Source organism: Cytobacillus sp. NJ13, assembly GCA_030348385.1.
Classification (GTDB): domain Bacteria; phylum Bacillota; class Bacilli; order Bacillales; family Cytobacillaceae; genus Cytobacillus.
Genome location: JAUCFP010000006.1, coordinates 3,610,515 through 3,725,857, shown reverse-complemented (window position 1 = coordinate 3,725,857; position 115,343 = coordinate 3,610,515). Strand labels below are relative to the sequence as shown.

Sequence of the window (115,343 nt, the reverse complement as noted above, 5' to 3'; positions counted from 1 at the left end):
CTTCGTCTTCGTCAGCGTCGAGGTCATCTTCCTCAAGCTCTTCGTCTTCATCGCCAAGGTCGTATTCTTCATCTTTATCAATTATATCATCATCGTCTTCGAACTCATCATCATCATCATCAAGATCATCGTCATCATCAAGAAGATCGTCATCATCGTCTTCTGTCAGATCATCATCGTCGAATCCGTCGATATCGTCGTAATCGATATCTTCTTCATCAAGCTCGTCATAATCTTCAAGATCGAGATCATCATCGTCCTTTTTCTTCGCCTTTTTCTTTTTAGGCTTGATTACGGTAACGATTTCTTCTTCATATTGGTCAACCGGATACCATGATCGAAGGCCCCAGCGGTTTTCGCCCAATCCGATAAAATGGCCATCTATATTTAAATCTGTATAGAACTGTGCAATTTTCCCTTTGACTTGTTCCTCTGAAAGGTTCATAAGTTTAGCCACTTCATTCATAATGTCATTAAAGGCCATTGGTTCTTTTTTGCTTGTTAGAAGTTCATAAGCCACTTCGATCAATGACATTTCTTGTAATTCTTCTTTTGAGAACTGTTCCAAACTCAATATCAGCACTTCCTTTCCCTATGTAAACGCTCATTCTGCAGCGCAAATCACAAACTATTTAAGCTGAAGTTCCGCAGCTGTCCGCAAATGCATGTGGACAGCCTGCAAGAAGGCATATTCTTCATTATAAACAAATTTTTACGGTTTATGCCAGTTATATCTGCTGTTCTGCGTATTTTTATGCGGTTTTTCTTGATTTTGAATTATCTTAATAAGAGGTTTGAATGATGTCCGTTAATTTTAGCATGGCATTTACTTTCCACGGGGATGTATAAGCGCCTCCTCGGCTTCGCCTGCGGGGACTCCCGCTCCCTCTCCTCCCGCAGGACATTTCCCGGATAAACACCGCACGAAGAAAATGCGGAAGCATTTTCTAAGATCAAGTGCCCTCCGCTTTAATTAACTCAGCAGGTAAAATTCTATGTGTATCACAAGACAATAACTTTTTGGATTTCCCTTTTAAAGGAAGCTAATCTGCCCTTTTCCTCCTCCTGCGCTTTAACGGGCGGTCCCATTTTTTATAGGCGAGCCAGGTGAAGTAAATGGAGAGCAGATAGAATGCAATGGCTCCCAGCTGTTTTCCATATAAGAAGTAGACTCCTGCAGCAGCTGCAAGGATGGCTGTATAGAGCAAGATTTTTTTCATTTTTTCACATCCTCAGGTTCCCCGAAGTGCAATGCTATGTATTGATTCCATTATATAGGATATGGATTTATTTTATATTAATTCTATGTTAAATAATAGTGCAGAAAACAAGGGCCTGCAGCTGCAGGCCCTGTTAATCCATTGGCTTTTACATATTGCGGCGGTACTGTCCGCCCACTTCGTATAGCGCACGGGTGATTTGGCCGAGGCTCGCCGCTTTGACGGTTTCCATCAGTTCGGCAAAAATATTGCCGCCGCTGACTGCTGCTTCCTTCAACTGTTTCAGTGCCTCTTCCGATTTGTCTTTGTTGCGCTCCTGGAAGCTGCGCAGATTGCGGATTTGCGTTTCTTTTTCTTCCTTCGTTGCCCTTGCAAGCTCCATATTGTTCATTTCATCCTCTGATGGAGGATTTGGGTTCAAGTAAGTGTTAACACCAATAATTGGAAGATCGCCAGTATGCTTTTTCATTTCATAGTACATGGATTCATCCTGAATTTTACCGCGCTGGTATTGCGTTTCCATGGCGCCAAGCACGCCGCCGCGGTCATTGATGCGTTCGAACTCTCTCAGCACCTGCTCTTCCACAAGGTCTGTCAGCTCATCCACGATAAATGCACCCTGAAGCGGATTTTCATTTTTCGATAAGCCATGTTCTTTAGTAATGATCATCTGAATAGCCATCGCACGGCGGACAGATTCTTCTGTCGGTGTCGTTATGGCTTCATCATACGCATTGGTATGAAGCGAGTTACAGTTATCCTGAAGCGCCATTAATGCCTGCAGTGTTGTGCGGATATCGTTAAAATCGATTTCCTGTGCATGCAGGGAGCGTCCGGACGTTTGGATATGGTACTTCAGTTTCTGGCTTCTTTCATTAGCGCCATACTTATCTCTCATAACCGCTGCCCAGATGCGGCGCGCCACACGGCCAAGCACCGTATACTCCGGATCAAGTCCATTGGAGAAGAAGAATGAAAGATTTGGTGCAAAATCATTGATGTTCATGCCTCTGCTCAAATAGTACTCGACATAGGTGAAGCCATTTGCCAGAGTAAAGGCAAGCTGAGAAATCGGGTTTGCACCTGCTTCTGCGATATGGTAACCGGAAATCGAAACAGAGTAATAATTGCGGACTTTATGGTCGATAAAGTACTGCTGAATATCCCCCATCATCCTCAAGGCAAATTCCGTTGAAAAGATACAAGTATTCTGTCCCTGATCTTCTTTTAAAATGTCAGCTTGAACCGTCCCGCGGACAGTCTGGAGCGTTTTCGCCCTTACTTCGGTGAATTCTTCAGGTGTCAGCACGCGGCCAAGCTCCTGCTCTTTTGCTTCAATCTGCTGTTCAATGGCCGTATTCATGAACATCGCCAAAATGATCGGTGCTGGCCCATTAATCGTCATCGATACAGATGTAGATGGATGGCACAGATCAAATCCGGCATACAGCTTCTTCATATCATCAAGTGTACAGATGCTGACTCCGCTTTCCCCGACTTTTCCGTAAATGTCCGGGCGGTAGTCAGGATCTTCTCCGTATAGGGTTACAGAATCAAACGCTGTGCTCAGACGCTTCGCGGCATCATCTTTGGACAGATAATGGAAGCGGCGGTTTGTCCGTTCAGGTGTACCTTCTCCGGCAAACTGTCTTTTCGGATCTTCACCCTCGCGTTTGAATGGGAAAACACCAGCTGTATAAGGGAATGAACCCGGCACGTTTTCTCTGTATACCCAGCGGATGATTTCTCCGTAATCCTTGTACTTAGGCAGTGCCACTTTTGGAATGGACAGCCCTGATAAGCTTTTTGTTTTTAAAACCGTCACGATTTCTTTATCGCGGATTTTTGTCACAAATTGCTCGCCTGAGTATTTTTCCTTCAGATCATCCCAGCCAGCAAGGATTTTCTTTGTTTCAGCAGTCAGCTTCTCTTCTGCTGATGATTTAATCGCTTCAAGAGAAGCAATGACTTCTTCATTTCCTTCTTGTTCTTTCACAGCAAGCAGAGCCCCTTCTAACTGGAACAGTTTGCGGGAAAGATCGGCCTGCTCCTCGGCTTTCTTGTGGTAGCCCCGGACTGTTTCTGAAACTTCGCGCAGATAATAGCGCTGTTCATTCGGGATAATCACATTCTGCTTCTCAACTTTTGCATTTTTTGTAAAACTTGTCTTCCAGTCCGTACCTGCTTTTTCATTAATCGTTTCCACAAGTGCCGCAAACACGGCATTTGTGCCAGGATCATTGAACTGGCTCGCAATGGTGCCGTATACAGGCATGTCTTCAAGCTCTTTTTCAAACAGCATCCGGCTGCGCTGGTACTGCTTTTGCACCTGGCGCATCGCGTCCTCTGAACCTTTGCGCTCAAATTTATTAATCACGATCAAGTCTGCATAATCGATCATATCAATTTTTTCAAGCTGAGAAGGCGCGCCGAATTCGCTTGTCATCACATACATAGAGGCATCACAAATTTCCGTAATGCCTGCATCCCCCTGCCCGATTCCGCTAGTTTCCACAATTATCAGGTCAAAGCCGGCTGCTTTGACAACCGAAATCGCATCCTGAATCGCAAGTGATAGCTCACTGCGGGAATTTCTTGTTGCCAGGCTTCGCATATAGACGCGCGGATTAAAAATTGCGTTCATGCGGATGCGGTCGCCAAGAAGCGCTCCGCCCGTTTTTTGCTTTGTCGGATCAACAGAAAGAATCGCAACTTTTTTCTCCGGAATTTCATTGATGAAACGGCGGATCAATTCGTCAGTCAGCGAGCTTTTTCCAGCACCGCCTGTACCCGTAATTCCCACTACAGGAACCTGTTTTTCCAGTGATTTCACTTTCTCCATGACCGGCTCAAGCGTTGCTGCCGCTTCTTTGCCTACTGTTACCTGATGCTCAGCCAGTGTAATCAGCTTCGCGATGGCATTCGTTTCCCCTTCCTGAAGCTTTTCAATCTGCTCTGAAGCTTCAGCTGTGAATGTAGGGAAATCACATTCCTTGATCATCCGATCAATCATCCCCTGGAGGCCGTATTGGCGGCCATCTTCGGGAGAGAAAATTCTCGCGATTCCGTAGTCATGCAATTCTTTGATTTCCTTCGGGATAATGACACCGCCCCCTCCGCCATAAATGCGGATGTGGGATGCGCCCCGTTCCTTCAAAAGGTCATACATATATTTGAAGTACTCTACATGTCCTCCCTGATAAGAGGAAATGGCGATTCCCTGCACATCTTCCTGGATTGCAGCATTTACGACTTCCTCCACAGAACGGTTATGCCCGAGGTGGATGACCTCTGCACCGCTTGCCTGAATGATGCGGCGCATAATATTGATGGAGGCATCATGTCCGTCAAATAGACTTGAAGCCGTAACGAAGCGAATGTGATTTTTCGGCTTATAGACTTCTGGATTGCTCATCGTTCTCCCCCTTGTCCGTAAGCGCAGGCACCAGTGCTGCTGATGCCTGCGAACTATTATTAGGCTTTTTCCGAAACTCTGCCCGGATCCTTTATTCCTTGAAAAAGGAGATTGGTCTGCAGCTGGATATATTCATCGATGCTGTACATTTTCTGAAGTGACCATCGGCGGAATGCCCACATTTGTCCCTGAACAAAAATGTTATGGGCAATCATTTTGATTTTTTCCTCCGGCAGGTCCAGTTCTCCGTTCTCGACGCAAAGTGTAATGACATGCTCGAACATGCCGACCATTTCAATTTCTTTTTTCAGAACATATGGAAGCGCGTCTTTTGTCAGAGCCTTTACTTCCTGGTACATGACGAGCACTTCATCCTGCATTTCATCGACCACCTTGAAATAGTCGGCGATGCCCTGCTTTAGGCTTTCAAGCGTGCCCTGCTTTGTATCAAGACCTTTTTGCAGCCGCTCAGCGACCTGGTCATAAATGCTGTCACAAACCAGATATAGGACGTCTTCCTTCGTCCGGATGTATTCATAAAGCGTTCCAATACTAAAACCAGATGCCTTTGCGATCTCTCTAGTTGTTGTACGATGGAACCCTTTTTGGATAAAAAGGGTGACGGCACCTTTAATCATCTGATCACGTCTTTTCTTGACAAGACGCTCATCTTTAACAGAAGCCTGCACTTCCCGTTTTTTCATTGTTTACCTACCGCCTCCCTCTGTGAAATCAATTATTTCGTTACCATACGAGAGATTACGAGACGCTGGATTTCTTGTGTGCCTTCGTAGATTTGCGTGATTTTTGCGTCGCGCATGAAGCGTTCAACCGGATAATCCTTTGTATATCCGTATCCGCCAAAGATTTGAACGGCGTCTGTTGTTACTTTCATGGCCGTGTCACCTGCAAGGAGTTTGGACATGGCAGATTCTTTACCGTATGGAAGGCCTTCTGATTCCAGCCAGGCTGCCTGGTAAGTTAATAGTCTTGAAGCTTCAATGCTTGTGGCCATGTCCGCCAGTTTGAATCCGATTCCCTGCTGGGCAGCGATCGGCTTGCCGAACTGCTGGCGTTCTTTTGCATATTCGACTGAAGCATCCAGTGCGCCCTGTGCGATTCCGACAGCTTGGGCAGCGATGCCGTTGCGGCCGCCGTCAAGTGTCATCATGGCAATTTTGAAGCCTTCGCCTACATTGCCCAGCACATTCTCAACCGGAACCTTGCACTCTTCGAAAATGATCTCAGTTGTAGGTGAGGAACGGATACCCAATTTCTTCTCCTTCTTGCCGACAGAAAAGCCTTCAAAGCCGGATTCTACGATAAACGCAGTTGTTCCTTTGTGCTTGGAAGCTGGATCTGTCAGGGCAAATACAACATAGATATCTGCGATTCCGCCGTTTGTGATGAAAATTTTGCTGCCGTTTAAGACGTATTGATCCCCCTCAAGACGTGCCGTTGTTCTCATTCCGCCGGCATCTGATCCGCTTCCTGGCTCCGTAAGGCCATATGCGCCGATTTTTTCACCCTGGGCCATAGGCTTTAGAAATTTTTGCTTTTGCTCTTCGCTTCCGAATTTGAAAATCGGCCAGCCTGCCAGGGATGTATGCGCTGAAAGAGTTACACCTGTAGAGGCACATACTCTGGAAAGCTCTTCAACTGCGATGCAGTATGCAAGGTAATCACTGCCGATTCCGCCGTATTCTTCAGGCCATGGAATTCCTGTTAAGCCAAGCTCTGCCATTTTGTCGAAAATCTCTCTGTCAAAGCGCTCTTCTTCATCGCGCTCAGCAGCAGTCGGCGCCACTTCATTCCTGGCAAAATCACGCACCATTTTTCTGATCATTTCATGCTCTTCACTCAATTGGAAATTCATTGTCTTTCCCCCGCTTTATATGGATTCATTGATATATGGTGAATTCATTATTGGTCTGCTTCTTTACAGCTGTTTGCTGATGACAATCCGCTGAATTTCGCTTGTGCCTTCATAGATTTCGGTAATTTTGGCATCACGGAAGTAGCGCTCAACCGGGTAGTCTTCTGTGTAGCCGTAGCCGCCGAATACCTGGATGGCTTCTGTTGTCACGTCTACTGCTGTTTTGGATGCAAAAAGCTTTGCCATTGAGGCTTCGAGTCCGCACTTGACACCGCGCTGGCGCATGTCTGCTGCGCGATAGATTAATAGTTTTGCAGCTTCAGCGCTTGTTGCCATGTCTGCAAGCTTGAAGCCGACACCTTGCTGAGCAGCGATGGGTTTGCCGAACTGTACACGTTCCTTCGCATAGCTGGCAGCTGCCTCAAATGCCGCTTCCGCGATTCCAAGCGCCTGCGAAGCAATCCCGATCCTTCCAGCATCCAGGTTAGCCATTGCAATCTTGAAGCCTTCTCCTGCATTGCCAAGAAGATTATCAGCCGGCACCCGCATATCTTCAAATGTCAGCTGCAGGGTTCTTGAGCCGTGCAAGCCCATTTTGTGCTCATCTTTCCCAAATACAAGGCCTGGCGTATCTTTCTCTACAATAAAAGCGGAGATGCCTTTGCTGCCAAGCTCGGGATTAGTGGATGCAAATACAATATATACGTCTGCTTCGCCTGCATTCGTGATGAACACTTTTGATCCATTAATGACATAATGATCTCCATCTTTTACCGCACGGGATTTCAGACTTCCCGCATCTGAGCCTGCGCTCGGTTCAGTGAGGCAAAAAGCGCCGAGATACTCGCCTGAAGCAAGCTTCGGAATATACTTCTGCTTTTGCTCTTCCGTACCGAAGTAAAGGATTGGATTTGTTCCTACTGATGTGTGGACTGATAAGATAACGCCCACTGTCGCACTTACGCGGGACAGTTCATGGATGGCGATAATGTAAGAAGTAAAGTCCATTTCGGATCCGCCGTATTTTTCAGGAATCGGTATTCCCATAAGGCCAAGCTCGCCCATTTTGCGGAGAATCTCCCTTGGAAACTCACCCTGCTCCATTTTTTCCACAAAAGGGGCGATTTCCGTCTGCGCAAAATCTCGCACCATTTTTCTCATCATTTCCTGCTCTTCTGTAAATCTCAGGTTCATTTGTATACCCTCCGATGCCGCCTGGCTTTATTTAGCCGGGCTCTTGTAATTTTTATCCGTAAGCGTAGAACCCTCTGCCTGTCTTCTTGCCAAGCCATCCAGCTTTTACATATTTTCTTAACAGCGGGCATGGACGGTATTTATCATCACCAAAGCCTTCGTGCAGGGTTTCCATAATATACAGGCATGTGTCCAGGCCAATGAAGTCAGCCAAAGTCAGCGGTCCCATTGGATGGTTCATCCCAAGCTTCATCACTTCATCAATGGCCTCTTTCGTTGCGACCCCTTCATAAAGTGTGTAAATCGCTTCATTGATCATCGGCATCAGGATGCGGTTGGATACGAACCCAGGGAAGTCATTCACTTCTACAGGCACTTTTTTAAGCGTCTTCGTGATGTCTTCAATGGTTTGATACACTTCGTCGGCTGTCGCCAGGCCGCGAATGATTTCTACCAGCTTCATCACCGGCACTGGATTCATAAAATGCATGCCGATGACCTTTTCCGGACGTTTTGTCGCAGCTGCGATTTCTGTGATAGGAAGAGACGATGTATTGCTCGCCAGGATTGCATGCTCTGGTGCAATCTCATCCAGCTGTCTGAAGATTTTTGTTTTGATTTCCATGTTTTCAACGGCTGCTTCGATGACGAGTTCAACGTTTTTTGCATCCTGCAGATCGGTTGAAGCGGTTACATTTTTAAGAACCGTTTCCATCTCCTCCGCTGTCATGCGCTCTTTTTCTACCTGGCGGGAAAGATTTTTTTTAATCACGCCAAGGCCGCGTTCAACAAAATCTGGCTTTAGGTCGTTTAAGATGACGCTATAGCCTGCTTGCGCACAAACCTGCGCGATTCCTGAACCCATTTGTCCAGCACCGATTACCATAATGTTTTTTACGTTCATTTTTGTATCCTCCGTTCTTGGGTTTGACCGGTTGTTCTATATTTACTTGAGTTGTTGAATTTTCTGGTCGCTGAGCCGTTTTGGCATTAATCGTGTCTTTTAACTACCATATTCTGCGGAGTCCAATCTTTTTGAGTATTAATCTCTCAGATTAACTACTGTTTTCTTAGTCACGCTTTCTTTTTGGGCGTTATTCCACTCGATTAACTACCATTTTCACGGCTCCGCTTCCGTTTTGGGCGTTATTCATCCAGATTAACTACCATTCTCACGGATCCGCTTCCGTTTTGGGCGTTATTCATCCAGATTAACTACCATTCTCACGGATCGGCTTCCGTTTTGGACCTTATTCAGCTCGTTTAACGACCTTTCCGTTGTTAATTCCTATTCATTACTGCTTCGGAACCTCAATCATAACCGCATCTCCCTGGCCTCCGCCGCTGCAGATGGCCGCAATGCCGATTCCGCCTCCGCGGCGCTTCAGTTCATGCATCAGTGTAAGAATAATTCTCGCTCCGCTTGCGCCGATTGGGTGGCCCAGAGCAACGGCACCGCCGTTAACATTCACTTTTTCTTCATCAAGGCCGGCAATTTTTCCGCTTGTTAAAGCAACAGCTGCAAATGCTTCGTTAATTTCAAATAGGTCAATCTCTTCCAGGGTTTTTCCTGTCTTTTTCAAAAGAGCATTAATGACAAGGCCAGGGGTTTGCGGGAAGTCCTTGGCTTCCACCGCTAGCGCTGTATGGCCAAGAATATAAGCTTCCGGCTTTTTGCCCTCGCGTTCTGCACGCTCTTCGCTCATCAATACTAATGCTGCTGCCCCGTCGTTAACGCCAGGCGCATTCCCGGCAGTGATCGTTCCGTCCGAATTAAAAACAGACCCAAGCTTAGCCAGCTTTTCTAAGGAAGTATCTTTGCGGGGCGATTCATCCTGGGACACAATGATTGGCTCACCCTTTCGCTGCGGCACTTCCACTGGCACTATTTCCTCTGCCAATTTGCCGGATTCCATTGCTTCAATGGCACGTTTATGGCTTCTTAGAGCCCAGTTGTCCTGCTCTTCCCGGCTGATTTCGAATTCTTTAGCTGTCGAGTTTCCGTACGTTCCCATATGGACGCCTGTGAAGCTGCAGCTTAATCCATCATGAACCATTAAGTCCTTAACCGTTGCATCGCCCATGCGCAGGCCCCAGCGCGCTTTCGGCAAAATGTAAGGCGCATTGCTCATGGATTCCATGCCGCCAGCCACGATGACTTCCTCGTCACCCGCCCGGATGATCTGATCTCCTAAAGTGACACTTCGCATGCCGGAAGCACAAACTTTATTAATCGTTTCCGTTTTCACTTCCCACGGCAGGCCGGCCTTTTTCGCAGCCTGTCGTGAAGGGATCTGGCCCTGACCTCCCTGAAGAACGGTTCCGAGAATCACTTCGTCTACCTCTTCAGGATTGATGCCGGCTCGGTTCAGCGCTTCTTTTACTGCAAATCCCCCAAGGTCGGAAGCTGTAAAGCTGCTAAGCGCTCCGGCAAATTTTCCAAAAGGTGTTCTTACTCCGCTAAGAATTACGGTTTTTCCCATAAAAGAATCGCTCCTTTGTACTATTAATTTAAAATGTTCGCAAAATTAATTAGAAAAAAATTGGGTCCCTGAAGCTGTTCTGGCTGAAGTTAAATGTTTGTGAAGGTTCTTGGGTTGACTGAACGCTCGCTCGAAAAGACCGCGAAACAAAAGGATTTGTTCGAACTTCAGTCAGCCAGCAAAATTGTAAGCGCTTTATCATTTTCTATTTTACTAGAAAAATAGCAGAAATTGAAACACTTTACACAAAATTCTGGTAAAAACATTTTTCGTCAAAATGCTTTAGCTGAAATTTGCTTCAGTGCTCCAATTTCCATTTTAAATATATTAGGATACTAAATTCTGGCTTTCACCTATAACAGACTTTTCGAGAATTTCAGCAACATCATACGTATGAACCTGTTCTTCCACTTCTTTTGCTTTCGTTCCATCTGACAGCATCGTTAAGCAGTACGGACATCCTGAGCTGATCACGGATGGATTCACTGCCAATGCCTGCTCGGTGCGTGAGACGTTGATGCGGTGTCCTGTTTCTTCTTCCATCCACATCAAGCCGCCCCCTGCTCCGCAGCACATGCCGGTTTCGCGGTTTCTTTCCATTTCCACAAGCTTGACGCCCGGGATGCTCTTAAGGATTTCACGCGGAGGATCGTACACCTCGTTGTAGCGTCCAAGATAGCAGGAGTCATGGAATGTGATCGTTTCTTCTACAGCATATTGCGGCTTTAGCTTGCCTTCTTCTACAAGCTGGGCAAGAACTTCAGTATGGTGATAAACCTCTGCCTCTAATCCGAAATCCGGATACTCATTTTTGAAAATGTTGTAGGCATGGGGGTCAATCGTTACGATCTTCTTCACTTCATTTTTCTCAAACTCTTCAATATTCTTTGTGGCAAGCTCCTGGAATAAGAACTCGTTTCCAAGACGTCTTGGTGTGTCACCAGAGTTCTTTTCCTTGTTTCCAAGAATTGCGAATTTAACGCCTGCCTCATTCATTAGTTTCGCAAAGGAAAGAGCGATCTTTTGGCTGCGGTTATCGTAAGATCCCATGGAGCCAACCCAGAATAAGTATTCGAACTCTTCTCCTGCCTTTTTCATTTCCTTCACTGTCGGCACATGAACATCTTCGCGTGCTTCTCTCCAGTCTTCGCGCTCCTTGCGGTTCAGTCCCCAAGGATTTCCCTGGCGCTCGATATTGGTCATGGCGCGCTGTGCATCAGCATCCATTTTACCCTCTGTTAAAACAAGGTAGCGGCGCAGGTCAATAATTTTATCAACATGTTCATTCATAACCGGGCACTGGTCTTCACAGTTACGGCAAGTCGTACAAGCCCAGATTTCTTCTTCTGTGATGACTTCGCCGATCAGGCTTGGGCTGTAAGCGAGGCCTGCAGCAGCTTCTTCTGCACCCTGGCCGGCAGCTGCAAGGGCAAGCTGATTGCCTTTCGTATTTGAAAAAGCGAATGTCGGCACCCAGGGCTGCTTCGAAGTGACAACAGCACCGTGATTGGTTAAATGATCACGCAATTTCAGGATTAAATCCATTGGCGAAAGCATTTTTCCCGTGCCGGTTGCCGGACACATATTGGTACAGCGCCCGCATTCCACACACGCATAGAAGTCGATCATCTGATGCTGTGTAAAATCTTCAATTTTTCCGACACCAAAACTTTCCTGTGATTCATCTTCAAAGTCGATTGACTTTAATTTCCCCGGATTATCCAGTCGGTTGAAATATACGTTGGCCGGTCCGGCGATTAAGTGGGCATGCTTGGATTGCGGCACGTACACAAGGAATGCAAGCAGGAATACTAAGTGAATCCACCATGAGATGTAAAACACAACAATCGAAGCCGTTTCACCCATCCATGCGAATGCACCGGAAATCATGGAAGCAACCGGTTCTGTCCAGGTTCCTTCATGGCCATGCCAGATCATGCCCATTCCATTGCCAAGCAGTACGGAAAGCATGAGCCCTCCGATAAAAATAAGTACGAGACCTGATTTGAATCCGCGTTTTAAGCGGACAAGCTTTTCCACATAACGGCGGTAGAAAGCCCAGATTACCGCAACAAGGATCATCAGGGTCACAATTTCCTGGAAAAAGGTGAAGCCAGGATATAATGGTCCAAGCGGTAAATGCGCACCTGGCTTAATTCCTTTGATAATAAAATCGATTGCTCCAAATTGGACAAGAATGAAGCCGTAAAAAAACATCACGTGGATGATTCCGCTTTTCTTATCCTTTAAAAGCTTTTTCTGGCCGAATACGTTGATCCAGATCTTCTCAAGGCGCTCTTTCACCTTGCCGTCAAACTCTACCTTTTTGCCAAGCTTGATATATTCAATCCGCGTCTTCACAACATAGACAAACAGGCTGATAGCGTAAGCGGTTACAAGAAGAAATGCAATTAAGTTGATCCATAATAAACCGTTCATGGGCATCGTGCTCCTTTCTTCATCTTAGAAAATTTTAAAAACAGTATAATTTTCTGAATTTACTCATACTCCCATTATATTATGAATGAGCATTCAGTCAACCATTTTTCATTAAACTTGTTCGAAAAATTTTATTATTTTCATTTATTAAATTCTTTTTAAAGGTGAAAACTCCTCCCTTTTTGGGAAGATTCCATGATAGAAAAATCTCTGCAGGAAATACTAACAGGAAAATCCTGTCGAGAGGAAGATTGCATTGACTGTCTGGAATATCATTATGGTCGTTTTACTCGTCATCTTCTTATGGCTCTATATTGATTTTACACTGGGCCGGAAAAGCCATATGAAAAAGCTTGAGCGGACCGCCTTACCCATCCGGCAGTCTGATATGGAATTGTTTGCAGATGGGCCTGCTTTATTTGATGATTTATTTTCCGAGCTAAGAAAAGCGCAAAAGCACATCCATATTTTATTTTATATTGTGAAGGATGATAAAATCAGCAAGGAGTTTTTAACTATCTTAAAGGGTAAAGCAAAAGAAGGAGTGGAAGTCCGCCTTTTGGTCGACTGGGCCGGAAGCTTTCCTGTTAAAAGAAAAACCGTAAAGGATCTTAAAAGCAGCGGCGTCAAATTTTCGTTTGCCCATGTGCCGAAGCTGCCATTTCTTTTCTATTCTTTTCAGGCCAGGAACCACCGGAAAATTACCGTCATTGATGGAAAGATCGGATACATTGGCGGCTTCAATATCGGCAAAGAATACATCAATCAGGACAAAAAGCTGACCCCCTGGCGTGACTATCACTTGAAATTCCACGGTGAAGGGGTACAGGATCTGCAAAGAGAGTTTCTGACTGATTGGTATAAAGCAGCCAAGACCAACCTGCTAGCAAACAGCATTTATTTTCCTGAGCTGCATGCAGGAGAATACCGCCATCAGTTTGCAGCTTATAAAGGGGTTTTTTTAGAAGAAAGCTTCTCCTCCTTAATACGGAAGGCGAAAAAGAGCATAACGATTGGGACACCCTATTTTATTCCGGGCAAAAGGCTTTTTCAGGACTTAATTAATGCCCTGGAACGCGGCGTTACAGTAAAAATACTCGTCCCATGCATCACGGATCATATTCTTGTAAAAGAGGCCTCTTATCTTTACTTAAGGACCTTGATTAAACATGGTGCTTATGTGTATGAGTACAAAAAGGGCTTTTACCATGCAAAGGCGATTATTATCGATAATGAAATCAGTGATGTCGGAACAGCCAATTTTGATAAGCGGAGCCTGTTCTTAAATTATGAAATCAATTGCTTTATTTATGACAAAGAGTTCATTAAGCAGGTCCAAGCTGTTGTAGACAAAGACATACTAAATGCAAAGAGGCTGACACTAAAAGAATTAAACCGGCTGGATCCTTTACGGACATTCAAAGAGATGCTTGCCCGGTCTGTGGCAAGCTTTCTGTAGAGGAGGTCAGCAAAAAGAAGGTGCTGCAAATTGAAAATCAGACTGGGATATGTTTCCCATGCCATCAGCTTGTGGGAGGCATCTCCTGCCAGAACGTTAACGTTTACGCGCTATCAGCAAATGCCTGAGGAAGAAAGGCTGGACAAGCTGAAGGCCGTCACAGCGGTGAATCTGCAAAATACGTTAAGAATGCTTTATTTTAATATTGCACATGAAATCCAGCTGTATCGCCTTTCAAGCTCCATTGTTCCACTCGCCACGCACCCGGAGGTTTTATGGGATTTTGTCACACCTTTTAAGGAAAAATGGCTTGAAATCGGTGAATTGATTAAAAAACATGGGCTCCGCGTCAGCTTTCATCCCAATCAGTTCACCCTGTTCACTTCTCCGCGCGAGGATGTGACCCGGAATGCAGTCAAAGACATGGAATACCATTACCGGATGTTCGAGGCCATGGGGGTTGAAAATAAAAGCATCATCAATATCCATATTGGCGGGGCTTACGGGGACAAGCTTGCGACCATTGACCGGTTCCATGAAAATCTGAAGATGCTTCCGTCTCATATTAAAAAGCAAATGACACTTGAGAATGATGATAAAACCTATAACGCGGATGAAACTCTCCTGGCCTGCCAGAAAGAAAACATCCCCCTTGTGTTTGATTATCACCACCATATGGCGAACCTAGGCACCCGCCCGCTGAATGAGCTTCTCCCAGAGATTTTTCAGACATGGGAAAAAACAGGACTTAAGCCGAAAATCCACATCTCCTCGCCCAAATCTGAAAAAGCCTTCCGGTCCCATGCCGACTGTGTTGACATTGATTTCATCAGGCCGCTTCTCGATCAGCTGAAAACCTGTAACCGGGATATCGATTTTATGATTGAAGCCAAAGCAAAAGATAAGGCTGCGCTTAAGCTGACTGAGGATATCAGCAGCATCCGCGGGGTGAAGAGGATTGGCGGAGCCGAGGTAGAATGGAACTAAAGAAGGCGTTCCCTGTGCGGAACGCCCCTTTATTTTAACTGAATCACCTTCACCTTCTGTCTTATCTCCTCAGGCCACCAGGCCCCACATTCTTCAGAGACTACACAGGCAGCGCATTTTTGCAGGTCGTACACCTTCATGCCAGTAATCGGAGGTGAATAAAGATGCAGTGTGACAAGGTTCTCCCTGCCTGCACTCTTCATTTTGTGCACACCTTTTTTGGGAGCAAAAAAGAAGGAGTCTTTGGACTTTATCTCTGCAAAAAGCTCAACTGGGACGTCTTCCTTCACTTCAAAAACAGTGTTTTCCGAATCTCCATTTAACACTTGAATCCATCCCTTTGAATTTCCATGATCATGCGGGGCGCATTCGATATCTGACCAGTTCATGACGAGCAGTTCCACTTCGTCATTCTGGTGGAGCAGCTTGCGGTAATAGGGTTTTCCATCTGCCGGCTGCAGGTGCGGAAGCAGATCCTCAAGCTTGATATCAAGTGATGCCAAAGCCTTTCTAAGTTCTTCTGCAGAAGGTGATTTCAATGGATTCAAAATGTTTATAAACCGTTCCTTCAAGGCCATTAAACGACTCCCCCTTTAATGTGGATTATCGTTTCCTCCATGAAAAATATTTCATCTGACCATTCACCATGATCACTCCTATAATAATTATGATTCCACCCATGATGCTTATGAAGAAAATTTTTTCACGAAGAAGCAAAATGGCCGCAATAAAGGTAAACAGCGGCTCCATATAGATAAACATTGATACTTTGGAAGCTTCCAAAACCTCGAGTGCCTTGGACCAGTACCAATAGCCAATCCCCGATACAAATATGCCCAGAAACAATATATGGGCCCATTCAGAACCGGATAAAAGATGAAACTTCTCCCATCCTCTATCTCTCATTAAAAAGGGAATGGTCAACATACAGCCAAGCAAACTCATATAAAAAGTGACCACTAGGGAAGGCAGCTTAATTTGCAATTTTCTTACCAAAATCGAATATACCGCCCAATTCAGTGTACTTAGGATCATGAGGAAGTACCCTATATTTAAAGCAAACCCCAGTGTCTGGCCGCTCCTCGCTCCTGTTACCATGAGCACGCCGGAAATCGCAGTAATAATGCCCAGTGTCTTAAGGAATGTCAATTTTTCATGAAGAAAGATCATGGAGAGGAGCACGGTAAAAACTGGTGAAAAAGAAATGATCCACCCCGCAGACGAGGCGTCTATCGTCTTTAGAGCTGTTACCTGGATGACCTGATGGATGAACACGCCGAGTACACCGAGAACAATTAAATGGGGAATATATTTAAGCGGAATCTGGAGAGGATATCTTTTCAGCAAGAGCAAAAGAAGCAGAAAAGCCGCCCCGATGGCAAATCGGAGCATGATTAATGTATAAGGGTCCAGCTTATCTAAAACAGCTTTGGTGGAGACAAAAGAGACTCCCCAAAAACTGATTGAAATGGTTGCGTAAAGTGAGGCTGCAAACTGTGGTTTCATTGGCGGGCATGTCCTTTCCGGAAGGGTTTCTATCATGATATGCTCGTCCGGATGTAACATGCGGAGTTTAGTTTGAATTACTTGCGGGTTCTGACAGGTTATTTGCTAAATTTATCATTTATTTGCTGAATTGCGGGTTTGCTGACTAATTTATTGGGGTTTGCTCTTTTAGTTTTCCTGGTTTGCTGCCTGGTTTTCGTTTTTTTGCTGATTTACCAGGTTTGTTTGCTTTTTTCCTCATTTGTTTGCTAGTTTCAACTATTGTTTGCTGATTTCCAAGGTTTATTTGCTAAATTCAGGATTTATTTGCAAAGTTCACATTTAGACAAAAAGGATGCCCATAACTAACGTGGACACCCTTTCCCAATCTATCTCAATATCCCCTGCAGCCACGGCAGAACCACTTCATATGCTTTAAACCCGAGGTAAATGCCGACAATCCCCATAATGCCAGGCAGTGCTGGCGGTGCGGGAATCGGCAGCTTCATGAAAGCAAAGACAAATCCGACGAGAAATCCTGTAAGTATGGATAAAAGAACGATTTTCATGAGATCCTCCTATAATAACTTACTATGTTTTACCAGTTTAACTATAACCTTAAACATATGCCTTTAGCTTCCCCTTTTTCGTCAAAAACATGAAAAAAGCCGACACCTATAAGTGCCAGCTTTGAGTTTTACATTTTTTCCGGTGCAGATACGCCGATTAATTTCAGAGCATTCTTCAAGGTAGTCTGAACCGCCTTGATCAGTGCCAGACGGGCTTTGGTTCTTTCCGGATTTTCCGCATCCAATACTTTTTCAGCATTATAGAAGCTGTGGAAAGAAGAAGCCAGTTCATAAATATAGTTCGTGATTCTGTGCGGCATGCGCTTTTGCGCCGCTTCGCCGACTGCCTGCGGGAATTCGCCGATTTTCTTCAGGACATCGATTTCCTTTTCCGCCTGAATCAGGGAGAAATCTGCAGCTCCGGCAGCCATTCCCTGCTCTTCACCCTGGCGCAGGATGCTGGAAATACGCGCGTGTGCGTACTGGGCATAGTAAACAGGGTTTTCATTTGATTGAGATACAGCCAGATCAAGGTCAAAATCAAGATGTGTATCTGCGCTTCTCATCGCGAAGAAATAGCGTGTTGCGTCCAATCCTACTTCTTCTACAAGATCACGCATTGTTACCGCTTTGCCGGTACGTTTGCTCATCTTCATTTTTTCACCGTTTTTGTACAAGTGTACAAGCTGGATAATTTCGACTTCGAGCGCATCACGGTCATAGCCAAGCGCCTGGATGGCCGCCTTCATGCGCGGAATGTAGCCATGGTGGTCAGCGCCCCAGATGTTGATCAGCTTTTCAAAGCCTCTTTCAAGCTTGTCTTTATGGTAAGCGATATCCGGAGTCAGATATGTGTAAGAGCCGTCATTTTTAATCAGAACACGGTCTTTGTCATCACCGAAAGCAGTTGAGCGGAACCAGGTTGCACCCTCTTCTTCGTAAATGTGGCCGTTATCCTTTAATGCCTGAAGGGCTGTGTCGATTTTGCCATTATTATAAAGGGATGTTTCAGAATACCAAACATCAAATGGCACGCGGAAATCTTCAAGATCCTGCTTCAGCTTCGCCATTTCATATTTCAGGCCGTATTCACGGAAAAAGTCAAAACGCTCTTTTTCATCCGAATTTACATACTTATCCCCGTACTCTTCAGCCAGCTTTTTGCCGATGCCGATGATGTCTTCGCCTTGATAGCCGTCTGCCGGCATTTCTTTTTCAAGGCCAAGAGCCTGGAAATATCGCGCTTCAACCGATAGAGCCAAATTGTTAATCTGGTTGCCCGCATCATTGATATAGTACTCACGGGATACATCGTAGCCAGCTTTGTCCAAAATATTGCATAGCGAATCACCGACAGCTGCACCACGTGCATGTCCAAGATGCAAGTCCCCTGTTGGGTTTGCTGAAACAAACTCAACCTGGATTTTCTGGCTGTTTCCAACCATTGTTTCCCCATACTGATCTCCTGCTTCCAGAACAGCCGGAATCAGATCAGTCAAATAAGAATTATTCATATAAAAATTGATGAAGCCAGGTCCTGCGATTTCAATTTTTTCAATGGAAGCTTTTGAGCTGTCAAAATGAGCGATAAGCTCCTCTGCAATCATTCTTGGCGCTTTTTTAGCCACACGTGCTAATTGCATCGCCATATTCGTGGAATAATCTCCATGAGCCTTTTCCTTCGGGATTTCAAGAATTACATCAGGGATCTGCTCTTCCGCTGCCAAACCAGCTTTTACAACCGCATCCCTGATTTCCTGCTTTAATTTGTCTTGCACCTGCTCAACTATGTTCATTGTTCTCCTCCTCAAACGTAATCGCCAAATGGTATGTACCTGCCTGGGATCCCTGCATTTTCAGATCGTATAAAATATCAATCGAACCTTCACCAGATTCGTCATCATATTGATGGGCCATCCGCTTGGTCACCGTGCCCATCTCAAACACTCCGTAGGGCGTCTCGTAGCTGCCGCGGAGCTTTTTATTCATTCTAAAAGGGAGCCTCATTTTCACGGCGCCGCTTCGTAAAATCAGCCCGTCTGCATCGGACATTTTTATGATCGTCTTTACTGTTCCCTCTTCCATCACTTCATCATACTGAAGGAACCGGGCAGAATCTTTTATATAGTATCGGCCAAAAGCAGTCAATTCAAAAGTCTCTTTGCTGCCAAGCTTGCGAATATCCGTCTTCACATTAATCTTCACAGGCATTTGTTCCGCTGAGCGACTGGACAACGGCAACACATCCTTTTCATCGTATATAACTATATAAGTATAAATACTCGCCGGGGAAAGTGCAAGGAGCGGGCAGACGAAAAAAACGGAGACCGAGGTCCCCGTTTATTTTTTATTTACCCATCCAAGAATCATTTCTCGGATCAGTTTGCTTGCTGTATTGGCTGTTTGTTCAGAGTGATCATAGATTGGCGCAACCTCGACAAGGTCAGCCCCAACGACTTTAACATCTGAATGGGCAATTTCATGAATAGAAGCAAGAAGCTCTCTTGAAGTGATGCCGCCTGCGTCGACTGTGCCTGTTCCCGGCGCGTGGGCAGGGTCCAGAACATCAATATCAATCGTTACATAGACCGGACGTCCTGCAAGCTTAGGAAGGATGTCTTTCAATGGCTTGTGCACTTCGAATTTTGAAATGTGCATGCCAACTTCCTTCGCCCACTGGAATTCTTCTTTCATGCCGGAACGGATGCCAAAAGAATAGACATTGCCAGGTCCAATTAAATCAGCTGCTTTGCGGATTGGCGTTGAATGGGATAATGGCTCCCCTTCATAATCCACACGAAGATCCGTATGGGCGTCCATGTGGATAATCACTAAATCCGGATATTTTTTGTACATCGCTTTGATGACAGGCCAGGAAACCAAATGTTCTCCGCCCATGCCAAGCGGGAATTTATCCTCCGCCAGAAGCTGATCGATAAACTCCTCAATCATATCGATGCTTTTTTGCGGATTTCCGAATGGCAGCGGAATATCGCCGGCATCATAATATTTTACCTCTTCAAGCTCGCGGTCCAGGTATGGGCTGTACTCTTCAAGCCCGATGGATACTTCCCGGATGCGGGCAGGGCCGAAACGGGAGCCCGGACGATAGCTGACCGTCCAGTCCATCGGCATTCCATAAATGACCGCTTCACTTTCCTCATAACTAGGATGGCTTTTAATAAACACATTGCCTGAATAGGCTTCATCAAAACGCACCAAGGTCATCCCTCACTTTTTATGTATTCAAGAAGGCCGCTTTAGAAAGCAGCCTGTCCATTACTTCACTAAGTCTGCAACAAATTTTGGCAATACAAATGCCGCTTTATGCAATTCTTTAGTATAGTATTTTGTTTCGATCTCATGGAAGCGATCTTCGCTTACTTCTAATGGATCGTATTTTTTAGATCCGATTGTGAACGCCCACATGCCGCTTGGGTAAGTAGGGATATTCGCAGTGTAAAGACGAGTGATTGGGAAAATTTCTTTCACATCGCGCTGTACGTTGCGGATAAGGTCCGCTTTGAACCAAGGGTTGTCAGACTGGGCCACAAAGATGCCGTCTTCTTTTAAGGCTTTAGAGATTCCAGCATAGAAGCCTTTTGTGAATAGATTTACCGCAGGTCCTACCGGCTCAGTTGAGTCAACCATGATTACGTCATATTCATTTTCGCTTTCGGCAATGTGCATGAAGCCATCGCCTACCTGTACATCAACGCGAGGGTCATCAAGCTTGCCTGCAATCTCAGGAAGGAATTTTTTTGAGTACTCAATAACCTTTCCATCGATATCCACAAGAGTCGCCTTTTTCACGCTTGGATGCTTAAGGACTTCGCGGATGACGCCGCCGTCACCGCCGCCAACGACAAGAACGTTTTCAGGGTTTGGATGCGTGAACAAAGGAATGTGCGCAACCATCTCATGGTAAACAAACTCATCCTTGATTGAAGTCATAACCATGTCATCAAGAAGAAGCATATTGCCCCACTCTTCTGTTTCCACCATATCAAGCTTCTGGAATTCTGTCTGTTCTGTATGTAAAGTACGCTTCACCTTCATCGTAATGCCAAAGTTCTCCGTTTGTTTCTCTGTAAACCAAAGTCCCATTCTTTAATCATTCCTTCCAAAAAAAAATGAATTATCACTAAAGAGCAGCAAAAAGCATTTCACCTTTTATACTTCCCTAACATGCAAATAACAAACACAAAAAAAGTATAGATGAATCTAGCAAAATTGCAAGAAAAATTTCTCTCATTAGTAGAGAAAGATGTTTAAAAACGCCCTGTTTTTTCAATACTGAAGATATGTACTTATGTTTATTTTACTTTTAGAAAGAAACAGGGGGTGTCAAATTTGGAATTAATGACGGATCAGCGTTTCCGGAAAACGATGAAATATTTGCGTGCGGTTCTCATTATTAGCTTAATAGGAATGGCTTTAGCCGCAGTGATAATCGGAGGCATTCTGGTATATGCCAAAATCCTGGGGCCGCCGCCGCTCGCCGTTCCGCAATCGACTTTATTTTTCTCGGATGATGGCACGGTTATCGGAGAAAGCCACAACGGCCAAAAGCGCTATTGGGCACCACTTGATGACATCAGTCCGCATTTAATTGATGCGACGGTCTCGATAGAGGATAAGAATTTTTTCGAGCACAATGGATTTGATTATAAAAGGATCGCCGGTGCCGCCCTCGCAGATATAAAGGCAATGGCCAAAGTTCAGGGCGCCAGCACCATCAGCCAGCAGTATGCCCGCAACCTGTTTCTTGAACATGAAAAAACCTGGAAGCGGAAATTGCTTGAGGCTTTTTATACCATCAGGCTTGAGATGAATTATACGAAAAAGGAAATCCTTGAAGGCTATTTAAATACGATTTATTACGGCAATGGAGCTTACGGCGCGCAGGCAGCAAGCCAGTTCTATTTCGGGAAGGATGCAAGTGAGCTGTCATTGGCTGAGGCTTCGATTTTATCCGGCATCCCTAAGGGTCCTGGCATCTACTCTCCATTCGCATCTGCAGAAAAAGCGGATCAGCGTCAGAAAGTGATTCTGCAGACGATGGTGAAGAACGGACTTGTCAGCCAAAAAGAAGCAGATTTCGCGGCGGCGGAAGAGCTTGAGCTGGTTGGTGAGCACATGCACCCTAGAGCGAAAACAGCCCCGTATTTTCAGGATGCAGTCCGCAATGCTCTTAAAACACAGCTGAAGCTGGATGACCGGACCATTGAATTGGGCGGATTGAAGGTTTATACCACTTTGGATCTGAAGGAACAGGAAATCGCGGAAGAAACAATAGATAAGCTTATTTCAAAAGACTCGGAGATTCAGGTCGGTGTCGTTGCCATGAATCCGAAAAACGGCTATGTGAAAGCGATGATTGGCGGACGTGATTATGAGGAAAGTCCTTTTAACCGGGCAGTCCAGGCAGTCAGGCAGCCCGGATCGACGATAAAGCCGCTTCTCTATTACGCGGCATTGGAGCAGGGCTTCACCCCCTCCACTCCGATTCGAAGCGAACAGACGACATTCCGCTTTGAAGACGGCACGCCAGACTACACACCGCATAACTTCAACAGCAAGTATGCGGATGACGAGATCACCATGGCCCAGGCCCTTGCACTATCGGACAATGTCTATGCGGTGAAGACCCATTTATTTTTAGGAGAAGAGACACTTGTTAATACAGCCAAGAAATTTGGCATTACCTCTAAAATGGCGAAGGTACCGTCCCTTGCACTCGGCACATCCGGCATGAGGGTCATTGAGCTTGCGAACGCCTACAGCATGTTTGCCAATGGAGGGAAAAAGGTCTCGCCAGTACTTATTAAGCGTGTAGAAAACCATAAAGGCGAAGTCATTTACGAGCAGGAGCCTTTCCAGATGAAGATTCTGAAGCCGGACCTTGCTTTCGTCATGACCCATATGATGACAGGCATTTTTGACCGGAAGCTGAACGGCTATGCCCAGGTAACGGGAAGCACAGTCATCAACGATATGACCCGCCCGTATGCCGGCAAGTCCGGTTCAACCGAAACAGACAGCTGGATGGCCGGCTTTACACCACAGCTTGTCACAGCGGTATGGACCGGCTATGACAAAGGCCAGGTCATTACAAAAACCGTTGATAAAACGTATGCCAAAAACATTTGGATCCGGTTTATGGAGGAAGCCCATAAAGGAAAGCCGGCCAAGGAATTCAAAGCGCCCAAAGATACAGTCGGCGTCTACATTGACCCAGCCAACGGGAAAATTGCCGGGGAAAACTGCCCGGTCAAGCGCCTAACCTACTTCGCAGAAGGCACAGAACCTGCGGAATACTGTACAGACCACTTGAGCCATAAAGAAGAGAATAAAACGGAGCAGCCGAAAAAGAAGCCTGAGACACCTTGGTATAAGAAACTGTTTCGGTGGGCTTCGTAACGGTGACAGGCACCTATACCACTTGTAAAACTGGTATAGGTGCCTGCCGCTTTAATAAAAATGAAAAACCCCGGGGTCCGAATCCCGGGGTTTTTCGTGTCCTAGTGCTATATTGTGCCTTCACACTGTTAAATAGTTTACTTTTTTTATTGGAATTGTACAAGTAGTTAGAAAATCAAGTCAAAAAAATGTCACAATTTCGTCACAAAATTAGACTTTTTTTCTAAATGGCTTGTAAATCTGTTTTTAGCTGTTCCGCCGATCTTTCCCACATGCCAGCGTCATGATTTTTCAGGAAATCTGTCAGCACTTTTTTAGATTTCTCGTCCATATGATCCACAATGATATGTCTTTTAATCGATTTATCCATACGGTTCACATGCTCCGGCAGCGATTTGTAGCCCCGGCGGATTTCTCTGTCGACCGTCATCTCACATGCAGTAACACCTGCATAATAAGCGCCGCCCTCTTTGCGGTCAATGGTGACCCAAATCAGCCAGTACGGCTTCCCGTTTGGCACCTCCTCTTTGCTTTTCAAAAACTTGATGCCTTTTTCAACAGGGCTGCGCGCATGCATAGCGCCCACTTCAATAGACGCCTCCCCGGCATCCACATCAATAATAACCGGTGTCACATTATCAAGGCTCAGAGTCCCGACCCCAAAACCGCCATGTCCTTCAGTCGGGTCGCTCTTGATTATATTAAAATCGACTTTCTTTTTCTTTTTTTCTTCCATCTTCAAGTCCTCCTAAGCAAATATTAGGCTCTTATTATTATGTCATAAATATTTCATAGAAAAAATCATTTAGGCCGCTCGCCAGCACCGGCAATACGGTGTTAAAAATCGGCTGGATGGTGTATTGATCCAACGGTGTAATGACAAGGATAAGGAAAATCACAGAGCCATATGCCTCAAACTGAGTCATTTTCGGGCGAATATGGGCTGGTGCCAGATCCTCAATAATTCTATAGCCATCAAGCGGCGGAAATGGCAGCAGGTTGAAAACAAACAGCACTAAATTAAGCTGAATAAAGATATTCAGGAAATCTGCCACAAACGCTGGAAACGAAGCTGCGAGTCCTGTACCGGCAAGGGAATACCAGATAAAAAAGCCCAGGACAGCCATCACCAGGTTGGATATCGGTCCGGCAATTGAGACAGAAATCCCGGCAAGCATCGGATTTTTGAAAAAGAACCGGTTGACCGGTACAGGCCTGGCCCATCCAAATCCGGCAATAAAAATCAGGATTGTTCCAATCGGGTCCAGATGCTGCATGGGATTTAGGGTTAATCTGCCCTGATTTTTTGCAGTGGGATCTCCAAACTTATAAGCCACATAGGCATGGGCAAATTCATGGACCGTAAAGGCGATCATCAACGTTACCGCAACATAGGGAATCTCCCTGAGAGAAAACGCCAAAAATTGTTCCAAATGCCAAAACTCCCTCTCCTGCCGGCTGTAAAGCTAGGCTTTATTTATACATACTATGTAGGAAAAGACGATGCTATTTACCTAAAAGTATACATGAACGCCTGGTCAAAGGGAATCAGACTTGCACATTGCGAGAAAAAGTGGAAAAATACAAGCATACATAGTGAGGAGGAAAAGAAATGCCATACGTAACCGTTAAAATGCTTGAAGGACGCACTGAAGAACAGAAAAAAGCGCTCGCGGAAAAAGTAACAGCTGCAGTAAGCGAAACGACTGGAGCACCTGAAGATAAAATCGTCGTATTTATCGAAGAAATGTCCAAAAACCACTATGCTGTCGGCGGAAAACGCTTAAGTGATCAGTAGAATTTATTAAAAAGGGCAGTTTTCCATACGGAAACTGCTTTTTTCTATGGATTTTTTCATCCAGAAGCTTTTTATATGCGGATAAAATTTTATATGTGCGCATAGCACGATCTTACTTGCGCATAAAAAAATTTATGTGCGGATAGCTCAGATTTATGTGCGGATAGACTTTTCCAGGTATTTTGGCTGCGCGAAGCAGACATAAGAAAAGCCAGGCGCTTAATGCAGCCCGGCTTTTTCTCTTAAGCTTCTAATATATTGATACGCCTGTTCCACTTCATCATCTGTGTAGCGCTGTTTGCTTTTTAGGGTAAAGACTTTTTCTTTCACTTCTTCTTTTGGCAGGTCATTAAAATAAAGGACCGTCGAGACGAGTTCAAGGAATCTGGCATTCTGGCCGTTCATATCGAGCAGGCAGTCCTGCAGGCTGGGCATGTCGACTTCATTTATATCCAAAAATTCCTTGCCGGGTTCAGTGAGGGTGTATCGATATTGATAATAGCCGCCCTTTTTTTCCTTTACTTCGTTTAAGAATCCCATGTTGCAGAGTTCTTCAACCCTTAGTGTCAATTCTTCCGAATATGGCCCGTAAAAGTGAAATTGAAATCTTTCCTGAAAGGGAAATGCGATGTTTTTGGCGATATAAATCATTTTCTGCAGCTTTTTCCGTCCCACGATTTCTTCAGAGACTGCAATGGCGTGCATTAGTTTGGCGTGATCCTTTAACAAAGGTCTTCATCTCCTACTCCGTTTTTTCCCGTATCTATAGAAAACCAATTATGTAGTCTTAATCGATTTCCAGCAGCGTTCTAATTTGTTTTTTTATGTTTGGCTTTTTGCTGTCGTCTGCAATAAAATCAGCCGGATAGTACAGCTTATGGTCAGTGCGTCGTTTCCCGGAAATGGCATCTACGATCTCCGATTCACGGGAAAGTTCGCGGATATCCCCATTTTTCAGCAGCAGGTGGATCGGCAATCTTTCTTCTTCCTCGCCCGGACGGTAAAAATCATATGGCAAATCAGATGAAGAATCGACGACCAGGTAATATTCCGGATCGATGCCTGCTTTTTTGAACAAAGTCGACAGCTCCGCCAGCTTCTTGTACTCTTTCGCCGGGTCGAATTCCACATATTTATATAAATTCCGGTCCATAAAGCGGCAGCAGAGATCTTTCAGTATCGGATCTTCTTCCTCCTGCCACATCTGAAAATAATAAAGAATAATAGCTTCATCGAGCTTTATATAATCCTCAAGAGTGATCTCTCCATTGAATAAAGAATAAAAATGAATTGGATCATACTTAAACGTGTATTTCTGTTCATGCAAATCTTTCGCGCGATGCAGGATTTTGGTCAGGATCACCTCTGCACTGCGGGTAACCGGGTGGAAATACACCTGCCAATACATCTGATACCGGCTCATGATGTAATCTTCAACGGCATGCATCCCGCTCTGCTTGATCACGACCTGGTCTTCCCGCGGCCTCATGACACGCAGGATCCGCTCCATGTCAAAGTGGCCATAGCTGACACCGGTAAAATAAGCATCCCTCTGCAGATAATCCATCCGATCCGCATCAATCTGGCTGGAAATCAGGCTGACGACCAGTTTATTTTTAGAAGTTTTGGCAATCACATCTGCCACTTTTTGAGGAAAATCGTCACTTACCCTTGTGAGCACCTGATGGACCTCGGTATCGCCGAGAATGATCGCCCTAGTATAATGTTCATGATCGAGATCAAATACTTTTTCGAAGGAGTGTGAGAACGGGCCGTGTCCCAAATCGTGGAGAAGTGCCGCGCATAAGGTCAGAATACGGTCTTCTTCATCCCATTCCGGCCTGCCCAAAAAGACATCATCGGATATGCGCCGCACAATCTCGTAAACTCCGAGCGAGTGGTTAAAGCGGCTATGCTCAGCACCATGGAAGGTTAAATAAGTTGTCCCGAGCTGCTTAATTCTTCTAAGACGCTGAAACTCTTTGGTTCCGATTAAATCCCAGATCACTCTGTCCCTGACGTGTATGTAGCGATGAACGGGATCTTTAAATACTTTTTCCTCACTTAACTTTTCCGCTGAATATGCCATTCCGTACCCTCCGCTTTTCCTGTGTCCACACTGTCCAAACCTGTTGTTCCCAATTTCTGGCGTATACCTATTATATCCCGATATCGGTGTCAATTCATCACAAAATTCTCTGTTTTTCAGGGCTGTTCGACAGAAACCGTGATACAGCAATCATCTGCCCCGTAAATATTTTTCGACTTTTCTAAAATCGAAAATTGCCTCCTAAATCTATTTACCAATCGGGGCTCAATGATAAACTCAGGCAAAAAATAAAATCACCTCAGGACAGGAGTCAGGGTGATCTTTATTTTTTCAGCTTTTTATTAATTTTCTCCATCAATTCCTCTTCCGTCAGTGCGGCAAGGGGACGGTTATTGACGAAAGCAAATGTTTTTTTGCGGCCTGGCCCGCAATAGGACTGGCAGCCGACATCAATTTTTGCTTCAGGATCTATTTCTTTTAATCGCGGTATCAATGTCTTCAGATTTACAGCCTGACAATCGTCGCAAACACGAAATTCGTTTGCCATTTATTACAACCCTTTCTGCGGTCAATCTTTTATATTGCGCCCCCACAATTGCGGGAGCATTCACGGCGCATTACGCGCCTGGTCATCTTCTTCGTTAAAGCATGTCCGCTGCACGGCATTCCTATTCAGATAAAAGGACTGCCCTGCCAACTGCTACAGGCTATTTTAAAACTTATCCAGCCCTATTGCAAGCTGTAATCATTAACTTGGGTGGTGAATCTTAGTAATCTTCACAAAACCGCCATACGTATCTAGCGAAAAATAAAATTTTTAAAAAATCTACTATCCTTTTAATCACCTTTGTATAAAATCTGCCAAGTTTGTCCATCCTTTAACTAAGGCAACAGCAAAAAGTAATAATTTAGGGAGTTGAGGTTACATGAAAGTACGTCAGGACGCTTGGACAGATGAAAACGATTTATTGCTGGCAGAAACCGTTTTGCGGCATGTGAGGGAAGGCAGCACTCAGTTAAACGCTTTTGAGGAAGTTGGGGACAAGCTTAACCGCACCTCTGCAGCATGCGGATTCCGCTGGAACGCTGTGGTGAGACACCAGTATGAAAAAGCGCTTCAGTTAGCAAAAAAACAGCGCAAGCAGAGACAAAGAATGCTAGGAAAGGATCAGGGCGGCAAAAAGAAACTCTTATACTCTCCGCCAGTCCCAACTATGCAGGATGTTGAAGCAGCGCCAATTAAGGCAAGTGCAATCGTACCGCCGTCACCGGCAGATTTTTACGAGGAGCGCACAGAGGATGAAGTGCATGCCCAAACAGAAACGGTCTCATCCTACACCTACTCAGAGCCGGTTTATACTGCGCCTGCACAGCTGGATATGGATACCGTTATCGCATACTTGCAAACATTGAATCATTCAGGCATTCAGCTTGATATACTAAAGAATGAGAATGAAAGATTGAAGCGCGAAAATGCAGATCTAAGAAGCCGGAATGAAGTGCTTGAGAGCAAAATCGGCGAATTGGAGCAGAATACGGTAACAATTCAGGAAGATTACGAGACACTGATGAAAATTATGAACAGAGCCCGCAATTTTGTTCTGTTTGATGAAGAAGAAAGGCCGGCATCCAAGTTTAAAATGGACCGCAACGGCAATTTGGAGAGAGTAGCTGAATAAAGAAAAGCGGAAGCGCCTTGCCCACTAGGGATTCAGGCGCTGAAAATTCCAAAACAAAAAAGGTGTTCCCGGAGCGGGAGCAGGAGAAAATGGCAGCAATTCCTTTCAAGGAGGGCCGCAGATCGATCATGACTGCGGCTCTTCTTTTATTTATTCGCTGCCAAGCACTTTCTCATTCCGTTCCATCACACGGCGGTAATAGGCTTCAAACAGGCCCGCTTCCTCATTTGTCAGCTGACCTGCATAAAGGCGGCCCGCTTTCTTTTTCAATGACTGCAAAAAGCGGAGCATCACATCCTGAGCCGTCAGCTCTGTCCCCAGCAATTCCGACAAGGATGCCATAACAGCCGGCTGAATTTCAGGGTACTGAAACTTCGTTTGTTCTTCTCTTTTAGCAAGAGAATAGAATTTGCCAATCAAATCGGCCCGCTCACTTCCGCTGCCATCCACGCACAGATAAATCTGAACTGCCACGCCATTGCGCAGGCGCCTTTGCGAAATGCCGGCAAACTTCTGTCCCCCGATACTTAAATCATAGCTTCCCGGGCAATAGGAGCCGACAATTTCCCGTGCCTCTATTTCTTTATGAAAATCGGAAAACATCTCCCGAATGAGCAGCCACATGGCATCATAGCCGCGGTTTATATCAATTCCCTTTTCACTTTCGGGAAAAATCAGCGAAATATTCAGGACCCCTTGATCCAGGACAACGGCAAGACCGCCGGAATTTCTAACGATCACTTCATATCCCTGGCTCTTTAGAAAATGGATGCCTTCAGTTAAAAAAGGAAGTTTCGTATCCTGGATTCCAAGCACAATCGTATTATGGTGAACCCATGTCCTCGCGGTCGCAGGCGCTGCACCGGAACCGACAGAAGCACAAAGCGTATCATCCATTCCGAATGAGTGCAGGGCATTTAAATGGATGCCCGCAGCAGATTGGTCAATGACCCTCCATTCTTCCTGAAACAGCAAATCTTGTAGCGAATTCATTTTCATTTGATCCCCTTTTGCCGATATTTCCAGTCAATCGGCAGAATTTATCTATTTCGTATGCATTTAACGGCCAAATCAGCTAGTTTATCGGCCTAAACTATTGCTTTATCGGCCTATCTCAAGCCTTTATCGGCCAAAGGCCCATATCCAGATACATTATAGCAAAAAAGCCAGTCGCAAGGGACCGGCTTCTAAACTGCTGTATTATTGATGTAATGCTTGAGCTGCAGTAATTAAAGCAAGCTTATAAACGTCTTCCTCGCTGCAGCCGCGGGACAGATCATTAACCGGACGGTTCAAGCCTTGAAGGATTGGCCCCACTGCTTCGAAGTTCCCTAGGCGCTGTGCAATTTTGTAGCCGATGTTGCCGGCTTCCAGGCTAGGGAAAACAAATACATTTGCATCACCCTGGATTGGTGAATCCGGAGCTTTTTTCTCAGCTACAGATGGAACGAATGCCGCATCAAATTGGAATTCCCCGTCGATGATCAATAGCGGATCGCGAACCTTAGCCGCTTCAAGGGCCGCCGAAACTTTTTCCGTTTCAGGTGACTTGGCAGAGCCCTTTGTTGAGAAGCTCAGCATGGCCACACGCGGTTCGATATCGAACATTCTGGCTGTCTTCGCGCTTTCAATCGCAATTTCTGCCAGGTCCTGGCTGTCAGGTGAAATGTTAATGGCACAATCGGCAAAAACATATTTCTCATCGTCACGGACCATAATGAATACACCGGATGTTTTGCGCACGCCTTCTTTTGTTTTAATGATTTGAAGAGCCGGGCGCACTGTGTCAGCTGTTGAATGGGCTGCACCGCTCACAAGGCCGTCTGCTTTGTTCGCATAGACCAGCATGGTTCCAAAATAGTTTTCATCAAGAAGGATCCTGCGCGCATCTTCTTCTGTCGCTTTGCCTTTGCGTCTTTCAACAAATGCAGCCACAAGCTCATCCATCATTAAAAAGTTATTTGGATCATAAATTTCAGCTGAATCCAGGCTGATATCCATGTCCTTTGCTTTCGCTTCAATTTCTGCAATGTTTCCAACAAGGATCGGAGTGACGATTTTTTCTGCAGCCAATCTGCCCGCAGCCGCTAAAATGCGCTCATCCTGTCCTTCCGGAAAAACGATTCTTAAATTCTGTCCTGTTACTTTTTCTTTCAATACTGTGAATAAGTCACTCATGCTAATTCCTCCTACGGCAATTATTTTTCCGTTCAATTTTAATAGAAATTCTCCTATATACTCCCTTAGAATACTCCTCATCCTAATAATTTCAAGGAGTTCACATGCTGTTAGCGGTTACAACCAAAAAGTTTTTGTTTTCGGTAAATTTCCAATAATAAATATCCTTTTGACAGTCCATCTTCATACCTTTTTTAAGATATCCATAATATCCGCTTTGTAAACGGGATTTTGCGGTGACAGGCACCTATACCAGTTCAGGAAATTGGTATAGGTGCCTGTCACCCTGCCTGAATTCCAACATTTCAAGTTTTGTACACATGTTAATTGGAGAAACTATGTTATAGTAATGATGAGATTTTAGTACATATTAGGAGTGATTATAATGAGTGAAGCAGCAGTAACGCTTGATGGCTGGTATTGTTTACATGACTTCCGCACAGTTGATTGGACAACGTGGAAAATGGCTCCCAGCGAAGAGCGCCAGGCAGCGATCCACGAATTTATGGCCCTAGTGGACAAGTGGAATACAACACAAAGCGAGAAAAACGGCAGCCATGCCCTTTATACAATTGTCGGCCAAAAAGCCGATTTTATGATGATGATCTTAAGGCCTACAATGGAAGAACTGAATGAAATTGAAAACGAATTCAACAAAACAAAATTAGCTGAATTCACTATTCCTGCTCATTCATATGTTTCTGTTGTCGAGCTGAGCAACTACCTGCCGGCAGGAGAAGATCCATACCAGAACCCGCAGATCCTGGCACGCCTTTACCCTGAGCTTCCGAAAGCGAAGCATGTCTGCTTCTATCCGATGGACAAGCGCCGCCAGGGCAATGACAACTGGTACATGCTTCCGATGGAAGACCGCCGCAATATGATGCGCAGCCACGGCATGATCGGCCGCCAGTATGCAGGAAAGGTAAAGCAGATCATCACAGGTTCAGTCGGCTTCGACGATTACGAATGGGGCGTTACCCTCTTCTCTGATGATGTTCTTCAGTTTAAAAAGCTTGTTTATGAAATGCGCTTCGATGAAGTCAGTGCCCGCTACGGTGAATTCGGCTCCTTCTTCGTTGGCAACATCCTTGAAGAGGACAAAGTTGAAAAATTTCTTCACGTATAATGTTAAAAACTCCCGGCTTCTGCCGGGAGTTTTTCTTTTTCTTGAGGTCATAAAAAAACATGCCCCTACATAGAAATGAAATAGTGAGTTTCTATTTTAAAATTCAACCCGCAGGACTTTCCGACAGTCCATGGCAAAAATGCGGATAGAAATGGCTATTATTATTTTTAGGAGGGAAAACATTGAGTCAATCAAATTATGGTCAATACCCTTATTACGATTACCGGCAGCAACCTTACAATGGAAGCGGACAAATGGGACAGAACAATCAGGGACAGCCGCAATATCAAACAATGCCTACAGGCGGAACGTTTCCAGGTGCAGCCTCAGGCGGGGCCTTTCCTGGCGCAGGAGCCGGCGCCGGAATGGGCACCCCTCCAGCTGCTCCTTCTATTCCAGGCATGCTTCCGCTTGAACAATCCTACATTGAAAACATTCTTCGCCTAAACAAAGGCAAGCTTGCGACTGTTTATGCCACATTTGAAAACAACACGGAATGGAACGCCAAAATATTCAAAGGCATCATTGAAGCAGCAGGACGGGATCACGTAATCCTGAGCGACCCTCAAACAGGCCAACGTATCCTCCTTCCAATGATCTACTTAGACTATGTAACGTTTGATGAAGAAATAGAATATGAATATCCGTTTGGCAGCGCACCTGGAATGGTGCAATATTCGCCAAGATAATAAAAAGGAGCTTTGACCAAACGTCAAAGCTCCTTTCCTAATTATAAATATTTTACTGCCGCAATGATCAGCAGCACCCATGCCGCAAGGAAAGAGACTCCTCCAAGCGGAGTGATGGCGCCCAGCACGCTGATTTTTGTTAATGTTAAAACATATAAGCTTCCTGAGAAAAGGATAATGCCAAGCAGCATCAGCCAGCCTGACCAGGATAATAAAGATGTCGCCGGCAATTTGCCAAGCAGGACGCCAATAATCAAAAGGCCTGTTGCGTGGAACATCTGGTAGGTTACACCTGTTTTCCATATCTCCAAATACTTCGGCTCCACTTTCCCCTCAAGTCCATGCGCCCCGAACGCACCTAATGCAACTGCTAAAAAAGCATTAATAGCTCCAATTATAATAAATAGCTTCATAGTCCCCTGCACCTCTTATCGTTTTATTAAAAATCGAACAATGAATCGCCGTTTGCCTCATCATCCATCTGTATTTTCTTTGGCTGCAGACCTGCTGGCTGAGCCGGAGGCGGCGCATTGTATGTATGGCTAATAGAAGCGGCAGCAGACACAATTCCTGTATCCGACTCTTCCAAAACCAGCTCGCATAATGACTTGATCGCCTGCACTCTTTCTCTTATTCTGGCGTCTGAAGAGCTGCTTTTCGCTTCCAGCAATTCCTTTTCCATCTTCCCTAAAAGCTTTTGAACAGAGATATTCATTCTCTACACCTCTTTCTGTAAGAACAGCGCAAGCGCCTTGCCCCCCTGCCCCTTAAGCGTGCAGGCTGCTTCCGCTAGACAACTCTCGAAGTTCAAAAAATGTATACATTCTTTTAAAAAACCGGCCAATGTTACCAGCCATATAAAGTTTATCAGTTTTTCTTTTCAAAACGCAAACACGGATGGCCGGATGCCCGGAAAACTTTGAGAGAGGGCATCTGCCTGGTTTTAAAGAAAAGCGGAAGCGCCTTGCCCACCCCCGACCCTCGAGGGGGCAGGCGCTGGGGCTAGACAGATTAAACTGAAAAGCCCTGCAGCCTTTTGGGTGGACCCGGTCCCATGTAACATAGAAATATTTGCATTTAAAACAAGCAATTTTCTTTGAACTCATTTGTCTTTCCCTTCTCGAATATGCATATTTCGAGCACTTCCCTTATTCTCTTACACGAAACGGTATGTTTCACGTGAAACATGACGAAAAGAATCAGAGATCATGAATCTGCCAGTCAATGGGCTCTTCCCCAAGCTCTTGTAATATCTCATTCGTCCTTGAAAATGGCCTGCTGCCAAAGAATCCTTTTCTTGCCGAAAATGGACTTGGATGCGGCGATTTTATTATATAGTGTTTAGATGCATCAATCAGCACTTCTTTTTCCTGAGCCGGTTTGCCCCATAAAATAAAAACAACGGGCTTTTCCCCCTCATTCAGTTTTTGTATAACGGTGTCGGTGAAAGTTTCCCATCCCTTCCCCTTATGCGAATGCGCCTGCCCTTTGCGGACGGTCAGAACGGTATTTAAGAGCAGCACTCCTTCTCGGGCCCATTTTAATAGATAGCCATTGTTTGGCACCTCGAAGCCCAGGTCATCCTGCATTTCCTTGAATATATTTTTCAGTGAAGGAGGCAGCTTTACATCAGGCTGAACCGAAAAGCTTAATCCATGCGCCTGCCCCGGCCCATGATAAGGATCCTGACCCAATATCACTGCCTTTACGTCTTTATAAGCTGTATATTGGAGAGCATTGAAAATATCCTCCTGCCTCGGATAAATGGTTTGCTCCTCATATTCTTTTTTTAATAATTCACGAAGATGGAGATAATAGGGTTTCTCGAATTCCTCTGCCAAAATCTCCTGCCAGTCATTTTTTAAGATACGCTTCATCTGCCAACTCTCCCTCCTCTTATTTGAAAGGTCCTATTCTTAATACCCATTGGTTATCATGGCATAATCTTTCATTCTTGCATACATGTTTAAAAATTTTTAGAACGGATATGTAATTAGTATAACGGCAGGACATGCTGCCATTTAAATAAATCTGCAAATCTTTTAAGGAGGATGTTATATATGTATAAAATTGAAGTTGTAGAAAATGGTGTACAGGCTACTGATACGATTGGAATGCTGCAAAGCCAGGGATTCAATAAGGAAAACATCTATATTTTCGCACATGATAAGGATCGCTCCGAACACCTTTCTGACGCTACGGATACAGGCGAAGTCGGCATGAAGGAGCAGGGTCTATTCGATTCTGTCGGCAACGTGTTCAAAAAGCGCGGAGATGAGCTTCGTTCAAAATTTGAATCTGTTGGTTTAACGACGGTAGAAGCCGAACAATATGAGAAAGTATTGGATGAAGGCAAGTTAGTTATTGTCGGCACAGACGAAGTAAAATAATTTGAAAAGCGGAGGCACCTTGCTCACCCCCGACAAGCACAAGCCAAGCCTCACGGAAAGGCGTCCTGTGCCTTTTTGAGAGGATTGGCTTGTGACCTGGAGGGGGTAGGCGCTGGAGCTAGACAGTATGAAAAAGCGATGAAAAATTTTTCATCGCTTTTTTTATGCCCTTAAAACATCCAAACCCAAAGCCCAATCAACAGAACCGGGTACAGCACATACCACCAGACTCTGGTTATATTGACTTTTGACAGGATGAAAAAAACCAGTTCAGGCAGCACAATCAGACCAGCCTGAAGCCAAATGAAAGTGCTGAAATGCTCCGGCGCTGTAATGCCGTTCCCTGCAGCCCAGTCTCCGCTATTAAATAAAAAGTAGAAAAAGTTCAGGAATGGGAGAATGATAGCGAAAAGAATCCGGCTTATGTGCACGATTAAATCTGCAGGACGCTTGGTTTTATACATAGGGGTAACTGGAATGATAAAGCTGTAAAGGATCAGCACCAGCCCTATAAAATTGACCAGCAGCTGGTCAAACAAATACCCGAAAAAATACATGAATGTAATCATTGTTAACCTCTTCTGTTTTTTGTCTTTATTTTACAAAAAAGGAAGGGGCTTATATATAATGAAAAAGCACTAGTTTTCTATCGGACTCTTACTGACCGTAAAGGCCCGACAGCGGGAAAAATACTTAAAACGCCGTCCTGTGGGCCCCAACTAACAAAACCTCACTGATTGAAGTTTCACTTTAACCCATAATCCGCTGATAAATGGACTTCGCCTGCGCTAAATCCTTTGTGCCATGAATAAGGGCGCGTCCATCTTTAAAGAGGACCATCCGCTGCTCCTCCATTTCGACAGAAAGCAAATACGGATTGCCTTTCACCTGGTAGCCGAGTGATTTCAGCTGCCGGGCGATCTCAGTGAACTCAATCTCCAGCTCCTTTGGCGGGCGAATCTGTACAGTATCTCTTCCGCAGAGTACAGTGGATTTCATCATGTTTTCCGGCTGCAGATAAGGATACGTTCTTTCTGTTCCGCATGATAAGCACCCTTCATCTTTCGCTTTTGACACCTTCATGCTTGTGTACTGGTTTCGCCATAAATCAAAGCTGACCATAGCAGTACGCACGGCTTCCCAATCCTCAGCCATAATTTTCAGCGCTTCAGCTGCCTGATGGGCGACGACCATTTGCACAGCTGGGGCAATAATTCCTCCTGTGTCACAGGTCATCCCCTGGATTGGAATCTTTTTCAACAAGCAATTCATGCATGGCGTTTTACCCGGAATGATTGTCATGCTCATGCCAAAGCTGCCGACACAGGCTCCATAAATCCACGGAATATTAAATTTTTGAGAGATATCATTAATGGCCATCCTGGTTTCAAAGTTATCGGTCGAATCCAGAATCAGATCCACCCCTTCAGCAAGCTCTTCCAGCTTTTCAGGAGTAGCGTCGCCAATAATTGAGCGGATTTCGACCTCGCTATTAATCTGTTTTAGCCGTTTAACTGCTGCGGCCGCTTTTGGCATTTTTTCCAAGGCGTCGCTTTCTGCAAAAAGCTGCTGGCGCTGCAGATTGCTTTCCTCGACATAATCCCGGTCAATGATCGTCAGTTTGCCGATACCTGAACGTGCCATCAATTCCGCATTGCCTGAGCCCAGTGCTCCGGCACCGACAATCAGCACATGCTTGGATCGAATTTTATCCTGACCCTCTTTTCCAATAGGCGGAAACAAAGTCTGGCGTGAATACCTTTCAGACAATGCGGCCCCTCCTCTCTTGAAGCTGCCATCATCCTCCGCTGACTGGAGGGATAAAGGCGATTGTATCTCCGTTCTGAATGACTTCATCATCTGAAGCAAATTCTTCATTCACGGCTGCCATGACTGAATCAAGCTTCAGCTCATAATTTTCCTCAAGCATCTGTTTTAGCTCAGAGATTGTTTTGCCGCTGACATCCTTTGTCACAGATTCTTCTCCAACACGGTCCCGCAAATGGGCAAAAAACATAATTTTATTCATTTAAATCCTTCGCCTCCGGTTTTCCTTTTGGGTATGCTACTGTTTCCAGCTGGTTGCCGATCCATTCTTCGCCATCTTCCCAATGTTCCTTTTTCCAGATCGGCACAATTTCTTTAATTCTTTCAATCGCATAGCGGTTTGCTTCATAAGCATCTGCACGGTGTGGAGTGGAAACGGCAATGACCACCGCTACATCGGTAATATCCAGCTTGCCTGTCCGGTGGGTAATTGCCACTTCTGCCCCGTTCCAGCGCTCCTTTATCTCGGTTCCAATCTGCTCCATTTTTTTCACAGCCATTGATTCATATGCTTCATATATTAAATATAGTGTTTTCTTTCCGTAGGTCAGCTCGCGGACTGTTCCGATAAAGGTCGTAATCGCTCCCGCTTCCCGCTGCACCACTTTATCGATCACACTTTGGATATCGATCGGGTCCTTAGAAATCTCAAAATTCATGGAATCACCTCGTTTTATTTGATTTTGACATAGACTGTGCCGGAATGGAAATGACTGTCCCTATTTCAAGGCTTCTTCGGCCATTTTCAGTGCCAGCTGGTATTCATCAGGTCGGTTCATGTTAAATAAGTGAGCGTCCCTATATAAAAATCCCATTTTCTCAAGCTCTTTATCCTTTATGATTCTACTATCGATATCCATCAGAAATTGGCGGATCCGCAGCTTATTTTCGCTCAAAGCAAGTTCTGCTGCTGTTGAGGCATCCTTTCGGTAAGCTGCAAATAGCGGGTGAAGCTGCCCTCCTATTTCGGGCACTGCCGCCTGATGCTGATCCAGCTGTCCTAGAAGAATCCTGGCAAGCTCCCCGGATATAAAAGGCATATCGCAAGCCACAATCAGATTGTTTTGTGTCCTGGATTCAGACAGGCCGGCATGAATTCCAGCGAGTGGTCCCTTTTCTTTCCAGCGGTCGCTCACAAGGGGAAGGCCGAGAAACTGATAATCTTCCTGTTTATTGGCTACGATGATGACATTGGGCAATAGAGAAGACAGCTGATCAGCGATGCGATCAATGACCGTTTTGCCGCCTATTTTCAGCAGGGCTTTATTCTCCCCCATCCGGCTTGAATGCCCTCCCGCTAAAATGATGCCTGTTGCACTCATAATTCTCACCTAACTTTTGCTCTTAAAGGTTCTTTTCAGCCATTCTATCCTTAACTATTATTTTATCATCTATTCCAACTGGTTTCGTTTATAAATCACCACTGTTTCCAGGAGTATGGCAAAATTGTGTCGCTGCAAATAATTCTGCCGGCTATGACCAGATTATTAACCAAATCTTAATAATTCACTCCTATACTAAAAGTATATCAGAAATGCAAAAAATTTTTTTTGCAGAAGGGAGACAGCAACGTGAACAATAAAGTTTTCAACTATTCGGTTTTAGCCATTGTTTCTTCCCTATTACTTGGTATCGGCTTCACTTATCTTGTCATTTCTGAAAAGACAAGCAATGAAAACATTGCAACATCCAGCGGGACGGAGGTCCCGGATGAAGCAAGTACACACCCTTATGCGCCGCCAAGCATGGACGAGGTTCCAGAAGGTGATGAAGGAGAACTAATTAAACTTGGCTATAAATATGCTACGGAAACTGCTACTGCCCTTGATGGATACTCAGGGAATGTCCTAAGCTGTGCAAGCTGCCATGCTGGAGGAGGCTATGAAGCCCCTCTGGATCTTGTGGGGATATCAAAAACATATCCGCAATACAACCCAAGAGCAGGCAAAGAAGTTTCACTGGAGGAACGGATCAACGGCTGCTTTAAAAGAAGCATGAACGGCAAGCCTCTTCCGCCGGATTCCCAGGAAATGAAGGCAATGGTTGCTTTTTATGATTATATTTCACAAAATGTCCCGGATGGAACGACGGAAAGACCTTGGGCAGAACTTGAAAGATCCCAGGCGGATATTGAGAATGTGGACATTGAGGCAGGCAGAGAGCTTTACAATAAAGCCTGCATCAGCTGCCACGGGGAGAATGGAGATTCTGGCAGCTTGGCTCTTTGGGGAGATAACTCATACAATATAGGTGCCGGTATGGCAAGACTAAGAACCGCTGCAGGATTTATTCAGGCGTATATGCCTAAAATGGAAGCTGGAGGATATTCCCAGGGATCTCTGACAGATGAAGAGGCTATGAATCTTGCTGCCTATATCAATTCCCATGACCGCCCGGATTTCCCAGATAAAATCTATGATTGGCCTAAGGGGGATGCCCCTGACGATGCTGCATACGAGACACTCGCCGGCAAAAAGGACAAAGAATAACTGTAAAAAGCCCGTTTGAACCGGGCTTTTTTTCTTATATAATACACATAGCACTAAAAGCAGGAAAAAGGATGGAGATAGCATTGAGTAACCTTCCATTAAAAGGGAAAACAATCCTGGTTGTTGATGACGAAAAACAAATTAGAAGGCTGCTTAAGATGACATTAACACGGGAAGGATTTGAGGTCCTGGAAGCTTCGGACGGCAATGAAGCAAAAGAGCAATACTTAAAACATGATCCCTGCTTTATTATTCTTGATGACATGCTGCCCGGCATAAGCGGTAAAGAAATTTGCCATTGGCTCCGCAGCGAGCTGGATAGTAATGTGCCCATCATCATGCTTACAGCCAACAAGTCGGAGCAGGATCGGATTAACGGGCTGAAGCTGGGTGCGGATGACTATATGGGCAAGCCCTTCAGCCTGGAGGAACTGACAGTAAGAATTGATGCCGTGTTAAGAAGAACAGCCAACAGATGCAGCAAAATCAGCTATAAAGGCCTTACATTAAAACCTATAAAGGGACTGGCAAAATACCATGATAGAGTTCTTGATTTAACTCTGTTTGAATATAACCTTCTTTATGTATTCATGACTCATCCAGATCAGGCTCTTTCAAGAGAACAAATCATTAATACCATCTATATAAAAGGTGAAAAGGCCATTAATGAAAGAACAGTGGACGTCCATATTAAACATCTCCGAGATAAGATCGCTGAGCATTCGGAATACCCCTTCATTCAAACAGTCAGAGGCATTGGGTATAAATTTGCCACCTCCTGAAAAGCTGTATAGCTAGCTGGCTATGGTATTTTAAGCGGGCCTTACTGTGTGCTGAAGCCGCATCAATATTTTTATTCCGCTCTTGAGAATGTCTGCGCAAACGCAGTCCGTTGTAGTTTTTACCCTTTTCAATTATTGTTATAATTAGAAAAAGATATCCAGCAGTACTTCAAGGAGGAATTATGAATATGACGATGAAAAAAGTAATGACCATTGCCGGTTCAGATACGAGCGGCGGCGCAGGCATCCAGGCAGACCTTAAAACATTCCAGGAGCTTGGCGTTTACGGCATGACTGCTCTGACTACAATCGTGACGATGGATCCTAAAAATAACTGGAGCCACAATGTATTCCCGATTTCTACAGACATTCTGGAAACACAGATCGAAACGATTATTTCTACAGGAATCGACGCGATGAAAACAGGCATGCTAGGTTCTGAAGAAGTGATTAAAATTGCCGCAAAGACCATTAAAGAAAACAGCCTGGATCATGTTGTGATCGACCCGGTTATGGTCTGCAAAGGTGAAGATGAACCAATCCACCCTGAATTGAACGAAGCATTAAGAGATTTGCTTGTACCGCTTGCAACAGTGGTAACACCTAACTTATTTGAAGCATGGCAGCTGGCTAAAACCGGTCCTATAAAAACAGTTGAAGACATGAAGGAAGCGGCTGTTAAAATTCATGAGCTTGGCGCGAAGTACGTATTAATCAAGGGCGGCAGCAAGCTGCAGCATGAAAAAGCAGTCGACCTTCTGTATGATGGAAAAGAGTTCACTCTTTATGAAAGCGAACGAGTTGAAACGACTTACACCCATGGCGCAGGATGCACTTATTCTTCTGCGATCACAGCGGAAATTGCAAAGGGCAAGCCTGTTAAAGAAGCAGTTCAGACAGCGAAGGACTTCATCACTGCAGCCATCAATCATGGCTTCAAGCTAAATGAATATGTTGGCCCTACGATGCCTGGTGCATACCGCAAATACGGCGAAGGCCGTGTTGAATCAGAATAAGAATGATGTAACAGAGTCCGGTTGGGGCTCTGTTTTTTTGCATGGGAGGGTTTCGCAGATAAAACGGGGATTTAGCGGATATATTGATTTTTTCGCGGTTATATCTATTTGGCGGTCCTCGCTGAGATTACTTTTTCGCTTTTCATTCCTTTTTTTAGTAAGATAAACATATAAATGCCGTCTTAGACGAATAAATGAAGATAAAACGGAAGGGGGACTATAGAGTGGAACCAGCAGTGAAAGAACACGTGCAAAAAGAAATTGACCGCCTTGCCAATAAAGAGGTCTTTATTCATCTGGAAACAACGAATGGGGCGTATGCTTCCCATTTTGATGAAAGCTTCTTTTCTTCAGGCGCCTATATCCGCAATGCCAAATTGGTTTATGAACATGGAAAAATCACAGGAAAAGGCCCTTACCGGGTTGGATTGAAAATGAATTTTGGCTGGGTGTATGCTGAAGGAATTACCCACTTTGAAGTCGATGAAGAAGACAGGCTCCTTTTAGCCGGCCACGATTTCAGCGGCAAGCTTGCAGTCGCCCTGCAAATTAGTGAAACTCCTTTTGAATAAATAGGGGCTCAGAAGACATCAAATGGAAAGGAGCAAGACCATGATGGAAAAGGAAAGACATGTACTTGTCATCTTCCCTCATCCGGACGATGAAGCATTTGGCGTTTCAGGAACGATTTCCTTACATATCGATAACGGCACACCTGTCACCTACGCATGCCTGACCCTTGGAGAAATGGGGCGCAATATGGGAAATCCCCCTTTTGCCACCAGGGAAACTCTGCCGAAAATCCGCAAAGAAGAGCTGGAGGAAGCAGCCAGGGTTCTGGGCATCCAGGACTTAAGAATGCTGGGGTATCGGGATAAAACCGTTGAATTTGAAGATGAAGATAAGCTCGCGAACAGACTCGGAGTCATCATCGGTGAGACAAACCCTTCCCTCATCATCACGTTCTATCCGGGATACGCTGTGCACCCGGACCATGACGCAACAGGCGCCGCTGTGATCCGTGCGGTAAAAGAGCTGCCTGCTGACAAGCGTCCGAAGGTTCACTGTGTCGCATTCTCCAATAACTGTGAGGAAGAAATCGGCCAGGCCGATGTTGTCAATGACGTCAGTGCGGTTGCAGACCGGAAAGTTGCAGCGATCAAGGCACATGCCTCACAGACACAGCTGATGGCAGCGAATATGGAAGAAAGCATCAAAAAGCAAGAGCCTGAAGTATTGGCCAGAATGTATAAAGAGCGTTTTTGGACCTATAAATTCTAAAGGTAGAGCATGCCGCCTCTGTTATCAGAGCGGCTTTTTTTATGTTGTTATTTTCTGAATATTACCTACTTTCCACCCATGAGCTTTCCCCCTCATGATGTTAGAATTTCCTTAAGGGTTTGCAAACGCTTCCATATACTCTTTTGTGCAATCGATTGCACTCCACCCCATTGCACACTATAGCACAACCAATTTAAGGGAGGGAACTTTATGGACAAAGTAAAAAAAGCCGGTATCTGGATAATGCTCCTAAGCTTGATTCTCAGTTTATTCACGGGAACTCACCCGCTATTATCCTCTGCAAGCACAGTTGAAAGCCCTGTCGTGGACGGGAGTCAAGTTACTTTTTCCTATCAGGGGGAAGCTCAGCAGGTTCGCGTTGCCGGCAGTTTTACCGATTGGCAAGATAGTGCTTTAGCAATGACGAAAGGCGAAAACAATATTTGGTCAAAGACTATTCATTTATCACCTGGAGTCTATGAATATAAATATATACTGGATGACAGCAATTGGATTACCGATCCGGCAAACAGCAGGACTGCTAATGGAAACAGCTTACTTGCTATTAGCGGATTAACGACTGAAATGCCTGCAGAAGCTGTAAAAGGCACCGTGATGTCTCTTTCTGCCAAACTAGTACATAGCAATGGCACCATTGAAGATGTGCAGGCGTCCTGGAAATTAAAAACAGAGGCAGATGGCATTGAGCTGAAAAATAATCAGCTGGAAATCTCTGATTCTGCTGAAGCAGGAAGCGTTGCCGTCATTGGCGAATACAATGGATATACTTTAGAGCATAGCATCAGGATCATCGGGCAGATGAATAGCTATACAATAAACTACTGGCGCGGAGACGGAGAGCAATTTAATTGGGATCTATGGGCATGGGAGGAGGGAAAAAACGGCCAGGCTTATCCATTTACAAACCGGACAGAAGAGTTTGCCCAAGCTAAGATTTCTGTTCCTTCAAGTAAAATCCATGTCATTCCCCGGCCTGGAAACTGGGATACTCAGGATGCTGCCAGAACCATTACCATGCCTGAAGGCCAAAATGAGGCAGAAGTTTGGCTCGCTGAGGGCGATCAAACCGTTTATTACTCAAAAGAGGAATTTGACGATCGGAACACAGAAGATAACCGTCGTTTTATCGAGGTTACGTATGTAAGAGACAATCACGATTATGAAGGCTGGAACATTTGGACCTGGCAGACTGGCATAAAGGATGGGCAAGCAGATTTTTCCGAAGTCAATGACAAGGGGGCTGTTGCTTTGATTGAAATTGGCCAGCAAACTGAGCAAATGGGCTTTGTGCTTCGCAAAGGAACAGGATGGGATCATAAGGATCCATACGGTTCCGACCGCTATATTAAAACTGGGAATGACAAATACATCAAGGTTGTTGTAAAAAGCGGCCAGGGTGAATTCTATCAGGTCCCTTCCATTAAGGGACCTGTCCTAAACAATGGCAGTCTTACTCTTTATTATAGAGATCCGGAGCTGTTCAAACAGGGAGAAATGGATTCGATTGAAAAGGTGCAGGCAAAATTGGATGGACGGATTTATGATATGCAGTACTCCCCTAAGGAAGAACGTTTCTTTATAACGATTGAAGAATTGGAAGAAGGCACATACGAGTACTCTTTCCTTGTTACTAGAGATGGAGAAACCTCTGAATTGACAGACCCTTTTAATGAGAAGTCATCCATCACCTACAAAAACCCGACTGCGGAAATCAAAGCTGAGGTAAGTCCAAATAAAGTTTCCTACAATGAAAATGCTGTTTTATCCATTGAAACGATTCTTTCAGATCCTGAAGTATCTATTAAAGAAGCTTTCGCTGACCTATCTGCTATCGGCGGAAGCAGCAAAGTCAGTATTGACCCGGCTTTAAATGCACACACCATATCCATTGATCAATTTGTAACGGCGGGCATTAAGAAGCTGCCGATCACAGTGATTGATGAATATGGGAATTTTCATGCGGGAGAAGCTTCCGTTGAAGTCAAAACCCGTACCTTCAGCGGTAAAAAGGATGATTTTGACTGGGATGAGGCACGCATTTACTTTATGCTGACAGACCGCTTCAACAATGGAGATTCTGCTAATGATGATCCAAACCATTCAAAATATGATACGTCCCATCTTGAAACCTACCATGGAGGGGATTTCCGGGGAGTGATCGAAAAACTGGATTATCTCGAGGACCTGGGCATCAACACGATCTGGATTACTCCAATCGTCGACAACATCAATTGGGATCTGCGCCATGATAAAGATGGAAGCCAATATGGCTATCATGGCTACTGGGCAAAAGATTTTACAAAATTGGATGAACATCTTGGGGATATCCAAACATTCCAGGAACTTTTGGAAAAAGCACATGACCGCGGCATAAAAGTGATGGTGGACGTGGTACTGAACCATACCGGATACGGGTTGAAGGAAAACGATCCATCCATTGGGCTTGGAATTCCCAACTTCCCTGCTGATGCTGACCGCGATCGCTTTGCCGGCATGCTCCGCGATGGAGGAACCGATACTATCCGCGGCGAGCTGGCCGGATTGCCTGACTTTAAGACTGAGGAAGAAGAGGTCCGCAGACAAATCATTGAATGGCAGACTGACTGGCTTGAAAAAGCAAGGACAGACCGCGGAGATACGATTGACTACTTCAGGGTGGATACCGTTAAGCACGTGGAACACACAACTTGGAAAGCCTTTAAAAATGCACTGACTGAAATCAAGCCTGACTTTAAAATGATCGGGGAATATTACGGCGGCCACGCAGAAGAGCATGGGGACTTCTTGAACAGCGGGGAAATGGATTCCATTCTCGATTTTGACTTTAAGCATACCGCTGCTGGTTTCATTAACGGCAGTATTGATGCAGCTGAAGCAAAATTACAGGAGCGAAATGATAAGCTCACAAATACGGCAACTCTTGGGCAATTTTTAAGCAGCCATGATGAAGACGGCTTCCTGATCACAAGTGCGGGCAATGATTGGGGCAAAATGAAAATCGCCTCTTCCCTCCAAATAACGGCAAAGGGACAGCCAGTTATCTATTATGGGGAAGAAATCGGCCTTTCCGGCAAGCATGCAGGAGATATGGATAAAGGAGAATTTAACGAAAACCGCTATGACTTTGACTGGTCCCTAATCGGAAATGACATGCACAAGCACTACCGGAAGCTGCTTAACATCCGGAAAGATTACTCAGAAGTATTTTCAAAAGGAACACGCGAAAAGCTGGCAGGCAGTGACGCTGATGGATATCTGTTCTTTAACCGCTCCTATAAGGGCACAAATGTTGTTGTCGGCATAAACACTATGACGGATAAAAAGAAAGTAACCGTAAAAGTCCCATTTGCAGCCGGCAGCAAGGTCATTGACCAATACACCGGAAAGAAATATTCAGTGGACAAAACTCAGCAGATTAAAGTCAAGCTGCCTGGCAGAAATGTCGGCGGTACGGTCATTCTGGTAATGGATGAAAAGAAAAATAAATAAAAACAGGGGGCCTGCTCACTTGAGAGGCTCCCCTGCTTTACTGTCTAACTATAGCTTCACAAGGAACGCTTCGACTGCTTAATCATCGCACAATTAAAAGCGTTAGCTTTTACGAAGATCGCCTCCCCCTCGGGGTCATCAGGCGCCCTGCGCTTTATTATTTCTCCATCATTTCCTTCAAGTACTGAAGCTGGCTTCCGTCTTCCCGCTTCACAATATTCACGATGAAACGCTTCGTTAATTTGGCGACAAGGCCGCTGGTTTTGACGTTTGCTTCCATCTCCACCTGCGTTCCTTCTTCTATTTCATGAAAATCATATTTATATTCTGTTATCAGTCCATTGGCATTGCTGCGGGTGGTATAGGTTCTGTCTTGTTCAAAATCAATGATTTCAATGTCTGCACTGATCTTTTTCCCTCTGACCATACGGGTTTCGATGAACTTTGTTCCTTTTCCGATTTCGCCCTCGGTCTGTTTTTCCACTTTCACTACAAACGGCATGAGTTCAGGGACATTTTCCATCTTAATCATATAATCAAATACTTCATGTACAGGTTTATTGATAATCTCACTGGAACGAAAATCAGCCATGCTTTGCACCTCAGAGTAATAGAGTCTATGAATCTATTATATAACAAAAGAACAGGACTGACTAAGAAAAGCATAAGCGCCTTGCCCACCCCCGATACCTCGAGGGGGTAGGCGCTCCTCCTAAAAGCTAATGCTTTTAGTCCTGTAATGATGATGCTGTCGAAGCGTTCCTTGTGGAGCTAGACCGTTCTCGAATAAAAACAGCCCCTTACAGCCTCTGATGGTAAAGGGAGCAAAATTTGCACCAGTCCACAATGACGATTTTTCTGCCTGTAATTTCGATGATTCCTTCTTTTTTCAGTCTGGAAAAAACCCGGCTGACACTTTCCCGGGATGTTCCGACAAGGGTGGAGAATTCCTGGACGGTTATAGGAAGCTCAAGATGCATCCGGTTGCAGTGGTTGGCGCCGAATTTTTCCGCGAGCCTTTCCAGTGTCCGGACTGTTTTCGTGTAAACATCAAGCAGGGCGATGTCCCTCAGAATGGAGGTCATATCACGCAGCGATTCACTCATATAGCGGATAATCTGAACAGCCATTTCCGGTGAATACAAGAGCTCCTGTTCCAGATCATCCGTGTTCAGAAAGTAGATTTCACCATCCTGCACCATTGTACCCGTCGCAGGATAGGTTTGGCCCGTCTGGTTAAAAAGGTTGGCTTCTGCAAAAATCTCGCCTTTTTTCTTAATGCATACAATCAGTTCGTTGCCATCTTCATCCTGTTTCGTCAGCTTCACAATGCCGGAATGAACAAAGTAAACTCCTTTGGCGACTTCATATTCAGACATAATTCTTTCGCCTTTTAAATAAGCTTTCTTAATAATTCGTTTATCGATCAGCTGTATGGATTCACTGGGGAGTTCTTTAAAAATTTCAATCTTGCCTAAAAATTCATCGATTAACGGCCTATGATCCTGCTTTTCATATTCCATTCCCATCCCCCGCTTTTACAATTCTATTAGAAATATTTTAGCTGACATGAGTTTAGGAAGAAGTGACTTAACTCACAAAAGCCTGCTCATGCTTAAAATTCGTTTTGCAGATTTAAAAATGAGTGATTACTCACTTTACAAACAGGCTGTACTTCGATTATGATTTATGTGAGTGATTACTCACTTTTTACTAAAAAGGAGTGGACCGATGAAAAATCCGATTGTTTCCATTCAAACTGTATCCAAAATCTACGGAAATCACCAGGTTCTTAAAGACATTAGCCTTGAGATTTACGAGGGCGAAATCTTTGGCCTGCTCGGCCCATCTGGAGCCGGCAAGACCACGCTTGTTAAACAGCTGGCAGGACTGGAGGTGCCAACACAGGGGAGCAACTTTATTTTCAGCGAAAAAATGCCCCAGCTGGACATAATCAAACGAATTGGCTATATGGCACAATCCGACGCCCTATACACCGACTTAACAGCAAAGGAAAATCTTGATTTTTTTGCAGCACTGTATGGATTAAAAGGAAAAGAAAAAAAGCAGCGGATGAATGAGGTAATGGAAATTGTTTCGTTAACTGACCATCTCGGCAAGCTGGTTTCCGATTATTCTGGGGGTATGAAAAGAAGACTTTCCCTTGCCATTTCTCTTCTGCATAGTCCTGGTCTTCTCATCCTGGATGAACCTACTGTAGGAATCGATCCTGTCCTCAGAAAAAACATCTGGGAATCTTTTAAAAGCCTGAAGGAGAATGGCACGACCATCCTGGTGACGACTCATGTCATGGATGAAGCGGGAAAGTGCGACAGGCTGGGCATGATTAGAGACGGACAGCTCATTGCAGCTGGAACACCGAAAGAATTAATGTCGCAAACCAGCTCTGCCAATATTGAAGATGCCTTCCTGGCATATGGAGGTGCTTAATATGAGGATTATGGCCCTTGTTATACGGATACTCCGCCAGATTGTAAGAGATAAACGGACGATGGCTCTATTGATCTTCGCCCCTATCCTGGTCCTGACTATGCTTCACCTTGTGTTTAACGGAGATGAATATACGCCTGAAATTGGCCTTGTTGATATCCCTGAAAAATTGGAAACTCAGCTTAACCTGGAAGATGCCAAACTCAAACACTATGAAACGGAGAAGCTGGCGGAAATTGACTTATCAGACAAGAAGCTGGATGCGTATCTGGTGTTTAATCAGATGCCGCCAACAGTGGTTTTGGAAGGAAGCGATCCAAGTGTAAACGGAGCTGTGATGAAATGGGTTCAGGATGCACTGAAGCCTATACAGCAAAATGGCGGGAATCAGGAGATACAGATCGATTATTTATTCGGATCGGACGACATGGGGCAGTTTGATTATTTCGGCCCGGTGCTGCTGGGATTCTTTGTCTTTTTCTTTGTATTCCTGATTGCCGGTGTTTCCTTTTTGAGAGAAAGAACAACCGGTACACTTGAGCGGCTCTTGACCAGTCCGCTTCGGAGATGGGAAATCGTTGCGGGATATATCATGGGATTTGGGATTTTCACCATGATCCAGGCTGCCATCATCGCCTGGTATGCAATCTATGTGCTTGGCATGCTGATGGAAGGATCTTTCGGCTTTGTTCTTCTCATCACACTGCTTCTTTCGCTGACAGCATTGACTCTGGGAATCCTGCTGTCTTCGTTTGCCAATAATGAGCTGCAGATGATTCAATTTATACCGCTTATTGTGGTTCCCCAGATCTTTTTCTCGGGGTTATTCAATCTGGAGACCATATCAGAGTGGCTAAGCTGGATCGGCCCTTTTACGCCTTTGTATTACGCGGCTGAAGCATTAAGAAATGTAATGGTGAGAGGCTTTGGATGGGAAATGATTTATAAAGATCTGCTTATGCTGCTCGCTTTCTCCCTGCTCTTTATGATTCTGAATATCGCTGCTCTAAGACGGTACCGGAAAATTTAAAATTTCTTTTTGCATTTTCATTCCTTTATAATAAAGGCATAGATTTTGTACGTATAAAGGAGTTTACCATGCCAGAGCAGGATTCCATTTTAGAAGAGTTATTTCAGGAAGAAGAAGGTCTTACGGAGAAACAGAAGAAAATTATCATGGCTGCGATTGAATCGTTTTCCGAGAAAGGCTATGCAGCCACCTCGACAAGCGAAATTGCCAAGAAGGCAGGAGTAGCAGAAGGAACCATCTTTAGGCATTATAAAACGAAAAAGGATTTGCTGATGGGGATTGTTTCCCCAATGATGGCAAAGCTGATTGCTCCCTTTGTCATCAAGGATCTGTACAAAGTAATTGATCATAAATACGAACGCTTTGAAGATTTTTTAAGAGCCATGATGGAAAACCGTATAGCGTTTCTGAAAAACAATATGCCTCTTATTAGGATCCTGATTCAGGAAATTCCGTTTCACCCTGAACTCAAGGAACAGTTTAAAGAGCATATTGCGATTAAAGTATTCGAACGCTTTGTTAATTTGGCTGAATTTTATCAGAAAAAAGGCCAGATTATTGGTATCCCAGCCTATAGTGTAGTCAGAATGACCTTTACATCGATATTTGGCTTTTTAATCGCGAGATATTTAATATTGCCTGAAGCCGACTGGGATGATGAAAAGGAAATCGATCTGACCATTCAATTCATCATGCATGGACTTTCAGCTAAAGACTAAAGCCTGGCACAGCTGCCAGGCTTTTTTATATATCCGAAAGCGGAATTTGATAGAGTTTGTCATCCTTATCAAGCGGATTGCCGCGTCCGTCCGTATTGTTGCTGATAAAATATAGCACATCGCCTTCAATAAAAATGTCCCGGATTCTGCCTAAGTCAGAAACAATTTTCCTGACATTCTTTGTTTCCAGGTCAAACTCAAGAACCGCACTGCCCCTTAAGGCTGCGGTGTAAAGCTTCCCGCCATGGTAGGCCATCCCGGAAGGAGCCCAGGTTTCGTCATCACCGGAGGTAAACAGCGGTGATTCCATGCCTTCCTTCTTTTCGGTCCCTCTTATAACGGGCCACCCGTAATTTTTTCCGGGAAGGATTTTATTGATTTCATCATTGGCCGATGGGCCGTGCTCACTTTCATATAAAGTCCCATCCTCAGCCCATGCCAGCCCCTGCGGATTGCGGTGTCCGTAGCTATAAACATAGGATCCGCTGAAAGGATTGTCCTCCGGTACGCTGCCATCCAGATTCATTCTTAGTATTTTGCCTCCCAGTGAATTCACATCCTGGGCAATTTCCGGGTCGGCCGCAGCATCGCCGGCCGTAGCATAAAGCTTCCCGTCAGGGCCAATTTCAAGACGGCCTCCGTGGTGAAACTGCCCGCTTGGGATTTTATCGAGTAATATATTCTCCTCTTTCCAAGTTCCATTTAGAAGCTTGAGGATCACAATGCGGTTAAACTGGCCGGTGGTGTTTTCATAGGTGTAATAGGCATATGCTTCGTTTGATTGTGAAAAATCAGGTGCCAGCACAAATCCAAGCAAGCCAGCTTCGGAAGCAGTAGAAAGCTTTTTCGTAAGTTCAACCTTTTGACGTTCTTTCTTGCCATCCTCTACTTTTACAATGCTACCCTGTCTTTCCGTCATGTAAAAGGTTTCGCCTGTTTTGGCAATGGACCAGGGAATATCAAGCTCATCTGCCAGTATTTCCGGCTCTTGACCGGCAGGAAGGCTGGCCTCCTGATCCTCTGCTTGTTTCCCGCTATTATTCCCGCCGGTACTTGAGCATCCAGCCAGCAGACCAAAAACCAGCAACCCTGCACCTAACACCTTATTCATCCAGCTTTCATCCCCCTTGAAATTTTACTTCAGGACTTCCCGGATTGCCTTGGCTACACCGCTGTCTTCATTTGCAGAGGTCACCGCATCACATTGTGCTTTAATGATGTCATCGGCATTGCCCATGGCAACGGATCTTCCTGCGCGTTTGAACATAGACAAATCATTATAATTATCGCCAATTGCCATTGTTTCCAGAAGTGAAATGCCTTTTTCTTTTACAAAAGCTTCAAGGGCAATCCCCTTTTGGGCGTTCACACTTGTCAGCTCCAGGTTCTCATCCCCTGATGAACTTACGGCCATGCCTTCAAGCTTAAGCAAGTCTTCTTTAGCGGATACGAGAAAATCGGGTTCGAAGGAGAAGGCCAGCAGCTTGTATATTTGGTGCTCGTCACTATTGAAAAGCTCGTCATAGCTGTTCACTTTTCGCACCAGCCCTTTTGTAAAGCGTTCTTCTGCAGCTTTTGTCACTTCATCAATATCCGCTTCAGGATTTCCGCTTAAAAAGATGTCGACAATGATGGAAACGCCGCGGTCTTCATCAATGGTATATGTACCCTGGTTTGTGTATACCTCGAAATAAACGTTGTTCTGCACAAGGATATAGGCGGCTTTTTTAGCCAGGTCCTTTTCGAGCGGGTTGGAGGATACGACTTTTCCATCTGCAGCCCTTACTTCTGCTCCATTTGCGCAAATAATCGGGCAGGAGATGCCGGCTTCATCGAGGACGAAGCTTGCTTCGAAGTAGGAGCGCCCGGTTGCGATGACTACTTCGACTCCTTTTTCCTGTGCTGTTTTAATGGCTTCGATATTTTCAGGCGTGATTTTCTGTGTGGCGGTTAATAGCGTTCCGTCCATATCACTGGCAATGCATTTGATCATTTAAATTTCACCTTCTGGCTGTAGTATTTTTACTGAAAAACTTATTTGCCATTCTATCATGTTCTTTGGGTTATTTTAAATAATTGCTCTTCCTCATAAGAATCTAACCAATATACTTACTCCCTTCCCTAATGCTTAGCCTGGCAAGTGTGTTTGATTCAATAAATCTTTTAACTTACTCAGGATTTGTTTTTGAGTATTCCCTGAGCGCCCAGCCAATGGCTTTTTGAATGAAGAATTCTTTGCTGTCATTGTTTAGCAGGATGTAGCAGTATAGCAGGTCTTCATCTGTGCGGGTTTTGTATTTTAGCTGAAAGAGGATGGAGGTCCTGCGCAGCCACATGTTTTCACTGGTTGCCCATCCCTCTATTTTTTCAGGGATCACTTCCGGATTTTTGGCCGCAATGGAGCCCACTGCATGGGTGGCCAACATGTCAACGGTATCCCACCAGGACTTTGTTGTGATCAGCTTTTCGACTAATGCCAGATGGCTTTTGTCCAGTTTCCTGGTGAATTTTGCAATGTAATCGAGGGCGGCAGCCTGGTATTCACGCTCCTCCATGTCCCATAAGGCTTCCACAAAATCCGGATTAAATTCCTGCTTCAGCAGGCCTGTCTTTTTGAAGAATTCTTTTAAAAGGGCTATTCTTTCAGGTGCCTTAATTCCCAGGAAAGGAAAGTGGTTTTTCAAATAGTTTTGCATGGGGGTTGCTTTTTCTGCATCTTTGTTTTTTTCAAAAAGCTCTATTAATAAACGAATATCCATACCAACTCTCCTTTTTGCATCAATTTGGGGTTATGTTTTTCTGTCCGAATGAGTGCCGGGTTCGGACTCTGACTCTTCAATTTCTCCTTTTTATGTCCGAATGAGTGCCGGGTTCGGACTCTGGCTCTTCGATTTCTCCTTTTTCTGTTCGAATGAGCACCGGGTTCGGACTCTGACTCTTCGATTTTTTCCTTTTCTGTCCGAATGAGTGCCGGGTTCGGACTCTGACTCTTCGATTTCTCCTTTTTCTGTCCGAATGAGTGCCGGGTTCGGACTCGCCCTTCTAGATCTCCACTTAACCTATCCGAAGAAGCACCCGGTTCAAACTCTCAGAGAAGCACCGGGTCCAGTTAATTTATCATTCCACTTTCACCAGCTGCCCCACACATTCTTCTCCATCTTCCATTCTCGAGGTCTCGTCAACATCAAACTGATAATAGCGATACACCTTTTTCCAAAAGCGGACAGCAGGCTCATTTCGTTTTAACTGCTCTATATAGTAGGTGCCCTTATATTCGCTAAATAATAGATCAATAGCAGCTTGCCCCACTTTTTTCCCCCTGAATGAGTTATACAGGAAAAAGTCATTGATGCAGTAATCTGCTTTTTTTAAAAAGGGAGCACGCAGAAGCAGCAGGAATCCTGCCAGTTTGCCATCAGCTTTAATGAGGTAAGGTTCTATGCCTTCTTTGTCCCAGATTAATGAAAAGGCGTCAAATTCGAATGTGCCTTCTTCATTTGCTTCCAATGCATCAGTGTATTTTGTTAAATCGTGCAGATAGAAAGCATACATGTTTCTTACAATATCCCGGTCTTTCCATTCAGCTTTCACTATTTTAACGTCCATATCTCCAGTCTCCTTTCGATGTTTTCTCTCCTAATTTAAGTGGCAGAAGCATTTTAGACAAGAATTTTGTCAGAAAAGAAGGAATAGATAGAATTTTACAGAAAATATTAAGTAGGTTAATAATTAAAATTGGGGGTTGCATCATGAAAGTACTGGTATCTTTCTTTAACCGCATCATGCAGCGGTATTTGCCTGATCCATTTTTATTTGTCATTATCCTAACCTTCGTTGTGTTTGGATTAGGTTTGATTTTCACAGATAATGGACCTTACCAAATGGTTCAGCATTGGGGAAATGGGTTTTGGGGCCTCTTGACTTTTTCCATGCAGATGGTGCTGGTTTTAGTCACAGGTCATGTATTGGCCAGCAGCACGATCTTTAAAAAAGGGTTAGGTGCAATGGCATCATTAGCCAAGTCACCCGGACAGGCCATCCTTATTGTGTCATTCGTATCAATGATTGCAAGCTTAATTAACTGGGGATTCGGTCTCGTGATCGGCGCCTTATTTGCTAAAGAGCTTGCCAAAAAAGTAAAAAATGTGGATTATCGCCTGTTGATTGCAAGCGCTTACTCAGGTTTCGTTGTCTGGCACGGGGGAATTTCCGGTTCGATTCCATTGACCATTGCTACACCTGGACACTTTTCAGAAGATATGATTGGCGTCATCTCTACTGACCAGACCATTTTTGCCGGCTTCAATATTTTTATTGTCGTCGCACTATTATTGGTTTTGCCTTTTGTAAACCGCTTTATGATGCCGTCGAAAGAGGAGACCATTGTGGTCGATCCTGCTCTTCTTCAAGAAGACATCCAGGCAGCTTCACTTGAAAAAGGGGCGATGACACCTGCCGAACGCCTGGAAAACAGCCGCATCATCTCATTTCTGGCCGGGATCCTTGGGCTTGTATTCTTATTTTATTATTTCGCTACAAAGGGGTTTAACCTGAACCTTGATATCGTGAATTTCTTATTCCTGTTCCTGGGCATCCTTTTCCATGGAACGCCTAAACAGTTCCTTGAGGCCGTCCTGAATGCGGTAAAAGGGGCAAGCGGCATCATTATTCAGTTTCCGTTTTATGCCGGCATCATGGGCATGATGACCGCCTCAGGGCTGGCGGCGGTTATGTCCGAAGCGTTTGTAAGCATTTCGAATGATTACACATTCCATTTCTTCACGTTTTTAAGCGCGGGGCTTGTGAACTTTTTTGTTCCTTCCGGAGGTGGCCAGTGGGCTGTCCAGGCTCCGATTATGCTTGAAGCGGCTCAGTCAATGGGAGCTTCCATTCCTAAAACAGCGATGGCGGTTGCATGGGGTGATGCCTGGACCAACTTAATCCAGCCTTTCTGGGCGCTGCCGGCACTCGCCATTGCAGGATTAAAGGCAAAAGACATCATGGGATTCTGCGTTCTGACTCTGCTGGTCAGCGGCGTGATTATTTCAATAGGTTTTTTAATATTCTAAAGGTAAAGAGCATGGCACCCGCCATGCTCCTTTTCTTATGAGATAATATATATTCTGAATTTAGATAGCTGTATAGCTCCACAAGGAACGCATCGACCGCATTTACATCGCACGACTAAAAACGTTAGCTTCTAGGAGGAGCGCCTGCCCCCCTCGAGATGTGAGGGGTGGGCAAGGAGCTTCCGCTTTTCTTATGACATCCCATTATGATGATCATTTTTCATGTTATGCATATAAGACTCGATGTAGGCTCTCTCTGACTCAGATACATGCTTTTCATTTTCCTCAGGGTCAAAATCGTCAATTCCATGCCTTTTATGCCACCAGTCCACAAACATTCCTGCTCCCAGCAATACTGCACAAAAGCCCAGCAAATATAGAATCAATTTGATCACCTCTATATATTATATCAATTTTTCAGAAAATATTGACATATCAGCCGAGCCTATTTTTTTCTGGAGCTGCAACTTATACTTTGACCGTTTCAGGCAGCTCCTGATAGCCCTCCTGATAAATGCGGCTGATGATCGATTCGATTGCAGGCTCTTCCACTGTCAGATCTTTGATATTATGCGTTTCAGTAATTTGGGCAATTAATTCCGAGGCTGACACTTCATCCCGGTTAAATCGGATCCAGCAGCGGCTTGCTTCTTCTTTAAACACCTCTCCACCCTTAAGCTGGAGGCTGTGTGATGATTCCTCCAGGTCAACGATGAGTGTTCTCGTTTTGCCAAAACGCTCTTTTACCACTGCGATTTCCCCGTCGTAAACCTTTTGCCCATGGTCAATGAGAATCATCCGCTCACAGAGTTTTTCGATATCCTCCATATCATGTGTGGTTAATATGACGGTAATTTTGCGCTCATTATTAATTTCTTTAATAAAGGTCCTCATCTTCTCTTTGGCGACGACATCCAGGCCAATCGTCGGTTCATCAAGAAATAGGATTGGCGGGTCATGCAGCAGGGATGCGGCAATATCAGCCCTCATCCTTTGCCCAAGCGACAGCTGCCGGACCGGCGTGTTCAGGAATTCATCGAGTCCCAAAATCTCTGTAAAGGTGCCCATGTTTTCTTTATACCGTTTATCCGAAACCTGGTAGATTTCCTTCAGCAGCTCAAACGATTCAATGGTAGGCAGATCCCACCAAAGCTGTGTTCTCTGGCCGAAAACCACTCCGATATTCCTGGCATTTTCCTGCCTGTTTTCATAGGGAATGATTCCGTTTACCTTCACACATCCTGAGCTGGGGACAAGAATGCCCGTCAGCATTTTGATGGTGGTGGACTTTCCGGCGCCATTCGGTCCGATATAGCCGACCATTTCCCCTTCTCCGATCGAAAAGCTGATATCTTTCACTGCTTCCTTCTTAATATGCTCTCTTTTTACAAGGCTCTTTACAGCGCCAAGGAAGCCTGTCTCCCTCTTGGCAATCATAAAGTCCTTCATTAGATGTTCAACCTCTATAATCGGCAATTCCAGCCCTCCTAAACGATGTCATGAACCTGTACTCTTATATCTCTTTAAACCCAGCATCCAAATATAATAGGCTATGGCAAAAAAGACGATGCCGACAAGCGGCGAAAAATACCCGATATTCTCCGGGAAAAATGGCGTTTCCTTTTCCAGAAGCACGGCAGCGGGAAAATAGTTCACAAAGCCGAATGGAACGACAAAGGCTGTAAACCATTGCACTGCTTTCGGATAAATGACCAAAGGATAATTGGTCAGATTTCGGGCAGGAAACATGGCCACCCAGTAAAATTGCTCCGATTTCGTCGTCCAGAATGCGAGGGCAGAAATCATGACAAGCAGACCTCCCTGGATGAGGATGCCCCCAACCACAGATAACAGCAGAAACAAACTTTTCCCGATTGTCCAATCCAGGTGCAGCTCAAAGCTGACCCAAATAAAAATGCCGACACTGAAGATGAACTGCCCAAATGAGGCCACATCAAACTTCATCGCCATGAAATGAAAAAATGGATTGATCGGCCTGACAAGAAAGCGGTCAAATGTGCCGTTTAAAATGTAGGTGTCCAACCCCCTGAAATGAAAAAAGAGAATGATGCAGAATCCCCAGGATAGAACAGCGACAGCAAATAGAAACAGCATTTCATAAAAGGTCCATGAGCCCAGTTCCTGAAACTGATAAAGCATGATCCACATCGTGACAGCAGTGCCTGTATAGGATGTAATGAGCCCGACAATCCTCATGACAAAGGCAAACCGGTACTGCAGCTGAGCCCTTACTCCTGCGGAGATGAGCTTAAAGTACAAATCGAAATATTTTAGAACACCCATACTCTATCCCCCCTGCACCACTACTTTTTGGGATGCGCGATTCCAGACAAACCTTAATAGCAGATAACTGGCTGCCGCCCAAAATAATTGAACACCCAGGGAAAGCAGGATCTGATTTCCAGAGATTTTGCCTATAAAAATCGCGTTAGGTATGTAATAGATTCCCTGAAATGGCAAGTAAAGCGCCATCTTTTCCAGCCAGCCCGGAAAAAACCACAGCGGAATGACTGATCCTGAAAGAAGGGACATGGCAAAGTAAAAGACATCTACAATGCCGCCCGTTTCAACTAGAAAAAAGGAAAGCAGCCCAAAAGACATTTCAATGCAATAGCGAATCAGGAATCCAATAAAAGCGGATACGATGAACAAAGCCCAAGTCTCCCAGGCTGAAGGCAATGTCAAATCCATAAAAATGAACATGACTGTATATAAAGGGAGCAGCGCTGTCAGTATGTAAAAGGCCACACTTCCAAAATCGGCAAAAAGATAGCGGAGCGGCACATCAAACGGCCTCATTAATTCCAGGGAAATATCTCCTGTCCGGACCTTCTCCTGGATTTCCCACAGCGGGGTGCCCGCCCCATTTACTCCAGATAAAAATTGGCTGACCACAATATACGTCAGCATGGACTCAAAACTGACGCCGCCAGCTTCTTCCCTCCCGGCATATAAAGCAGTCCAAATCGAACCCCACATCAGCAGAAATATAAAATTTGAGCCAAGCCGCGACCATACATCAAATCGATAAACGGCTGATCGAAGAAAGGCCTTCTTTGTGAAGGTCCAATATAACCGAAACCTGAACATCCGCACACCTGCTTTTTGATTTTTTTGATTATTTCATATTTTAACATAATATGGGAGCATAAAAATAAGTTTGTTTTAGAAGTTTAAAAAGAAGGGAAACAGTGGAATTTAAGAGAAAGAGTTGGCTTTTTCAGGGATTATGAATTAAAATAACATGTGGTTTATAAATATAAGGAAAAGGTGAATGATATTGATTGATGCATCAAGAAAGAAGCATTCTTCTACAGATCTAATAAAATTTCTCATACCGTCATTAATTGGAATCAGCTTATTCATGGTTCCGATCAAATATCAAGGGGATATTACCATTCCCATAGCCATTTTTTCAGGCTGGATCCAAAACCTGCTCGCAGACTATCTTCCTGAAATCATGACCTTTATTATTGTCATTACACTATTGGGTACATTGCTGGCAAAATTCGCTAAGCCTGCTTTTATCGAAAAAAGCCCTTTTTTCAAGAACTTATTTGACGTTCCCTATATCTGGGCTGCAGCGAGATTTATAGGCGCTGTTTTTGCTGTTATTACCCTTTTTCAAATCGGTCCTGAACAGATCTGGTCTGAAAACACAGGAGGATTGCTCTTAAATGACCTTCTGCCAATTCTGTTTTCAGTCTTTTTATTTGCCGGGCTGTTCCTGCCTTTGCTATTGAACTTCGGATTGCTTGAATTCTTTGGTGCGCTTTTAACGAAAATCATGCGCCCGGTATTCAAGCTTCCCGGGCGGTCATCGATTGACTGTGTAGCTTCCTGGCTGGGTGACGGAACCATTGGTGTTCTTCTGACCAGCAAACAGTATGAAGAAGGCTATTATACGAAAAGGGAAGCCGCCATTATTGGCACAACGTTTTCAGTTGTATCCATAACCTTCAGCCTTGTTGTTATTTCACAGGTGAATCTTGGCCATATGTTTGTGCCTTTTTACCTTACCATCACAGCAGCGGGATTCATTTGCGCCATTATCAGCCCCAGAATCTGGCCCCTGTCCAGAAAGCCTGATACGTACTATAACGGCCAGGAAAACGAGCTGGATGAAAGCATTCCTGAAGGACACACTCCTTTCAGCTGGGGACTTAAGCAGGCTCTGGAAAAAGCGCACACCAATCAAAGCCTGAAAGCCTTCTTCCAGGATGGCGCCAAAAACATTCTGGATATGTGGATGGGTGTAGCCCCGATTGTCATGGCATTGGGAACTTTGGCTCTAATTATTGCCGAGTATACTCCTGTTTTCACTTATTTAGGAATGCCGTTCATTCCATTGCTTGAATTGATGCAGGTGCCTGAAGCAAAAGCAGCTTCAGAGACGCTTGTTGTCGGGTTCGCCGATATGTTCCTGCCATCTGTTATCGGGGCAAGCATCGAAAGCGAAATGACACGATTTGTTGTGGCTGCAGTATCTGTTACCCAGCTGATTTATATGTCTGAGGTGGGCGGGCTTCTGCTTGGCTCTAAAATCCCCGTAACATTATGGGATCTGATTATTATCTTTATCCAAAGAACGCTTATTACTTTGCCGGTGATTGTGCTGGCTGCCCATATTCTTTTCTAATTGGTTTCCATCTGGTTAATGCTGAAAAGCTGATATGACTGGAAGTGACCGATAAACTTGCTTTACTGACCGATATTTAAAAATTTGCAAGCTGCAGCGGCTGCTAAATCAGTGTAACAAGCGCTGATTCTACAGATAAAAGAGGTATCCTGAAGCAGGATACCTCTTTTTATTAGCTCTTTATTTTAAAAACATTGGAAAGAACGAATTCTTCTTAAGTCTGTTCCATAATACGTCCAGCGCCAGTTTCTCCAGCGCCAGCCGGCTACAGACGTCCTGCCGACAAAGGTCGGGTAGAACCAGAAGCTCCTTCCGTTTTGCAGCCATACATACGTATAGCGAAATAAGCAGCCTCTTATGGCGCCGGGGTCAACAGCAAATGTGGTTGCCTGCTGCATCTGTGGTGTAAAGCTCGGAGGAGGCCCTGATGGCGGTCCATCCTGTCCTCCGGGACCTCCTCCACCACCTGGAGGCCCAAATCCGCCGCCCGGTCCTCCAGGTGGCGGTCCCGGTGGTCCGAATCCTCCTCCTGGCGGAAATCCCGGCATGTTGAATCCTCCGCCAGGAAAAATGCGTCCATGTTCATTCTGGTCATTCATAAATGGATAAAACGGATAATTTGTATAATCCATTGTTTGTGTTCTCCTCTCTATTCCCGTATTGAGACTTTCTCTGAAATCAGCAGCAGCTCAGTGCGGACCTTGTCTTTAATCCGGTCAACCACTGTAAAGTCCATGGCGCTTACATAGATGTTTTCCAGCGTGTCCCGCTGGGTTTTTGCACGTGCCAGATAGGATATGGCTTCAGTCATTTTATTTTTATAACGGGTGCTGATATCCTTTAGCTGTTCAGCAAAGATTTCATCTGTGCCCGAATTGATCGTAATTTCATACATGTCGACGATTTCATCCCCATCACGATTCGGAAAATACTCATGCGGTGCCGTGCTGTCGAAGATAGCGAGGCCCAGTTCGCGTACAATGATCATGTCCAGGCTGTGAGGATCAAACCCGCAATGATAGATTTCAATATCAAATCCGCGGTTTTCAGCTTCTGCTGCCAGCTTTTTCAGCATCGTTGACTTCCCGGAACCCGGACGCCCTTTAATGAAGTACCTTTTTTGAATATCCTCCGTAAGATTCGGCACAAAATCCACCGCTCCGATCGGAGTGGCTGCCCCTAAATAACGGTGTTTCACAGATGGAGTCTTATTCAATTTTGTATTTCCATAGAAGGCGGAGATCAGCTTCTTCGTCAATTCATCCGCCTTCTGGAAATTCATATTTTCTATATAGATTTTTTCCCATTCATCATGGATTCTCAATGCTTCGGCAAATGTGTCGTAAGCCGCAGCAAAGGAATTGCTGATCTGACCAGACAGTAAAGTGATTTCTTCTCTTTTCGCAGCTAACGCCCTTGAATCCCAAGCTTCTCCGAGATTAATATATTCTTCGACAGCTCCGGGTGCTTTCGGTTCAATCACATGCGGCGCTGTTCCGTCGACAATGCCTGCTTTTAAAGAAGGAATGATCACACCATCGATTGATTGACTGTCAGAAGAGCAATAAATGTATTCAAGGTCATAGCCTTTTTCGGATAGTTCCGCTCCGATTGCTTTCATCAGGGATGATTTGCCTGTTCCTGGGCCGCCTTTTAAAATGAATAAGCGATCAAGCCCCTGCAGGTTCGATTCGAATAAATTGTGGAACCCCCGGGCTGTATTCCCGCCGGCGAAGTATTTTAATATTTTCCCAGCCACTCTTACACTTCCTTTCGAAATGCATTTTCACCTTACAATATGCAAAGGGAGCAGGATGGGTGAAAGCCTATTTAGAAAAGCGGAAGCGCCTTGCCCACCCCCGGCAAGCACAAGACGAGCCTCCCGGAAAGGCGTTCTTTGCCTTTTTGGGAGGATTGGCTTGTGACCTCGAAGAGGTAGGCGCTGGAGCTAGACAATTATTGACGTTCAAAATTTTATACTTTTTTCGTAAAAAAAGAGTGCCGAATCATGGTGATTCAGCACTCTTTCTTTAATTATTTAATTAAATCTGCCAGTTTAGCTCCGATTGCCTTCTGCAAGTCTTCCGCTTTGAGCTCCATCTGCATGCCGATTTTACCTCCGCTGACAATCATCAGATCCAGTTCCGATGCCTTTGCATCAATGAAAGAGGGATACTGCTTTTTCATTCCGACCGGGGAGCAGCCGCCGCGTATGTAGCCGGTCAGCTTCTGGATATCTTTGACCGGAATCATTTCCACTTTCTTTTCGCCGGCTGCTTTAGCGGCTTTTTTCAAATCAAGCTCTTCTGCCACCGGAATGATAAAAACATAGATCTGCTTGCTGTGGCCTTGAGCAACTAAGGTTTTATAGACAGCTTCAGGATCTTTGCCAATCTTCGCTGCAACTGAAACCCCATCGATTTTACCGTCCTGATTGTCATATGTAATCAGTCCGTAATCCATTTTCTGAGCATCCAGCATACGCATCGCATTTGTTTTACCCTTCGCCATTGCCTGCCGCCTCCATTGGTTACTTTTCTCATTTTAGCACTTTGGGGTGATTTCAAAAAGAATCAGACTTAATAAAAAGCAGGACTCCTAATAGGAATCCTGCTAACAAAACTTATTTCAATCGATAAACACGGGCTTCATAAGGCTTAAGCGTAATTGAATCCGTATCTTCATGCGTTTCAACCGGGTAGTTATTCAATAAAAGCTGATTATTAGAAAGCTTAAATTCAGCTTCAAAAGATGCTTCCTCTGTTGAAAGATTCGTAATGACGACTACCTTGTCATCAACTGAGGTACGGGTATAGGCATAGATTTGCTTATCTTCTTCAAGAAGCAGATCGTATTGGCCATAGGTGAAGACTTCATTTTCTTTTTTCAATCGAATCATTTTTTTATAGAACGAAAGGATGGATTCCTGGTCCTGCGATTGGACTTCCACATTGATTTCCTTATAGTTCGGGTTGACCTTCATCCATGGCTGTCCTGTTGTGAATCCAGCGTTGTCCCTGGAAGACCACTGCATAGGCGTACGGCTGTTATCGCGGGAAGAGGCCCAGATGATATCCATGATTTCCTGATGGGACATGCCTTCCTCTTTTTTAAGGCGGTACAGGTTTTTCACGGCTACGTCATCATAATCGTCAATGGATGGGAATTGGACATTGGTCATGCCGATTTCCTGTCCCTGATAAATGAATGGCGTTCCCTGCATCAGGAAGTACATGGCACCCATGGATGTCGCGCTCTGGTGCCAGTATTCCTCATCATTTCCCCATGTTGAAACGACACGAGGCTTATCATGATTTTCGATAAATAAAGCGTTCCAGCCATCAGCTTCCAGGCCTTTCTGCCAGCGGGTAAGAACTTTTTTCAACTCGACAATATCAACCTCGGGATTGGTTTCTGCATCCCAAAGGCCAAGGTGTTCAAATTGAAAAATCATATCCATTTTACCCTGTTCTTCACCAACCCAAAGATCGGCTTCATCCACGGTAACTCCGTTTGCTTCGCCCACTGTCATTACATCATAGTTCGCATATGTGCGGTCTTTAAATTCCTTTAAGAATTCATGAATGCCTTCCTGATTCATATGCATATCGAAGGAAGAAACATACTTTTGCTTCTTCGGGTTCGGCATATCAGGCAGGCCAGCACGCTTTTTGATATGGCTGATGGCATCAATCCGGAAACCGTCGATTCCCTTATCCAGCCACCAGTTCACCGTATCATATAAAGCCTCACGGACATCTTTATTCTCCCAGTTTAAATCAGGCTGCTTGGTTGAAAAAACATGCAGGTAATACTGTTCCGTTTTCTCATCGTATTCCCATGCTGATCCGCCGAAAATACTTTCCCAGTTATTCGGTTCCTTGCCATTCTTTCCGTCTCTCCAAATATACCAGTCCCGCTTCGGGTTCTCCTTGGATGAACGGGATTCGATAAACCATTGATGTTCGTCACTTGTATGGTTCAGCACTAGATCAAGAATCAGCTTCATATCGCGCTTATGTACTTCATCCATTAGCTGGCTGAAATCCTCCATCGAACCGAAATCCTCCATGATATCCTGATAATCTGAAATATCGTAGCCATTATCATCATTAGGGGATTTGTACATTGGGCAAATCCAGATAACATCTATCCCTAATCCTTTAATATAGTCAAGCCGCTGAATGATTCCCTGAAGATCGCCAATTCCATCTCCGTTTGTGTCCTGGAAACTGCGGGGATAAATTTGATATCCTACTGCTTCTTTCCACCAAGCCTTCTTCATATTAACACCCTCAATTTATATAAAATTTCTTTTTCTATCATCGCGGTGCGCAAACGTTTGCATTAAGCGGTATAAAAAAAAGCTGCCTGCTTTTTAGCATTTGCATACTACTACAGTAAGTGTAACGCTTACAATTGGATTTTTCAATACCCTTTTTCATGACAAATAAGAAAAGCGGAAGCGCCTTGCCCATCCCCGACACCTCGAGGGGGTAGGCAAGCTAACGCTTATAGACGTGCGATGATGCTGCTGTCGAAGCTTTCCTTGTGAGGCTGGACTTTTATCTAAATTCAAGGATATAAAATCTGGTGAAAATATAGAAGCCGCAGCATTTTGGTCTGCGGCTTTCTCCTATATTATCAGGCTGGCTCCACTTGAAGCTGCTCCCGGTATGGTTTTAACGAATGATAGATAATTTTCTGCATGAAGGCCTTATCCATATCCGGCAGCAGTTTTTCAGCAAATGCCCATGCATTTTCCTCAATTTTCAATGCTGTAAGGCAGCGTTCCTGCTCTGTTATGCAGGAATCAAGATGATTGGCCAATTCCTCCAGCTCTGCATCTTCAGCATGGCCAAGCTCATGAGCAAGTACAACTGTGAAATAGTCCAAGAAACGATCAGCAGAAGAAAACAGCTGCTGGCATTGGTTCTTAATCTCTTCTATATATAGGGTTACGGTATGTGTTCCCATGCTGTACTTTCCACCAGCTATACGATTTCCCGGAAAATGATTCTCTAATTTAATCTCTGCCAGACACCCCGATTTCTCCAGTAACTCCCGAACGACTAGATCCAAGCTTTCTTTCTTCAATGCATACACCTTTCTCTTTTAATAGCTTATAGGCTATTATATGAGAAAAGTGTACAGAAATAAACCAATATATACCCTTTTAATTTTATGTTCAAACCTAATTAGGTTTATTTTTATCCTGTAAAAGCGATTTATGGATCCAAATGGCAGCCTGTGAACCCTCCCCCATTGCAATGGTTACTTGTTCAGAATGGGCTGCCACATCGCCTGCTGCCCAAACATTTTTGGCACTTGTCATTTTTGAGCGGGGATCTGTCAGGATGTGCTTGTTTTCAAGGCGCTCTGCACCGAGCTGCTTTGCCAGGTCAGATTTTACTTCGTTTCCTCCAAAAGCGATAAATCCTTTTTCGCCTGTGATTTTTTTTCCGTTTTCTAGCTGTACACCGTTGAATTTTTCGTCTTCTGCGAGTATCTCACCTATAGATTCTTCAAGGTATTCAATCTTTTTTTCTTTCATTTTCTCCAGTAATTTCTGATCTGCCGGCTTTTTCTCATGGTTGATAAAAACTAGATCATTTGTCCAATAAGACAATGTTAATGCCATATTGGCGCCGGCATTTCCAGAGCCCAGCACAATGGTGCGTTTATCCTTTACCTCATATCCGTCGCAGTCAGGGCAGACATAGACAGAAATGCCGAGACAAGGCATTAATTCAGGGAAGGACGGCATCCGGTCCATAATTCCCGTTGCAAGCAAAATCCGTTTGCCCGAATATTTATTGCCCCTTTGGGATGAAACCACAAAACCTCCATCTCCCTTTCCTGCCTGCTCCACTTTTTCATTAACAAACTCCACTCCAAGGCTTTCCGCGTGCTTTTTCCCAATCTCTCTGAGCTCAGGGCCGCTCACACCATCAGGATAACCTAAGATATTATGATAGCTTTTACATATCGTGGAACGCCCATCATTGGAATCAAGCACCAGCACCTTATGTTTATATCTGCCCAGCTGAATGGCAGCCTGCAGTCCCGCAATACCTCCTCCAACAATCAGGCAATCATAATTCAATTGAAATTCCTCCTTTTCGTGCCAGGATAGGCTATAGTTGTAAATTACCCAGAAAACCCTCTTCCCAATACAAAAAAGGAGAGTTTCATCACTGAAACTCTCCCCAAACTCATTTATTCATATGTGCAAGAAAGCCGCCAAGAAGAGTATCCAGGTCTTCTTCGCTTTCCTCTTCAGTTTCACCTTCTGCGTTCTCTTGCTGTTCCTGTTTGGCTTTTTCCCAATCAAAGTCAAGCAAATCATCTTCAATAGCCGTCAAATCAGCTTCAGATAGATCGTCTTCTTCTAAAGCTGCAGCTGCGGAATCATACTGACTCACCGAATGTCTCGGCTCCTCCTGCAGATATAGAGCTTCATCAATATCAGAAGACCGGCTGTTTAAAGAAGCCAGCAGAGATGTTGCCCGCACCGGATCTGTAATCAGCTGGTATAGGATGCTGCCGAGCAATGCTTCTGAGTGCTCATGCTTTAGCCAGTCGCGCTGTATTTTGCTTAACCCCTTAGGAAGGGGAATGGTAATGGTTTCCCGGTCTTTTGATTGTGAACTGCTGACTCCCTGCATCACAAATTCGGCCATTTTGCTCGAAAAATTCCGCTTTTCGGTTTCCTTAAGCTTTTGCAGATGCTTCAGAATATGATCAGGAGTGTCAGATGGTACACGAAAGGATATGGATTGTCCTCTCTTAATTTCAGAAGAGGAAGCTTTACTCATGAAAAATCACCCTAGTTGGCTTTTACAGGTTTCTTATCCTGGTCTGCCTTATCTTTATTCGTTCTTCTTGAAAAATCAGAGATCAGCTTGTAATAAGCATTTGCCATCATCCAGATGCTTTCCTTTTCATCCTCGAAGAAGTCAATGTTATAGCCATCCAAATTGTTATTTAATGTCTTCAGATAATCTTTTAGAACAATAGAACCGCCACCAACGAAGTAGCAGATTTCCGTCTGGGAGTTTTTCTGCCAAACGTTGCGGAGCAGGCGGTACTGCTTCTTCGCCAGGTCTAGCAGGATACGGTCTGTAATATCATGCACACTTGTACGGCTTCCCTTAACCATAATATGATTGCGGTCATTTTTCTTTGTGATGATTTCCACGACATCTGTGCGGCTGTCGAGCTCAACACCATGCTTCGAACGGATCTCTTCACGGATGGATTCAAGCGCTTCAGACACGCCAAGGTTGAAGCCCTGCGCTTTATCATCATCTACATTGCGGTTTTTAATGACAGCGATATCCGTAGATAATCCGCCGATATCCTGGATTAAAATACGCTTATCAATTAAATCCTTATTAATGATGTTTAAGTTGTTATCCATTACAAGGTTGATATATGCAGCAAATCCTTCAGGATAAACCTTGACTTCTTCAAACTTAATATTAACTTTTTGCCCCTGGTACTTCGGTGTTACAAGGAACTCAACCTGGTGGACAGAGCCCAGCAGCTTGGAACGGTAGCCCGCATCCTTGCCTTCCTTCACTTCGCGAAGAGGAAGTCCTGTGCCAAGTGTATAGTTTGCATCGATCACATTACCTGACTTTTTAAAGCCAGTGGAACCGCCGTTTTGTACAGCATCCAGTGCCAAAGCAGTAAAAAGCATAACCAATGTCTGATCTTCTTCGGATTTGCTGCTGCCTGGATCCAGTTCAGTAGCATTATCGCTTTTTGTTGCCAGGTGACCTACACGGTAAATCGTATTATTTTCCTTCAGGGCAGGGGAGTGAACTCTAATATGTATGCCTTCAAGCGGATTTTTGCTGTCAAGTTCTTCAATCCCGATAACCGGCCGGTCCTCAACATCTCTCGCTATTACATTCGGTATGTTTAATTCTGAATCCAATTTCCCAAAGATTGCTTTAATAGAATCGTTTCCTACGTCAACTGCTGCAATTCGTGAATTCGTCAAATCATTCAATCCTTTCATTCTCCATAATATAGAGCTCTATTTTAAGAGTAATTCAGATTGAGAGATTAATCAATGAGAGGAAACAAAAAGTAATCAAAGCGTAAAAACGTAAACAAAATGTAAACATCTACCTTCATTGTATACACTTTCCGTATACATGTAAACAATATCGAACACATCCTTATATATCAACATGTACACCTATTTGTATACTTGTTTACATTTTTGAATACAATTGTAAACATTATTGCATACTTGTATTCAAATTTGTTTACGGGCAAATTCATTTGGTGTTTTTCATGAAATTTGATAGTTTAAGAGATGAAATAATATCCTGATAGCCTCTAGGAAAAAACCATCAAACTGGTTAATATTAAAAAATTTAGAAAATATATTAAATTTGTCTACTTTCTAAAAAAAGATTCCTTTAAAATAGAGGTATAACAATAGGCAAAGGAGTACAGAAGGATGCAAGGCTCCAGAATATTTATGGTTTCGCTTTTTATTGTTTCTCTCTTCACAGCTGTTATCTCGGACGGGATCATCGTCGAGAGCTCTGCATATATAAACGCCCTGGTCATATACCTGCTGTTTTCCTGCTTGTATCACCATTTGCGGATTATCAGCAGAAACGGAAATACCTCGATCGATTATGGAGTTAATTACAGTCTTTCCATTGGACTTTTTACAGGGCCATTAGGTTTATTAATTTTTGAAGCCATCTATCGATTTAGCGTTTATTTTTATAAGAAACGCACAAAAACAGACGATCCGGATGAATTTTTTCATACATTTTATAACATTGGCTCCTTTGTGATGAGCAACTCTATCGCATTCTATTTATTCAATCTGCTATATCCCCTCTTTCAGGATGCAGCATTCGGTTTTTGGATAGTCATGCTGATGCTTATTACCGTAACATCCATGCTTTCAGACATTTTCCTGATAACCGTGTTTAAATTGACAGGAGATATTAAAACGAAGCAGGAAGCTATTGATTTTATCAAAACTAGAAGTGTACTGGATATGGGGAAGATTGCCTTTACCAATGGTCTTTTGCTGTTATTCCTGAATGAGGGAAAATGGGAAATGCTCATAAGCCTATTTATACTTAATTATCTTGTCAGCCGCTCCTTTCTGTCGAAATCGCAGATGCTGCAGAATAAAATTGAACGCGATAAATTTGAGCAGATGGCCTATACCGACTTTCTTACAGGTGTTTTTAACCGTGCTTATATGGATAAAAAAATGACGGAACTCAATCAATCGAGGGAATACATCGGAATTGCAGTGGCGGATATCGACAAATTCAAAAGGATAAATGACAGCTATAACCACGCCGTGGGCGACCAGGCAATCAGGCACTTTGCCGATTCATTGAAGAGCTGCCTCTCTAAAGATGATTACTTATTTCGGAGCGGCGGAGAGGAATTTACAATAATTATGAGATTCAGGTCATATGAAGAATGCTTGAATTTAGCCCAGAAAATACGCAAAGGCATTGAAAACAGCACGTTTCATGCAGATTTTAAAGAGCAGTCCATTTCTCTTTCCTACACGGCATCCTTTGGCCTTTTTTACTATAAAGTGAACGGGCTGCTTTCTATTGAAAAAGCTTATGTATATGCAGACCAGCTCCTTCTGCAGTCCAAGAACCTGGGAAAAAACAGACTATCCTGCCGGGAAGAGCCAATCCATCAGCATAGCCACAAAGAAACAGTACTTACAAACGCATAAGAATATTTGCTGCAGCCGCCGGTTTGAGCGGCTTTTTTTTATGGGAAAAACACCTTTGTTTATTAGAACAGTTTAAATACTTTTATTATTCTGAAAAAATATTCTTTTATTTATTTCTCAGGAAAAATCAATTTATTCTGCCTGAAAAGTTAATAATAACCATCGTTACATAAAATTTTTTTTGACAATTAGGAACTATGAAAGATATTATAGAATAGCTAAAAGGAGGATGAAACATGTCAGAATTTAATAGGCAGAAAATTGTTGAAAGTGTGCCTCAAAAAGGTTTCTTTGGACATCCTAAAGGCTTATTCACACTTTTCTTCACTGAATTTTGGGAGCGCTTTTCTTATTATGGAATGAGAGCAATCCTTGTATTCTATATGTATTATGAGGTTTCAAAAGGCGGTTTAGGCCTGGATGAGCCGACAGCTTTAGCAATCATGTCCATTTATGGATCTTTGGTGTATATGTCAGGAATCATCGGCGGGTGGATTGCCGACAGATTGCTCGGAACCTCCAGAGCTGTATTCTATGGCGGAATTTTAATTATGCTCGGCCATATTGCCCTTTCTATTCCTGGCAGCCTGGCTATGTTCTTTGTTTCCATGGTGCTTATCGTATTAGGTACTGGTTTATTGAAACCAAATGTATCCAGCGTGGTTGGGGACATCTACAGTCCGGAAGATAACCGCCGCGATGCCGGTTTCAGTATTTTCTATATGGGTATCAACCTTGGCGGATTCCTTGCGCCGTTAATTGTCGGAACAGTTGGAATGAATTATAATTTCCACCTAGGTTTCGCCATCGCTGCCGTTGGTATGTTCCTTGGCTTATTAGTGTTTGTTTTTACGAAAAAGAAAAACCTTGGATTAGCAGGAACTTATGTATCTAATCCATTATCAGCAGATGAAAAAGGTAAGGTTTATACAAGAATTGGCCTTGGTGCTGTTATTATTGCCATTTTAGTGGCAGTCGGCATCCCTACTGGTCTGTTAACATTTGATTCGTTTATTGCCCTTGTTGGTATACTTGGTATTGGTCTTCCGATCATTTACTTTACTGTGATGTACCGCAGCCCAAAAACAACGGAAGTGGAACGTTCACGCATCATTGCTTATATTCCATTGTTCATTGCATCTGTTATGTTCTGGGCAATCCAGGAGCAGGGTTCAACGATTCTTGCGAATTATGCGGACAAGCGTACACAGCTTGATTTTATGGGACTTGATATTTCACCAGCATGGTTCCAGTCTCTAAACCCATTATTCATCATTTTCTTTGCGCCAGTGTTTGCCTGGCTGTGGGTGAAGCTTGGCGATCGCCAGCCTTCAGTGCCGCAGAAGTTCTCACTTGGTCTATTGTTTGCCGGTTTATCTTTCATTGTGATTCTGCTGCCAGCCTATCTTGGCGGAACAGATTCCCTGGTAAGCCCTTTATGGCTGGTTCTTAGCTATTTCATTGTTGTTCTTGGGGAGCTTTGTTTATCCCCAGTCGGCCTTTCAGCCACAACAAAATTAGCGCCTGCTGCTTTTTCAGCGCAAACGATGAGCCTTTGGTTCCTGTCAAATGCGGCAGCTCAGGCAATTAATGCGCAAATTGTTAAGTTTTACACACCAGAAACGGAAATGATGTATTTCGGTGTAATTGGAGCAGCTGCAATCGTTCTTTCCATTATCCTATTCCTATTGAGTCCTAAGATTCAAGGGTATATGAAGGGGATACGTTAATAGAAAAGCGAAAGCGCCTTGCCCACCCCCGACCCTCGAGGGGGTAGGCGCTGGAGCTAGACAGTTTTCGACTTTTTTAATTTTTCACTTGTTATTTTAGAAAATCAGAAGCCAGAAGAGTTTATGCTCTTCTGGCTTTTTTTGTGCAGCTTATTTCATGGATTAGTATCTGCTTGGCCGGTAAATTCGTCAGTTTGGCCGGTATTTCTGCGGTTTTGGCCGGTATTTCTTTAAAATTGGCCGGTAAATGTTCTATTGCGGCCGGTAAAAGGCAGCCTTCATTCTTTCCACTCCGTAAGCATCGGCCCCTCTTCACCATAGACAGGATCAGACTGCGGAACCGGGACATTTTTTATTTCTGCCAGCGTTTGTACACGGTCTGATGGGTCCTTTTTCTTCATATTCGGGCTTGTTCCACCGGGATAGGCACCCACGACTTCGAAGTCCGGACTGCATTTTGCATTCTTATGTCCTGTCCCTGCCGGGAGGAGGATAACATCGCCCAGATGGAGTTCAAGGCGCTCGCCCTGTTCACCGCCGATGAGGACGTTGGCTTGTCCTGCTTTGACACCCAGTACTTCATGAGTATTGCTGTGATAATGGTGGTAATCATATACCCCGCCCGTCCAGCTGCCGGTCCAATGATGTCTGTTAAAAGCCGCCTCTATTTCATCAGGCCGGTCCTTAAAAACAGCCTTGTAGATGATTACAGGAAGGTCCGGATTGTTGGGTATTTGACCATCATCCGCCAGCTGGAATGTTTGGATTTGGCTATTCATTTGAACTGCTCCTTTCGAATTGCTTTAATTACTTTGTTTAAACGTGTCTCCGCCTTTGATGGTTCCGTTTTGGAATCCTTTGTAGAACCATGACTTTCTTTGTTCTGACGTTCCATGAGTAAAGCTTTCCGGCACTACATAGCCCTGCGCCCGTTTTTGAAGAGTGTCGTCCCCAACTGCCGTTGCGGCATTAAGGGCTTCTTCCAGGTCGCCTTCCTCTAAATATCCCATTCCCTGGGCATGGTTGGCCCAAACGCCTGAATAATAGTCAGCCTGCAATTCAAATCGGACAAGATACTGATTAAACTTTTCCTCGCTCATTCTCTGGCGGAGCGGCATGATTTCCTCAGTCGTTCCTAACAGCGTCTGCACATGGTGCCCCACCTCATGGGCTATGACATAGGCCATGGCAAAATCGCCAGGAGCCTGGAACTTCCTTTGCAGCTCTTCGTAAAAGCTTAAATCAATATATAATTTTTGGTCGCCTGGACAATAGAAAGGCCCTGCTGAAGAGGACGCTGCCCCGCATGCAGACTGTACGCTGCCTGAGTATAAAACAAGGGTCGGCTCCTCATATTGCAATCCCTGCTCTTCGAATATTTCCGTCCATACTTCCTCTGTATCCGCCAGCACAACAGAGACAAATTCAGCAAGCTCTTTTTCCTTCTCTGATTCTTCATATGGCACAGCAGTACCAGAGTCAGTTCCGGCCATATTGCCTAAAAGCTCACCCGGATCACCGCCGAGGAAGGTAAATAACAATAAAATAACAATTCCGCCAAGGCCGCCGCCGATCAGAGTTTTTCCCCCTCCGCCCATGCCTCTGCGGTCTTCTACATTAGAACTCGCTCTTCTGCCTTTCCACTTCATGATTCAGCCTCCTAATGAAACGCCATTTATCACTCATTTCATTAGTGTATACCCGAATTGAGGGGATTTATTAACTTAGCAGAAGTAAAAATAAGTGCCTGCAGCAAACAGGCACCTTTTATTTCTTATTATTCTTCTATCGCACCAGCCGGATCATAGAGGCTCAGGTCAATATCCACCTCTTGCCCGAGAGCAAGCTTGGCCAGCTGGGCGCCAAGATACGGCCCTGCGGTCAGCCCTGAGGCTCCAAGTCCATTTGCTAAGTAAAGACCCTTTATGCCCGGAATGGGGCCGATAATGGGCAAGAAACCGGGTGTATAGGGACGGAAGCCCACACGTGCTTCTGTGAACGTTCCATCCGACAATCCAGGGGCTATTGTTAAAGCTTTTTCAAAAATTTCATTTAGACCGCCAGCTGTCACTCTTAAATCGCAGCCCATATCATCTTCATGGGTAGCGCCAACGACGATGCGGCCGCCTTCAAAAGCCAGAATGTATTGATTGTTTGGCGGCATCACAACCGGCCATCTGACCGTATCCTCCCCTTCAAGCTGGAGATGGACAATCTGGGCTTTTTGCGGCTTTACATCCAACTGAATACCAAGCGGCTTCAAAAGCTCCCCAGCCCACGCTCCGGCCGCTGCAATGACACTATCTGCTTCATATTGCTTTTCGCCGGCTTTTACAGCCGTGACCCTGTCTCCTTCGCACAAAAGTTCAGCAGAGCCATGAACCAATACAGCACCATGTTTTTCAGCTGCCCGCAGCAGGGCGTCCCTTAGTTCCCGGCCGTTGACGCGCGCCGCACCGCTTACATGTACAGAGGCATATTCCTTTGCTAAAGGCGGGAACAGCTCCAATGTCTGGTCTGGAGATAACGGAGTAATCTCTCCCATTTCAGGTGCATCGCCGCGTCTTTTTACCGCACGTTCTTCCATTTTTTCAAGCTTTACAGGGTCGGTATGGAGGCTGACGGCTCCTGCTTTCTGATAGCCCGTCTTCGTCTCTCCATCCTTTTCAAGCTCCCGGATAAGTGTTTGATAATAGGCCGCTCCCCCTTTGGCCAGTGCGTACCACGCCTTATTCCGCCGCTGTGACAGCCAGGGACAGATAATTCCGGCCGCTGCGTCTGTTGCCTGCCCCGGGTCTTTGCGGTCGATAACGGTGACATTTGCACCTGACTTAGCCAAATGGTAGGCTGCAGAGGCTCCCAGAATTCCTGCACCAATGATAATATGACTTTTCATAATGACTCCTTTTTGCGATCTTGTTTGCCACTTATTTTACAAGAGTTTGGGGCAGGGTTCAAAAAAATCATGGCGAATGCTTAGTAAAGTTATGGTGCTTGAAAGCTGCTGGGACGCGGAGTGACCGATAAAGTGGAATTCTGACCGATATTCTTAGAAAAGTGGCCGATAAAATCAAATTTTGACCGATAACCTTGGCAAAGTAACCGATATATTTAAAATATGACTGAAATACCTGGCGCAAAGCCCTGATAAAGTTAATTTCATGCGGCTATATCCTAATCCAGCAAAAAAAATCCCTTTTCTGACCGCTATCCTTTGGCCAGCGGCTAATTCCATACAAAAAAACTGCATGACAGGCATAAAACCCATCATGCAGCTCCATTAAAATGGCTTATTCGGTTCATAAGTCGGCTGCTGGCTTTGTGCCTGATACTGCTGGCTTTTGGCTGCCGCATCCTGGACGTTTTCTTCAAGAGCAAATTCTGTGTCCATTCCTTTTTTAAATTGTTCCGCCTGGTTTTGGGCGGCTATGATCTGCTGTTCTTCTGTTACTTTGTTCGGCTGCTTTGGCATCCCTATCTCTCCTTTATTTTAGAAGTATAGATATAGATTTTCCAAAGCTTCAGGCACTATTCACTTTTTTACAGGTCCACCTTTGTTCCGATGCTGTCAAGAATTGCTTTTTCGTAAACGGCTGCAGCCACAGCGAGGTCAAAGTAGGCAATGCCGACTGATTTGAAAAAGGTAATCTCTTCATCGTTTTCTCTGCCTGCGATCATTCCGGCTGATAATTGTCCGAGTTCGCCGTGAAGGTCCGAAAAGCTCCAAACGCCTTCTGAGGCAGGAATAATGAAATCACCTGCTTCGTCTTTGACCCCTTCTATGGTGTCTGCGACGATTTTAGAGCTTCGCAGCAGCGTTTCTGTGTCTACTTCCTGCATATGCGGAAGATAGGAGCCCACCCCGTTAATATGCGTACCCGGCCGGAGGATTTTGCCTGAGAACACAGGCTTTTCGGAGCGGGTGCTGCAGATGACAATATCCGCCCGGGAAACAGCTTCATCTGCATTTTCAAATATGGTCACCGGACCGTTGAATTCATGAAATTTTCCAGCAAACTCATGTGCCTTTGCAGCCGTCCGGTTGTAAAGGAAAATTTCCTCTATTTCGCGGACCTCCAATACGGCCTTCAGCTGCTCTTCAGCCATTGCCCCGCAGCCAATCACAGCCACAGACCTTGCCGATTTTTTCCCCAGATGCATAGTGGCAATGCCGCTCACGGCCCCCGTCCGGAGTCTTGTCAGGTACGAGGCATTCATGCATGCCAGATGTTCCCCTGTTTCCGTATCACTTAATAAAATGACTCCCTGAGTGGTTTTTCTGCCGATTGCAGGGTTCTCCGGAAAAATGGTGACCACCTTAACAGCCGTTTTTCCAATTGGCGGCATGGCGCTCGGCATATAAAGGGCAGAGGCCTTTTTCTCCGGAAAGTCCAGGACAGTTCTATGGGGATTCTGGATTTTCCCCTCCAGATTATGAACCAGGGCTTTTTCCAGATCCTTAATGGCTGATTCCATCGTATAGATGGATTTGATTTCTTTTTCAGATAATAAAAGCATGAAATCTACCTTTCTAAGCTTTTTGATCAGTTTGTCCGAAGCCTGTATGGAATGAATCATCCCCTGGCAGATCAGAATCAAGGTCCTGATTGCTTCGGTCACGGACGGATGCAACCGCAATTAAAGAGATGACGGCTGCAAGCATAATGTATAACGCCACAGGAACATACGAATTGTCATATGCATTCAGCAGGGCAGTTGCGACGAGAGGAGCGGTTCCTCCTGCCAGAGCGGCCCCTATTTGATAGCCCAGCGTGATGCCGGTATAGCGGACGTTCGACTTAAATATTTCAGAAAACATCGTTCCCAAAACAGCGGTGATTGGAGCCCAGATGATGCCGAGACCCAATATGGTAGCCACAACCAGCAGAACTGCCGAACCCTGGTGAAGCAGCCAGAAGTATGGAAAGGCATAAAGCATCATCAGGACCGTTCCGCCCACATATAGCTTTTTCCTGCCAATTTTGTCAGACAGTTTTCCCATGATCGGGATTAGAATAGTAGTAATAATTGTTGCAATCGTAACGGCATTCAGGGTAACGGTGCGAGAGAACCCAAGCTGTGTTGTCGCATAGGAAACAATAAAGGTTCCAAAGATATAAAATGGTGCTGTCTCCACCACTTTTGCGCCGACAGCAATCAATACTTCCTTCCAATGGCTTCGCATCGTTTCCACAAACGGAATCTTGGCGATTTCGCCTTTCTCCTGGGCCTTTTTAAAGGATGGTGTTTCATCAATGCCTTTGCGGATCCATAGGCCAAAAAAGACCAGCAGGGCACTTAGAATGAACGGTACACGCCATCCCCATGATAAAAAGGCTTCTTCAGGCAATAAAGTCATGATGGATAAGGCAAGCGTTCCAAGGAGCATTCCGATGGTGACGCCCATTTGCGGAATGCTTCCAAAAAAGCCTCGCCGATTTTTTGGGGCATACTCAACGGCAAGCAGAAGCGCGCCGCCCCATTCTCCTCCGAGGCCAATACCTTGTATTAAGCGTAAAAGAATCAGCAGGATCGGTGCTGCCGCGCCAATGTTGTCGTAGGTAGGCAAAAAGCCCATGAGGACTGTTGCACCGCCCATAAGGGATAGTGTGAGGACAAGGGTCTTTTTTCTGCCGATTTTATCCCCGATATGGCTGAAAATAACGCCACCGAGCGGACGGATGAAGAAAGCGAGTGCGAAAGAGGCATACGCCAGCATCAAACCGACAGCCGGATCATCGCTATGAAAAAACATTTGGTTAAATACAAGTGCAGCAACCGTCCCGTACAAAAAGTAATCAAACCATTCGATGGAACTTCCTATCAGGCTTGCGATCAGCACTTTCTTTTCTAATTTCTTTTCCATTCCATTTCCCCCTCTCTTGACTGTAAAAATGTACAAGTTCATCATAGTTTATATTATTTTGATATTTCAATATATTTTTAAAATTGGCTAATAAATAGAACTTATTTACCTGCCCAATTCCTAAGGTGAAAGTATGGGAATGTTTTTGTTATAATCATAATACTTAGATGGAATATGACCTTAACTGGAGTGAACACGTTGAATACAAAAAAAGCACTGCCTCTTTTATTTGCAGTTATGTTTCTTGTTATGGTGGGGTTTGGAATCATCATTCCTGTCATCCCCTTCTATGCGGAAGAATTAGGGGCCTCACCCACAGAACTTGGCCTATTAATGGCCGTTTATTCGTTGATGCAGCTGCTGTTTGCGCCTATGTGGGGGCGTGTTTCCGATAAAATCGGACGAAAACCAGTCATTATGATCGGCATTTTTGGCCTTGGCCTGTCTTTTTTCATGATGGCCTTATCCACTGAGCTTTGGATGCTGTTTGCTGCCAGAATCATCGGCGGCTTCCTGTCTTCTGCCAATATGCCGACAGTCATGGCTTATGTTGCAGATATTACATCTGAAGAAGACCGCGGAAAAGGGATGGGGATCATCGGAGCTGCAGTAGGCTTGGGGTTTATTTTTGGGCCGGCAATCGGCGGCATCTTTTCCCGGGAAAGTTTGAACATTCCTTTCTACGCGGCAGGAACATCTTCGTTTATTACTTTTTTTCTTGTCATGCTTGTGCTGAAAGAATCCCTTTCACCAGAGCAGCGCAGTCAGGGAACGGCTAAGCGTCCAGGACTTTTAACAGCTTTAAGCGGGAACACTGGAATTTTGTTTATTCTTCAGCTGTTTGTTTCGCTGTCACTGGCAGGTCTGGAAGCAACCTTTGCGTATTTTGCAGCTGACAAGGCTGGCCTTGGCACAGTGGAGCTTGGCTATATCTTTATGATTATGGGATTTGGAGGCGCCATTGTGCAGGGCGGTTTGGTAGGAAGAATGACGAAAAAGTATGGAGAAGGAGCTGTGATTCAGCTGGGGATCATCATCTCCGCCATTGGCTTTGGACTTATTCTCCTGGTCGACAGTTTTACCACAGCAGCGATTTTCTTAACAGTATTCGGCATCGGAAATGGGTTTATCCGCCCAAGCGTGTCTTCCCTGCTGACAAAGACATCTCAGACTGGACACGGCAGCACGACCGGCCTGCTGTCATCTTTTGACTCTCTGGGACGCATTATCGGGCCCCCGCTTGGCGGCTGGCTTTTTACCATGAGCATCGGTGCCCCGTATATCTCGGGAATCCTGCTTTCCGGATTGGCATTCATGTTGTATCGTGTATATTCTGCCAAGGTAAACAGAACCCAATCAATTACATCTTAAAAACAGAAAAGGAGGCCGCTTATGCCTCCTTTTTCTATATCTGCAATATAGCCTGAATCACATGCCCTGTACCTGTATGGCCTTTTCCTTCTACTCTCTCCTGTTCGCCATAAAAGAAATGAAGGACTTTATAACTCTTAATCCATTGGAGCAGATCTGCGGGATCATAAACCATATCAACACTTTTAGGCCCGCCTGTCCCATAGTGGAGCTGATCCTCCGAATAGACTTCAAGCATGACGATTCCACCCGGCTTTACAACGGAAACCAGCTTATCGAAAACCGTTTTTTGGTCTTTTTTCAGAAAATGGCCGAAAACCATAATCGAAGCATCATACTCCCCTAATGGCACAGAATCATGAATAAGATCCTTCTGGCCTGTTTCTACTCTGACATGATGGCGTTCAGCCAGCTGCTGTGTTTTAATTAACCCGCTTTGTGTATAATCCCATGCGGTTACCTCATGCCCCTGCCTGGCAAGGAACACAGCATTTCGGCCCTCACCCTCGGCCAAAGCAACAACTCGTTTGTGCCCTTCAAGCCGCCACGCTTGCTCCCTAATAAATTCATTGGGCTCATCGCCATATAAATATCCTTCTGCAGAGAACTTTTCTTCCCATAGATTTGCCAATATAACCACTCCTTCCTGATAAGGTATTCTAGAAGTGGTTATGGAAATCCTATTGTATAATGGAAAAAATGCCAGCAGGAGAGGAGGATAACGATGAAAGAGCTGACAGCGATGGAAGAGGTGCATCAGTTTATTCAGAGCGCTGAGCTTGGCCTTATTTATGTGCTGACTGACAGCTGAAGCGTCTGTCATGGCCTGCTTCCTCAGGTTGAGGAAGTATTAAAAGATTATCCCCGTATAGAAGGACGATTTGTGAATGCAGGAAAGGTCACTGAGATAGCCGGGTTCCTCATGGCTTTTACAGTGCCTGTAATTGCCTTATATCTTGATGGAAGAGAAGTTCTGAGGGAAGCGCGGTTCATACCGGTCGAGAAGCTGCGTGATGATTTGAAGAGGATCTATGAAGGTGTTTTTGATGTATAAAAATGAAGGACTGACGGTGCTTTTCCGCCAGTCCTTTTTGAGTATTCAGCTGATGGTTTTAGAAAATCAACATTGCATAAGCACAAGAATTCGATTGTTAAAATTAATAGATTTGCAGTAAATTAGAATATTATTTTCTTCCCCTATTAAATAACCCCAAATTTTATTGTCATAAATACCTACAAACACTCCCAATCATCCATCATTTTATTGAAATCTAATTCTTTTATCCCGGATTTAACACTGAAATCGCCTTTTAATTTCCCCAATTAACAGAATGTTCTTTCTTCTTTATACTTTTTAATAGAAAGTCCTTATAAACTATGAATCAAGTTTGTAAGGAGGTTGTTGTTTGATTATTTTAAAGCAGTTTAATAGGGGTGATTTCCCAGCTGCTTTAAGGGTAGACCACTATACTTTTGAAGAGGAGAATGGGCACGAATGGGAGATTTCAGGTTTAAAAAGTATTTAACAGCTGCCATGGCTGCGGCCATGTTAGCTGTTCCGCCCCTGCAGGCTTCGGCAGATGATTCTGGAAAGGGCATCCTAAAAGGTGCAGATGGCAAAGCGGCCATAACCGATCTGCAAGGGATGAATGCAAAAGCCAGTAAAGGCAAGCATGTCATCACACTTATTACTGGTGATGTCGTAACTGTAACCGAATTTGCAGATGGAAAGAATATCATTCATGTTGAACCAGCGGACCCTTCCGCAAATGGAGCACGTATTTTGACAGCCAACAAGGAAACGTATGTCATTCCTGATCAGGCTATGCCATATCTGGCTTCCGGATTTTTGGACCAGGATCTGTTCAATATTACGGCTTTAATTAAAGATGGCTATGATGATGAGAATCAAAAGGAATTGCCGGTCATCATTCAATATTCCGAGACCAAAGGCCGTTCAGCTGATGCTCATCCAGCCCCAAAAGGTTCGAAGAAAACCCATGTACTTGAAAGCATAGATAGTGTAGCAGTCTCAGCTGATAAGAAAGAAACAAAGGATTTCTGGAAAGAAATTACTAAAGCAAACAAGACTTCTAAAAAAACTAAGGCTGCACTGGCTCCAGGTATTGAAAAAATCTGGCTGGATGGCCGTGTCGAAGCTTCTCTTGAACAAAGTGTCCCTCAGATCGGAGCCCCTTCAGCTTGGGAATCCGGCTATGATGGAACTGGCGTGAAGGTGGCTGTTCTTGATACCGGAATTGATTCAGAGCATCCGGACATTGCAAACCAGCTGGATGAGGCAGTGAGCTTTGTGCCAGGAGAGGAAGTAACCGATATGCATGCACATGGAACGCATGTGGCTTCCACAGTGCTTGGGACCGGAGAAGCATCCGATGGACGTAATCAGGGTGTGGCTCCAGGTGCCCGTCTCCTTGTAGGAAAAGTACTTAGTGATGAAGGCTTTGGCCAGGATTCATGGATTATAGATGGAATGGAATGGGCAGCTGAAAATGCCAAAATCGTCAATATGAGTCTGGGGAGTTCTGAACCAAGCGATGGAACAGACCCGATGGCTCAAGCTGTAAACAATCTTACTAAAGAAACAGGTTCCCTGTTTGTTATTGCTGCCGGGAACACTGGCAGTGAAGGAATCGGATCACCAGGAGCTGCTGACGAAGCTCTTACTGTTGGCGCCGTGGACAAGTCCGACAATCTTGCCTGGTTCTCATCTAAAGGCCCTAGCTTTGGAAGCTCAGGATTAAAGCCTGATCTCACTGCTCCTGGAGTAGGAATCATGGCTGCGCGTTCTCAACATACGAACCAGGGAAGCGGCTCTTATATGAGCATGAATGGCACCTCAATGGCAACACCTCATGTTGCTGGAGCTGCAGCCCTTCTTTCCCAGCGTCACCCTGACTGGACCGGGGAACAGCTTAAGGAAGCTCTGATGAGCACCACAAAGAAGCTAGAGGACATTAAGCCTTTTGAAGGCGGAACTGGCCGTCTTGATGCTGAAGCTGCAGTACTTGGCAATATAAGAGCCACTGGTTCCCTCGACTTTGGCTTCTATGACTGGCCACATGAGAATGATGTACCGGCTGAGAAGGCCATTACGTATACAAACGACAGCGGACAGGATGTGACATTGAATCTTTCAGTATCGATGAAAGATACCCATGACACCGATGCTCCTGCCGGAATGGTAAAGCTTTCATCAGAAAAAGTGACTGTTCCAGCTAATGGAAGTGCTGAGGTTACCGTTACACTAGACCCGAATAATGGGGAGTTTGGCGCCCGTTATCAGGGGCATATCAGTGCTTCGGCGGATGGCCAAAAGGTTGTCCATACGTCATTAGGCATGATTAAAGAAGAGGAAAGGTACCCGCTTACCATAAAGGCAATTGACCGGGACGGAGAAGCTGCCTCTGCATACTTCTACCTTTTGGGACCAACTGGCGAACCACAGTTTATGTCAGTGGAAGGCACGAAGGAGCTGCGGCTGCCGAAAGGAACGTATTCAGTTATGTCGATGATGGATGTTGATGCAGATACAGATCATGCAGGTGTAGCGCTAGTCGGAGACCCGGAAATTAACCTGGATGGCCCTCAGACAGTTATGCTGGATGCCCGCATGGCCAACGAAATTACTGTGGATGTTCCGAAAGAAACAGAAGCCAATTATCGGAAGATGGAATATTACCGCAGCATCAATGGAAACCAGGTGAATGACATTTACATTATGCCGGTAGTGGTGGATAAAATGTACGCTGCACCTACAGAGAAAGTAAACGCTGGTGAATTCACACAGGCTACGCGCTGGCGCCTGGCAGAACCAATGCTGACAATCGGTTACAAAGGAAAGGAACTGGATGATATCCCGCAGGCAGGCAGCACGCTTCTGAACGGGAAGTATAATTTGAATGCTGTCTATGCCGGAAATGGATCTCCAGAGGATTATGAAAAGCTGGATGTAAAAGGAAAAGCCGCAATTGTGCAGCGCAGTGATTCATTAACAGGATCAGAACGTGCGGCAGCAGCGTTAGCAGCAGGAGCAAAACTATTGATTACCGTTAATGATGGACCTCAGGAGCTTAGTGAATGGGTTGGAGTAGAAAATGAGGATTTTTCACTTTCCAACAGCCCTCTCCCGGCTGCTGGTGTGAGCGGCACTGAAGGCAAAGAGCTCATCGCAGCTGCCAAGTCCGGAAAATTGACCTTAGAAGTCGAGGGTACACCTGACTCGGAATACTTATATGACCTGGTGGACATGCATCATCAGGCAGTTCCTAAAAAGGTAAACTATTCTCCGAAATCGAAGGACCTTGTCAAAATCAACTCTGAATATAAATCAGATCGTCCTGCACCGGGCGCTGAGTTCCGGTACGATATCCTGGCGCACAGCTTAGCCGGAGTAGGGTTCCTGCAGACTCTGTCACTTCCGTCCGTCAGAACAGAGTGGGTATCGGCGCAAAAAGGTACATCATGGTACCACCAGGCTGGTGTTCTTGATGCCCAATGGGAAGTAAGACAGCCAAAAGTAGATTACAAACCGGGTCAGACATTGAATGAAGAATGGTTTTCACCAGTCATCCGTCCTCGTTTTGGAGATGGTTTCTGGGCTCCATACCGTTCAGGCAATAATTTGATATTAAATGTTCCTGCCTGGGCTGACTCAGGACCAGGACATACGGGAGCTGACATGAATTACCCTGGCGATCAGACATTAAAGCTATATCAAGGGGATAAGCTGGTTAAAGAAGGAAAGGGCCAGGCACTCTACTTATTTAATGAATTTCCGGAAGAGAAAACTCAGTATAAACTCGTAAGTGATGCTGTCCGTGATGCAGAGCGCTGGAACACATCAGTCCGTACACACACGGAGTGGACATTCTGGTCACAGAAGCAAGAAGAATTCCAGACTGCTCTACCGCTGATTTCACTTGATTATAATGTGGATACTGACATGGCAGGCAACTCCCTGGCCGGTAAAAAGATTAAGCTTGATTTATCCGCTGTTCAAATAGCCGATGCTCCGGAAAACGGCAAAATAAAAGGAGCCAGCCTTGAAGTGTCCTTTGATGAAGGAAAGACATGGGAAGCGGCAAAATTAGTTTCCAAGGGCAATGGCTGGAGTGCCGAAATCAAGCATCCAAATAAGAAGGGAAGCTCTGTCTCCCTGCGTGCCAGTGCATGGGATGATGCAGGCAATCGTGTAAATCAGGAGATTATCAAGGCTTATGGATTAAAGTAATGAAGAATGGATGAACTTCCTGTTAAGCAGTGGATTGCATACAGAGAGTGCATGAACCAGGCAGCCAATGCCTGGTTCATTTTTTTAATAGATTCGCTAGGACAGTTTTTGGAGGATTCAGCGAGCCTCGCCTTACACTTTTCTAATTCCTATGCCCTATAATGGCTTGTCATTTCAGACAATGATCTTGCCAGAGAATTAAGTTTCATCCCAATTTCATCCGTTTTCTCCATTTGTCCTGTTTGAATGACACTGGCGGCAAGCATCTCTTCTGCACTGGCCAATGTTTCCTGTGAAACAGAGGAGAACTGTTCAGCTCCCTGTTCAAGCTGCGGCAAGGTTTTTTCCAGACCTTTCAGCTCCGTTTGCATGGTTTGGAGCTTTCCGCTTACATTAGAAATCTCATTCATCAGCTCGTCCAATGATATTTTTGATTGGCCCGCCATCTCAAGATTGCCTTTTATCTCCGTATGGAGCTGGTCAAATTCCTTTGAAGCCCTGAGTGTTATATTCTCCATATCTCTTATTCCCTGAGTGATATCTTCTGCAGCTCCTGCAGATTGCTCAGCCAGTTTACGAACTTCTCCTGCGACCACGGCAAAGCCTTTCCCTGCCACTCCTGCACGGGCAGCCTCGATGGAAGCATTTAAGGATAACAGCCTTGTTTGTTCAGCAATTCCTTTTACCATTCCGACAAGATTTGTGATCGCTAAGGAATGGTCTTTGACCTCTTTTATTGTCAGGGTCAATTTTCCAAACTCTGAGCCAAAGGAATGAATGGCAGCGATCAGATCACTGATACTGTTCCCGCCGCGCCTGGCAGAATCATTCATCACCTCCGAGCTGCGGTTTACACTGTGCATATGTAAAAACATGTCTTCGAACTTATCTTTCATTTCTATAAAACTGGACGCACTATTTTCAGAACTGGCTGCGGTTTGCTCTGCCCCCATTTTCACGAGGTGAATGGCTGATACCAGCTGCTGTCCGCTTTCAAGAGCGCTGAAGGATGACCCTTTCAGCTCATTGCCCGTACTCTCCAGCTCCTTCGTTGTGCCGGTCAGCTCCCGCAGCAGGCTCCTCATTTGTTCAATCATGCTGTTATAACTTTTCTGCAGAGAAACAATTTCGGGAATTTCTGTATGAATCTCAAGCTGGTTTTGCAGGTTTCCTTCCCGAACCTCCCGCATGGTGTTTCTTAATAAGTTCAAAGGCTTCGTTATTTTTCTGACAAAAAGACTGATAATGGCTGAAGCAGCCGATAAACTGATCACAATCGCTGCAATCATAAAATACCCGATCGCATGCACATCAGACATATACGCTTTTGCCGGGATGAGGACTACATAGACGCCGCTAATTTCCTTCATCTCCTGAAAGGCCGCTGTATAATCTGTCCCATTCATCTCAATGTGTATGACTCCATTTTTCATTGCGCTGATCTCATTGATCGTATCCCTTGAAAAAGTGGCATCTGTCTTGCTGCTGACCTTAAAAGGGGTAATCTTGTTATCTGCGAGATAGAAAAAATCAGAGTCAATCCCATCCGACTTCAGCTTTTTCTGCTGAGAACGGACACTGGCCTCGAGCTGCTGCTTAAAGTACGTATCATCACTGACATACACAAACTTTAAGTTTTCCGCTATGTATCCCATTAATTCCGCTTCTCTTGCCAATCTATCCTCAATGGTTTTGATTGCCATGTCCTTTGTTTTAAGATAGGAACTAACTCCGACTGCCGCTATCGATAGCAGCAGCAGGGTAAAAAACAGTGCCAATAATCTTGTGCCCAGGTTCAGCTTATGGCTGAAGGCTGCCGCAAAGTTGTCCAGCCGCTTCTTCATTTATCCAAAACCCCCAAAATATCATACTAATGACCTATAAGAAAATTATACAGACCGAATGTAAATTGAATGTAAAGATTGGGTGAAGAGTAATGTTTTGTAAATTTACAAAGGAACGTAAAGCAGGCTGATTTAATATATTGGTTAAATCCGAGGCTTTATTTTATAAGGACGGGGGAAGAACATGACCAATTTTCAATATTTCACGGGGACCGTTACGCAGATCTCTGATTTTAATGGAGAAGGCTGCCATAAAATCATTTCCGCTGATAATGGAATGGGGGGAACTGTCAATTTCATCGTATCCCCTTTCACTTACGTTTTAGATCAAACCAAGCTATCTGCGGGGGACATCATTACTGGATATTATGACGGCAATGCTCCTGTTCCGCTGATATATCCTCCTCAATACCGTGCGCTTGTGGTGGTAAAACATACTTCTCACCAAAATGTGAAAACAGACTATTTTAATAGCCAACTGGTCAGCAGTGATGGTCAGCTGCAATTAAACGTCTCGCCGTATACCCAGATGGTGCTGACAAATGGGCAGGCTTTTACCGGAAGCCCTGCAAACAGAGACTTAGTTGTAATCTATGGTCCGTCTACCAAAAGCATCCCTGCCCAGACCACACCTTACAAGATCGTTGTTTTGTGTTTATCTGATCGCAGGTAGCCATTTTTGTGAAGGAGCCATGGAAAGAGCCCCCATCTTATCGTGATTGGGGGCTGGTTATATTTCGGATAAGAGCAGATCAATTTCTGGGCTGGTTGTCCGAAGTTGTCTCAGGTTCGGACTCCATCTGGCCTTTTCTCGCGCTCTCTGTCCGAAGCAGCCTCGGGTTCGGACAACTACTGGCTATTTCCTGCACTCCCTGTCCGAAGTTGCCTCCGGTTCGGACTCCATCCGGCCTTTTTCCGCGCTCTCTGTCCGAAGCTGCCTCGGGTTTGGTCAACTACTGGCTATTTCCTGCACTCCCTGTCCGAAGTTGCCTCCGGTTCGGACTCCATCCGGCCTTTTTCCGCGCTCTCTGTCCGAAGCTGCCTCGGGTTTGGTCAACTACTGGCTATTTCCTGCACTCCCTGTCCGAAGTTGCCTCTGGTTCGGACTCCATCTGGCCTTTTCCTGCACTCCCTGTCCGAAGTTGCCTCGGGTTCGGACTCCATCCGGCCTTTTCCTGCACTCTCTGTCCGAAGCATCTCTCAGACTCCAATTGGAATACTCCTAGGCATGATTTATGTGGTTACAGGATTTTCAGCTTCATCCGAATTGCATACGATGACTTTTACTCATCATCCACTTCGCCGTCGCCAATTTCATCCTCTTCCTCCACATCTTCAACCTGTTCGTCCTCCTCAGGCTTTTCATCGTTTCCGCAGCCCGTTAACGTTACGAAAGATAGAGATAGCAAAAGCATCAATAAGTATTTTTTCATTAATATAACCTCCTTTCGTTTAGTTTTTCAAAAAGGCAAACTTTATATGTGCTGTTAATAATTTACAAACCCTCCTCACTTTTGAATATTTGCAGCTGGATAGGAAAACACTTTTATAAAGCTGAACTATGCAAGCTTACTTTTTACGCATATAAAAGGATGTGCCATAGATGGATTTTTTTCAGAGTCAGCACTCACTTTCTGCCATGGAGTGGGGACTCAGGGCTGTCATCGCTTATTTCTTCTTAGTCATTGTCGTCAAAGTGCTGGGGCAGCGTGCCATTTCCCAATTAAGGCTCCTTGATTTAGTAATGGCTTACGTCATAGGCAACATTATTGCCCATCCCTTATCTGATGAGGAGCTTGGATTAAAAGGGTCAATTGTAACAACCATTGTGCTGGTGGTTCTTTACCTGATCAGTCTATTCAGTATTCTGAAATGGCCAGCGGTTAGAAGACTGGTAAACAGCAAGCCTATCACCATCGTGCAGAATGGCGAAATCATCTACAAGGGCTTAAACAAAGCAAGGATTTCTATTGATGTGCTGCTGGAGGAATTACGCGAGAAAAAAGTAGAAGATGTAAAAAAGGTGGCGCTGGCTCTTTGGGAAGCAAACGGGAGCATTTCCTTTTTTTTAGACCCAAAATATGAGCCCATAACACCTGCTTTCCTGCAAATGAAGACTGAACCATTCGAAATGCCAAAAACCATTATTAAGGAAGGCAAGGTAGATAAAAAAGAGCTGGAAAACTTACAAAAGGACGAAAGATGGGTAAAAGCCCATTTAAAAAGTTTCTATCAGACAGAAATTGATAATGTTCTGTTAGCTACCCTGGACAGCAAAGGAACCTTGAAGGTATTTTTATATCATTAATTTGGCTAAATGGAGTGATGGCAGTGCTTTCTAAAGAGCTGACGGTCTCTGAGATCTCGAATATTTGGTCATCTTATTTAAAAAACATGGGAGGGTCAAGACCGCTGAATGCTCCTGAAATAGCGAATATATCCAGAATAATTCAAAGAGCGTAATTCTCGAAAATGATCTTGTGACCTTCAGTACAATTGCTGAAAGCCAAGAAATGAAAAACCATTTCAGCAAAGGAAAGAATTTGATCGAGAACGTGTTAATTTCCCTTCGAGACATTTTGGAAAATGAACATATTCCGCTGCCCTCATCGGCAGATTATCAAATTTTTGACGTGGACACCCCTCCATTTTCCGAGAAAATGATGCTGTTTTTTGTAAACACTTGCCTCGGCATCTTCTGCTTCACCATGATCAGCCAGGCCCTGACCTCCAGCCTAAGATCCGATATTGTCATAAAACTGCTGAGCATAGCCAAAGACATGTCTCTCTTTTACGGAAAAGGCCTGCTGATTGCCATAAAGGAAAAATGGCTCGAACAGCCGCCACAGCCAGCGGGGAGACGGGTATAAGAGTATTCACCATTCTGTCACATCTTTCTCCAATCTCCCTGTCTTTTTCCCCCTTTCATTTCGATTATCAGAGATGAAAGGACGGTGCAAAGATATGAATCTTAAATCAGGCAGTGTGGACCAGTTTGAACAGTTTTCTCAGTTTAAAGATCTTCAGGAGTTTAATGCCCATCTGGAAATGTGGCTTGCTGTACATAAAAATGAGTTTTCAAAGGGAGAACTTGTTGGGCTGAAACGGCTTGTTCGGTTTGCCGCGAAGGTTCCCGGTGTTTCCAATGCAAAGATCGGGACCATTTTAAAAGCCATTCATGCTGAATACAGCGGCAATGGCATTTCCCGCTCCACTTTTAAAAGAATGATTGCCAAGGCTGCAACCCTCGGCATCTTTACAGTTCTTGAAACGGAAAGAAAAAACGGCTCTCAGTCCAGCAATTTGTATGTATTTAATTGTTTCCCCAAGTGTGAACCACCAAAAAAGAAAAAAATGGACCACCCTAATAAAACTATCAATCTTTCTAAAACTAATAAAAATCAAAAGAATACTAAACGTTCCGAAACCGGACTTGGTTACAGCTTTACCAGTGATCGTGTTCCAAAAGCATTTGTGGAACTTGCCCGTTACTTTTTTCCGGAAGCAATGCAGATTGAAGAGTTCTGGAGAATGACAGCCATAGCCGCTTACAAGCACAATTGTGAACAAAATATGAACGTGGTGCTGGATACAGCTAGCCATGCTTTTAAACAGCTGATCCGGAAAATAAAAACCTGTACAATCGCCCGTCCTATCGCGTATTTCTATGGAATTTTAACGAGAAAATTTGAAGAGCAGTACTACGAAGAATTATTCGAAATGGGCTTTTCAGCGCGTGAAGAGGATTTTTTTGCGAAATTTTTTTATAAAAAATAAAAAAACTTCGTTACTGCCCGTAACTCTCAAGTTAGACCCCCTAAGTCCGGACTTAGACCCCCTAACTCCGGAGTTAAGGGGGGTTAACCGCCGATTTACGGCTTTTTCCCTATTCGCAAAAAAATGATGAAAAAGCTATGTTTGAGCTACCCGGGAATACTAGAGAGCGCGCTTTCCTGAAGGGAATCCAGCATGGAGAGCTTTGAGCAAGTGGCAGCACAATTTGAACCGATGATTCACCAGATTATTCGTTCTTTGAGCATTTATAAAAATCAGGAAGAGTATTTTCAAATCGCCCTCATTCGGCTTTGGGAGGCGTGGACTCTATTTGACCATACAAAGGGAAAGTTTCTGACATTCGCCTATACCATCGTTAAACAGAAGCTGATTGATGAATTGAGAAAAACCAGGATGCAGAAAAACAGCACTGTCACCCGGAGTGAAGAATTCTGGTCATCAGCGGAATCTTCCTATACGCCTCAGCCACTCGAAGAAGAGCAGCTTCTTTCTTACTGCAGCAGCCTCACCAAAAATCAGACCATGTGGGTTCTATCGACTTTCCTCTATGGTTTGACAGTCAAACAGATCGCCGAACAGCATGGAGTAACAGTTTCAGCGGTAAAGGCCTGGAAAAAAGGCGCCCTGACAAAACTTAGGATCACACTTAAGCAAGATTAATAAAAAAAATTTTCCGCACCCTGTCTTTTTCCAGCCTTCATTTCGATTATATAGGTGAAAGGGAGGTGAGCAGAAATGGCACAGGCAATCATCATTGATTCAAAGCTTCGCCTGGTTTTTGAAACAGGATTGAACGGACAGGGCAAACCTGTCTACAAATCAAAAACCTACAACAGCGTGAAGCAATCCGCTACAGCGGACCAGCTTTTCACAGTGGGACAGGCAATCGCCGGATTATCAAGCTACCCGCTGACTGAGCTGAACAGAAATGACAGCTTCGAAATTTTAGGCTAATTCTTGTTGAAAATAACCAAAGCAGGAGGTGAAAAAAATGGCGAAGACACTTGAAATGACATTTGAAACGGAACTGGGCAAGGAAACCAAATTATCGGTTGACAGCCCGAAGGAGCCGATTGATCCGGCAGCTGTGAAGGCAGTGATGGAACAAATCATTGCAGTGAACGCATTTGACGGCAATGGCGGTGATCTTGTTTCTGCCAAAGGCGCTAGATTAGTAGAACGCAATGTAACAGATTATGAATTAATGTAAGGGAATGAGGCCGGATTCTTTAGAACCCGGCCTTTTTAAGCTTGTATAAAAGAAAGGAGCATGCATGATGGAACAAATGGTCACCCTGATCAGTGAACTCGGCTTTCCGATTGTGGTCACGCTTTTTCTGCTGAACCGGATCGAAGCCAAGCTTGATGTGGTCGTGTCCTCAATCCAGGGATTGCCGGATCGGCTGAAAGAATAGAAAAGCGGAAGCGCCTTGCAACTCCCAACGGATAGGCGCTCTGGCGCTTTTAGTCATGCAGTGATAAGGCTGTCGATGCTTTCCTGCTAGACAGAATTTTAATACTTATTTTAAAAAGGTGGACTCCCATAGTAAGGAGTCCTATTTTTTCGCAATCGGAATCCAGATTTCACTGCGGAAGGTGGGCGAAGCGGTATCTTTGCTTTCATTCCAGAGAATTTCCGGCCCTTCTATTTGCTGATAAGATGATGAAGGGAACCATTCTGAGTAAATCCTTCCCCAGACATCCTGAAGCGTTTCCGGAAATGGCCCCACTGCTTCAAATACCGCCCATGAACAGGCCGGAACCTCAAGAGATGCCATCCCCTCCGGGCATCCCTTTGCAGTGGCAGCTCCGATGTAATGGTCCAATTCACCCTTTTCTTCCATTCTGCCTTCAGAAAAGTTGGCTGAAGCACTGATCAGGCCAAATGGCTCTGTATCTGATAAACTCTTGAGGCTAAGAATCATTTTTTCATCTAAGCTCTTCCACATGGCTGCAATCTCCGGATTCACACCGTTAAAAATGATCGGCACCCTCTTCTTTAAGCCCACAATCCGAAAAGCCTCTTTTTCTTCTAATCGATAGTTCATTTCAGTTCCTCCCTTAATAGATAAATGGAAGGTCATCGGCGGATAAGCCTTAAGGGCGTGGCCATTGCTCCTGGCTTCTGAAGGAGTGATGCCATGAAGCTGCTGGAATGCTCTCGTAAACGCATCAGGCGAGCTATATCCATATTTGAGCGCTACATCAATGACCTTGGCATTCTTATCCTTCAGATCGAAGGCAGCCAAAGTCAGCCGTCTCCGGCGGATATACTCGGCAAGCGTTACCCCGGCAAGAAAGGAAAACATTCGTTTAAAATGGTATTCCGAGCAATACGATATCTTGGCTGCTTCTTTGAAGTCGATTTCATCCGTTAAATGCTCTTCAATATACCTCATCGCCCGATTCATATTTTGCAGCAAATCCATGTTGATGACCTCCTTGTATCTGCAGAATAGCAGGAGCTGATGGTGTGAGCCCGACAATCCATGCACAAGAATGCAGGGTTGCGTTACTCATTTTTATATTTCTTTTTTAATGTGTCAGAGAAAATTGCCCCGCCTGCCATTAAGAATAAAGGCCCGAAATTCCAGAAAAACGATCCGCGAAGAGGAATTTCCAACGCAGTAAAATGATTGAGAGCTAAAATGCTTAGTTTAATGATTAGCATGGCGGACCCAATCAAAAATAAACAATCAAAGAATACTTTCAGCCTTGGATAAGCCAGTTGCCTGCTGTCCTTTATCACTTGCTCTGTCAATTCCCCGTCACTCCTTATTAATTCATCAATCGTAACCCCAAACAGATCACTCAGTTTAATAATAATTTCAATGCTGGGATAGTTCTGCCCATTTTCCCATTTGGAAACAGACTGGCGGCTCACAAACAGCTTTTCAGCCAGTTCCTCCTGTGACCATCCTTTCTCTTTCCTCTCCTTTTTGAGCTTCTCGGCAAAAATCATATTCACAATCACCTTTCTTCAAATCGATACTCCATTATGGTAAAATCTTTGGCCAAAAGTAAAGATAGGAATGGTTGCCGGGGCCGCACGCATAGGTTGCAGAGGTTTTACACGTGCTTTTACAGCAAAAAACCCCAACCACCGAGGTTAGGGTTAAAGGAAGACCGAATGTTAAGCTTTTGAAAGGCTGCCTCTCATATCGGGCTTATTGCTCTGCTTTTTAAGAATGACACTCGTAATGACAAAAATGAGAATGAGCACAAGCTGCGGTATGGCAGATTCCCAGGTTGGATAAAAGCCCATCCAGTTAATGATCGGTAAGCTGCTGATCTGGGTGGTTTCCAGCTTATTGGTGATCTGCAGGGCATGTATGCTTACCCCCAGGATCTTAAAGGCCAGGAAGTAAATCAGAGCCGTCGCAATCTTAAAGTAAATGCCAAACGCTATTTTTTTGCTGTAGCGGATAAACAAGAAGGCAAATAAGCTTAATATCACAACAGCAGCGCCTATGCCCGTCAGCAGGTTTCCTTTGCTGATTGAAGGGGCCATTCCGGCATAAAAGATGATCGTCTCCGCTCCTTCTCTAAAAATAGACAGGAAGCTGACGAGAGACATGGAAATAATGCTCCCTTTTGATAGAGCAGAGCCAAGCTGCTTTTCAATATATTGGTTCCATGCTTTCATATTTGATTTTTGGTGCATCCATATGCCGACACCAATCATCATGACCACGGCAATTATGCCTGTTACGCCTTCGATTACTTCCCGGTTTGCTCCCGCTGTGGCAGACGAAAATACCTGGCTGATGAAAACGGCCGCAGCGATGCTCATGATGATTCCTCCTGCCGCTCCAGCCCAGATCCACTTCTGCTGGTCCCTGGCATTCGCTTTGTTTAAGAAAGCGATGAGCGCCGATACGATCAGCAATGCCTCCATGCCTTCGCGAAGCATGATTAAGGCAGCATCCCAGAATGTATAATTTTGTTTTTCCTGAAGCAGTTCGATTGCCTGTTTATGCTGCAGAATTTTCTTTTGAATGGCATCCAAATCTGCATGGGAAGAAGACAAATTACCGGCAATGACAGGAATTTCACTTTCAAGCTTTGTATATAGGGACCCGTTCCTAGTCCGCACATCTCCTTCTACAGATGGCCAGACTGTCAGAAACTGCTGCAATCCTTCAACAGCTTCGTCTGTTCGGCCGCTTTTAACTGCCTGTGAAACTTCTTCCAAAGTATCAGCTAAAGTCTGCAGAGTATAATTGTTTTCTTCTGCTTTAATTTCTTTTCCAGATACAAACTCGCTGAAAGCAGCGGATAAGGAATCACTGATGCCCTTCATTTGGGCAAAATCCTTTTCATCCTGTGTTAAGGCGATCCGCAAAAAGCCCATTTGTGTTTCGATTTTACCGTAATGAGGAATGCTTTGGTCACGGACCATTTTTTCCTTGCGATTCCACATCGCTAAAAGATTCTTATATTGATTGCTGACTTCTTCTGCATTTTCTTCCGTTATGGCTGCAGATAAGTCCTCCAGAATGGGGTGAAAGGCATTTTTCACTTCTTCCCGCTGTTTCCCTTTGTCTACAGGATTTTGTTCTTTTTCAAAACCAACCAGAGCATGGGATACGTTCGTTAATGCCTGAAGCGTCTCCTCTTTCTGATGATCTTCGAGAACACCCGTTAACTTTGAAATCGTCTGGCCGACCTTTTTTGCTTCTTTGCTGTCCGTTTTCTCCACTTGCTGCCAGGACTGATCAAGCTCCGCACCAAGCTTTTCTGCTGATTCCCAGTCATCGGCCTTCACTTTCATAATGGCATCTCCGACTAAAATAAACAGGTCGCTGTAATTCTCTTCAGCGTCAGCGATTGGCGAGAAAAACATGAACAAGCATGATACTAGAAAAACCAGTTTCTTCATTTTAGCATCTCCCTATTCAAACAGCCCGGCACCAAGATAGCTTCCTTTTTTCACACCAGGAAAGCAGGCAAATAGCGCGCTGCCGCGATGGGTTATATATTCATTTAACTTGTCCATACGTCCAAAACTATTCTGAATGTTGATGAATTGCTGCGGATTCTTCTGGAACGAGATAAACAGCAGCCCGGCATCAAAGGATCCCGTGTCAGAATTGATTCCATCCGAGTAGGAAAAAGAACGCCTAAGCATTCGGTCTTTCACTTGTCTTGCCAAAAACACATGTGAATTTTCAGGAACAACTGACTTTCCATTTTCTTTCCGCTCTATTTCCATATCAGAAAACTCATCGCTCTTCCCAATAGGTGCCCCGGTGTCGCGGTGCCGCCCAAAGGTCGCTTCCTGTTCGCGCAAAGCTGTACGATCCCAGGTTTCAAGGTGCATTTGAATGCGTCTGAAAGCCAAATAAGATCCTCCGGTCATCCAGTTCTTTGATTCACCCGGCTTCACCCACACGACCTCTTCCATCTCTTTGGGATCATCCACATTAGGGTTGCCTGTGCCATCTTTAAAGGCAAACAAGTTTCGGGGCGTCATCTTTTCTTTGTCTTTCATTCCATAAGAATTGAAGCCGGTCTGTGACCATCTCATCGTCACAAGGCCCCTCGCCGAACGGATTAAATTCCTCACCGCATGGAAAGCAACCTGCGGGTCGTCGGCACATGCCTGAATACAGATATCTCCGCCGACATACCGCGGATCAAGCTGATCTTTTGGAAAATGAGGCAAATCCTTTAGTTCCTGCGGCTTCATATGTTTCAGTCCAAGCTCTTTTTTCTCAAATAAACTCGGGCCAACTCCGAAAGTTAAAGTCAAATGTGAGGCATCAAGTCCCACAGCTTCTCCTGTATCGGGAGCAGGAAGCAGCTTATTCGCTGAATCGGGTTCAACCATCTGCCCATTCATTAGCTGTACACCATACAGGGTCCAAAGCTGGAACATTTCTTTCAATTCAGCTTTAGATTTGGCTGTGCAATTCAAGGACACAAAGTAAGCATGTTCAGGATTTTTCGTCAGTATGCCTGATTGATGCTTGCCGTAGAAATCCACTTTGTTCCTGGTTTCCTGGTTATCATCCACGAATGGAGTTTCTCCAAAGGCGGTTAAGATTCCCGAGAATCCAGTTGCCCCCAGAATCATGCCCGCACTTCCGATCCCTGCGGTTTTCAGCATTTCACGGCGGGAAAATCCTTTTTTAAATAAAGATTTTTCGTCTTTCGTGCTCATTTTGATCACTCCACAACAATGGCCATTTGACTTAAAGGTTCTCCTAAATTATCAACCGCTGCCGACAGTGCTTTTGTATCTTCCTGTGTCAATTCCTCGTAGGATACATAACCGCCTTTTCCATCCTCGTACTTAGCAAGCTGCTCATCCAATACTGTAAAGTTTTCATCCAGTTTCTTCACAAGATCTGCGTCTTTTTCCGTCAGCTTCTCTTTGAATATTTCAAAGATTTTCTCTGCGCCTTCCACATTAGCTTTAAAATCATACAAGTCGGTATGAGAGTAAATTTCCTCTTCACCTGTTATTTTGGATGTGGATACTTCGTTTAAAAGATCGACTGCCCCTGTAATCATTAAATCTGGGGTCACTTCAACCGTTTCTACCTTCGCACGCAGTTCTTTTACATCCTTCAGCAGCTGGTCAGCTGTCTCTTCATACCCCACTGTTGTGCCTTCTTCCCAAAGTCCATACTCAAGTTTATGATAGCCTGACCATTCTTCTTCTCCTTGTCCTTCTGCCTGGATGTCAGCCAGACGGGCATCAATTCGCGGATCAAGGTCGCCAAAGCTCTCTGCAATCGGCTCTGAACGTTCAAAATACATCCGGGCTGGTGCATAAAGCTCCTTCGCCTTTTCCACATCTCCGGCCTTCACCGCTTCTACGAATCCTTCTGTAGCCATTACAAATTCATCCAGCTGCTCAATAGCAAACTGTTTATATGTACTAACCTCCTTTTCTGTGCTGCTGGCTTTTGTCTGAGCACTTTCTTCTTTTTCAGCTGTTTCATGTGAAACATCCTCACCGCAGCCAGCTAAAATACCGCCTGATAGCATCAATAAGCCTGTAACTTTTATAAACCTATTCATATGTAAGCCTCCAATAATATCAAACTATTATTCCTGCCAATAATGATAATCATTATCAATACATTAGTCAATACATTTTCTGTCAGCTGTCAAACGATCCTACTACCATTAATGGAAGCGTTTTCTAGTCCTGTTTACAAAAAAGAACCTCCAACCCGCATGTGGGTCAAAGGTTCTATATTTCTGAGAATTAGTTATAAGCAAGTTCCTGCTGCTTCTCCTTTTCGCTAAGCCCCAGCACCTGCGCTGTAGAAGTGTGAATCTCACGGAAAAGATCAGGGTTCTCGGACAGTGACATGCCATAGGACGGAATCATTTTCTTAATTTTAAAATGCCACTCTTCCATATGCTGCGGGAAGCATTTATTCAACACTTCAAGCATGACGTTAACCGCTGTCGAAGCGCCCGGAGAGGCTCCGAGCAGGGCAGCAACCGTGCCATCAGAGTCGCTGACTACTTCAGTGCCGAATTGCAGGGTTCCTTTTCCTGCAGGCGTATCCTTGATTACCTGTACACGCTGGCCTGCTACCACGACACTCCAGTCTTCACTCTGTGCATTAGGGATAAACTCGCGCAATTCTTCGACGCGCTGTTCATGGGAAAGCATGACCTGCTGAATCAGATATTTTGTCAGCCCCATTTCTTTTGCACCAGCTGCCAGCATGGTGATGACATTATTCGGTTTAACAGACTTGATCAGGTCCATATTGGAACCTGTCTTTAAGAACTTTGGCGAGAAACCGGCAAATGGCCCGAACAGCAGGGATTTCTTGTTATCAATAAACCTTGTATCCAGATGCGGCACGGACATTGGAGGTGCACCTACCTTGGCTTTTCCGTACACTTTTGCATGATGCCTCTCGACAATTTCCGGTTTGTTGCAGACGAGGAACAGTCCGCTTACCGGGAATCCGCCTATATGCTTGGATTCAGGGATGCCCGTCTTCTGCAGCAGATGCAGGCTTCCGCCGCCGCCGCCGATAAAGACGAACTTAGCCTGATGGTTTTCGGTTGTGCCGCTTTCCATATTTCGAACTTTTACATTCCATGATCCATCGCCAGCACGCTTTAAATCCTCAACGCTGTGCTGATAATGGACATTGACATTTTTACTCTTTAAATGGTCAAACAGCATGCGCGTTAGCGCACCGAAGTTGACATCCGTTCCAGAGTCGATTTTGGTAGCTGCGATTGGCTCGTCCGAAGTGCGGCCATCCATCATCACCGGAATCCATTCCTTCAGCTTTGCAGGATCATCTGAAAATTCCATGCCCTGAAACAGCGGATTAGCTGACAGCGCTTCCAAACGTTTTTTCAAAAACGACACATTTTTTTCCCCTTGAACAAAGCTCATATGAGGGATTGGCATAATAAAGTCCTGCGGATTGCGAATCAGGTTGTTTTCTACAAGATAAGCCCAAAACTGTCTGGAAAGCTGAAATTGTTCATTTACATTAATCGCTTTAGTAATATCTATTGATCCATCGGATTTTTCGGATGTATAGTTAAGCTCGCACAATGCAGCATGTCCCGTCCCTGCATTATTCCATTCGTTAGAGCTTTCTTCTCCTGCGCTAGCGAGCTTTTCAAACACTTTGATTTCCCACTCAGGTGCTAACTCTTTCAGTAAAGACCCCAAAGTCGCGCTCATGATTCCGGCACCAATTAAGATAACGTCTGTTTTGTTCTGTACGCTGCTCATTTTAAACCTTCCTTATCCCAGATATTTGCCAAAAACTGCAGGCGCTCTGCTCAGGTGTCACCACTAGAAAGGCATCACCCAAGGACACACCTTTTCCGTCACACAAAATACACATTCTATTCTATTATAATGATTGATCGGGTAAGATAGCTAGTATTATCTGATAATTATATACTATTTTAGACAAATTAGAAAGCGGCGCAGGGTTTTTCGGAACTAAAACAGCAGACAAAACAGTTCCAGTATTGGAAGGTTTGTCTGCTGTTTGGTAAATTTATGTCTTTTTAAGGATTTCCTGCACTTCATCCAGGCAGGGAAGACCGGTCATGGCGCCTTTCCTGGTGACAGCTAGGCCTCCTGACACATTTGCGAAGCGAATCATGGAGGCCATCTCGTCATGCGAATGATCCTCTAAAGCTTTAGGAGAGTCATTTATGCAATAAAGGAGTCCGGAAACGAATGCATCTCCGGCACCGGTGGTATCCACCACCTTGTATGGCAATGCAGGAATTTTCCCGATCTCATCTTTATAGCGGAAGAGGCAGCCGTCACCGCCCATTGTAACGATTGTCAGCTGATTTTCAGGCAGCCGGGAGATTCCTTCTTCCATATCACTGCATCCGGTTAAAAAGGTGAGCTCCTCCTCCGAAATTTTTACAATATCGGCATAGGGAAGAGTCGCCATAATTTCTGCTTTTGCCCTTTCCTCGGAATCCCACAATCCTAAGCGGAGATTTGGATCATAGGAAATAAGCATATCCATTTTCCGGGCTCTCTTCACCGCTTGGAGGGCTGCAGTTCTCGAAGGCTCATGAATCAGTGAAATCGAGCCAAAGTGAAAAATCTTATATTCTTCTAAAATGGACCAGTCAATCTCACCTTTATTCAGGAAACGATCTGCACTTGGGTTAATATAGAAACTAAAATCCCGCTCACCAGAAGGCTCTAACGTCACAAACGTTATACCCGTCCGCGCTTCATCCGTCAGTTTCATATATTGTGTATGGACCCCATACCCCTTCAAGGTATCCTTAAGAAAGTGACCGAGCACATCGTCTCCGACTTTCCCAATGAAGGCGGCCTTCCCTCCAAGCTGCGAGACTCCAACCGAAACATTAGCCGGTGCCCCGCCCGGAGCCTTTTGATAGGTAGAATTATCAGAGTCCAGGGGAATAAAATCTATCAGAGCTTCCCCTAAACATAGAACTCCTTTCATAGTACACCTCATTTAAAAAAGTTATTTATCCTCAAGATTCCACATGGATACCGAAAAGCCTGCATCCCCGCTAAAGAAAATCGTTTCATCCTCAGAATCAGGAAAATATCGTGCTGTGAACACTTCCTCTCCGCCATTTATGAAAATTTCCAGTGAAGACTGGTCCATAAACACATGCAGGTTGGATAAACTTTTAATTTTGCAGGTTCTTGACTCCTGCATTCCTGATTTTACATTTCTTCTTTGCAGCTGGATTTCCTTTTGATCCGGGTTATAAGTAAGAGAAGCCTCATTCCGGAAATCCATTTTGAACATTCCCCTTACATTCTTAAAGAATTTCAGCATCAGTTCTGCAGTTTTTCCACTTATTCTATCCAGCTGCAGCCTTTCTCCATTTATCTCCACATTCTGGAGCTCCGTTTTATCTTTGCGGAGCTTTTTTAATTCTTCCACAGGAGTCTGTATAAGCCTTCCGTTTTCCATTTCAAGCACTCTTGGCATGGTCAATGCGTGGATCCAGCGATAAGGGACAGTCGGCTGGCTGGATTCGTCTTCATCTGTAATGCCCATCCATCCATAAAGAATCCGCCTGCCTGAATCGTCCTTAAACGTTTGCGGTGCATAAAAATCAAAGCCGCGATCCAGCTCAGCAAAGGAACCATGTTTAAACATCGCTTTTTCGTAATCAAGCTTTCCGGCAAAATACCCTGATTGAAAAAGGTTATGGTATTCATACCCGCTCGGCTCAAGCCCCTGCGGTGAAACAAGCAATATTTCCTGGCCATCAAGCTCAAATAGATCCGGACATTCCCACATATAGCCGAAGTCTTCCAGGCCATTCATCCATGCGCCGGCAATCTTCCCTTTTTCCTCCCAATGGTATAAATCCTTCGAAGCAAACAGGACAGCCTTACCCTCCTGATTGGGGGTTTGAGCCCCAACTACCATATAGAAGTGCCCATCCTTTTCCCAGACCTTCGGATCCCGGAAATGAGCGGTATATCCTTTTGGCAGCTTCAGGACTGGCCCTTTTTTTTCAAAATGGATGCCATCCTCAGAAACAGCAAGACACTGATAAGTTTCTCGCTTGCCACCCTCCGACTTCACATTTCCTGTATAAAAGAGATACAGCTTTCCGTCATGCTCTACCGCACTTCCAGAATAGCAGCCATTCCGGTCATACCACTGATCAGGAGCGAGCGCGATAGGCTCCTCCTTCCAATGGATGAGATCCCTGGATGAGTAATGTCCCCAATACTTGGCACCATGGGCAGTGTCAAACGGGTTCCATTGATAAAACACATGATAAACACCCTTGAATTGGTTTAAGCCATTGGGATCATTCAGCAAGCCAACAGGCGGCATGAGATGATACTTCAGCCGGTAGGGATCCTTTTGAACCAAATGCCTGTTTCTCTCCGCTGCCTCGCTGGCCTTCTTGATAAAATCTATTTCAGTCATATTAGAACATCCTTGCTGTTGAAAATTTCTGTTACTGTCCCTGTTCCACTTCTTTCTTTGCCTTATCCGAGTAGCCGAACATCCAGGTCAGGGCAAAGGCCACTGCGATGGCAATCACATTGACTAAAATGTACTGCAGAACCTGGCCATTTAAGTAAAGAAGGGTGCCTGGAATAACCGTAACTGCCATTCCTGTCGCTTTCAGCTGTAGCAGGGAGGCAGCGAACCCGCCGGCAGCTCCGCCTATCAGTCCCATGACAAACGGCTTGCCGTAGCGCAAATTGACACCGAACAATGCTGGCTCGGTTATTCCCAAAAACGCGGATAAGGCTGATGGGAAAGCCAGGGCCTTTAATTTGGCTGATTGTGTTTTTAAAGCGACTGCTAGGGTTGCACCGCCTTGTGCTGCAACGGCACATGTAACAATTGCGTTGTAAGGATTGCTTTTATACTGAGCCAATAGCTGAATCTCCAGCATATTGAAAATATGATGAACACCTGTGATAACGATAAGCTGATTAAGGCCCCCGATAAGAATGCCGCTGATCCCGAACGGCCATGAGAGCACAGTAGTAGTAACATCCAGGATGCCTTGCTCCACCATATGAAACAACGGCCCAATGACAAGAAGCGATAATCCAATCATGATCAGAAGGGTTAAGAATGGGGTAATAATTAAATCCAATGCATCCGGCACCCGTTTTCGAATGACCCTCTCCAATTTTGCCCCAATAATCCCTGCAATAAAGGCTGGCAGGACAGAAGCCTGATAGCCAACAACCGGAATGAATCCAAAAAAGTAAATCGGTTCAACATTTCCGCCTGCCACATCCCACGCATTTGGCAGAGAAGGACTCACGAGCATCAATCCTAGGATTAAACCAATGATCGGAGTCCCGCCAAACACTCTAAAGGTTGACCAGGCAACAAGAGCCGGGAGGAAAATAAATGCCGTATCCGTCAGTACCTGCGTGAATAAAATAAAATTTTCTGACACATCAGATGCTGTCATGCCAAATAAAGCGAGAACTTCCTCCTGCATCACCAGTCCGCGCAATCCCATAAAGAGCCCTGTTGCAACAAGGACTGGAATGATTGGCACAAATACATCCCCGAATTTCCGGATCGCCCTTTGGAAAGCAGAACCGCTTTTAACCGCTTCTTTTTTCTGCTCTGATGCTGACATGGATTCAATGTCCAGGCCGGATACTTCTTCATAGACTTTATTAACCGTTCCCGTGCCAAAAATAATCTGATATTGACCTGAGTTGAAGAAAGCTCCTTTTACCTTATTGATGCTTTCAACTCTTTCCTGATCAATTTTTTCCTTATCATTCACCATGATCCGCAGCCTGGTCGCACAGTGGGCTACTGAGTGAACATTCTCCCTGCCCCCGACAGCGTCAATTAATTCTTCTGCAATTTTACGATACTCCGACATTCTATTCACCCCTATTTTCATATGTTTGTGGAATCGATTCCACATTCGATAAAAAATAATGGAACGTTCCATTGTGAAATCGATTCCATAAAAACAAAAATAAAAGTGTAATCGATTAAACCTTCGTATGAAATCGATTACACAACCATTATATACTTTCTCTTTCTACAAGTCTATATCTAATTTTCCGCGTTATTTCCGGTTCATGTTCCCCTTTAATTTTTTGAAGAATTAGTAAGGCTGCTTCCCGGCCTGCATCTTCAAAGGAAAAATCGATGGTTGTTAAGGCTGGGGTGATATATTTAGAAAGCTCGGATCCGCCCATGCCGGCTATCGCAACATCACCGGGAACGGAAAATCCATTTTGCCTGAGATACTGTAAAGCGCCAATCGCCAGACGGTCTGTCACAGCAAGGACCGCTTGCGGTTTATCTTCAGCAGATTCCATGATGCCCTTCATGCAATCAGATCCGGAGTCTATATCGAAAATCCCCTTTTGCAGCCAGCTTGCTTCAACCGGGAGCTCATGTTCCTTCATTGCATCGAGGTATCCTTTTTTCCGGAGGTAGCCCACCGCACGATCAGCTTCATCCACACCTATAAAAGCAATTTTTTCATAGCCCTTCTTAATTAGCAGGCCAGCCATGTCCCTCGCAGCCTGATATTCATCAAAAATGACATTCGTCAATTCTTTCGCATGCTGACCCACCATAATAAAAGGGATTTTCAGCTGACGGATCTCCTGAATCAATTCCGGCTGCACGTTTGTAGCTGACAGAATCATGCCGTCCACATTCCTGCTTTTGAGAAGCCGTATATATTCTATCTCTTTTTCAGCATGAAGATTTGTATTAGCAAGAAGAATCTGATAGCCTTCCCTGGCCAATACATCGTCAATCCCATTAACCAGACGGCTGGACGTTTCGGTGCTGATCTTCGGGAGAATAACCCCAATAACTTTTGTTCTTTTCGTGCGGAGTGACTTCGCATGGGCACTTGGAACATAACCGGTCTCCTCGATTACGTGCAGGACCCTTTTCCTTGCGTCCTCACTCACATAACCTGAATCATTTAAAACCCTCGAAACAGTCGTCCGAGAAACATTCGCCCTTTCTGCTATTTCCTTTATGGTAATCATCTATATCCTCCCGGGCCAAAATAGTCTATTATCATTTTACACAAATGAAGGGAAAAGGAAATAGCTTGTGTGAGGCAGGACGAATATATCCCCATTACTCCAGCCTGATCAGCGCTCGCCGCCGGTCGTGCAGAACCAGGAGAAGAATCATCCCCATCATTACGCCCAATACAATACCGGCCTCCGTAGTCAGCACCCGTGCCAGCGGGTACTCAGGGCTGGACTGAAAATCTGGGCGAATAATAGAAAAGAAGTTATAAGAAAACAGCATGCCCGACGAGATCCAAGCCGCTGCCATGGGCGGCAGAAACCTCCGCGACCCGCGGCGGGTGATCAGCACTAATAGGCCCCACGCACCCACTAATGCCCAGCCGCCTGTACTCAGCGTCAAGAGGCGCCACCACAAATCACGGGAATCCAGCATGCTTGGATCTATGCCAAGGGTGCCTCCTGCCGCCCAGAACACCTTTATGGCGCCGAGGAGAATGCACCCCGCTGCAATGAGTCTGCCCAACGTGACTTGCAGCTGCCTGGTGTGTCCCGGCACCTCCCCGCAGTCGATTGGACCGCCCAGCGCTTCCGGCCACCTCGCCTTGGCATATCCTGCCAAAGCCAGAGGCAGGCAAATACCGGCCCCGACCAGAGAGACCATAACGAAGATCTGCTCGTAAACCCAGAAGTCAGCAGCACCTGCTTCCTGATCAAGAGCCATGGCAGCCGGGCCAAGAACAGGAGCCAGCAGCAGCATGGGAACGAGAAGACCGGTACCCAGCCAGACGGGCAGAGCCACCAGCCACGCGGGCAGCCGTTCACCCCAAGGTCTGCAGAACGCCATCGCCAGCAAGATGCCAATCGCAGCGACAACCGCAGTAGCTGCGTTAATCCCCCGCCAGCCGGCATCGCCCATTTGCTCTGTTGGAAGAAAGAGGCCAAACGTCCAGGCGATTTTAATCAGCAGATAAGGAGTCACCGCTATGGCGGCGCCATAACCAAAGATTCTGCGCATTTTTATCAACCGTGAGGATGCCTGATCTGCATTTTCCAAATTAATCCCTCCTGTTTATTATGATTATTCAATTTCTTCACAAATTTACCTTTTACGTACATGGATTTCACACCAATAGTACCATTGGAATTGTATTCCATTCAGTAACCTTTAATGTATTAAATACTTCTTCAAAATTGGTAAATAGTAAATAAGCCTTGACTTTAATTTTAAGAAGAGGATTTTAACCCAGGTGTTTTTTAGCAGGCCTCTATTATTTTTTTGATATTTTAGAAACTTCTTATAAAATAAACCTAGAGGCCAAAGAAAGGAAGTGGATGATGTTAGTTAAAAGAAGATCCGAGCCGCATGAATTAATGTCTATGAGATATTTAAACACCCGAATGGAGTTATCTGAAAAGGAAAAACTGCAGTATTCAAACCTTGAAAAAGGCTATGAAGGGGAGCTGCAATTCGACCATCTCGCAGAAGGCCTGCAGGAAGAGAGATTAATCATCAATGATTTGCTATTGGAGGTAAACAACTCCTACTTTCAAATTGATGCCTTGATTATTTCAGAGAGTATAATCCATCTATTAGAAATAAAGAATTTCCAGGGAGACTGGTACTTGGAATCTGACAAGCTTTATACCGTGACCACCGGCCGGGAATATAAAAATCCCATTTACCAATTAAAAAGAAGTGCGGCCCTGCTCCGCCAGCTTCTCCAAACTCTCAAGCAAAATTATCGCGTGGAAGCCTCCGTCATTTTCATTAACCCTGAATTCACCTTATATCAAGCCCCGATGGACCAGCCCATTGTTCTGCCAACCCAAGTCAACCGCTTTATGAAAGATCTGAATAAAACTCCTTCCAAATTAAATGATGGACATACGAAGCTAGCCCAACATTTAATGTCATTACATCAGCCTAAAAACCCATTTACTGTATTGCCCAAATATCACTTTGAACAGCTGAAAAAAGGGATGCATTGCAAAACCTGTCAATCTCTACTGCTAACCATAAAAAACAAGGACCTCATATGCGAAAAGTGCGGAGGGCATGAAAAGATTGAACAAGCGATTCTGCGGAATACAAAGGAATTTAAGCTCCTATTTCCTGAACGAAAGCTTACCACACAAAACATCTATGAATGGTGCAATTTAGATTTAAGCAAAAGAACATTCTGCAGAGTATTAAAGAAAAACTATACGGCTTTCGGCAGTACAAGTAATACTTATTATGTATAAACTTTATTGATTAGATCATTTGAAGACCATCTGGGGAGACGGGGTCGGACAGGTGCTCATGGGTCTCCTGTCCAAGGGGGACTGGGTTCGGACTTACTCTCCTCGATTTCTGCTTCTCCTGTCTGAAATTGTGCCGAGTTCGGACTCACCCTCTCCGGTTTCTACTCCTACTGTCCGAATCAGCGCCGACTTCGGACTCACTTCCTCCGATTTCTCCTCCCACTGTCTGAATGAGTGCCGACTTCGGACTCGCTTCCTCCGATTTCTCCTCCTTCTGTCCGAATCAGCGCCGACTTCGGACTCACTTCCTCCGTTTTTTCCTCCCACTGTCTGAATGAGTGCCGACTTCGGACTCACCCTCTCCGATTTCTCATCCCATTGTCCGAATCAGCGCCGACTTCGGACTCTTCCTCTCCGGTTTCTACTCCCACTGTCCGAATCAGCGCCGACTTCGGACTCGCTTCCTCCGATTTCCTCTCTTTCTGTCTGAAGCTGCATCTACTTCGGACTCTTCCTCTCCGGTTTCTCCTCTCATTGTCTGAATGAGTGCCAATTCCAGACTCACTCTCCCCGATTTCGAAGTGCACCTGCAATGACAAAATTCGACACCAGCAAAATAAAGCGTTTGCATTTTCACGATTTTCATTTATAATACTTGTATACAAGTATACACGTATACTTAATGTCATTTCATAAAGGTGATGTTATGAACGATTCTAATGAATTCTTATATCCTCAAAAGTGGCTTTCTAAAGCTTCCGCTGGTGATCGCGTAGCCTATGAGCTTAGAATGCGCATTATTGCCGGCTGGTTTGAAAGCGGTACCACACTTTCAGAAAATAAACTGGCTGGAGATTTTGCGGTAAGCCGTTCACCGGTTCGTGAAGCATTAAGAACACTGGCATCTGAGAATATCATCCGATTAGAAAGAATGGGTGCTGTCGTTGCCGGATTAACAGAAAAAGAAATAGAAGAAATTTATGATGTTCGTCTAATGATCGAAACGTTCGTATTTGAACGTCTCATAAGTATGGATACAAATGAATTAGCAATGGAACTTAGCAAAGTATTGGAAATGATGAAGGTAGCTGTAAAGTATCAGGATGCTGATGAATTTTCTTATCAGGACATCCTGTTCCACGAAATCATCATTCGATCTATTGGCCATTCATACGTCTTACTGATCTGGAATAATTTAAAGCCCGTAATGGAAAGCTTCATTCTTTTGTCCATGCGCGTGCGATTCAAGGAAAATTACGAAGACCTTACTCGGATTTTGAGAAACCATGAACTATATATTGATGCAATCAAAACAAAAGACAGAAACCTCATGATTAAGTCTTTACACGAAAATTTTGATGATGTTCAAGGAAAAGTGGAAGACTTATGGAGATCACAACAAATGCTATCTAAAGGGGTTAAACAACAAGATGACTAGCTATATGTTAGGGATTGACATTGGAACCACCAGTACTAAAGCCGTGTTATTCAGTGAACATGGTGAAGTTATTCAGCATGAGAATATTGGATATCCGCTGTACACACCGGATATTTCGACAGCTGAACAGAACCCGGAAGAGATTTTTTCAGCTGTACTGCAGTCCATAGCGAATATTATGAAAAACCATTCAGATAAAAACCTGTCGTTTGCCTCTTTTAGCAGTGCGATGCATAGTGTTATCGCGATGGATGAAGATCATCAGCCGCTTACGCCAGTCATCACATGGGCAGATAATCGCAGCGAAGCATGGGCACGCAAAATTAAAGATGAATTGAATGGACATGAGGTATATAAACGGACTGGAACACCGATACATCCTATGTCACCATTAAGCAAAATCGCCTGGATCGTGAATGAGCGCCCTGAAATCGCCCGCAAAACAAAAAAATATATTGGCATTAAAGAATATATCTTTAAGAAGCTCTTTGATGAATATGTTGTCGATTATTCACTGGCTTCATGCATGGGAATGATGAATCTTAAAACATTGGATTGGGATGAGGAGGCATTAGCGATTGCAGGAGTTACTCCAGCACAATTATCAATGCTTGTGCCCACTACGAAGATGTTCAAGAACTGCAATCCTAAATTAGCCAAACAAATGGGCATCGATCCTCAAACACCTTTTGTCATCGGCGCAAGTGATGGAGTGCTTTCGAATCTGGGTGTTAATGCGATTAGAAAAGGTGAGATTGCCATCACCATTGGGACAAGCGGTGCCATACGGACCATTATTGACAAGCCCCAGACGGATGAAAAGGGGAGAATCTTCTGTTATGCCTTAACGGAAAATCATTGGGTGATTGGCGGACCGGTAAACAATGGAGGGATGGTTCTTCGCTGGATCCGGGATGAATTTGCCTCTTCAGAAATCGAAACGGCCAAAAGATTAGGCATTGATCCGTACGAAGTATTAACAAAAATTGCAGAACGCGTAAGACCAGGTGCAGACGGCTTGCTATTCCATCCATACCTGGCAGGTGAACGTGCTCCTTTATGGAACCCGGACGTGCGCGGTTCATTCTTCGGATTAACCATGTCACATAAGAAGGAACATATGATTCGGGCAGCGCTAGAAGGCGTCATTTATAATCTATACACCGTGTACTTGGCATTAGTTGAATGCATGGACGGCCCGGTAACCCGGATTCAAGCAACGGGAGGATTCGCAAGATCTGAGATCTGGCGGCAGATGATGTCCGATATTTTTGAATCGGAAGTTGTCATACCTGAAAGCTATGAAAGTTCATGTCTTGGTGCCTGTATTTTAGGATTATATGCAACAGGAAAAATCGACTCCTTTGAAGCCGTTTCTGAAATGGTGGGCGATACCTATAAACATACACCGCATGAAGCGGCAGTAAAAGAATATCGACAATTGCTGCCGATTTTCATTCATTTATCAAGAACGTTAGAAGATGATTACACATCGATTGCAAATTATCAGCGAAGATTAGTACAGCCATAACTAACAGGAGGAGTTTACAATGCCATTAGTAATAGTTGGAATTGGAATCATTGCCTTATTAATACTAATAATGGGCTTAAAATTAAATACCTTTATTTCATTAATCATTGTATCATTTGGTGTTGCTTTAGCACTCGGAATGCCGCTGGATCAAATTGTAAAGACCATTGAAGCAGGATTAGGGGGAACGCTGGGTCACTTGGCACTCATCTTTGGACTTGGCGCCATGCTAGGCAAGCTGATCGCCGACTCTGGAGGTGCACAGCGAATAGCTATGACCCTTGTGAACAAATTCGGTGAAAAGAATATTCAATGGGCCGTAGTGGCAGCATCCTTTATTATTGGTGTAGCATTATTCTTTGAAGTAGGACTTGTATTATTAATTCCGATCGTATTTGCCATTTCAAGAGAATTGAAGATATCCATCTTGTATCTTGGGATTCCAATGACAGCAGCTCTATCTGTCACACACGGATTCCTGCCTCCTCACCCTGGGCCAACTGTCATTGCGGGTGAATTTGGCGCAAACATTGGTGAAGTGCTGCTTTATGGTTTTATCATCGCTCTTCCTACCGTTATTTTAGCTGGACCGGTATTTACAAAAATTGCAAAAAGGCTAGTGCCTGAATCATTTACAAAAAGCGGGAGTATCGCCTCTTTAGGTGAGCAGAAAACATTTAAGCTTGAAGACACTCCTGGTTTTGGAATCAGTGTATTTACGGCTTTACTTCCTGTTATTTTAATGTCGATCGCAACGATTATTACATTGCTTCAAAAAACATTGGGATTTGAAGATAATAGTATTCTAGCCGCAATCCGTTTTATTGGTGACGCCGGCACTTCGATGCTGATCTCCTTATTGGTTGCCATCTATACGATGGGACTGGCAAGGAAGATTCCAATTAAAAATGTGATGGAATCCTGTACAACAGCTATCACCCATATCGGGATGATGCTCTTGATTATTGGCGGAGGCGGTGCCTTCAAACAAGTATTAATCGATGGCGGTGTTGGTGACTATGTAGCAGAGCTATTCAAAGGAACGAACTTATCACCGATTTTGCTTGCATGGATTATCGCTGCCATCCTGCGGATTTCATTAGGGTCTGCCACAGTGGCTGCCTTAACAACAGCTGGTTTAGTCATTCCGATGCTGGGCCAATCGGATGTTAATCTTGCATTAGTGGTGCTTGCAACAGGTGCAGGGAGCTTAATTGCTTCACATGTTAACGATGCCGGCTTCTGGATGTTTAAAGAATACTTTGGATTAAGCATGAAGGAAACGTTTGCAACATGGACCTTGCTTGAAACCATTATATCTGTAGCTGGATTAGGATTTATTTTATTGCTAAGCTTATTTGTATAAACTATTTAAGGCAATGGAACCCTACTTCCTGGGAGGGTTCCATTGCCTATTAATCTGAAAAAGGGAGCAAGAAATATGTTAAATACAATTGGTGTTATTGGTTTAGGAGTAATGGGCAGCAATATCGCTTTGAACATGGCCAATAACGGAGAACAAGTGGCAGTATATAATTACACAAGGGACTTAACCGATAAACTTGTACAAAAACTGGATGGGCAAACTATTAACCCTTATTACGAAATTGGGGATTTTGTAAATTCCTTGGAAACACCAAGAAAAATCTTTTTAATGGTTACCGCAGGGAAAGCTATTGATTCTGTTATCTCCAGCTTGATCCCCTTCCTTGAAGAAGGTGATGTCATCATGGACGGCGGAAACTCCCATTATGAAGATACAGGAAGAAGATATGATGAACTGAAATCAAAAGGAATTGGTTATTTAGGAATTGGAATCTCAGGCGGTGAAGTCGGTGCCTTAACAGGACCTTCCATCATGCCTGGCGGAGACAAAGAGGTCTATGATAAAGCCGCTCCTATTCTTACAAAGATAGCTGCACAGGTTGACGGTATTCCTTGCTGTGTCTATATCGGACCAAAAGGGGCAGGCCATTTCGTTAAAATGGTACATAATGGAATTGAGTATGCGGATATGCAGCTGATTGCCGAAGCCTATACATTTTTAAGAGATAAATTAGGATTATCGGTTAAGGAAATAGCTGATATCTTTGAAGCTTGGAATCAAGGCGAGCTGAAGAGCTATTTAATCGAAATCACGGCAGATATTTTAAGGAAAAAGGATGAGCGTACAGGGCTGCCGCAAATCGATGTCATTCTGGATAAGGCAGGGCAAAAAGGAACCGGAAAATGGACCAGCCTGCAAGCCATCGATAATGGAATTCCAACCTCGATCATTACAGAATCCTTATTCGCCCGTTATATTTCTGCTTTAAAAGAAGAACGTGTGACAGCAGAAACACTCTTAACAGGTCCAGAGAAGAATCAGACAGCCCTCGAAAAAGAGGAGTGGATTGAATACATCCGACAAGCTTTATATATGGGAAAAGTATGCGCCTATGCGCAAGGATTTACCCAATATAAAATGTCATCCGAACTGTATGGCTGGAATCTGCCTCTGAAGGATATCGCCCTGATTTTCCGCGACGGCTGCATCATTCGTGCGGAATTCTTAAATGTCATAAGCGAGGCCTACCAAGAGCAGCCGAACCTGGCCAATTTGTTAGTCTCTCCTTACTTTGCAGAAAGAATCAGGGACTATCAAAACGGGCTGCGTAAAATTGTCTGCGAAGGCATTCAATCCGGCATCGCTTTACCATGCTTGAGCTCATCTCTTTCCTATTACGATAGCTATCGGACAGGAACATCCAATGCGAGCATGCTGCAGGCACAGCGTGATTACTTTGGTGCCCATACGTATGAACGGACTGATTTAGAAGGAACCTTCCACACAAATTGGAATGAATAAAGCGGCACCTTCGCTAAATCAATAGAGAAGAAAAAACGCTTGCCCCCGCCAGCTGCTGAGCATAGGGGGCAAGCGTGTTTAGTTTAGTCTCTTTCCAGCAGCGCAGCACCTGCGATGCCAGGATCTGTCATTTCATATGGATCGAGAATTAAATCCAGTTCTTCTTCTGTCAGCACATCATATTTCAGGCATAGTTCCCTGATTGGAGAGCCTGTTAAAATGGCTTCCCTCGCGATTCTTGATACGACTTCATAGCCGAGGTGAGGGTTTACCGCTGTGATGATGCCCACACTTTTCTCAACGTATTCCTTTAATCTCTCTTCATTGGCTTCGATTCCTTTTACACAATGCTCAGTAAACGTATTGAAAGCATTGTTCATTATGCTGATCGATTGCAGAAGGTTAAAGATCAGGACTGGCTCCATGACATTCAGTTCAAGCTGTCCTGCTTCTGAAGCAAGAGAGATCGTATGGTCGTTTCCGATGACCTGGAATGCCACCTGGTTAATCAGCTCCGGAAGAACAGGGTTTACTTTCCCCGGCATAATGGAAGAACCCGGCTGTCTTGCTGGAAGCGATATTTCCCCAAGGCCGGCTCTTGGGCCAGACGCCATTAGACGCAAGTCATTCGCGATTTTGGACATATTGATCATGCAGATTTTCAATGCTCCGGAAACTTCCGTGTAAGAATCCGTATTCTGCGTGGCATCTACAAGATGATCAGCCCCTGTAAATGGGAGGCCGCTGATGTCGGCAATGTGCTTCACTACCAAGTCAATGTATTTAGGGATGGCATTTAGTCCAGTTCCAACAGCCGTTGCACCCATGTTTAATTCATATAAGTGCTGTTTGGATTGCTTAATGCGCTTAATGTCACGCGCAATGACACGGCTGTAAGCTTCAAATTCCTGGCCAAGCCTGATTGGAACGGCATCCTGCAGATGAGTCCGCCCCATTTTAATTACATGGTTGAATTCCTTTGATTTTTCAAGGAAAACGGAATGCATCTGTTCCATTGTCAGGATTAATTGATCCAGCAGATTTAATACTGAGATATGCATCGCTGTCGGGAAGGCATCATTCGTCGATTGTGACATATTGACATGGGTATTTGGGCTGCAATGAGAATAATCTCCCTTTTCATATCCCATGATCTCAATCGCACGGTTCGCAAGGATTTCATTAATATTCATATTGATGGACGTCCCGGCACCGCCTTGGATCGGGTCAACAATGACCTGATCATGCCATAGTCCTTCAATCATTTCATCGGCTGCCTGTACGATCGGGTCTCCAATGCCTGAATAAAGGCGCTTAACCTCCATATTTGCTTTGGCCGCTGCCTTTTTCACTATTGCCATTGCCTTGATTAACTCCGGATGAATCCGGTAGCCAGTAATCGGAAAGTTCTCAACTGCACGAAGCGTTTGAACGCCATAATAGGCTCCAACCGGAACTTCCTTAGAACCTAGAAAGTCTTTTTCAATTCTGAAGCTGTTCTTTGCTGCTAGCATATACTTCTTCTCCTTTATATAAACCTTACAGATATATATAGGTTTTGTAATGACTTATCCTTCGTATACACTATAATCCGGAAAAGAGGAATAAGCAATGGTTATGGATGAGTAAAAAGGGGGCAGTTGACCACTTTCATTCAAAGCTGCCCTTGGTTAAGCACCTCCTTATTAAATTTAAAAAGGACAGAGCCGTTTAATTGCTGCTGTCCTTCTGAATGTATTGCTTTAAAGGTTTTGTAACTTCCTCAGCTTCTGATTCTTTATTTAGGAATTCCTTCCGATATTCACTCGGTGAGCAGTTCTTCAAGCTTCGAAACACTTTATAAAAATTGGAAGGGCTCTGAAACCCTACCTCATAGCAGATCTCCAGATTTGTCAGCGCAGTACTTTTAAGGAGATGAGCTGCTTTATCGATACGAATTTTTTCTAAATAAGTACGGGGAGTTTCAAAGGTTTCCTGTTTAAATAAGCGCTCCAGATAAAAGGGACTTAGGCCGACTTGATCAGCTATATCTTTTAATCCCAAATTCTGTTTATAATGATTGACCAGGAATGTAATGATATCTTTGACTAGGGCAATATGCGGGGATTGCTCCACTTCTGGCTGGCATCTTTTGCAGGGACGGTAACCCGCTTCTTCCGCTTCATATTTTTCTGTGTAAAATTCTACATTCATTTTTTTGGGTTTTCTTGATCTGCAGGAAGGGCGGCAGTATATTTTCGTTGTTTTGACAGCTGTAAAAAATAAGCCATCATATTTACGATCACAGGCGATGATTTTCTCCCACATCTCTTCAAATGACAGATTGATGTTTGCCTCCATTTAACTCCACTCCCTTCCTGCACTGCTGTTAATTATTATACAATATGGCAGTATCCATAGACTCTGCCAATTCACGCGCATACTTTTCTATATAAGCAATCACTTTATCAGACAAGGCATTTCCAAAGCTAAAACGCCTCACACCTAATTCTTTTAGCTTATTACAATTTGTCAGTCCCGGTAAAGATAAGACATTGAGCGGGGCACTGACATTCTTCGTGATGGCTTTTATTTCCTCTTCTTCTATTAAACCCGGTACAAAAACTCCGCTGGCTCCGCTCTCCACATATGCTTTTGCCCGTTCAATCGTTTCCTGCAGCGGATTTTGTTTCTGGAAATACGTATCGGTTCTGGCGTTAATATAAAAATCCTTATAGCCATTGTTTTCTAACGCTGCTCTTATATTTTCTAAAAGGCTGCAATGCCAGGAAATCTCTTTTAATCCTTTCTGCTTTTTGAAGGAATCCTCAATATTGATGCCGGCCACCCCTGCATCTGCTGTCAATAGGACATGCTCAACTATCGTTGGGATATCTTCCCCGTAGCCTGCTTCAATATCAGCAGAAACAGGAATTTTCACATTCTCTGCTATGGTTTTGATGATTGCTAAATGTCTTTTAAAATCAATCAATTCTCCGTCTGCATATCCCAGTGAATCAGCAATCCCCCAGCTGGTCGTGCCAATTGCTTTAAACCCTGCTCTTTCAAGTGTTAAGGCGGAAAGCAAATCCCAGGCGTTTCCCAGGAATAAAAGCTCATTTGAAGAATGCAGCTCATTAAATTTCTGTATTCTGTTCATTATTATCTCCTCCTAAAGTTGCTGGACTCATTTTAACAGGAGAACAACTTCCATTTCGTCCTGATTCTTGCTCTTATGGTCTGTCTTTAAGAGGACAAAAAAGTGGAGCTGAATGCTCCACTTTCGTTTTACCTTTTTAATTGGCGAACTAGAAGAATAATGACAATAAGAATGTCCAAACACTTACAAACACCAGCAATCCAAAGCTATATTTCAATGTCATTTTCGTCAAATCTGCTTCTTTTCCTGTCTCGCCAACC

110 protein-coding genes and 1 pseudogene (2 of these 111 cut by a window edge) are annotated in these 115,343 nt (G+C 44.6%); 38 read left to right on the top strand and 73 right to left on the bottom strand.

Going from position 1 to position 115,343, the window contains the following annotated elements; genetic code table 11:
- From rpoE to QUF73_18600, 9 genes are all read right to left on the bottom strand, one after another.
- Window positions 1-574 carry the 5' portion of a DNA-directed RNA polymerase subunit delta gene (rpoE, locus tag QUF73_18640; protein ID MDM5228143.1) on the bottom strand. Its footprint begins 11 nt before the window's first position, so only the first 574 of its 585 coding nucleotides appear in the window; it begins with the start codon at window positions 572-574; its stop codon lies off the left edge, out of view.
- A 469-nt stretch (window positions 575-1,043) separates the two neighbouring features.
- Window positions 1,044-1,220, bottom strand: a complete 177-nt coding sequence (locus tag QUF73_18635) for a hypothetical protein (protein ID MDM5228142.1) — start codon at window positions 1,218-1,220, stop codon at window positions 1,044-1,046.
- A 148-nt stretch (window positions 1,221-1,368) separates the two neighbouring features.
- On the bottom strand, window positions 1,369-4,635 hold the full coding sequence (locus QUF73_18630) for a methylmalonyl-CoA mutase family protein (protein ID MDM5228141.1): 3,267 nt from the start codon (window positions 4,633-4,635) through the stop codon (window positions 1,369-1,371).
- Between the two features lie 59 nt (window positions 4,636-4,694).
- Window positions 4,695-5,339, bottom strand: a complete 645-nt coding sequence (locus tag QUF73_18625) for a TetR/AcrR family transcriptional regulator (GenBank protein MDM5228140.1) — start codon at window positions 5,337-5,339, stop codon at window positions 4,695-4,697.
- 32 nt (window positions 5,340-5,371) lie between these two features.
- The gene (locus tag QUF73_18620; GenBank protein MDM5228139.1) at window positions 5,372-6,511 is read right to left on the bottom strand and encodes an acyl-CoA dehydrogenase; all 1,140 of its coding nucleotides are present in this window, start codon (window positions 6,509-6,511) and stop codon (window positions 5,372-5,374) included.
- Window positions 6,512-6,574: 63 nt separating this feature from the next.
- Window positions 6,575-7,705, bottom strand: a complete 1,131-nt coding sequence (locus tag QUF73_18615; GenBank protein ID MDM5228138.1) for an acyl-CoA dehydrogenase — start codon at window positions 7,703-7,705, stop codon at window positions 6,575-6,577.
- A gap of 52 nt (window positions 7,706-7,757) precedes the next feature.
- On the bottom strand, window positions 7,758-8,609 hold the full coding sequence (locus QUF73_18610; protein ID MDM5228137.1) for a 3-hydroxybutyryl-CoA dehydrogenase: 852 nt from the start codon (window positions 8,607-8,609) through the stop codon (window positions 7,758-7,760).
- 391 nt (window positions 8,610-9,000) lie between these two features.
- Window positions 9,001-10,188, bottom strand: coding sequence for an acetyl-CoA C-acetyltransferase (locus QUF73_18605; GenBank protein ID MDM5228136.1), 1,188 nt, complete (start codon window positions 10,186-10,188; stop codon window positions 9,001-9,003).
- A gap of 327 nt (window positions 10,189-10,515) precedes the next feature.
- Window positions 10,516-12,627: a (Fe-S)-binding protein gene (locus QUF73_18600; GenBank protein MDM5228135.1), complete on the bottom strand. Its 2,112-nt coding sequence runs from the start codon at window positions 12,625-12,627 to the stop codon at window positions 10,516-10,518.
- A gap of 277 nt (window positions 12,628-12,904) precedes the next feature.
- Between QUF73_18600 and cls the strand changes: the two genes are divergently transcribed.
- Both cls and uvsE read left to right on the top strand, forming a co-directional pair.
- Window positions 12,905-14,086, top strand: coding sequence for a cardiolipin synthase (gene cls / locus QUF73_18595; protein ID MDM5228134.1), 1,182 nt, complete (start codon window positions 12,905-12,907; stop codon window positions 14,084-14,086).
- Between the two features lie 30 nt (window positions 14,087-14,116).
- Window positions 14,117-15,073 carry a UV DNA damage repair endonuclease UvsE gene (gene uvsE, locus QUF73_18590; GenBank protein MDM5228133.1) on the top strand — a complete coding sequence of 319 codons (957 nt, stop codon included), beginning with the start codon at window positions 14,117-14,119 and terminating at the stop codon, window positions 15,071-15,073.
- A gap of 29 nt (window positions 15,074-15,102) precedes the next feature.
- On the opposite strand, the gene QUF73_18585 is transcribed toward uvsE, so the two are convergent.
- The 7 genes from QUF73_18585 to speE form a co-directional block, all read right to left on the bottom strand.
- A complete protein-coding gene (locus tag QUF73_18585) occupies window positions 15,103-15,651 on the bottom strand; it encodes a cysteine dioxygenase family protein (protein MDM5228132.1) in 549 nt (182 codons plus the stop codon).
- Between the two features lie 25 nt (window positions 15,652-15,676).
- On the bottom strand, window positions 15,677-16,579 hold the full coding sequence (locus QUF73_18580) for a DMT family transporter (protein MDM5228131.1): 903 nt from the start codon (window positions 16,577-16,579) through the stop codon (window positions 15,677-15,679).
- 368 nt (window positions 16,580-16,947) lie between these two features.
- Window positions 16,948-17,127 carry a XapX domain-containing protein gene (locus QUF73_18575; GenBank protein ID MDM5228130.1) on the bottom strand — a complete coding sequence of 60 codons (180 nt, stop codon included), beginning with the start codon at window positions 17,125-17,127 and terminating at the stop codon, window positions 16,948-16,950.
- 128 nt (window positions 17,128-17,255) lie between these two features.
- Window positions 17,256-18,923: an arginine--tRNA ligase gene (argS, locus tag QUF73_18570; protein ID MDM5228129.1), complete on the bottom strand. Its 1,668-nt coding sequence runs from the start codon at window positions 18,921-18,923 to the stop codon at window positions 17,256-17,258.
- Window positions 18,910-19,362, bottom strand: a complete 453-nt coding sequence (locus QUF73_18565) for a DUF1934 domain-containing protein (protein MDM5228128.1) — start codon at window positions 19,360-19,362, stop codon at window positions 18,910-18,912. The genes argS and QUF73_18565 overlap by 14 nt, the downstream gene beginning before the upstream one ends.
- A 105-nt stretch (window positions 19,363-19,467) precedes the next feature.
- Entirely contained in the window at window positions 19,468-20,346 is an 879-nt protein-coding gene (gene speB, locus QUF73_18560) for an agmatinase (GenBank protein ID MDM5228127.1), read from the bottom strand.
- Window positions 20,347-20,406: 60 nt separating this feature from the next.
- The gene (gene speE / locus QUF73_18555) at window positions 20,407-21,234 is read right to left on the bottom strand and encodes a spermidine synthase (protein MDM5228126.1); all 828 of its coding nucleotides are present in this window, start codon (window positions 21,232-21,234) and stop codon (window positions 20,407-20,409) included.
- 246 nt (window positions 21,235-21,480) lie between these two features.
- On the opposite strand from speE, the gene QUF73_18550 reads away from it, so the two are divergent.
- The gene (locus tag QUF73_18550; GenBank protein MDM5228125.1) at window positions 21,481-23,550 is read left to right on the top strand and encodes a PBP1A family penicillin-binding protein; all 2,070 of its coding nucleotides are present in this window, start codon (window positions 21,481-21,483) and stop codon (window positions 23,548-23,550) included.
- 223 nt (window positions 23,551-23,773) lie between these two features.
- On the opposite strand, the gene QUF73_18545 is transcribed toward QUF73_18550, so the two are convergent.
- Together QUF73_18545 and QUF73_18540 are read right to left on the bottom strand one after the other, a co-directional pair.
- The gene (locus QUF73_18545; protein MDM5228124.1) at window positions 23,774-24,286 is read right to left on the bottom strand and encodes a YwhD family protein; all 513 of its coding nucleotides are present in this window, start codon (window positions 24,284-24,286) and stop codon (window positions 23,774-23,776) included.
- Window positions 24,287-24,323: 37 nt separating this feature from the next.
- On the bottom strand, window positions 24,324-24,983 hold the full coding sequence (locus tag QUF73_18540; GenBank protein MDM5228123.1) for a site-2 protease family protein: 660 nt from the start codon (window positions 24,981-24,983) through the stop codon (window positions 24,324-24,326).
- Window positions 24,984-25,162: 179 nt separating this feature from the next.
- Between QUF73_18540 and QUF73_18535 the strand changes: the two genes are divergently transcribed.
- Entirely contained in the window at window positions 25,163-25,348 is a 186-nt protein-coding gene (locus QUF73_18535; protein ID MDM5228122.1) for a 2-hydroxymuconate tautomerase, read from the top strand.
- 219 nt (window positions 25,349-25,567) lie between these two features.
- Here the strand turns inward: QUF73_18535 and QUF73_18530 are convergent, their stop codons facing one another.
- The 3 genes from QUF73_18530 to QUF73_18520 form a co-directional block, all read right to left on the bottom strand.
- Window positions 25,568-26,077, bottom strand: a complete 510-nt coding sequence (locus QUF73_18530; protein ID MDM5228121.1) for a YwgA family protein — start codon at window positions 26,075-26,077, stop codon at window positions 25,568-25,570.
- Window positions 26,078-26,135: 58 nt separating this feature from the next.
- Window positions 26,136-27,437 carry an HD domain-containing protein gene (locus QUF73_18525; protein MDM5228120.1) on the bottom strand — a complete coding sequence of 434 codons (1,302 nt, stop codon included), beginning with the start codon at window positions 27,435-27,437 and terminating at the stop codon, window positions 26,136-26,138.
- 283 nt (window positions 27,438-27,720) lie between these two features.
- Window positions 27,721-27,945 (bottom strand): DUF1450 domain-containing protein, encoded by a 225-nt coding sequence (locus tag QUF73_18520; GenBank protein MDM5228119.1) that lies wholly within the window; start codon window positions 27,943-27,945, stop codon window positions 27,721-27,723.
- A gap of 379 nt (window positions 27,946-28,324) precedes the next feature.
- Between QUF73_18520 and QUF73_18515 the strand changes: the two genes are divergently transcribed.
- On the top strand, window positions 28,325-29,077 hold the full coding sequence (locus QUF73_18515) for an RsfA family transcriptional regulator (protein ID MDM5228118.1): 753 nt from the start codon (window positions 28,325-28,327) through the stop codon (window positions 29,075-29,077).
- A gap of 150 nt (window positions 29,078-29,227) precedes the next feature.
- Here QUF73_18515 and QUF73_18510 read toward each other — a convergent pair whose 3' ends face one another.
- Both QUF73_18510 and pta read right to left on the bottom strand, forming a co-directional pair.
- On the bottom strand, window positions 29,228-30,070 hold the full coding sequence (locus QUF73_18510; GenBank protein MDM5228117.1) for a lipoate--protein ligase family protein: 843 nt from the start codon (window positions 30,068-30,070) through the stop codon (window positions 29,228-29,230).
- Between the two features lie 207 nt (window positions 30,071-30,277).
- A complete protein-coding gene (gene pta, locus QUF73_18505) occupies window positions 30,278-31,255 on the bottom strand; it encodes a phosphate acetyltransferase (protein ID MDM5228116.1) in 978 nt (325 codons plus the stop codon).
- 385 nt (window positions 31,256-31,640) lie between these two features.
- Here pta and QUF73_18500 point away from each other — a divergent pair, with 385 nt between their 5' ends.
- Both QUF73_18500 and gerQ read left to right on the top strand, forming a co-directional pair.
- Window positions 31,641-32,384: a heme-dependent peroxidase gene (locus QUF73_18500; GenBank protein ID MDM5228115.1), complete on the top strand. Its 744-nt coding sequence runs from the start codon at window positions 31,641-31,643 to the stop codon at window positions 32,382-32,384.
- A gap of 182 nt (window positions 32,385-32,566) precedes the next feature.
- Window positions 32,567-33,073, top strand: a complete 507-nt coding sequence (gene gerQ, locus QUF73_18495) for a spore coat protein GerQ (GenBank protein ID MDM5228114.1) — start codon at window positions 32,567-32,569, stop codon at window positions 33,071-33,073.
- A 41-nt stretch (window positions 33,074-33,114) separates the two neighbouring features.
- Here gerQ and QUF73_18490 read toward each other — a convergent pair whose 3' ends face one another.
- The 3 genes from QUF73_18490 to QUF73_18480 form a co-directional block, all read right to left on the bottom strand.
- On the bottom strand, window positions 33,115-33,486 hold the full coding sequence (locus tag QUF73_18490) for a DUF423 domain-containing protein (protein ID MDM5228113.1): 372 nt from the start codon (window positions 33,484-33,486) through the stop codon (window positions 33,115-33,117).
- A 26-nt stretch (window positions 33,487-33,512) separates the two neighbouring features.
- Complete coding sequence (locus QUF73_18485; protein ID MDM5228112.1) at window positions 33,513-33,788, bottom strand: YwdI family protein; 276 nt, start codon at window positions 33,786-33,788, stop codon at window positions 33,513-33,515.
- A gap of 484 nt (window positions 33,789-34,272) precedes the next feature.
- Window positions 34,273-34,950, bottom strand: coding sequence for a uracil-DNA glycosylase (locus tag QUF73_18480; GenBank protein MDM5228111.1), 678 nt, complete (start codon window positions 34,948-34,950; stop codon window positions 34,273-34,275).
- Window positions 34,951-35,133: 183 nt separating this feature from the next.
- On the opposite strand from QUF73_18480, the gene QUF73_18475 reads away from it, so the two are divergent.
- Window positions 35,134-35,463, top strand: a complete 330-nt coding sequence (locus QUF73_18475; GenBank protein MDM5228110.1) for a general stress protein — start codon at window positions 35,134-35,136, stop codon at window positions 35,461-35,463.
- Between the two features lie 170 nt (window positions 35,464-35,633).
- On the opposite strand, the gene QUF73_18470 is transcribed toward QUF73_18475, so the two are convergent.
- From QUF73_18470 to QUF73_18450, 5 genes are all read right to left on the bottom strand, one after another.
- The gene (locus QUF73_18470; protein MDM5228109.1) at window positions 35,634-36,032 is read right to left on the bottom strand and encodes a hypothetical protein; all 399 of its coding nucleotides are present in this window, start codon (window positions 36,030-36,032) and stop codon (window positions 35,634-35,636) included.
- A gap of 181 nt (window positions 36,033-36,213) precedes the next feature.
- A complete protein-coding gene (locus QUF73_18465) occupies window positions 36,214-37,233 on the bottom strand; it encodes a thiazole biosynthesis adenylyltransferase ThiF (GenBank protein ID MDM5228108.1) in 1,020 nt (339 codons plus the stop codon).
- Window positions 37,234-37,261: 28 nt separating this feature from the next.
- Window positions 37,262-37,492 (bottom strand): molybdopterin converting factor subunit 1, encoded by a 231-nt coding sequence (gene moaD, locus QUF73_18460; protein MDM5228107.1) that lies wholly within the window; start codon window positions 37,490-37,492, stop codon window positions 37,262-37,264.
- Complete coding sequence (locus tag QUF73_18455; GenBank protein ID MDM5228106.1) at window positions 37,485-37,949, bottom strand: molybdenum cofactor biosynthesis protein MoaE; 465 nt, start codon at window positions 37,947-37,949, stop codon at window positions 37,485-37,487. Before QUF73_18455 ends, moaD begins: the two co-directional genes overlap by 8 nt.
- 60 nt (window positions 37,950-38,009) lie before the next feature.
- Window positions 38,010-38,612: a molybdenum cofactor guanylyltransferase gene (locus QUF73_18450; protein ID MDM5228105.1), complete on the bottom strand. Its 603-nt coding sequence runs from the start codon at window positions 38,610-38,612 to the stop codon at window positions 38,010-38,012.
- Window positions 38,613-38,861: 249 nt separating this feature from the next.
- On the opposite strand from QUF73_18450, the gene QUF73_18445 reads away from it, so the two are divergent.
- The 6 genes from QUF73_18445 to QUF73_18420 all read left to right on the top strand — a co-directional run bounded on the left by QUF73_18445 (window position 38,862) and on the right by QUF73_18420 (window position 46,368).
- A complete protein-coding gene (locus QUF73_18445; GenBank protein MDM5228104.1) occupies window positions 38,862-39,779 on the top strand; it encodes a c-type cytochrome in 918 nt (305 codons plus the stop codon).
- A gap of 71 nt (window positions 39,780-39,850) precedes the next feature.
- The gene (locus QUF73_18440; protein ID MDM5228103.1) at window positions 39,851-40,561 is read left to right on the top strand and encodes a response regulator transcription factor; all 711 of its coding nucleotides are present in this window, start codon (window positions 39,851-39,853) and stop codon (window positions 40,559-40,561) included.
- A 188-nt stretch (window positions 40,562-40,749) separates the two neighbouring features.
- Window positions 40,750-41,577, top strand: coding sequence for a pyridoxine/pyridoxal/pyridoxamine kinase (gene pdxK / locus QUF73_18435; GenBank protein MDM5228102.1), 828 nt, complete (start codon window positions 40,750-40,752; stop codon window positions 41,575-41,577).
- Window positions 41,578-41,801: 224 nt separating this feature from the next.
- On the top strand, window positions 41,802-42,149 hold the full coding sequence (locus QUF73_18430) for a YojF family protein (GenBank protein ID MDM5228101.1): 348 nt from the start codon (window positions 41,802-41,804) through the stop codon (window positions 42,147-42,149).
- Between the two features lie 43 nt (window positions 42,150-42,192).
- Window positions 42,193-42,858 (top strand): bacillithiol biosynthesis deacetylase BshB2, encoded by a 666-nt coding sequence (gene bshB2, locus QUF73_18425; GenBank protein MDM5228100.1) that lies wholly within the window; start codon window positions 42,193-42,195, stop codon window positions 42,856-42,858.
- Window positions 42,859-43,068: 210 nt separating this feature from the next.
- Window positions 43,069-46,368 carry an alpha-amylase family glycosyl hydrolase gene (locus QUF73_18420; protein MDM5228099.1) on the top strand — a complete coding sequence of 1,100 codons (3,300 nt, stop codon included), beginning with the start codon at window positions 43,069-43,071 and terminating at the stop codon, window positions 46,366-46,368.
- 157 nt (window positions 46,369-46,525) lie between these two features.
- Here the strand turns inward: QUF73_18420 and QUF73_18415 are convergent, their stop codons facing one another.
- Both QUF73_18415 and QUF73_18410 read right to left on the bottom strand, forming a co-directional pair.
- Window positions 46,526-46,960 (bottom strand): SRPBCC family protein, encoded by a 435-nt coding sequence (locus QUF73_18415; protein MDM5228098.1) that lies wholly within the window; start codon window positions 46,958-46,960, stop codon window positions 46,526-46,528.
- Window positions 46,961-47,168: 208 nt separating this feature from the next.
- Window positions 47,169-47,891, bottom strand: coding sequence for a Crp/Fnr family transcriptional regulator (locus QUF73_18410; GenBank protein ID MDM5228097.1), 723 nt, complete (start codon window positions 47,889-47,891; stop codon window positions 47,169-47,171).
- Between the two features lie 208 nt (window positions 47,892-48,099).
- Here QUF73_18410 and QUF73_18405 point away from each other — a divergent pair, with 208 nt between their 5' ends.
- The 3 genes from QUF73_18405 (at window position 48,100) to QUF73_18395 (ending at window position 50,568) form a co-directional block, all read left to right on the top strand.
- Entirely contained in the window at window positions 48,100-48,819 is a 720-nt protein-coding gene (locus QUF73_18405) for an ABC transporter ATP-binding protein (protein MDM5228096.1), read from the top strand.
- Window position 48,820: 1 nt separating this feature from the next.
- Window positions 48,821-49,849: an ABC transporter permease gene (locus tag QUF73_18400; GenBank protein ID MDM5228095.1), complete on the top strand. Its 1,029-nt coding sequence runs from the start codon at window positions 48,821-48,823 to the stop codon at window positions 49,847-49,849.
- Between the two features lie 68 nt (window positions 49,850-49,917).
- Window positions 49,918-50,568: a TetR/AcrR family transcriptional regulator gene (locus QUF73_18395; protein MDM5228094.1), complete on the top strand. Its 651-nt coding sequence runs from the start codon at window positions 49,918-49,920 to the stop codon at window positions 50,566-50,568.
- Window positions 50,569-50,593: 25 nt separating this feature from the next.
- On the opposite strand, the gene QUF73_18390 is transcribed toward QUF73_18395, so the two are convergent.
- The 4 genes and pseudogenes from QUF73_18390 to QUF73_18375 all read right to left on the bottom strand — a co-directional run bounded on the left by QUF73_18390 (window position 50,594) and on the right by QUF73_18375 (window position 54,174).
- Window positions 50,594-51,679 (bottom strand): sorbosone dehydrogenase family protein, encoded by a 1,086-nt coding sequence (locus QUF73_18390; GenBank protein ID MDM5228093.1) that lies wholly within the window; start codon window positions 51,677-51,679, stop codon window positions 50,594-50,596.
- A 24-nt stretch (window positions 51,680-51,703) separates the two neighbouring features.
- A complete protein-coding gene (locus QUF73_18385) occupies window positions 51,704-52,561 on the bottom strand; it encodes an HAD family hydrolase (GenBank protein ID MDM5228092.1) in 858 nt (285 codons plus the stop codon).
- A gap of 103 nt (window positions 52,562-52,664) precedes the next feature.
- Window positions 52,665-53,327 (bottom strand): annotated as a pseudogene (locus tag QUF73_18380) (DNA alkylation repair protein).
- A 358-nt stretch (window positions 53,328-53,685) separates the two neighbouring features.
- On the bottom strand, window positions 53,686-54,174 hold the full coding sequence (locus QUF73_18375; protein MDM5228091.1) for a GNAT family N-acetyltransferase: 489 nt from the start codon (window positions 54,172-54,174) through the stop codon (window positions 53,686-53,688).
- 143 nt (window positions 54,175-54,317) lie between these two features.
- Between QUF73_18375 and QUF73_18370 the strand changes: the two genes are divergently transcribed.
- Complete coding sequence (locus QUF73_18370; protein ID MDM5228090.1) at window positions 54,318-55,637, top strand: short-chain fatty acid transporter; 1,320 nt, start codon at window positions 54,318-54,320, stop codon at window positions 55,635-55,637.
- Between the two features lie 191 nt (window positions 55,638-55,828).
- Here QUF73_18370 and QUF73_18365 read toward each other — a convergent pair whose 3' ends face one another.
- From QUF73_18365 to QUF73_18350, 4 genes are all read right to left on the bottom strand, one after another.
- Entirely contained in the window at window positions 55,829-56,032 is a 204-nt protein-coding gene (locus QUF73_18365; GenBank protein ID MDM5228089.1) for a hypothetical protein, read from the bottom strand.
- A gap of 73 nt (window positions 56,033-56,105) precedes the next feature.
- Complete coding sequence (locus tag QUF73_18360; protein ID MDM5228088.1) at window positions 56,106-57,113, bottom strand: ATP-binding cassette domain-containing protein; 1,008 nt, start codon at window positions 57,111-57,113, stop codon at window positions 56,106-56,108.
- A 21-nt stretch (window positions 57,114-57,134) separates the two neighbouring features.
- Window positions 57,135-57,941 carry an ABC-2 family transporter protein gene (locus tag QUF73_18355; GenBank protein ID MDM5228087.1) on the bottom strand — a complete coding sequence of 269 codons (807 nt, stop codon included), beginning with the start codon at window positions 57,939-57,941 and terminating at the stop codon, window positions 57,135-57,137.
- A gap of 3 nt (window positions 57,942-57,944) precedes the next feature.
- Window positions 57,945-58,748, bottom strand: coding sequence for an ABC-2 family transporter protein (locus tag QUF73_18350; GenBank protein MDM5228086.1), 804 nt, complete (start codon window positions 58,746-58,748; stop codon window positions 57,945-57,947).
- A gap of 184 nt (window positions 58,749-58,932) precedes the next feature.
- Between QUF73_18350 and QUF73_18345 the strand changes: the two genes are divergently transcribed.
- Entirely contained in the window at window positions 58,933-60,297 is a 1,365-nt protein-coding gene (locus QUF73_18345) for a YjiH family protein (protein MDM5228085.1), read from the top strand.
- Between the two features lie 185 nt (window positions 60,298-60,482).
- On the opposite strand, the gene QUF73_18340 is transcribed toward QUF73_18345, so the two are convergent.
- Both QUF73_18340 and QUF73_18335 read right to left on the bottom strand, forming a co-directional pair.
- Entirely contained in the window at window positions 60,483-60,929 is a 447-nt protein-coding gene (locus QUF73_18340; GenBank protein ID MDM5228084.1) for a hypothetical protein, read from the bottom strand.
- 17 nt (window positions 60,930-60,946) lie between these two features.
- Entirely contained in the window at window positions 60,947-62,056 is a 1,110-nt protein-coding gene (locus QUF73_18335) for a PRK06851 family protein (GenBank protein ID MDM5228083.1), read from the bottom strand.
- A 59-nt stretch (window positions 62,057-62,115) separates the two neighbouring features.
- Between QUF73_18335 and QUF73_18330 the strand changes: the two genes are divergently transcribed.
- A complete protein-coding gene (locus tag QUF73_18330; protein MDM5228082.1) occupies window positions 62,116-62,331 on the top strand; it encodes a hypothetical protein in 216 nt (71 codons plus the stop codon).
- On the opposite strand, the gene ybaK is transcribed toward QUF73_18330, so the two are convergent.
- From ybaK to QUF73_18300, 6 genes are all read right to left on the bottom strand, one after another.
- The gene (gene ybaK / locus QUF73_18325) at window positions 62,332-62,808 is read right to left on the bottom strand and encodes a Cys-tRNA(Pro) deacylase (protein MDM5228081.1); all 477 of its coding nucleotides are present in this window, start codon (window positions 62,806-62,808) and stop codon (window positions 62,332-62,334) included.
- A gap of 112 nt (window positions 62,809-62,920) precedes the next feature.
- Window positions 62,921-64,582: an alpha-glucosidase gene (locus QUF73_18320; protein ID MDM5228080.1), complete on the bottom strand. Its 1,662-nt coding sequence runs from the start codon at window positions 64,580-64,582 to the stop codon at window positions 62,921-62,923.
- Window positions 64,583-64,941: 359 nt separating this feature from the next.
- Window positions 64,942-65,403, bottom strand: a complete 462-nt coding sequence (locus QUF73_18315; protein MDM5228079.1) for a hypothetical protein — start codon at window positions 65,401-65,403, stop codon at window positions 64,942-64,944.
- 88 nt (window positions 65,404-65,491) lie between these two features.
- Window positions 65,492-66,403 (bottom strand): NAD(P)/FAD-dependent oxidoreductase, encoded by a 912-nt coding sequence (locus QUF73_18310; protein ID MDM5228078.1) that lies wholly within the window; start codon window positions 66,401-66,403, stop codon window positions 65,492-65,494.
- Between the two features lie 109 nt (window positions 66,404-66,512).
- Window positions 66,513-67,115, bottom strand: coding sequence for a hypothetical protein (locus QUF73_18305; GenBank protein ID MDM5228077.1), 603 nt, complete (start codon window positions 67,113-67,115; stop codon window positions 66,513-66,515).
- Window positions 67,116-67,126: 11 nt separating this feature from the next.
- Window positions 67,127-68,308, bottom strand: a complete 1,182-nt coding sequence (locus QUF73_18300; protein MDM5228076.1) for a ParM/StbA family protein — start codon at window positions 68,306-68,308, stop codon at window positions 67,127-67,129.
- Window positions 68,309-68,776: 468 nt separating this feature from the next.
- On the opposite strand from QUF73_18300, the gene QUF73_18295 reads away from it, so the two are divergent.
- Both QUF73_18295 and QUF73_18290 read left to right on the top strand, forming a co-directional pair.
- On the top strand, window positions 68,777-70,045 hold the full coding sequence (locus tag QUF73_18295) for a GGDEF domain-containing protein (GenBank protein MDM5228075.1): 1,269 nt from the start codon (window positions 68,777-68,779) through the stop codon (window positions 70,043-70,045).
- Window positions 70,046-70,281: 236 nt separating this feature from the next.
- Window positions 70,282-71,775 carry a peptide MFS transporter gene (locus tag QUF73_18290; GenBank protein MDM5228074.1) on the top strand — a complete coding sequence of 498 codons (1,494 nt, stop codon included), beginning with the start codon at window positions 70,282-70,284 and terminating at the stop codon, window positions 71,773-71,775.
- 278 nt (window positions 71,776-72,053) lie between these two features.
- Here the strand turns inward: QUF73_18290 and QUF73_18285 are convergent, their stop codons facing one another.
- The 6 genes from QUF73_18285 to QUF73_18260 form a co-directional block, all read right to left on the bottom strand.
- Window positions 72,054-72,554, bottom strand: coding sequence for a hypothetical protein (locus tag QUF73_18285; GenBank protein MDM5228073.1), 501 nt, complete (start codon window positions 72,552-72,554; stop codon window positions 72,054-72,056).
- A gap of 24 nt (window positions 72,555-72,578) precedes the next feature.
- Window positions 72,579-73,424 (bottom strand): neutral zinc metallopeptidase, encoded by an 846-nt coding sequence (locus tag QUF73_18280; GenBank protein MDM5228072.1) that lies wholly within the window; start codon window positions 73,422-73,424, stop codon window positions 72,579-72,581.
- A gap of 128 nt (window positions 73,425-73,552) precedes the next feature.
- Window positions 73,553-74,671 carry an FAD-binding oxidoreductase gene (locus QUF73_18275; protein ID MDM5228071.1) on the bottom strand — a complete coding sequence of 373 codons (1,119 nt, stop codon included), beginning with the start codon at window positions 74,669-74,671 and terminating at the stop codon, window positions 73,553-73,555.
- A 384-nt stretch (window positions 74,672-75,055) separates the two neighbouring features.
- A complete protein-coding gene (locus QUF73_18270; GenBank protein MDM5228070.1) occupies window positions 75,056-75,247 on the bottom strand; it encodes a hypothetical protein in 192 nt (63 codons plus the stop codon).
- 68 nt (window positions 75,248-75,315) lie between these two features.
- Window positions 75,316-76,293: an NAD(P)-binding domain-containing protein gene (locus tag QUF73_18265; GenBank protein ID MDM5228069.1), complete on the bottom strand. Its 978-nt coding sequence runs from the start codon at window positions 76,291-76,293 to the stop codon at window positions 75,316-75,318.
- 13 nt (window positions 76,294-76,306) lie between these two features.
- On the bottom strand, window positions 76,307-77,641 hold the full coding sequence (locus tag QUF73_18260; GenBank protein MDM5228068.1) for an MFS transporter: 1,335 nt from the start codon (window positions 77,639-77,641) through the stop codon (window positions 76,307-76,309).
- A 198-nt stretch (window positions 77,642-77,839) separates the two neighbouring features.
- On the opposite strand from QUF73_18260, the gene QUF73_18255 reads away from it, so the two are divergent.
- Window positions 77,840-79,012, top strand: coding sequence for an MFS transporter (locus QUF73_18255; protein MDM5228067.1), 1,173 nt, complete (start codon window positions 77,840-77,842; stop codon window positions 79,010-79,012).
- Window positions 79,013-79,046: 34 nt separating this feature from the next.
- Here QUF73_18255 and QUF73_18250 read toward each other — a convergent pair whose 3' ends face one another.
- Window positions 79,047-79,643: a class I SAM-dependent methyltransferase gene (locus tag QUF73_18250; protein MDM5228066.1), complete on the bottom strand. Its 597-nt coding sequence runs from the start codon at window positions 79,641-79,643 to the stop codon at window positions 79,047-79,049.
- Window positions 79,644-79,895: 252 nt separating this feature from the next.
- Here QUF73_18250 and QUF73_18245 point away from each other — a divergent pair, with 252 nt between their 5' ends.
- On the top strand, window positions 79,896-80,066 hold the full coding sequence (locus QUF73_18245; GenBank protein MDM5228065.1) for a thioredoxin: 171 nt from the start codon (window positions 79,896-79,898) through the stop codon (window positions 80,064-80,066).
- Between the two features lie 441 nt (window positions 80,067-80,507).
- Window positions 80,508-84,263, top strand: a complete 3,756-nt coding sequence (locus QUF73_18240) for a S8 family serine peptidase (GenBank protein MDM5228064.1) — start codon at window positions 80,508-80,510, stop codon at window positions 84,261-84,263.
- A gap of 149 nt (window positions 84,264-84,412) precedes the next feature.
- Here QUF73_18240 and QUF73_18235 read toward each other — a convergent pair whose 3' ends face one another.
- The gene (locus QUF73_18235) at window positions 84,413-86,107 is read right to left on the bottom strand and encodes a methyl-accepting chemotaxis protein (protein MDM5228063.1); all 1,695 of its coding nucleotides are present in this window, start codon (window positions 86,105-86,107) and stop codon (window positions 84,413-84,415) included.
- 184 nt (window positions 86,108-86,291) lie between these two features.
- Here QUF73_18235 and QUF73_18230 point away from each other — a divergent pair, with 184 nt between their 5' ends.
- On the top strand, window positions 86,292-86,780 hold the full coding sequence (locus tag QUF73_18230) for a hypothetical protein (protein ID MDM5228062.1): 489 nt from the start codon (window positions 86,292-86,294) through the stop codon (window positions 86,778-86,780).
- 610 nt (window positions 86,781-87,390) lie between these two features.
- Here QUF73_18230 and QUF73_18225 read toward each other — a convergent pair.
- Complete coding sequence (locus tag QUF73_18225) at window positions 87,391-87,540, bottom strand: hypothetical protein (protein MDM5228061.1); 150 nt, start codon at window positions 87,538-87,540, stop codon at window positions 87,391-87,393.
- Between the two features lie 170 nt (window positions 87,541-87,710).
- Between QUF73_18225 and QUF73_18220 the strand changes: the two genes are divergently transcribed.
- The 7 genes from QUF73_18220 to QUF73_18190 all read left to right on the top strand — a co-directional run bounded on the left by QUF73_18220 (window position 87,711) and on the right by QUF73_18190 (window position 91,317).
- Entirely contained in the window at window positions 87,711-88,415 is a 705-nt protein-coding gene (locus QUF73_18220) for a DUF421 domain-containing protein (GenBank protein MDM5228060.1), read from the top strand.
- A 205-nt stretch (window positions 88,416-88,620) separates the two neighbouring features.
- Window positions 88,621-88,977 (top strand): DUF3231 family protein, encoded by a 357-nt coding sequence (locus tag QUF73_18215; protein ID MDM5228059.1) that lies wholly within the window; start codon window positions 88,621-88,623, stop codon window positions 88,975-88,977.
- A 94-nt stretch (window positions 88,978-89,071) separates the two neighbouring features.
- Window positions 89,072-89,884 carry a hypothetical protein gene (locus QUF73_18210; protein ID MDM5228058.1) on the top strand — a complete coding sequence of 271 codons (813 nt, stop codon included), beginning with the start codon at window positions 89,072-89,074 and terminating at the stop codon, window positions 89,882-89,884.
- Window positions 89,885-90,076: 192 nt separating this feature from the next.
- The gene (locus QUF73_18205; protein MDM5228057.1) at window positions 90,077-90,562 is read left to right on the top strand and encodes a sigma-70 family RNA polymerase sigma factor; all 486 of its coding nucleotides are present in this window, start codon (window positions 90,077-90,079) and stop codon (window positions 90,560-90,562) included.
- Between the two features lie 75 nt (window positions 90,563-90,637).
- Window positions 90,638-90,856, top strand: coding sequence for a DUF1659 domain-containing protein (locus tag QUF73_18200; GenBank protein MDM5228056.1), 219 nt, complete (start codon window positions 90,638-90,640; stop codon window positions 90,854-90,856).
- 37 nt (window positions 90,857-90,893) lie between these two features.
- The gene (locus QUF73_18195; GenBank protein ID MDM5228055.1) at window positions 90,894-91,112 is read left to right on the top strand and encodes a DUF2922 domain-containing protein; all 219 of its coding nucleotides are present in this window, start codon (window positions 90,894-90,896) and stop codon (window positions 91,110-91,112) included.
- A gap of 67 nt (window positions 91,113-91,179) precedes the next feature.
- The gene (locus QUF73_18190) at window positions 91,180-91,317 is read left to right on the top strand and encodes a YvrJ family protein (GenBank protein ID MDM5228054.1); all 138 of its coding nucleotides are present in this window, start codon (window positions 91,180-91,182) and stop codon (window positions 91,315-91,317) included.
- A gap of 141 nt (window positions 91,318-91,458) precedes the next feature.
- Here QUF73_18190 and QUF73_18185 read toward each other — a convergent pair whose 3' ends face one another.
- The 11 genes from QUF73_18185 to QUF73_18135 all read right to left on the bottom strand — a co-directional run bounded on the left by QUF73_18185 (window position 91,459) and on the right by QUF73_18135 (window position 104,898).
- The gene (locus QUF73_18185) at window positions 91,459-92,331 is read right to left on the bottom strand and encodes an AraC family transcriptional regulator (GenBank protein MDM5228053.1); all 873 of its coding nucleotides are present in this window, start codon (window positions 92,329-92,331) and stop codon (window positions 91,459-91,461) included.
- Between the two features lie 83 nt (window positions 92,332-92,414).
- Window positions 92,415-92,864 (bottom strand): helix-turn-helix transcriptional regulator, encoded by a 450-nt coding sequence (locus QUF73_18180; GenBank protein MDM5228052.1) that lies wholly within the window; start codon window positions 92,862-92,864, stop codon window positions 92,415-92,417.
- A 171-nt stretch (window positions 92,865-93,035) separates the two neighbouring features.
- Complete coding sequence (locus QUF73_18175; GenBank protein ID MDM5228051.1) at window positions 93,036-94,784, bottom strand: FTR1 family protein; 1,749 nt, start codon at window positions 94,782-94,784, stop codon at window positions 93,036-93,038.
- A gap of 12 nt (window positions 94,785-94,796) precedes the next feature.
- Window positions 94,797-96,068 (bottom strand): iron uptake transporter deferrochelatase/peroxidase subunit, encoded by a 1,272-nt coding sequence (efeB, locus tag QUF73_18170; protein ID MDM5228050.1) that lies wholly within the window; start codon window positions 96,066-96,068, stop codon window positions 94,797-94,799.
- A 5-nt stretch (window positions 96,069-96,073) separates the two neighbouring features.
- Complete coding sequence (gene efeO, locus QUF73_18165) at window positions 96,074-96,934, bottom strand: iron uptake system protein EfeO (protein MDM5228049.1); 861 nt, start codon at window positions 96,932-96,934, stop codon at window positions 96,074-96,076.
- Window positions 96,935-97,124: 190 nt separating this feature from the next.
- On the bottom strand, window positions 97,125-98,636 hold the full coding sequence (locus QUF73_18160) for a malate:quinone oxidoreductase (protein MDM5228048.1): 1,512 nt from the start codon (window positions 98,634-98,636) through the stop codon (window positions 97,125-97,127).
- Between the two features lie 274 nt (window positions 98,637-98,910).
- A complete protein-coding gene (locus QUF73_18155) occupies window positions 98,911-99,852 on the bottom strand; it encodes an aminoimidazole riboside kinase (protein MDM5228047.1) in 942 nt (313 codons plus the stop codon).
- A 21-nt stretch (window positions 99,853-99,873) separates the two neighbouring features.
- Window positions 99,874-101,313, bottom strand: a complete 1,440-nt coding sequence (locus QUF73_18150; GenBank protein ID MDM5228046.1) for a sucrose-6-phosphate hydrolase — start codon at window positions 101,311-101,313, stop codon at window positions 99,874-99,876.
- Between the two features lie 31 nt (window positions 101,314-101,344).
- Entirely contained in the window at window positions 101,345-102,754 is a 1,410-nt protein-coding gene (locus QUF73_18145) for a sucrose-specific PTS transporter subunit IIBC (GenBank protein MDM5228045.1), read from the bottom strand.
- A gap of 148 nt (window positions 102,755-102,902) precedes the next feature.
- Entirely contained in the window at window positions 102,903-103,892 is a 990-nt protein-coding gene (locus QUF73_18140) for a LacI family DNA-binding transcriptional regulator (protein MDM5228044.1), read from the bottom strand.
- Between the two features lie 94 nt (window positions 103,893-103,986).
- The gene (locus QUF73_18135) at window positions 103,987-104,898 is read right to left on the bottom strand and encodes a hypothetical protein (GenBank protein ID MDM5228043.1); all 912 of its coding nucleotides are present in this window, start codon (window positions 104,896-104,898) and stop codon (window positions 103,987-103,989) included.
- A 320-nt stretch (window positions 104,899-105,218) separates the two neighbouring features.
- On the opposite strand from QUF73_18135, the gene QUF73_18130 reads away from it, so the two are divergent.
- The 5 genes from QUF73_18130 to gnd all read left to right on the top strand — a co-directional run bounded on the left by QUF73_18130 (window position 105,219) and on the right by gnd (window position 111,944).
- A complete protein-coding gene (locus QUF73_18130; protein MDM5228042.1) occupies window positions 105,219-106,127 on the top strand; it encodes a nuclease-related domain-containing protein in 909 nt (302 codons plus the stop codon).
- A 706-nt stretch (window positions 106,128-106,833) separates the two neighbouring features.
- The gene (locus QUF73_18125; protein MDM5228041.1) at window positions 106,834-107,565 is read left to right on the top strand and encodes a GntR family transcriptional regulator; all 732 of its coding nucleotides are present in this window, start codon (window positions 106,834-106,836) and stop codon (window positions 107,563-107,565) included.
- Window positions 107,558-109,096, top strand: a complete 1,539-nt coding sequence (gntK, locus tag QUF73_18120; GenBank protein MDM5228040.1) for a gluconokinase — start codon at window positions 107,558-107,560, stop codon at window positions 109,094-109,096. Before QUF73_18125 ends, gntK begins: the two co-directional genes overlap by 8 nt.
- Before the next feature lie 19 nt (window positions 109,097-109,115).
- Complete coding sequence (locus QUF73_18115; GenBank protein ID MDM5228039.1) at window positions 109,116-110,462, top strand: GntP family permease; 1,347 nt, start codon at window positions 109,116-109,118, stop codon at window positions 110,460-110,462.
- A gap of 75 nt (window positions 110,463-110,537) precedes the next feature.
- The gene (gene gnd / locus QUF73_18110; protein MDM5228038.1) at window positions 110,538-111,944 is read left to right on the top strand and encodes a decarboxylating NADP(+)-dependent phosphogluconate dehydrogenase; all 1,407 of its coding nucleotides are present in this window, start codon (window positions 110,538-110,540) and stop codon (window positions 111,942-111,944) included.
- 83 nt (window positions 111,945-112,027) lie between these two features.
- Here gnd and aspA read toward each other — a convergent pair whose 3' ends face one another.
- The 4 genes from aspA to QUF73_18090 form a co-directional block, all read right to left on the bottom strand.
- Complete coding sequence (gene aspA, locus QUF73_18105; GenBank protein MDM5228037.1) at window positions 112,028-113,458, bottom strand: aspartate ammonia-lyase; 1,431 nt, start codon at window positions 113,456-113,458, stop codon at window positions 112,028-112,030.
- A gap of 196 nt (window positions 113,459-113,654) precedes the next feature.
- Entirely contained in the window at window positions 113,655-114,284 is a 630-nt protein-coding gene (locus QUF73_18100; protein ID MDM5228036.1) for an Ada metal-binding domain-containing protein, read from the bottom strand.
- Between the two features lie 28 nt (window positions 114,285-114,312).
- The gene (locus QUF73_18095) at window positions 114,313-115,083 is read right to left on the bottom strand and encodes an isocitrate lyase/phosphoenolpyruvate mutase family protein (GenBank protein MDM5228035.1); all 771 of its coding nucleotides are present in this window, start codon (window positions 115,081-115,083) and stop codon (window positions 114,313-114,315) included.
- Window positions 115,084-115,231: 148 nt separating this feature from the next.
- Window positions 115,232-115,343, bottom strand: partial view of an L-lactate permease gene (locus QUF73_18090; GenBank protein ID MDM5228034.1) — the final stretch only. 1,460 nt of this gene lie beyond the right edge of the window; 112 of the gene's 1,572 nt are visible here — the last part of the coding sequence; its start codon lies off the right edge, out of view; it ends in the stop codon at window positions 115,232-115,234.

Coding starts and splice junctions, on each gene's coding strand:
- QUF73_18635 (MDM5228142.1), bottom strand. CDS start 1,220: ATGAAAAAAATCTTGCTCTATACAGCCATCCTTGCAGCTGCTGCAGGA.
- QUF73_18630 (MDM5228141.1), bottom strand. CDS start 4,635: ATGAGCAATCCAGAAGTCTATAAGCCGAAAAATCACATTCGCTTCGTT.
- QUF73_18625 (MDM5228140.1), bottom strand. CDS start 5,339: ATGAAAAAACGGGAAGTGCAGGCTTCTGTTAAAGATGAGCGTCTTGTC.
- QUF73_18620 (MDM5228139.1), bottom strand. CDS start 6,511: ATGAATTTCCAATTGAGTGAAGAGCATGAAATGATCAGAAAAATGGTG.
- QUF73_18615 (MDM5228138.1), bottom strand. CDS start 7,705: ATGAACCTGAGATTTACAGAAGAGCAGGAAATGATGAGAAAAATGGTG.
- QUF73_18610 (MDM5228137.1), bottom strand. CDS start 8,609: ATGAACGTAAAAAACATTATGGTAATCGGTGCTGGACAAATGGGTTCA.
- QUF73_18605 (MDM5228136.1), bottom strand. CDS start 10,188: ATGGGAAAAACCGTAATTCTTAGCGGAGTAAGAACACCTTTTGGAAAA.
- QUF73_18600 (MDM5228135.1), bottom strand. CDS start 12,627: ATGAACGGTTTATTATGGATCAACTTAATTGCATTTCTTCTTGTAACC.
- cls (MDM5228134.1), top strand. CDS start 12,905: ATGGTCGTTTTACTCGTCATCTTCTTATGGCTCTATATTGATTTTACA.
- QUF73_18585 (MDM5228132.1), bottom strand. CDS start 15,651: ATGGCCTTGAAGGAACGGTTTATAAACATTTTGAATCCATTGAAATCA.
- QUF73_18580 (MDM5228131.1), bottom strand. CDS start 16,579: ATGAAACCACAGTTTGCAGCCTCACTTTACGCAACCATTTCAATCAGT.
- QUF73_18575 (MDM5228130.1), bottom strand. CDS start 17,127: ATGAAAATCGTTCTTTTATCCATACTTACAGGATTTCTCGTCGGATTT.
- argS (MDM5228129.1), bottom strand. CDS start 18,923: ATGAACATAGTTGAGCAGGTGCAAGACAAATTAAAGCAGGAAATCAGG.
- speE (MDM5228126.1), bottom strand. CDS start 21,234: ATGGGACTTTGGTTTACAGAGAAACAAACGGAGAACTTTGGCATTACG.
- QUF73_18545 (MDM5228124.1), bottom strand. CDS start 24,286: ATGGAAGAAAAAAAGAAAAAGAAAGTCGATTTTAATATAATCAAGAGC.
- QUF73_18535 (MDM5228122.1), top strand. CDS start 25,163: ATGCCATACGTAACCGTTAAAATGCTTGAAGGACGCACTGAAGAACAG.
- QUF73_18525 (MDM5228120.1), bottom strand. CDS start 27,437: ATGGCATATTCAGCGGAAAAGTTAAGTGAGGAAAAAGTATTTAAAGAT.
- QUF73_18520 (MDM5228119.1), bottom strand. CDS start 27,945: ATGGCAAACGAATTTCGTGTTTGCGACGATTGTCAGGCTGTAAATCTG.
- QUF73_18515 (MDM5228118.1), top strand. CDS start 28,325: ATGAAAGTACGTCAGGACGCTTGGACAGATGAAAACGATTTATTGCTG.
- QUF73_18510 (MDM5228117.1), bottom strand. CDS start 30,070: ATGAATTCGCTACAAGATTTGCTGTTTCAGGAAGAATGGAGGGTCATT.
- pta (MDM5228116.1), bottom strand. CDS start 31,255: ATGAGTGACTTATTCACAGTATTGAAAGAAAAAGTAACAGGACAGAAT.
- QUF73_18500 (MDM5228115.1), top strand. CDS start 31,641: ATGAGTGAAGCAGCAGTAACGCTTGATGGCTGGTATTGTTTACATGAC.
- QUF73_18490 (MDM5228113.1), bottom strand. CDS start 33,486: ATGAAGCTATTTATTATAATTGGAGCTATTAATGCTTTTTTAGCAGTT.
- QUF73_18485 (MDM5228112.1), bottom strand. CDS start 33,788: ATGAATATCTCTGTTCAAAAGCTTTTAGGGAAGATGGAAAAGGAATTG.
- QUF73_18480 (MDM5228111.1), bottom strand. CDS start 34,950: ATGAAGCGTATCTTAAAAAATGACTGGCAGGAGATTTTGGCAGAGGAA.
- QUF73_18475 (MDM5228110.1), top strand. CDS start 35,134: ATGTATAAAATTGAAGTTGTAGAAAATGGTGTACAGGCTACTGATACG.
- QUF73_18470 (MDM5228109.1), bottom strand. CDS start 36,032: ATGATTACATTCATGTATTTTTTCGGGTATTTGTTTGACCAGCTGCTG.
- moaD (MDM5228107.1), bottom strand. CDS start 37,492: ATGAATAAAATTATGTTTTTTGCCCATTTGCGGGACCGTGTTGGAGAA.
- QUF73_18455 (MDM5228106.1), bottom strand. CDS start 37,949: ATGAATTTTGAGATTTCTAAGGACCCGATCGATATCCAAAGTGTGATC.
- QUF73_18450 (MDM5228105.1), bottom strand. CDS start 38,612: ATGAGTGCAACAGGCATCATTTTAGCGGGAGGGCATTCAAGCCGGATG.
- QUF73_18440 (MDM5228103.1), top strand. CDS start 39,851: ATGGAGATAGCATTGAGTAACCTTCCATTAAAAGGGAAAACAATCCTG.
- pdxK (MDM5228102.1), top strand. CDS start 40,750: ATGACGATGAAAAAAGTAATGACCATTGCCGGTTCAGATACGAGCGGC.
- bshB2 (MDM5228100.1), top strand. CDS start 42,193: ATGGAAAAGGAAAGACATGTACTTGTCATCTTCCCTCATCCGGACGAT.
- QUF73_18420 (MDM5228099.1), top strand. CDS start 43,069: ATGGACAAAGTAAAAAAAGCCGGTATCTGGATAATGCTCCTAAGCTTG.
- QUF73_18415 (MDM5228098.1), bottom strand. CDS start 46,960: ATGGCTGATTTTCGTTCCAGTGAGATTATCAATAAACCTGTACATGAA.
- QUF73_18410 (MDM5228097.1), bottom strand. CDS start 47,891: ATGGAATATGAAAAGCAGGATCATAGGCCGTTAATCGATGAATTTTTA.
- QUF73_18405 (MDM5228096.1), top strand. CDS start 48,100: ATGAAAAATCCGATTGTTTCCATTCAAACTGTATCCAAAATCTACGGA.
- QUF73_18400 (MDM5228095.1), top strand. CDS start 48,821: ATGAGGATTATGGCCCTTGTTATACGGATACTCCGCCAGATTGTAAGA.
- QUF73_18395 (MDM5228094.1), top strand. CDS start 49,918: ATGCCAGAGCAGGATTCCATTTTAGAAGAGTTATTTCAGGAAGAAGAA.
- QUF73_18390 (MDM5228093.1), bottom strand. CDS start 51,679: ATGAATAAGGTGTTAGGTGCAGGGTTGCTGGTTTTTGGTCTGCTGGCT.
- QUF73_18385 (MDM5228092.1), bottom strand. CDS start 52,561: ATGATCAAATGCATTGCCAGTGATATGGACGGAACGCTATTAACCGCC.
- QUF73_18375 (MDM5228091.1), bottom strand. CDS start 54,174: ATGGACGTTAAAATAGTGAAAGCTGAATGGAAAGACCGGGATATTGTA.
- QUF73_18370 (MDM5228090.1), top strand. CDS start 54,318: ATGAAAGTACTGGTATCTTTCTTTAACCGCATCATGCAGCGGTATTTG.
- QUF73_18355 (MDM5228087.1), bottom strand. CDS start 57,941: ATGGGTGTTCTAAAATATTTCGATTTGTACTTTAAGCTCATCTCCGCA.
- QUF73_18350 (MDM5228086.1), bottom strand. CDS start 58,748: ATGTTCAGGTTTCGGTTATATTGGACCTTCACAAAGAAGGCCTTTCTT.
- QUF73_18345 (MDM5228085.1), top strand. CDS start 58,933: ATGATATTGATTGATGCATCAAGAAAGAAGCATTCTTCTACAGATCTA.
- QUF73_18340 (MDM5228084.1), bottom strand. CDS start 60,929: ATGGATTATACAAATTATCCGTTTTATCCATTTATGAATGACCAGAAT.
- ybaK (MDM5228081.1), bottom strand. CDS start 62,808: ATGGCGAAGGGTAAAACAAATGCGATGCGTATGCTGGATGCTCAGAAA.
- QUF73_18320 (MDM5228080.1), bottom strand. CDS start 64,582: ATGAAGAAGGCTTGGTGGAAAGAAGCAGTAGGATATCAAATTTATCCC.
- QUF73_18305 (MDM5228077.1), bottom strand. CDS start 67,115: ATGAGTAAAGCTTCCTCTTCTGAAATTAAGAGAGGACAATCCATATCC.
- QUF73_18295 (MDM5228075.1), top strand. CDS start 68,777: ATGCAAGGCTCCAGAATATTTATGGTTTCGCTTTTTATTGTTTCTCTC.
- QUF73_18290 (MDM5228074.1), top strand. CDS start 70,282: ATGTCAGAATTTAATAGGCAGAAAATTGTTGAAAGTGTGCCTCAAAAA.
- QUF73_18285 (MDM5228073.1), bottom strand. CDS start 72,554: ATGAATAGCCAAATCCAAACATTCCAGCTGGCGGATGATGGTCAAATA.
- QUF73_18280 (MDM5228072.1), bottom strand. CDS start 73,424: ATGAAGTGGAAAGGCAGAAGAGCGAGTTCTAATGTAGAAGACCGCAGA.
- QUF73_18275 (MDM5228071.1), bottom strand. CDS start 74,671: ATGAAAAGTCATATTATCATTGGTGCAGGAATTCTGGGAGCCTCTGCA.
- QUF73_18270 (MDM5228070.1), bottom strand. CDS start 75,247: ATGCCAAAGCAGCCGAACAAAGTAACAGAAGAACAGCAGATCATAGCC.
- QUF73_18265 (MDM5228069.1), bottom strand. CDS start 76,293: ATGCTTTTATTATCTGAAAAAGAAATCAAATCCATCTATACGATGGAA.
- QUF73_18260 (MDM5228068.1), bottom strand. CDS start 77,641: ATGGAAAAGAAATTAGAAAAGAAAGTGCTGATCGCAAGCCTGATAGGA.
- QUF73_18240 (MDM5228064.1), top strand. CDS start 80,508: ATGGGAGATTTCAGGTTTAAAAAGTATTTAACAGCTGCCATGGCTGCG.
- QUF73_18235 (MDM5228063.1), bottom strand. CDS start 86,107: ATGAAGAAGCGGCTGGACAACTTTGCGGCAGCCTTCAGCCATAAGCTG.
- QUF73_18230 (MDM5228062.1), top strand. CDS start 86,292: ATGACCAATTTTCAATATTTCACGGGGACCGTTACGCAGATCTCTGAT.
- QUF73_18225 (MDM5228061.1), bottom strand. CDS start 87,540: ATGAAAAAATACTTATTGATGCTTTTGCTATCTCTATCTTTCGTAACG.
- QUF73_18220 (MDM5228060.1), top strand. CDS start 87,711: ATGGATTTTTTTCAGAGTCAGCACTCACTTTCTGCCATGGAGTGGGGA.
- QUF73_18215 (MDM5228059.1), top strand. CDS start 88,621: ATGAAAAACCATTTCAGCAAAGGAAAGAATTTGATCGAGAACGTGTTA.
- QUF73_18210 (MDM5228058.1), top strand. CDS start 89,072: ATGAATCTTAAATCAGGCAGTGTGGACCAGTTTGAACAGTTTTCTCAG.
- QUF73_18205 (MDM5228057.1), top strand. CDS start 90,077: ATGGAGAGCTTTGAGCAAGTGGCAGCACAATTTGAACCGATGATTCAC.
- QUF73_18200 (MDM5228056.1), top strand. CDS start 90,638: ATGGCACAGGCAATCATCATTGATTCAAAGCTTCGCCTGGTTTTTGAA.
- QUF73_18195 (MDM5228055.1), top strand. CDS start 90,894: ATGGCGAAGACACTTGAAATGACATTTGAAACGGAACTGGGCAAGGAA.
- QUF73_18190 (MDM5228054.1), top strand. CDS start 91,180: ATGGAACAAATGGTCACCCTGATCAGTGAACTCGGCTTTCCGATTGTG.
- QUF73_18185 (MDM5228053.1), bottom strand. CDS start 92,331: ATGGATTTGCTGCAAAATATGAATCGGGCGATGAGGTATATTGAAGAG.
- QUF73_18180 (MDM5228052.1), bottom strand. CDS start 92,864: ATGATTTTTGCCGAGAAGCTCAAAAAGGAGAGGAAAGAGAAAGGATGG.
- QUF73_18175 (MDM5228051.1), bottom strand. CDS start 94,784: ATGAAGAAACTGGTTTTTCTAGTATCATGCTTGTTCATGTTTTTCTCG.
- efeB (MDM5228050.1), bottom strand. CDS start 96,068: ATGAGCACGAAAGACGAAAAATCTTTATTTAAAAAAGGATTTTCCCGC.
- efeO (MDM5228049.1), bottom strand. CDS start 96,934: ATGAATAGGTTTATAAAAGTTACAGGCTTATTGATGCTATCAGGCGGT.
- QUF73_18160 (MDM5228048.1), bottom strand. CDS start 98,636: ATGAGCAGCGTACAGAACAAAACAGACGTTATCTTAATTGGTGCCGGA.
- QUF73_18155 (MDM5228047.1), bottom strand. CDS start 99,852: ATGAAAGGAGTTCTATGTTTAGGGGAAGCTCTGATAGATTTTATTCCC.
- QUF73_18150 (MDM5228046.1), bottom strand. CDS start 101,313: ATGACTGAAATAGATTTTATCAAGAAGGCCAGCGAGGCAGCGGAGAGA.
- QUF73_18145 (MDM5228045.1), bottom strand. CDS start 102,754: ATGTCGGAGTATCGTAAAATTGCAGAAGAATTAATTGACGCTGTCGGG.
- QUF73_18140 (MDM5228044.1), bottom strand. CDS start 103,892: ATGATTACCATAAAGGAAATAGCAGAAAGGGCGAATGTTTCTCGGACG.
- QUF73_18135 (MDM5228043.1), bottom strand. CDS start 104,898: ATGCGCAGAATCTTTGGTTATGGCGCCGCCATAGCGGTGACTCCTTAT.
- QUF73_18130 (MDM5228042.1), top strand. CDS start 105,219: ATGTTAGTTAAAAGAAGATCCGAGCCGCATGAATTAATGTCTATGAGA.
- QUF73_18125 (MDM5228041.1), top strand. CDS start 106,834: ATGAACGATTCTAATGAATTCTTATATCCTCAAAAGTGGCTTTCTAAA.
- gntK (MDM5228040.1), top strand. CDS start 107,558: ATGACTAGCTATATGTTAGGGATTGACATTGGAACCACCAGTACTAAA.
- QUF73_18115 (MDM5228039.1), top strand. CDS start 109,116: ATGCCATTAGTAATAGTTGGAATTGGAATCATTGCCTTATTAATACTA.
- gnd (MDM5228038.1), top strand. CDS start 110,538: ATGTTAAATACAATTGGTGTTATTGGTTTAGGAGTAATGGGCAGCAAT.
- aspA (MDM5228037.1), bottom strand. CDS start 113,458: ATGCTAGCAGCAAAGAACAGCTTCAGAATTGAAAAAGACTTTCTAGGT.
- QUF73_18100 (MDM5228036.1), bottom strand. CDS start 114,284: ATGGAGGCAAACATCAATCTGTCATTTGAAGAGATGTGGGAGAAAATC.
- QUF73_18095 (MDM5228035.1), bottom strand. CDS start 115,083: ATGAACAGAATACAGAAATTTAATGAGCTGCATTCTTCAAATGAGCTT.